This window comes from Pseudomonas sp. DCB_BI, assembly GCF_026240995.1.
Lineage (GTDB): Bacteria > Pseudomonadota > Gammaproteobacteria > Pseudomonadales > Pseudomonadaceae > Aquipseudomonas.
In genome coordinates, this window is record NZ_JAPFCG010000017.1 from 1 (window position 1) to 113,501 (window position 113,501).

105 protein-coding genes, 1 tRNA gene, 2 pseudogenes and 1 riboswitch (1 of these 109 running past the window's edge) are annotated in these 113,501 nt (G+C 63.3%); of the genes and pseudogenes, 67 read left to right on the top strand and 41 right to left on the bottom strand.

What is annotated here, in order from left to right; translation table 11 throughout:
* Positions 1–276: 276 nt before the first annotated feature.
* Entirely contained in the window at positions 277–1,770 is a 1,494-nt protein-coding gene (locus tag OO258_RS18435) for a CoA-acylating methylmalonate-semialdehyde dehydrogenase (protein WP_023662877.1), read from the bottom strand.
* Positions 1,771–1,841: 71 nt separating this feature from the next.
* Positions 1,842–3,188, bottom strand: a complete 1,347-nt coding sequence (locus OO258_RS18440; RefSeq protein WP_110747408.1) for an aspartate aminotransferase family protein — start codon at positions 3,186–3,188, stop codon at positions 1,842–1,844.
* A 118-nt stretch (positions 3,189–3,306) separates the two neighbouring features.
* On the opposite strand from OO258_RS18440, the gene OO258_RS18445 reads away from it, so the two are divergent.
* The 5 genes from OO258_RS18445 (at position 3,307) to OO258_RS18465 (ending at position 7,765) form a co-directional block, all read left to right on the top strand.
* Complete coding sequence (locus OO258_RS18445) at positions 3,307–4,224, top strand: LysR family transcriptional regulator (RefSeq protein ID WP_110747405.1); 918 nt, start codon at positions 3,307–3,309, stop codon at positions 4,222–4,224.
* 90 nt (positions 4,225–4,314) lie between these two features.
* Entirely contained in the window at positions 4,315–4,977 is a 663-nt protein-coding gene (locus OO258_RS18450) for a TetR/AcrR family transcriptional regulator (protein ID WP_110747402.1), read from the top strand.
* Between the two features lie 9 nt (positions 4,978–4,986).
* Positions 4,987–5,571 carry an IMPACT family protein gene (locus OO258_RS18455; RefSeq protein WP_266031986.1) on the top strand — a complete coding sequence of 195 codons (585 nt, stop codon included), beginning with the start codon at positions 4,987–4,989 and terminating at the stop codon, positions 5,569–5,571.
* A gap of 473 nt (positions 5,572–6,044) precedes the next feature.
* Positions 6,045–6,731, top strand: coding sequence for an SDR family oxidoreductase (locus OO258_RS18460; RefSeq protein WP_266031987.1), 687 nt, complete (start codon positions 6,045–6,047; stop codon positions 6,729–6,731).
* Between the two features lie 86 nt (positions 6,732–6,817).
* Entirely contained in the window at positions 6,818–7,765 is a 948-nt protein-coding gene (locus tag OO258_RS18465; RefSeq protein WP_266031988.1) for an adenosine deaminase, read from the top strand.
* 19 nt (positions 7,766–7,784) lie between these two features.
* Here the strand turns inward: OO258_RS18465 and OO258_RS18470 are convergent, their stop codons facing one another.
* A complete protein-coding gene (locus OO258_RS18470) occupies positions 7,785–8,498 on the bottom strand; it encodes an ArsR/SmtB family transcription factor (RefSeq protein WP_266031989.1) in 714 nt (237 codons plus the stop codon).
* A gap of 487 nt (positions 8,499–8,985) precedes the next feature.
* Here OO258_RS18470 and OO258_RS18475 point away from each other — a divergent pair, with 487 nt between their 5' ends.
* Positions 8,986–9,183 carry a hypothetical protein gene (locus tag OO258_RS18475; RefSeq protein ID WP_110747387.1) on the top strand — a complete coding sequence of 66 codons (198 nt, stop codon included), beginning with the start codon at positions 8,986–8,988 and terminating at the stop codon, positions 9,181–9,183.
* Here OO258_RS18475 and OO258_RS18480 read toward each other — a convergent pair.
* Both OO258_RS18480 and OO258_RS18485 read right to left on the bottom strand, forming a co-directional pair.
* Positions 9,134–10,315 (bottom strand): multidrug effflux MFS transporter, encoded by a 1,182-nt coding sequence (locus tag OO258_RS18480; RefSeq protein ID WP_266031990.1) that lies wholly within the window; start codon positions 10,313–10,315, stop codon positions 9,134–9,136. The genes OO258_RS18475 and OO258_RS18480 overlap by 50 nt on opposite strands.
* 103 nt (positions 10,316–10,418) lie before the next feature.
* A complete protein-coding gene (locus OO258_RS18485) occupies positions 10,419–10,616 on the bottom strand; it encodes a heavy-metal-associated domain-containing protein (RefSeq protein ID WP_266031991.1) in 198 nt (65 codons plus the stop codon).
* A gap of 144 nt (positions 10,617–10,760) precedes the next feature.
* On the opposite strand from OO258_RS18485, the gene OO258_RS18490 reads away from it, so the two are divergent.
* The 5 genes and pseudogenes from OO258_RS18490 to OO258_RS27740 all read left to right on the top strand — a co-directional run bounded on the left by OO258_RS18490 (position 10,761) and on the right by OO258_RS27740 (position 16,114).
* Complete coding sequence (locus OO258_RS18490; protein WP_266031992.1) at positions 10,761–11,147, top strand: hypothetical protein; 387 nt, start codon at positions 10,761–10,763, stop codon at positions 11,145–11,147.
* Between the two features lie 52 nt (positions 11,148–11,199).
* Positions 11,200–13,596, top strand: a complete 2,397-nt coding sequence (locus tag OO258_RS18495; RefSeq protein ID WP_266031993.1) for a heavy metal translocating P-type ATPase — start codon at positions 11,200–11,202, stop codon at positions 13,594–13,596.
* Positions 13,593–14,003: a Cu(I)-responsive transcriptional regulator gene (gene cueR, locus OO258_RS18500; protein ID WP_110747371.1), complete on the top strand. Its 411-nt coding sequence runs from the start codon at positions 13,593–13,595 to the stop codon at positions 14,001–14,003. The genes OO258_RS18495 and cueR overlap by 4 nt, the downstream gene beginning before the upstream one ends.
* 323 nt (positions 14,004–14,326) lie before the next feature.
* Positions 14,327–15,256, top strand: a pseudogene (locus OO258_RS27735) (cache domain-containing protein); the annotation flags it as partial.
* Between the two features lie 129 nt (positions 15,257–15,385).
* Positions 15,386–16,114, top strand: coding sequence for a methyl-accepting chemotaxis protein (locus OO258_RS27740; protein WP_416309222.1), 729 nt, complete (start codon positions 15,386–15,388; stop codon positions 16,112–16,114).
* Positions 16,115–16,180: 66 nt separating this feature from the next.
* Here OO258_RS27740 and OO258_RS18510 read toward each other — a convergent pair whose 3' ends face one another.
* On the bottom strand, positions 16,181–16,960 hold the full coding sequence (locus OO258_RS18510; RefSeq protein ID WP_266031995.1) for an AraC family transcriptional regulator: 780 nt from the start codon (positions 16,958–16,960) through the stop codon (positions 16,181–16,183).
* Between the two features lie 61 nt (positions 16,961–17,021).
* The gene (locus tag OO258_RS18515; RefSeq protein ID WP_266031996.1) at positions 17,022–18,299 is read right to left on the bottom strand and encodes an acetyl-CoA C-acetyltransferase; all 1,278 of its coding nucleotides are present in this window, start codon (positions 18,297–18,299) and stop codon (positions 17,022–17,024) included.
* Between the two features lie 118 nt (positions 18,300–18,417).
* Between OO258_RS18515 and OO258_RS18520 the strand changes: the two genes are divergently transcribed.
* From OO258_RS18520 to OO258_RS18555, 8 genes are all read left to right on the top strand, one after another.
* The gene (locus OO258_RS18520) at positions 18,418–19,770 is read left to right on the top strand and encodes a 3-oxoacyl-ACP reductase (RefSeq protein ID WP_266031997.1); all 1,353 of its coding nucleotides are present in this window, start codon (positions 18,418–18,420) and stop codon (positions 19,768–19,770) included.
* Positions 19,771–19,772: 2 nt separating this feature from the next.
* Positions 19,773–20,624, top strand: a complete 852-nt coding sequence (locus OO258_RS18525; protein WP_266031998.1) for a MaoC family dehydratase — start codon at positions 19,773–19,775, stop codon at positions 20,622–20,624.
* Between the two features lie 77 nt (positions 20,625–20,701).
* Positions 20,702–21,007 carry a MazG-like family protein gene (locus OO258_RS18530; RefSeq protein WP_019470373.1) on the top strand — a complete coding sequence of 102 codons (306 nt, stop codon included), beginning with the start codon at positions 20,702–20,704 and terminating at the stop codon, positions 21,005–21,007.
* Entirely contained in the window at positions 21,004–21,753 is a 750-nt protein-coding gene (locus OO258_RS18535; RefSeq protein ID WP_266031999.1) for a methyltransferase domain-containing protein, read from the top strand. The genes OO258_RS18530 and OO258_RS18535 overlap by 4 nt, the downstream gene beginning before the upstream one ends.
* Before the next feature lie 21 nt (positions 21,754–21,774).
* The gene (locus OO258_RS18540) at positions 21,775–22,410 is read left to right on the top strand and encodes a DUF4136 domain-containing protein (RefSeq protein ID WP_266032000.1); all 636 of its coding nucleotides are present in this window, start codon (positions 21,775–21,777) and stop codon (positions 22,408–22,410) included.
* A gap of 19 nt (positions 22,411–22,429) precedes the next feature.
* Complete coding sequence (locus OO258_RS18545; protein WP_266032001.1) at positions 22,430–22,999, top strand: DUF4136 domain-containing protein; 570 nt, start codon at positions 22,430–22,432, stop codon at positions 22,997–22,999.
* A 173-nt stretch (positions 23,000–23,172) separates the two neighbouring features.
* Positions 23,173–23,643 (top strand): prepilin peptidase, encoded by a 471-nt coding sequence (locus tag OO258_RS18550; RefSeq protein ID WP_266032002.1) that lies wholly within the window; start codon positions 23,173–23,175, stop codon positions 23,641–23,643.
* Between the two features lie 119 nt (positions 23,644–23,762).
* A complete protein-coding gene (locus OO258_RS18555) occupies positions 23,763–24,539 on the top strand; it encodes a response regulator transcription factor (protein WP_266032003.1) in 777 nt (258 codons plus the stop codon).
* Positions 24,540–24,575: 36 nt separating this feature from the next.
* Here OO258_RS18555 and OO258_RS18560 read toward each other — a convergent pair whose 3' ends face one another.
* Positions 24,576–26,228 (bottom strand): ShlB/FhaC/HecB family hemolysin secretion/activation protein, encoded by a 1,653-nt coding sequence (locus OO258_RS18560; RefSeq protein WP_266032004.1) that lies wholly within the window; start codon positions 26,226–26,228, stop codon positions 24,576–24,578.
* A gap of 92 nt (positions 26,229–26,320) precedes the next feature.
* A complete protein-coding gene (pbpC, locus tag OO258_RS18565) occupies positions 26,321–28,675 on the bottom strand; it encodes a peptidoglycan glycosyltransferase PbpC (protein ID WP_266032005.1) in 2,355 nt (784 codons plus the stop codon).
* Positions 28,676–28,752: 77 nt separating this feature from the next.
* Here pbpC and OO258_RS18570 point away from each other — a divergent pair, with 77 nt between their 5' ends.
* A complete protein-coding gene (locus OO258_RS18570; protein WP_004577004.1) occupies positions 28,753–29,046 on the top strand; it encodes a hypothetical protein in 294 nt (97 codons plus the stop codon).
* Between the two features lie 151 nt (positions 29,047–29,197).
* On the opposite strand, the gene OO258_RS18575 is transcribed toward OO258_RS18570, so the two are convergent.
* A complete protein-coding gene (locus OO258_RS18575; protein WP_266032006.1) occupies positions 29,198–34,099 on the bottom strand; it encodes an alpha-2-macroglobulin family protein in 4,902 nt (1,633 codons plus the stop codon).
* A 151-nt stretch (positions 34,100–34,250) separates the two neighbouring features.
* Here OO258_RS18575 and OO258_RS18580 point away from each other — a divergent pair, with 151 nt between their 5' ends.
* The 3 genes from OO258_RS18580 (at position 34,251) to OO258_RS18590 (ending at position 36,498) form a co-directional block, all read left to right on the top strand.
* The gene (locus OO258_RS18580; RefSeq protein ID WP_266032007.1) at positions 34,251–35,606 is read left to right on the top strand and encodes an MATE family efflux transporter; all 1,356 of its coding nucleotides are present in this window, start codon (positions 34,251–34,253) and stop codon (positions 35,604–35,606) included.
* A 96-nt stretch (positions 35,607–35,702) separates the two neighbouring features.
* Positions 35,703–36,089, top strand: a complete 387-nt coding sequence (locus OO258_RS18585) for a polymorphic toxin type 44 domain-containing protein (protein WP_266032008.1) — start codon at positions 35,703–35,705, stop codon at positions 36,087–36,089.
* Positions 36,067–36,498 carry a hypothetical protein gene (locus OO258_RS18590; RefSeq protein WP_266032009.1) on the top strand — a complete coding sequence of 144 codons (432 nt, stop codon included), beginning with the start codon at positions 36,067–36,069 and terminating at the stop codon, positions 36,496–36,498. Before OO258_RS18585 ends, OO258_RS18590 begins: the two co-directional genes overlap by 23 nt.
* Before the next feature lie 35 nt (positions 36,499–36,533).
* Here the strand turns inward: OO258_RS18590 and speA are convergent, their stop codons facing one another.
* From speA to OO258_RS18610, 4 genes are all read right to left on the bottom strand, one after another.
* A complete protein-coding gene (gene speA, locus OO258_RS18595; protein ID WP_110748506.1) occupies positions 36,534–38,447 on the bottom strand; it encodes an arginine decarboxylase in 1,914 nt (637 codons plus the stop codon).
* 151 nt (positions 38,448–38,598) lie between these two features.
* Complete coding sequence (locus OO258_RS18600; RefSeq protein WP_266032010.1) at positions 38,599–38,970, bottom strand: translation initiation factor Sui1; 372 nt, start codon at positions 38,968–38,970, stop codon at positions 38,599–38,601.
* Between the two features lie 196 nt (positions 38,971–39,166).
* Positions 39,167–39,703: an NUDIX hydrolase gene (locus OO258_RS18605; protein ID WP_110748510.1), complete on the bottom strand. Its 537-nt coding sequence runs from the start codon at positions 39,701–39,703 to the stop codon at positions 39,167–39,169.
* Between the two features lie 2 nt (positions 39,704–39,705).
* Positions 39,706–40,773: a DUF2333 family protein gene (locus OO258_RS18610; protein WP_110748513.1), complete on the bottom strand. Its 1,068-nt coding sequence runs from the start codon at positions 40,771–40,773 to the stop codon at positions 39,706–39,708.
* A gap of 248 nt (positions 40,774–41,021) precedes the next feature.
* Between OO258_RS18610 and OO258_RS18615 the strand changes: the two genes are divergently transcribed.
* The 6 genes from OO258_RS18615 to accC all read left to right on the top strand — a co-directional run bounded on the left by OO258_RS18615 (position 41,022) and on the right by accC (position 49,062).
* On the top strand, positions 41,022–42,377 hold the full coding sequence (locus tag OO258_RS18615) for a diguanylate cyclase (RefSeq protein WP_266032011.1): 1,356 nt from the start codon (positions 41,022–41,024) through the stop codon (positions 42,375–42,377).
* Positions 42,378–43,743: 1,366 nt separating this feature from the next.
* The gene (locus OO258_RS27745; RefSeq protein WP_416309223.1) at positions 43,744–44,523 is read left to right on the top strand and encodes a methyl-accepting chemotaxis protein; all 780 of its coding nucleotides are present in this window, start codon (positions 43,744–43,746) and stop codon (positions 44,521–44,523) included.
* A 196-nt stretch (positions 44,524–44,719) separates the two neighbouring features.
* On the top strand, positions 44,720–46,492 hold the full coding sequence (locus OO258_RS18625; RefSeq protein WP_266032013.1) for a protein-disulfide reductase DsbD: 1,773 nt from the start codon (positions 44,720–44,722) through the stop codon (positions 46,490–46,492).
* Positions 46,493–46,671: 179 nt separating this feature from the next.
* Complete coding sequence (aroQ, locus tag OO258_RS18630) at positions 46,672–47,127, top strand: type II 3-dehydroquinate dehydratase (RefSeq protein WP_003255330.1); 456 nt, start codon at positions 46,672–46,674, stop codon at positions 47,125–47,127.
* Positions 47,128–47,227: 100 nt separating this feature from the next.
* Positions 47,228–47,689 (top strand): acetyl-CoA carboxylase biotin carboxyl carrier protein, encoded by a 462-nt coding sequence (accB, locus tag OO258_RS18635; protein ID WP_110745197.1) that lies wholly within the window; start codon positions 47,228–47,230, stop codon positions 47,687–47,689.
* A gap of 17 nt (positions 47,690–47,706) precedes the next feature.
* Positions 47,707–49,062 carry an acetyl-CoA carboxylase biotin carboxylase subunit gene (gene accC, locus OO258_RS18640; protein WP_110745198.1) on the top strand — a complete coding sequence of 452 codons (1,356 nt, stop codon included), beginning with the start codon at positions 47,707–47,709 and terminating at the stop codon, positions 49,060–49,062.
* Between the two features lie 193 nt (positions 49,063–49,255).
* On the opposite strand, the gene OO258_RS18645 is transcribed toward accC, so the two are convergent.
* On the bottom strand, positions 49,256–51,109 hold the full coding sequence (locus tag OO258_RS18645; RefSeq protein ID WP_266032014.1) for a sigma-54-dependent Fis family transcriptional regulator: 1,854 nt from the start codon (positions 51,107–51,109) through the stop codon (positions 49,256–49,258).
* A gap of 283 nt (positions 51,110–51,392) precedes the next feature.
* Here OO258_RS18645 and OO258_RS18650 point away from each other — a divergent pair, with 283 nt between their 5' ends.
* The 7 genes from OO258_RS18650 (at position 51,393) to OO258_RS18680 (ending at position 59,342) form a co-directional block, all read left to right on the top strand.
* On the top strand, positions 51,393–52,448 hold the full coding sequence (locus OO258_RS18650) for an ATP-NAD kinase family protein (protein ID WP_266032015.1): 1,056 nt from the start codon (positions 51,393–51,395) through the stop codon (positions 52,446–52,448).
* A 22-nt stretch (positions 52,449–52,470) separates the two neighbouring features.
* A complete protein-coding gene (locus OO258_RS18655) occupies positions 52,471–53,448 on the top strand; it encodes a thiamine pyrophosphate-dependent dehydrogenase E1 component subunit alpha (protein ID WP_266032016.1) in 978 nt (325 codons plus the stop codon).
* A 33-nt stretch (positions 53,449–53,481) separates the two neighbouring features.
* Positions 53,482–54,504, top strand: a complete 1,023-nt coding sequence (locus tag OO258_RS18660; protein ID WP_266032017.1) for an alpha-ketoacid dehydrogenase subunit beta — start codon at positions 53,482–53,484, stop codon at positions 54,502–54,504.
* Positions 54,501–55,607, top strand: a complete 1,107-nt coding sequence (locus OO258_RS18665) for an acetoin dehydrogenase dihydrolipoyllysine-residue acetyltransferase subunit (RefSeq protein WP_266032018.1) — start codon at positions 54,501–54,503, stop codon at positions 55,605–55,607. The genes OO258_RS18660 and OO258_RS18665 overlap by 4 nt, the downstream gene beginning before the upstream one ends.
* Positions 55,608–55,659: 52 nt before the next feature.
* Entirely contained in the window at positions 55,660–56,724 is a 1,065-nt protein-coding gene (locus OO258_RS18670) for a 2,3-butanediol dehydrogenase (RefSeq protein WP_266032064.1), read from the top strand.
* Between the two features lie 212 nt (positions 56,725–56,936).
* The gene (locus OO258_RS18675; protein WP_110745264.1) at positions 56,937–58,670 is read left to right on the top strand and encodes a C13 family peptidase; all 1,734 of its coding nucleotides are present in this window, start codon (positions 56,937–56,939) and stop codon (positions 58,668–58,670) included.
* A gap of 27 nt (positions 58,671–58,697) precedes the next feature.
* Positions 58,698–59,342 (top strand): oxidoreductase, encoded by a 645-nt coding sequence (locus tag OO258_RS18680; RefSeq protein ID WP_110745204.1) that lies wholly within the window; start codon positions 58,698–58,700, stop codon positions 59,340–59,342.
* 45 nt (positions 59,343–59,387) lie between these two features.
* Here the strand turns inward: OO258_RS18680 and OO258_RS18685 are convergent, their stop codons facing one another.
* The 4 genes from OO258_RS18685 to OO258_RS18700 form a co-directional block, all read right to left on the bottom strand.
* Positions 59,388–59,675: a YceK/YidQ family lipoprotein gene (locus tag OO258_RS18685; RefSeq protein ID WP_266032019.1), complete on the bottom strand. Its 288-nt coding sequence runs from the start codon at positions 59,673–59,675 to the stop codon at positions 59,388–59,390.
* Positions 59,672–60,301 carry a flavin prenyltransferase UbiX gene (gene ubiX / locus OO258_RS18690; protein ID WP_110745206.1) on the bottom strand — a complete coding sequence of 210 codons (630 nt, stop codon included), beginning with the start codon at positions 60,299–60,301 and terminating at the stop codon, positions 59,672–59,674. Before ubiX ends, OO258_RS18685 begins: the two co-directional genes overlap by 4 nt.
* The gene (gene mpl, locus OO258_RS18695; protein WP_266032020.1) at positions 60,298–61,647 is read right to left on the bottom strand and encodes a UDP-N-acetylmuramate:L-alanyl-gamma-D-glutamyl-meso-diaminopimelate ligase; all 1,350 of its coding nucleotides are present in this window, start codon (positions 61,645–61,647) and stop codon (positions 60,298–60,300) included. The genes ubiX and mpl overlap by 4 nt, the downstream gene beginning before the upstream one ends.
* A 66-nt stretch (positions 61,648–61,713) precedes the next feature.
* Positions 61,714–63,645: a sigma-54-dependent Fis family transcriptional regulator gene (locus OO258_RS18700; protein ID WP_266032021.1), complete on the bottom strand. Its 1,932-nt coding sequence runs from the start codon at positions 63,643–63,645 to the stop codon at positions 61,714–61,716.
* Between the two features lie 254 nt (positions 63,646–63,899).
* On the opposite strand from OO258_RS18700, the gene OO258_RS18705 reads away from it, so the two are divergent.
* The 13 genes from OO258_RS18705 to OO258_RS18765 all read left to right on the top strand — a co-directional run bounded on the left by OO258_RS18705 (position 63,900) and on the right by OO258_RS18765 (position 77,272).
* Positions 63,900–65,420 (top strand): aldehyde dehydrogenase family protein, encoded by a 1,521-nt coding sequence (locus tag OO258_RS18705; protein WP_110745209.1) that lies wholly within the window; start codon positions 63,900–63,902, stop codon positions 65,418–65,420.
* Between the two features lie 226 nt (positions 65,421–65,646).
* Complete coding sequence (eat, locus tag OO258_RS18710; protein ID WP_110745210.1) at positions 65,647–67,095, top strand: ethanolamine permease; 1,449 nt, start codon at positions 65,647–65,649, stop codon at positions 67,093–67,095.
* A 46-nt stretch (positions 67,096–67,141) separates the two neighbouring features.
* The gene (locus OO258_RS18715) at positions 67,142–68,536 is read left to right on the top strand and encodes an ethanolamine ammonia-lyase subunit EutB (protein ID WP_110745211.1); all 1,395 of its coding nucleotides are present in this window, start codon (positions 67,142–67,144) and stop codon (positions 68,534–68,536) included.
* An 8-nt stretch (positions 68,537–68,544) separates the two neighbouring features.
* On the top strand, positions 68,545–69,363 hold the full coding sequence (eutC, locus tag OO258_RS18720) for an ethanolamine ammonia-lyase subunit EutC (protein ID WP_266032022.1): 819 nt from the start codon (positions 68,545–68,547) through the stop codon (positions 69,361–69,363).
* Between the two features lie 109 nt (positions 69,364–69,472).
* Positions 69,473–69,931 carry a GNAT family N-acetyltransferase gene (locus OO258_RS18725; RefSeq protein ID WP_110745213.1) on the top strand — a complete coding sequence of 153 codons (459 nt, stop codon included), beginning with the start codon at positions 69,473–69,475 and terminating at the stop codon, positions 69,929–69,931.
* Positions 69,932–70,188: 257 nt separating this feature from the next.
* Entirely contained in the window at positions 70,189–70,836 is a 648-nt protein-coding gene (locus OO258_RS18730) for a DedA family protein (RefSeq protein ID WP_110745214.1), read from the top strand.
* 9 nt (positions 70,837–70,845) lie between these two features.
* The gene (locus OO258_RS18735) at positions 70,846–71,661 is read left to right on the top strand and encodes a zinc-dependent peptidase (protein ID WP_266032023.1); all 816 of its coding nucleotides are present in this window, start codon (positions 70,846–70,848) and stop codon (positions 71,659–71,661) included.
* Between the two features lie 93 nt (positions 71,662–71,754).
* A complete protein-coding gene (gene ppa, locus OO258_RS18740; protein WP_003255365.1) occupies positions 71,755–72,282 on the top strand; it encodes an inorganic diphosphatase in 528 nt (175 codons plus the stop codon).
* A 238-nt stretch (positions 72,283–72,520) separates the two neighbouring features.
* The gene (locus OO258_RS18745; protein ID WP_266032024.1) at positions 72,521–73,222 is read left to right on the top strand and encodes a LexA family transcriptional regulator; all 702 of its coding nucleotides are present in this window, start codon (positions 72,521–72,523) and stop codon (positions 73,220–73,222) included.
* Between the two features lie 402 nt (positions 73,223–73,624).
* The gene (locus OO258_RS18750; RefSeq protein ID WP_266032025.1) at positions 73,625–75,346 is read left to right on the top strand and encodes a copper resistance system multicopper oxidase; all 1,722 of its coding nucleotides are present in this window, start codon (positions 73,625–73,627) and stop codon (positions 75,344–75,346) included.
* Between the two features lie 14 nt (positions 75,347–75,360).
* Positions 75,361–75,678, top strand: coding sequence for a hypothetical protein (locus OO258_RS18755; protein ID WP_110745218.1), 318 nt, complete (start codon positions 75,361–75,363; stop codon positions 75,676–75,678).
* The gene (locus OO258_RS18760; protein WP_266032026.1) at positions 75,668–76,609 is read left to right on the top strand and encodes a copper resistance protein B; all 942 of its coding nucleotides are present in this window, start codon (positions 75,668–75,670) and stop codon (positions 76,607–76,609) included. The genes OO258_RS18755 and OO258_RS18760 overlap by 11 nt, the downstream gene beginning before the upstream one ends.
* A gap of 9 nt (positions 76,610–76,618) precedes the next feature.
* On the top strand, positions 76,619–77,272 hold the full coding sequence (locus OO258_RS18765) for a c-type cytochrome (protein ID WP_266032027.1): 654 nt from the start codon (positions 76,619–76,621) through the stop codon (positions 77,270–77,272).
* 112 nt (positions 77,273–77,384) lie between these two features.
* Here OO258_RS18765 and OO258_RS18770 read toward each other — a convergent pair whose 3' ends face one another.
* Positions 77,385–79,562, bottom strand: coding sequence for a TonB-dependent siderophore receptor (locus tag OO258_RS18770; protein WP_266032028.1), 2,178 nt, complete (start codon positions 79,560–79,562; stop codon positions 77,385–77,387).
* A 181-nt stretch (positions 79,563–79,743) separates the two neighbouring features.
* Between OO258_RS18770 and OO258_RS18775 the strand changes: the two genes are divergently transcribed.
* The 3 genes from OO258_RS18775 (at position 79,744) to OO258_RS18785 (ending at position 82,758) form a co-directional block, all read left to right on the top strand.
* Positions 79,744–80,436 (top strand): response regulator transcription factor, encoded by a 693-nt coding sequence (locus OO258_RS18775; RefSeq protein ID WP_266032029.1) that lies wholly within the window; start codon positions 79,744–79,746, stop codon positions 80,434–80,436.
* Positions 80,436–81,764 carry a sensor histidine kinase gene (locus OO258_RS18780; protein WP_266032030.1) on the top strand — a complete coding sequence of 443 codons (1,329 nt, stop codon included), beginning with the start codon at positions 80,436–80,438 and terminating at the stop codon, positions 81,762–81,764. The genes OO258_RS18775 and OO258_RS18780 overlap by 1 nt, the downstream gene beginning before the upstream one ends.
* Before the next feature lie 100 nt (positions 81,765–81,864).
* Positions 81,865–82,758, top strand: coding sequence for an alpha/beta hydrolase (locus tag OO258_RS18785; RefSeq protein WP_266032031.1), 894 nt, complete (start codon positions 81,865–81,867; stop codon positions 82,756–82,758).
* 21 nt (positions 82,759–82,779) lie between these two features.
* On the opposite strand, the gene OO258_RS18790 is transcribed toward OO258_RS18785, so the two are convergent.
* A complete protein-coding gene (locus OO258_RS18790; RefSeq protein WP_266032032.1) occupies positions 82,780–83,760 on the bottom strand; it encodes a zeta toxin family protein in 981 nt (326 codons plus the stop codon).
* Between the two features lie 150 nt (positions 83,761–83,910).
* Positions 83,911–84,051: riboswitch (FMN riboswitch) on the top strand.
* An 80-nt stretch (positions 84,052–84,131) separates the two neighbouring features.
* Here OO258_RS18790 and ribB point away from each other — a divergent pair.
* From ribB to OO258_RS18815, 5 genes and pseudogenes are all read left to right on the top strand, one after another.
* A complete protein-coding gene (ribB, locus tag OO258_RS18795) occupies positions 84,132–84,782 on the top strand; it encodes a 3,4-dihydroxy-2-butanone-4-phosphate synthase (RefSeq protein ID WP_266032033.1) in 651 nt (216 codons plus the stop codon).
* 263 nt (positions 84,783–85,045) lie between these two features.
* The gene (locus tag OO258_RS18800) at positions 85,046–85,288 is read left to right on the top strand and encodes an exodeoxyribonuclease VII small subunit (protein ID WP_003255380.1); all 243 of its coding nucleotides are present in this window, start codon (positions 85,046–85,048) and stop codon (positions 85,286–85,288) included.
* Positions 85,285–86,172, top strand: coding sequence for a (2E,6E)-farnesyl diphosphate synthase (ispA, locus tag OO258_RS18805; protein WP_110745227.1), 888 nt, complete (start codon positions 85,285–85,287; stop codon positions 86,170–86,172). Before OO258_RS18800 ends, ispA begins: the two co-directional genes overlap by 4 nt.
* Before the next feature lie 176 nt (positions 86,173–86,348).
* Entirely contained in the window at positions 86,349–88,244 is a 1,896-nt protein-coding gene (gene dxs, locus OO258_RS18810; protein WP_266032034.1) for a 1-deoxy-D-xylulose-5-phosphate synthase, read from the top strand.
* 66 nt (positions 88,245–88,310) lie between these two features.
* Positions 88,311–88,511, top strand: a pseudogene (locus OO258_RS18815) (hypothetical protein); the annotation flags it as partial.
* A gap of 12 nt (positions 88,512–88,523) precedes the next feature.
* Here the strand turns inward: OO258_RS18815 and OO258_RS18820 are convergent.
* From OO258_RS18820 to nrdR, 12 genes are all read right to left on the bottom strand, one after another.
* On the bottom strand, positions 88,524–89,336 hold the full coding sequence (locus OO258_RS18820) for a cobalamin-binding protein (protein WP_110745229.1): 813 nt from the start codon (positions 89,334–89,336) through the stop codon (positions 88,524–88,526).
* Positions 89,336–89,755 carry an MFS transporter gene (locus OO258_RS18825; RefSeq protein ID WP_110741770.1) on the bottom strand — a complete coding sequence of 140 codons (420 nt, stop codon included), beginning with the start codon at positions 89,753–89,755 and terminating at the stop codon, positions 89,336–89,338. Before OO258_RS18825 ends, OO258_RS18820 begins: the two co-directional genes overlap by 1 nt.
* Entirely contained in the window at positions 89,752–90,369 is a 618-nt protein-coding gene (ribA, locus tag OO258_RS18830; RefSeq protein ID WP_003260612.1) for a GTP cyclohydrolase II, read from the bottom strand. Before ribA ends, OO258_RS18825 begins: the two co-directional genes overlap by 4 nt.
* Positions 90,370–90,592: 223 nt before the next feature.
* On the bottom strand, positions 90,593–91,336 hold the full coding sequence (locus OO258_RS18835; RefSeq protein ID WP_266032035.1) for a substrate-binding periplasmic protein: 744 nt from the start codon (positions 91,334–91,336) through the stop codon (positions 90,593–90,595).
* Positions 91,337–91,352: 16 nt separating this feature from the next.
* A complete protein-coding gene (locus tag OO258_RS18840; RefSeq protein WP_010951803.1) occupies positions 91,353–91,856 on the bottom strand; it encodes a phosphatidylglycerophosphatase A in 504 nt (167 codons plus the stop codon).
* Positions 91,853–92,821, bottom strand: coding sequence for a thiamine-phosphate kinase (gene thiL, locus OO258_RS18845; protein WP_266032036.1), 969 nt, complete (start codon positions 92,819–92,821; stop codon positions 91,853–91,855). The genes OO258_RS18840 and thiL overlap by 4 nt, the downstream gene beginning before the upstream one ends.
* An 18-nt stretch (positions 92,822–92,839) precedes the next feature.
* Positions 92,840–93,340 (bottom strand): transcription antitermination factor NusB, encoded by a 501-nt coding sequence (gene nusB, locus OO258_RS18850; protein WP_266032037.1) that lies wholly within the window; start codon positions 93,338–93,340, stop codon positions 92,840–92,842.
* Entirely contained in the window at positions 93,337–93,813 is a 477-nt protein-coding gene (gene ribE / locus OO258_RS18855) for a 6,7-dimethyl-8-ribityllumazine synthase (RefSeq protein ID WP_003255395.1), read from the bottom strand. The genes nusB and ribE overlap by 4 nt, the downstream gene beginning before the upstream one ends.
* Positions 93,814–93,904: 91 nt before the next feature.
* The gene (gene ribBA / locus OO258_RS18860; protein WP_016484697.1) at positions 93,905–94,996 is read right to left on the bottom strand and encodes a bifunctional 3,4-dihydroxy-2-butanone-4-phosphate synthase/GTP cyclohydrolase II; all 1,092 of its coding nucleotides are present in this window, start codon (positions 94,994–94,996) and stop codon (positions 93,905–93,907) included.
* An 18-nt stretch (positions 94,997–95,014) separates the two neighbouring features.
* On the bottom strand, positions 95,015–95,680 hold the full coding sequence (locus OO258_RS18865) for a riboflavin synthase (protein ID WP_110745234.1): 666 nt from the start codon (positions 95,678–95,680) through the stop codon (positions 95,015–95,017).
* Positions 95,681–95,722: 42 nt separating this feature from the next.
* Positions 95,723–96,853: a bifunctional diaminohydroxyphosphoribosylaminopyrimidine deaminase/5-amino-6-(5-phosphoribosylamino)uracil reductase RibD gene (ribD, locus tag OO258_RS18870; RefSeq protein ID WP_266032038.1), complete on the bottom strand. Its 1,131-nt coding sequence runs from the start codon at positions 96,851–96,853 to the stop codon at positions 95,723–95,725.
* A gap of 2 nt (positions 96,854–96,855) precedes the next feature.
* Positions 96,856–97,320 carry a transcriptional regulator NrdR gene (nrdR, locus tag OO258_RS18875; RefSeq protein WP_003255402.1) on the bottom strand — a complete coding sequence of 155 codons (465 nt, stop codon included), beginning with the start codon at positions 97,318–97,320 and terminating at the stop codon, positions 96,856–96,858.
* A 106-nt stretch (positions 97,321–97,426) separates the two neighbouring features.
* Between nrdR and OO258_RS18880 the strand changes: the two genes are divergently transcribed.
* From OO258_RS18880 to trxA, 3 genes are read left to right on the top strand one after another with little or no spacing between them, the layout of a single operon-like run.
* Complete coding sequence (locus OO258_RS18880; protein WP_266032039.1) at positions 97,427–97,879, top strand: YbaY family lipoprotein; 453 nt, start codon at positions 97,427–97,429, stop codon at positions 97,877–97,879.
* The gene (locus OO258_RS18885; protein ID WP_266032040.1) at positions 97,880–98,539 is read left to right on the top strand and encodes a class I SAM-dependent methyltransferase; all 660 of its coding nucleotides are present in this window, start codon (positions 97,880–97,882) and stop codon (positions 98,537–98,539) included.
* A 31-nt stretch (positions 98,540–98,570) separates the two neighbouring features.
* Complete coding sequence (gene trxA, locus OO258_RS18890) at positions 98,571–99,443, top strand: thioredoxin (protein WP_266032041.1); 873 nt, start codon at positions 98,571–98,573, stop codon at positions 99,441–99,443.
* Between the two features lie 95 nt (positions 99,444–99,538).
* Here trxA and OO258_RS18895 read toward each other — a convergent pair whose 3' ends face one another.
* Positions 99,539–99,883 (bottom strand): hypothetical protein, encoded by a 345-nt coding sequence (locus OO258_RS18895; RefSeq protein ID WP_266032042.1) that lies wholly within the window; start codon positions 99,881–99,883, stop codon positions 99,539–99,541.
* Between the two features lie 128 nt (positions 99,884–100,011).
* Between OO258_RS18895 and OO258_RS18900 the strand changes: the two genes are divergently transcribed.
* From OO258_RS18900 to OO258_RS18920, 5 genes are all read left to right on the top strand, one after another.
* Positions 100,012–100,593, top strand: a complete 582-nt coding sequence (locus tag OO258_RS18900; RefSeq protein ID WP_266032043.1) for a DUF2796 domain-containing protein — start codon at positions 100,012–100,014, stop codon at positions 100,591–100,593.
* Between the two features lies 1 nt (position 100,594).
* Positions 100,595–101,305 (top strand): ABC transporter ATP-binding protein, encoded by a 711-nt coding sequence (locus OO258_RS18905; protein WP_266032044.1) that lies wholly within the window; start codon positions 100,595–100,597, stop codon positions 101,303–101,305.
* Positions 101,305–102,570, top strand: a complete 1,266-nt coding sequence (locus tag OO258_RS18910; RefSeq protein WP_266032045.1) for an ABC transporter permease — start codon at positions 101,305–101,307, stop codon at positions 102,568–102,570. The genes OO258_RS18905 and OO258_RS18910 overlap by 1 nt, the downstream gene beginning before the upstream one ends.
* A gap of 126 nt (positions 102,571–102,696) precedes the next feature.
* Positions 102,697–103,209: a DUF3299 domain-containing protein gene (locus OO258_RS18915; protein ID WP_266032046.1), complete on the top strand. Its 513-nt coding sequence runs from the start codon at positions 102,697–102,699 to the stop codon at positions 103,207–103,209.
* A 109-nt stretch (positions 103,210–103,318) separates the two neighbouring features.
* Positions 103,319–104,002, top strand: a complete 684-nt coding sequence (locus OO258_RS18920) for an OmpW/AlkL family protein (protein ID WP_016497769.1) — start codon at positions 103,319–103,321, stop codon at positions 104,000–104,002.
* Between the two features lie 112 nt (positions 104,003–104,114).
* Here the strand turns inward: OO258_RS18920 and OO258_RS18925 are convergent, their stop codons facing one another.
* From OO258_RS18925 to OO258_RS18935, 3 genes are all read right to left on the bottom strand, one after another.
* Entirely contained in the window at positions 104,115–105,047 is a 933-nt protein-coding gene (locus tag OO258_RS18925) for an NAD-dependent epimerase/dehydratase family protein (RefSeq protein WP_266032047.1), read from the bottom strand.
* Positions 105,040–105,924: a sugar nucleotide-binding protein gene (locus OO258_RS18930; RefSeq protein WP_266032048.1), complete on the bottom strand. Its 885-nt coding sequence runs from the start codon at positions 105,922–105,924 to the stop codon at positions 105,040–105,042. The genes OO258_RS18925 and OO258_RS18930 overlap by 8 nt, the downstream gene beginning before the upstream one ends.
* 294 nt (positions 105,925–106,218) lie before the next feature.
* Entirely contained in the window at positions 106,219–107,028 is an 810-nt protein-coding gene (locus OO258_RS18935; protein ID WP_266032049.1) for a helix-turn-helix domain-containing protein, read from the bottom strand.
* Positions 107,029–107,205: 177 nt separating this feature from the next.
* Here OO258_RS18935 and OO258_RS18940 point away from each other — a divergent pair, with 177 nt between their 5' ends.
* Both OO258_RS18940 and OO258_RS18945 read left to right on the top strand, forming a co-directional pair.
* Positions 107,206–108,648 (top strand): alanine/glycine:cation symporter family protein, encoded by a 1,443-nt coding sequence (locus OO258_RS18940; RefSeq protein WP_266032050.1) that lies wholly within the window; start codon positions 107,206–107,208, stop codon positions 108,646–108,648.
* Positions 108,649–108,717: 69 nt separating this feature from the next.
* Positions 108,718–109,707 carry an asparaginase gene (locus OO258_RS18945; RefSeq protein ID WP_416309221.1) on the top strand — a complete coding sequence of 330 codons (990 nt, stop codon included), beginning with the start codon at positions 108,718–108,720 and terminating at the stop codon, positions 109,705–109,707.
* A gap of 34 nt (positions 109,708–109,741) precedes the next feature.
* Here the strand turns inward: OO258_RS18945 and OO258_RS18950 are convergent.
* The 4 genes from OO258_RS18950 to fdhE all read right to left on the bottom strand — a co-directional run.
* Positions 109,742–109,837 (bottom strand) — tRNA-Sec (locus OO258_RS18950).
* Positions 109,838–109,843: 6 nt separating this feature from the next.
* Positions 109,844–111,766 (bottom strand): selenocysteine-specific translation elongation factor, encoded by a 1,923-nt coding sequence (selB, locus tag OO258_RS18955; protein WP_266032052.1) that lies wholly within the window; start codon positions 111,764–111,766, stop codon positions 109,844–109,846.
* A complete protein-coding gene (selA, locus tag OO258_RS18960; protein ID WP_266032053.1) occupies positions 111,763–113,190 on the bottom strand; it encodes an L-seryl-tRNA(Sec) selenium transferase in 1,428 nt (475 codons plus the stop codon). Before selA ends, selB begins: the two co-directional genes overlap by 4 nt.
* A gap of 157 nt (positions 113,191–113,347) precedes the next feature.
* Positions 113,348–113,501, bottom strand: partial view of a formate dehydrogenase accessory protein FdhE gene (fdhE, locus tag OO258_RS18965; RefSeq protein ID WP_266032054.1) — the final stretch only. It continues 767 nt past the right edge of the window; 154 of the gene's 921 nt are visible here — the last part of the coding sequence; the start codon falls outside the window, past its right edge — the gene reads right to left on this strand; its stop codon occupies positions 113,348–113,350.

Below are 113,501 nucleotides of genomic sequence, written 5' to 3' on the forward strand. Positions count from 1 at the left end.
ATCGTAGCCCTTACAGCATCTTCCGAATCGCCTAACTCATTGAATCTCAAGGAGTTTGTCGTTCCGTTGTCGCTGGAAGTGGGGCGCATTATAAGGGGATTCGAAAGGCCGTCAACCTTTAATTTCATTTATTTGAAATATTCCAGGGGAAGACCGTATCAAGGCCACCAGGTTGCGGCGGACACATCTAATAGCCAACACCATCTCAAAACAGCCCCCTACAACAAAAACAAAGCGGGGAGGCCTGACGGCCTCCCCGCTTTGTTTACCCCCCACTCAAAGGCTAGGGAATGCAAACTGCGACGCTTCATGGCTGGCCCGCTGCGGCCAACGCTGGGTAATTGCCTTGCGACGGGTATAGAAGCGAACACCATCCGGGCCATAGGCATGCAGGTCACCAAACAGCGAACGCTTCCAGCCGCCAAAGCTGTGGTAAGCGACCGGCACCGGCAGCGGTACGTTCACCCCAACCATGCCCACTTCGATCTCATCACAGAACAGCCGCGCCGCTTCACCGTCACGGGTGAAAATGCAGGTGCCGTTGCCATACTCATGATCGTTGATCAGTTGCATGGCCTGCTCGAGGCTGTTTACCCGCACCACGCACAGTACCGGGCCGAAGATCTCTTCTTTATAGATACGCATCTCCGGGGTCACCTTGTCGAACAGGGTGCCACCCACGAAGTAGCCATCTTCATTACCCGCCACTCGGAAACCACGACCATCCACCACCAGCTTGGCGCCAGCAGCAACACCGTCATCGATGTAACCCACAACCTTGTCACGCGCAGCCGCAGTTACCAGCGGGCCCATGTCCAGGCCGCACGACGTGCCAGCACCAATCTTCAGTGCCTTGATCTGCGGCTCCAGTTTGGCAATCAGGGCGTCAGCCACCTGGTCGCCTACGCACACTGCCACCGAAATGGCCATGCAGCGCTCACCGCACGACCCGTACGCTGCACCCATCAGTGCACTCACTGCGTTGTCCAGGTCGGCGTCCGGCATCAGTACCGCGTGGTTCTTCGCACCACCCAAGGCCTGCACACGCTTGCCGCGCTTGGTGCCTTCGGCATAGATGTACTCAGCAATCGGGGTCGAGCCGACAAAGCTCAGCGCTTTCACTTCCGGCGCTTCGATCAGCGCATCCACCGCTTCCTTGTCGCCGTGCACCACGTTGAGGATGCCCTTCGGCAAGCCGGCCTCCAACAGCAGTTGAGCGATGAACAAGGTCGAGCTCGGGTCACGCTCGGATGGCTTGAGGATGAAGGCGTTACCACAAGCAATGGCCAGCGGGTACATCCACAGCGGCACCATGGCCGGGAAGTTGAACGGCGTGATACCGGCAACCACGCCCAGCGGCTGGAAGTCGGACCAGGCATCGATGTTCGGGCCTACGTTGCGGCTGTATTCGCCTTTCAGCACTTCTGGGGCCGCGCAGGCGAACTCGACGTTCTCGATACCACGCTTCAATTCGCCAGCAGCGTCTTCCAGGGTCTTGCCGTGCTCTTCGCTGATCATCTGCGAGATGCGTGCTTCGTTCTGCTCAAGCAGCTGCTTGAAGCGGAACATCACCTGTGCGCGCTTGGCCGGTGGGGTGTTGCGCCAGGCCGGGAAAGCAGCCTTGGCCGAATCGATTGCTTCCTGCACGGTCGCGCGGCTCGCCAGCTCGACCTTGCGCACGGCCTGGCCGGTTGACGGGTTGAAGACATCGGCGGTGCGCTCACCCTTGGTGACCAGCTCGCCGTGAATCAGATGCTGAACAATGCTCATGCAAAACTCCGGATAAAGAAGGTAGAAGCCGACGCGATGTGTTCACGCGCCGCGCATCAAAATCAGAAAAATCAGTCGATCAGGTTCAGGGTTTCGCCGACGGCGTCGAACAAGCGGTCCAGTTCCTGCGGCTTGGTGTTGAAGGTTGGGCCAAACTGCAGGGTGTCGCCACCGAAGCGAACATAGAAGCCGGCCTTCCACAGTTTCATCGCCGCTTCGTATGGGCGGACGATAGCATCACCGTCACGAGCGGCGATCTGGATGGCGCCGGCCAAGCCGTAGTTACGGATATCGACGATGTTCTTGGTGCCCTTCACGCCGTGCAGGAGCTTCTCGAAGTGCGGCGCCAGTTCGGCGGCGGACTGCACCAGGTTTTCCTTCTGCAGCAGGTCCAGCGCGGCGAGACCGGCGGCGCAGGCGACCGGGTGGGCCGAGTAGGTATAGCCGTGGGGGAATTCCACGGCGTATTCCGGCGTGGGCTGGTTCATGAAGGTCTGGTAGATCTCACTGCTGGCAATGACCGCGCCCATCGGAATGGCGCCATTGGTCACCTGCTTGGCGATGCACATCAGGTCCGGGGTAACGCCAAAGGCTTGCGAACCGGTCATGGCCCCCATGCGGCCGAAGCCGGTGATCACTTCATCGAAGATCAGCAGGATGTTGTGCTGGGTGCAGATCTCACGCAGACGCTTCAGGTAACCCTTCGGCGGCGGCAGTACACCAGCAGAACCAGCCAGCGGCTCGACAATCACGGCAGCAATGTTGGAAGCATCGTGCAGCTCGATCAGCTTGAGCATTTCGTCCGCAAGAGCGATACCGCCCTCTTCCGGCAGGCCTTTGGAGAAGGCGTTCACCGGCAGTACGGTATGGGGCAGGTGGTCGACGTCCAGCAGCTGGCCGAACATCTTGCGGTTGCCATTGACGCCGCCCAGGCTGGTACCGGCGATGTTCACACCGTGATAACCACGGGCCCGGCCGATGATCTTGGTTTTGGTCGCCTGGCCTTTCAGGCGCCAGTAGGCACGCACCATCTTCAGTGCAGTGTCGGCGCACTCCGAGCCGGAGTTGGTATAGAAGACGTGATTCAGGTTGCCTGGCACCAGGTCGGCAATTTTTTCAGCCAGCTGGAACGACAGCGGGTGGCCAAACTGGAACGCCGGGGAGTAGTCCAGGGTAGACAGCTGGCGGGTCACCGCCTCGGTGATTTCCTTGCGGGTGTGCCCCGCGCCACAGGTCCACAGGCCAGACAGGGCATCAAAAATCTTGCGCCCTTGGTCATCGACCAGGTAGTTGCCTTCGGCCGCCACAATCAGGCGTGGGTCGCGCTGGAAATTGCGGTTGGCGGTGTAGGGCATCCAGTGGGCATCCAGCTTCAGCTGGCTGGCGATACCGGCAGTAGCGGTCTCGGGCATGTTCATCGGCGGTTCCTCGAAAAACGACTAGGCAACGATGGATGTTGTTGCAGCTAAATTGGCACGCGGATAAAGTCTGAAAAAGCCCACATTTCTAATCTTCAGACTGGTCGCCACTAAACTAATGAGCCGACGCCCCGACCCACTCGCCCAAGTCAGCGATTTCGACATACGCCTGCTGAAAATCTACCGCAGCGTCGTCGAGTGCGGCGGCTTCTCGGCCGCCGAAAATGTGCTGGGCATTGGCCGCTCGGCCATCAGCCAGCAGATGAACGACCTTGAGCAACGTCTTGGCCTTCGCCTGTGCCAACGTGGCCGTGCCGGGTTTTCGCTAACCGAGGAAGGCCGCGAGGTCTACCACTCGGCGCTGCAACTACTCAGCGCCCTGGAAAGCTTCCGCACCGAGGTCAACGGCCTGCACCAGCATCTGCGTGGCGAGCTGAACATTGGCCTTACCGACAACCTGGTCACCCTGCCGCACATGCGCATCACCCATGCCCTGGCCGAACTCAAGGACCGCGGCCCCGAGGTGCGCATCCAGATCCGCATGATCGCCCCCAGCCAGGTCGAGCACGGTGTGCTCGACGGCAGCCTGCACGTTGGCGTGGTGCCACAGACCAGTCCGTTATCGGGCCTGGAGTACCAGCCGTTGTACAGCGAGCGCTCGCTGCTGTACTGCGCGGTCGGCCATCCGCTGTTCTATGCCGATGACCAGCAGATCGACGACCAGCGTCTCAACAGCCAGGAAGCCATCACCCCCACCTTCCGCCTGCCGGCGGACATCCAGGCGCACTACCAGGCGCTGAACTGCACGGCCAGCGCTTCAGACCGAGAGGGCATGGCCTTCCTTATCCTTACCGGGCGCTACATCGGCTACCTACCCGACCACTACGCCACCTTCTGGGTCCAACAGGGGCGCTTGCGCGCACTCAAGCCCCGGGAGCGCTTCTACGACCTGAGCCTGAGCTGGGTGACGCGCAAAGGCCGCCGCCCCAACCTGGTACTCGAAAGCTTCCTTGAAAGCCTGGCTGCGACACGTTGATGCCAGTCTGTGCCGCAAACGCTTGTCACTTCGGCACAGGCAGGTAATCTTGTCCGACAGCCGCAGCCACTGACCCGTACGGAATCGTCCATGACCCTAGAAGTCCCTGCGCATCGCCTCTCCGCCTCGGGCAAGCCCGCGGGCCGCATCCGCCAGAAGAACGAACAGGCCATTATCCAGGCCGCCGAAGACGAGTTCGCCCGCCATGGTTTCAAGGGCACCAGCATGAACACCATCGCCCTCAAGGCGGGGTTGCCCAAGGCCAACCTGCATTACTACTTCACCAACAAGCTGGGCTTGTACATTGCCGTGCTCAGCAACATCATCGAGCTGTGGGACAGCACCTTCAACGCCCTGAGCGTTGACGACGACCCCGGTGAAGCGTTGGGCCAGTACATCCGCACCAAGATGGAGTTCTCGCGGCGAAACCCGCAGGCCTCGCGGATTTTCGCCATGGAAGTGATCAGCGGTGGCACCTGCCTGACCGAATACTTCAGCGCCGATTACCGTGAATGGTTCCGCGGCCGGGCTGCGGTGTTCCAGGCGTGGATGGATGCCGGCAAGATGGACCGGGTCGACCCGGTGCACCTCATCTTCCTGCTCTGGGGCAGCACCCAGCATTATGCTGACTTCGCTACCCAGATCTGCCAGGTTACCGGCCGCAGCCGGCTGACCAAGCAGGACATGGAAGACGCGAGCAACAACCTTATCCACATCATTCTGAAGGGCTGCGGCATCAAGCCCGCTGCCTGACGGTCATTTATGCCTTCTACCCTGCTCGACCTCTGCGAATACCGCGAGGAAATCCGCAAAAGCCGATTCATCACCCTGGCCGGGCCTATCAACAGCGCTGCCGAGGCGATGAGTTTCATCGAACGCCATAGCGACCTGGCCGCCACCCACAATTGCTGGGCCTGGAAGCTCGGCGCGCAATACCGCAGCAGCGACGACGGCGAACCCGGCGGCACCGCCGGGCGGCCGATTCTGGCGGCCATTGAAGCCCAGGACTGCGACCAGGTCGTGGTGCTGGTGATCCGCTGGTACGGCGGTATCCAGCTGGGGACCGGCGGGCTGGCCAGGGCTTACGGCGGCGGTGCCAACAAGTGCCTGCAACAAGCGCCCAAACGGCTGCTGGTACAGCGAAGTGAATTTTCCTGTAGCTGCAGTTTCAGCGAACTGGCATTGGTGAAATTGCGCCTGGCCGAGGTGGATGGGCTGGTTCTGGATGAACAGTTCACGGCCAATGGTGTGGAGCTGCTGATTGCCCTCGGCGACGCTTACGTGGCGCCCTTGCAGCAACAACTGGCAGACCTGAGCCGTGGGCGAATCCTGCTGGAGACGCGCTGAACATTGCCCACAACTACTGTGGGCTGGCCTGTGGATAAGCTTGGGGCACTTGCTTGCAGCCTAGCGTTTTCAAGGCCCGCAGAGCTTTGATCATATTTTGATCACCGTTTGATGACAGTCGCAAACGGCTGAAAGGCCACGAGTTATCCCCAATACCACGCGAGTTGAACCTGCTGATACACCCTGCAGCTTGCGCACAATAACTGTGGACCAGCCTGTGGATAACCCGTGCGCCAACAGGCCAAGCGCCCGGCCAGGCAGGGGCGCGCCGCCACTGATCATTTTTTAGCCAGTGGGTGGGCAAGGGTTGAGATTGCCAGGGTTGCTTTGCTGCCCGCTCCCGACACGACACCGATCCAGCAGTACACGATCCCCTCCATCAGAGCAGCCTTGTGTCGCGATGAACCGCAACGGGGCCCGCTTTTGCACTATGCTCAATTCCTTTTTCCTACACAGATAAAGGAATACCCCCTATGGCTGATCCAAAAAACGCACTCATCATCGGCGCATCGCGCGGGCTCGGCCTGGGCTTGGTGCAACGCCTGCACGAAGACGGCTGGAACATCACCGCCACCGTTCGCAACCCGCAGCAGCCAGGCGCCCTTTCGGACGTGCCCGGTGTAAACATCGAGCAACTGGAAATGAACGACACCGCCCAGCTCGACGGCCTCACGCAGCGCCTGCAAGGCCAAGTATTCGACCTGGTGTTCGTCAATGCGGGAGTCATGGGCCCTTCGCCGCAAGATCTTGAAACTGTGCAGAACAAAGAGATCGGCGACCTGTTCATGACCAACGCCGTGGCGCCGATTCGCGTGGCCCGCCGGCTGGTCGGCCAGGTTCGCGAAGGCAGCGGCGTGCTGGCCCTCATGAGCTCGATTCTGGGCAGCGTAAGCATCCCCGACGGCGGTGAAATCTGCCTGTACAAAGCCAGCAAGGCGGCGCTTAACTCCATGATCAACAGCTTTGTCGTCGAACAACAACGGCCCGACCTGTGCGTACTGGCCATGCACCCGGGCTGGGTGAAGACCGACATGGGGGGCGAGAACGCAGAGATCGATGTACTCACCAGCACCCGCGGCATGCTTGAACAGATCAAGGCGCAAAGCGGCAACGGCGGCCTGCGCTTCATCAACTACAAGGGTGAACCCTTGGTCTGGTGATTCACCAGGTCGCAGCCCGGCCGGGCGCAATACCCGGCCAGCCCCTGTAGAATGGCGGCAACCGTACCTGATTGAGATAACCCCGTATGTATGAATGGTTGAACGCCCTGCCCAAGGCCGAGCTGCACCTGCACCTTGAAGGCTCGCTGGAGCCCGAGCTGCTGTTCGCCCTGGCCGAGCGCAACAAGATCGCCTTGCCGTGGGCCGATGTGGAAACCTTGCGCCGCGCCTATGCCTTCAACAACCTGCAGGAGTTTCTCGACCTGTATTACCAAGGCGCCGATGTACTGCGCACCGAGCAGGACTTCTACGACCTGACCTGGGCGTACCTGCAGCGTTGCAAGGCGCAGAACGTGATCCACACCGAACCTTTCTTCGACCCGCAAACCCATACCGACCGGGGCATCCCCTTCGAAGTGGTACTGGGCGGCATCAACCAGGCGCTGAAGGATGGTCGCGAGCAACTGGGCATCAGCAGTGGCCTGATCCTCAGCTTCCTGCGCCACCTCAGCGAAGATGAAGCGCAGAAAACCCTCGACCAGGCCTTGCCGTTCCGCGATGCCTTCATCGCCGTTGGCCTGGACAGTTCGGAGATGGGTCACCCACCCAGCAAATTCCAGCGCGTGTTCGACCGCGCCCGCAGCGAAGGCTTTGTCGCCGTCGCTCACGCTGGCGAAGAAGGCCCGCCCGAGTACATCTGGGAAGCCCTGGACCTGCTGCAGATCAAGCGTATCGACCATGGTGTGCGCGCCATCGAAGACGAGCGCCTGATGCAGCGCATCATCGACGAGCAGATCCCGCTCACGGTATGCCCACTGTCCAACACCAAGCTGTGCGTGTTCGACCACATGAGCCAGCACAACATCCTCGACATGCTCGAGCGTGGCGTGAAGGTCACGGTCAATTCGGACGACCCGGCCTACTTCGGCGGCTACGTCACGGAAAACTTCCACGCCTTGTACACCCACCTGGGCATGACCGAAGACCAGGCCCGTCGCCTGGCGCAGAACAGCCTGGACGCCCGGCTGGTCTGATCGGCAGACGACGTTGCACTCAGCCGACCTGCAACGTCGTCACTCGGGCGATGCAATTGATCTGCTGGATGCCCAGCGCCGAAATATGCAATGCCCGCGTATCCTCGGCCTCGCGCATCCAGCCGGACTGCAGGAACAGCCTGAACAAAGCCTGACCCAATACACCGCCCAAGTGCGGCGCCTGATCGGTCCACTCGGTGCAGCGGCAGATCACGCAACCGCGTTGCTGGTGGGGCGCCAGGGCATCGATGTACACACCGACCAAGGCCAACTGCGCTCGCCCCTCGTCACTGACCATCAACTGTCGGCCGCTTCCCTCAAGCCAGCCGGCCACCACCAGGCGGTGGTACAGCTCACTGGCCAGCTCGCCACCGAGGTGATCGCCACATCGGCGTGCCCGGCGCATTGACATTGGCAGCGGAGATACCGACGCCTTGGCCTTCTCCCCTCTGGCGCTCTCCAGTTGCACACTGGCCAAGGCCTCTACCGCCGCCCCGACCTGGGGTGTCGCCAGGCGGAAGTAACGTTTGCGGCCCCTGGCTTCATGCCTTAGCAAACCAGCCGAAGAAAGCAACGACAGGTGCGCGCAGGCCGACGACGACGTAAGGCCGGTCATTATCGCGAGCTCATTAGCCAGCCGTGGCGTGCCATCGATCAACGCCCATAACATGGCACTGCGCTTGGGGTCGGCCATCAGGCTGGCGATCTGGCTGATACTGCTGACTGCGTTCATATCCCTGTAACTCCCTGCAAGTTCACTGTGTGGATGCGAGGGCCAACCCTGGCAGGGAAGCACCTCTCGCTGGCACCGGCCTGGATCGCCAGTATAAGCCGCAGAAATGCCCATTCAGGCAGCCCTCCCCCACGTCAACCTGACCCAAAAGCCACTGGGTATGCCTACCCATTGCAAGTCGCAAAGCATCGTCAATTGCCTGAGCAAAACCCCGGGAGCAAGCGTTACGGCCTGTCTGGGCAGGAGCACGGGAACATCATCCGGAATTTGCCTGCTGAAACTTCGGACGGAGCTGACAATTGTTTTCCACAAGTAGCGCAAGCTAAAGCGAAGGTTCCACGCGCTCGCAGGCATTGCACCGCAATCGGGAAATACGCAGAAAGAATGAGCCCATCGACCGTCAGTCAGGACACTGATACAGGCCATGGCAGCCAGGTAGGGCGGCGCTACACTTGATCGGCCCCCCCCTTTCTGGAGGTATGCCGCGATGAAAATTCTCGTCAGTGCGTCGAGCCGAAACCCTGCCTGCCCCTGGCAGGTCCAGCTCGATCAGCACGTGGTCAGTTTCCGCAGCGAAGCCGAGGCTCGCGCCTTTGTCGCCACGCTGGAAACCCGCCTGCAGGCACCCCACCCGCTTACGCGGGAACCTTGGCCTGCAAGCGTCGGGTCAGCAGCGCGACACTGACCGCCAGTGCCCCGCACAGGCTGATGACCAACGCCATGGGCACCGCACTGCCATCATGCAGCAGCCCGACCAGCGCCGCCGCGCCTGCCGCAACGCTGAACTGCACGCAGCCCATCAGTGCCGAGGCGCTGCCAGCCCGCGCGCCCTGCCCGCTCATGGCGCAAGCCGAGGCATTGGGAATGATGCAACCGAGGCTGGCGATGCAGACGAACAGCGGAACCAGCAGCGGCCATAGCTGTGCCGGCCGCAGTGCCGCAACCCCCAGCAGCACCAGGCCGGCGACCAAGTACAGCCATACCGCGCGCGCCAGCAGATAGGCCGGGCCACGCTTGGCCAGCAAGCGGGCGTTCACCTGCGCCACCAGGATAAAGCCCGCAGCGTTGGTGCCGAACAGCCAGCCATAATGTTCGGCCGGCACGTCGTAGAGTTTGATGAACACGAAAGGCGAACCGGCGATGTAGGCAAACATGCCGGCAATGGCAATACCCCCAGTCACGGCATGGCCGAGGAATACCCGGTCAGCGAGCAGCCGCAGGTACTGGCGCAAGGCGCCGGACAGCGGCTGACGCGGCACATGCGCGGGCAGGCTTTCCGGCAGGCCCAGGCTGACCGCCAGCAGGCAACCGGCACTGAACAGGCTCAAGGCGAGGAAAATCGATTGCCAGCCGGACAAGTTCACCAGCACACCGCCCAGCATCGGTGCCAGGATCGGTGCCAGGCCCATGACCAGCATCAGTTGCGAGAACACCTTGGCCGAAGCCACGGGGTCGCACTTGTCGCTGACAATGGCCCGCGACAGCACCATGCCGGCACAGCCGCCCAGCGCCTGGACGAAACGCGCCAGCACCAAGGTGTCGAGGTTGGGGGCGTAGGCACAGGCCAGTGACGCCAGGGTGAACAGGGTCACGCCGAACATCAGCGGCTTGCGTCGACCAAACCGGTCAGCCACCGGCCCGTAGGCCAACTGGCCGATGGACAGCCCGAGGAAATAGGCGGCCAGCGTGGCCTGGACGTGTTTTTCGTCGGTGGCGAAGGCCTGCGCCATGGCCGGGAAGGCGGGCAGGTAGAAGTCGATCGCCAAGGGCCCAAACGCACTGAGTGCGCCCAGGATAAGCACCATTCGCAGGTTCATCAGGAATCCATAGCAGGCTAAGCAAGTGTGCAATTCTACCTGCTGTGGACCCCATCAATGTGAAAACATTTGCAACAAAAACGGCCGGTGAGCGCCCGGAAGCTCACGCCACCTCGGCCTGATAACCTTCATCGCGAATGGCGGTAAGAATCTGCTCCTGCGCCAAATCGCTATGCACCCGCACCTGCCTGGCCGCCAGGTCGATTTCGACCTTGGCCTGCGCATCCTGCTCCTGCACCGCGCGGGTCACAGCCTTGACGCAATGGCCGCAGGTCATGCCTTGTACATTGAACACTTGCATGGTGTTACCTCCTTCAGGTTTTCCACAAGTTTCAAGCTTGCCATCAGGGCAAGGTCAAGCGCTGCCAACAACACCCGGGGTGGAAATCCGCGTCCGCGTCGGCCAAGCTGCGCCTTTGACGATCAGGCAAGCAGGAGATTCTTCATGTTCAGGGCAGCATTGGGCGTCGTCGGGCTTTTAAGCGCGTTGGCTGCAGTGCCACCGGCAAATGCCGAGGGCAACTCGGCCTACAGCGTACTGATCATTTCCCGGGAGCGCCTGGAAGTAGCCACCAGCTGCGAAATCGGGGTGTACCTCAACGACCAGCTTTCCGGGCGCGTGTTCCAGGAACAGTCCACCTCTTTCAACCTGCCGCCTGGCCCGGTGGATGTGCGCCTGCGCCTGCTGCCAGGGCAAATGCCGGGTTGTGCCCCGGGTATCGAGGACCAACGCAGCACGCGTTTGAACCTGCAGGCGGGCCAGATCAACAAATACCGCATCGCCATGGGGCAATATGGACTGGAACTGAAGCGCGCCGATCTGGACTATTGACCTTACCTGCATGGCAAGGTTGATGCTGGAGGCCTGTCCAAGGAGGAGAGCCATGCCCGCATCCACCACCTACGACCTGCCGATCTCCGGCATGACCTGCGCCAGCTGCGCTGGCCGGGTCGAGCGCGCCCTGCGCAAGGTCACCGGCGCTGAGCAGGTCAGCGTCAACCTCACCACTGAAAAAGCACGGGTCCAGGCCCCGGCCAACAGTTTGCCGGCCCTGATACACGCCGTGCGCGAAGCCGGTTACGCAGTGCCTACCCACACCGTCGAACTACAGATCGGCGGCATGACCTGCGCCAGCTGCGTCGGCCGTGTGGAGCGCGCCCTCGGCAAGCTGCCTGGGGTCGAACAGGTCAGCGTCAATCTGGCCAGCGAGCGTGCGCACCTTGAAGTGCTCGCGGCAGTCGACGACAACCTGCTGATCGAAACCGTGCAAAAAGCCGGCTACAGCGCCAGCCTGCCGCAAGCGGCCAAGGATGACCATGAGGCGGCGCGCCGCCTGCGCAATGAGCGCCTGGCAGTGGCTGCCGCACTGCTGCTGGCGCTGCCGCTGGTACTGCCAATGCTGGTGCAGCCATTGGGTCTGCACTGGATGCTACCCGCCTGGGTGCAGTTCCTGCTGGCTACGCCTGTGCAGTTCATTCTCGGCGCACGCTTTTACGTCGCCGCCTGGAACGCCGTGCGCGCCGGTAGCGGCAACATGGACCTGCTGGTGGCCCTGGGCACCAGCGCCGGTTACGGCCTGAGCCTGTATCAATGGGCACAGGCCCCCGCCGGGATGCCCCCCCATTTGTACTTCGAAGCCTCGGCCGTGGTCATCGCCTTGGTGCTACTGGGCAAGTACCTGGAAAGCCGTGCCAAGCGCCAGACCGCCAGTGCCATCCGGGCCCTTGAGGCCCTGCGCCCGGAGCGCGCCGTACGCATGGTCGACGGCCAGGAAGAAGACGTGCCCGTCAGCCAGTTGCGCTTGGATGACCTGGTACTGGTCAAGCCTGGCGAGCGCTTCCCGGTCGACGGTGTGGTCGAGGAAGGCAGCAGCCATGCCGATGAAGCCCTGATCAGCGGCGAAAGCCTGCCGGTACCCAAGCAACCCGGCGACAGCGTTACCGGTGGTGCCATCAATGGCGAGGGCCGGCTGCTGGTGCGTACCGAGGCGCTGGGCACCGAGACCGTGCTGGCCCGCATCATCCGCCTGGTGGAAGACGCCCAGGCCGCCAAGGCGCCGATCCAGAAACTGGTCGACCGGGTCAGCCAGGTGTTCGTCCCGGCCGTGCTGGTGGTGGCGCTGGTTACCCTGGTTGGCTGGTGGATGGCCGGCGCGCCGCTGGAAACCGCACTGATCAACGCCGTGGCGGTACTGGTCATCGCCTGCCCCTGTGCCCTCGGCCTGGCTACGCCTGCGGCGATCATGGCTGGTACCGGGGTAGCCGCCCGCCATGGCATCCTGATCAAGGACGCCGAAGCGCTGGAACGCGCCCATGCAGTCAGCCGTGTGGTGTTCGACAAGACCGGTACCCTGACCTCTGGCAGCCCACGCGTGGTCCACAGCCAGGCTCAGGATGGCAACAGCGCCGACCTGCACCGCCTGGCAGGTGCCCTGCAACGTGGCAGCGAACACCCCCTGGCCAAGGCCGTGCTGGATGCCTGTGCCGAACAGGGGTTGGAGGTGCCTGGCGTTACCGACAGCCAATCGCTGACCGGGCGCGGTATTGCGGGGCGCGTCGAGGGCCGTGAACTGGCCCTGGGCAACCGCCGCCTGCTCGATGAAAGCGGGCTTCAGGCCGGTGACCTGGCGGCCAAGGCACAAGCCTGGGAAGCCGAGGGACGTACCCTATCGTGGCTGATCGAGCGCGACACCCCACCACGGGTGCTGGGCCTTTTTGCCTTTGGTGACAGCCTCAAGCCCGGCGCCGCGGAGGCCATCGATACCCTGCACGCACAACACATCAGTAGCCACCTGCTGACCGGGGACAACCGTGGCAGCGCCAAAGTGGTGGCCGATGCCCTGGGCATTGACGATGTTCACGCCGAAGTGCTGCCGGCCGACAAAGCCGCGACGGTGACTGCCCTCAAGCAGGATGGCGTGGTCGCCATGGTCGGCGATGGCATCAACGATGCGCCGGCATTGGCCGCCGCCGATATCGGTATTGCCATGGGCGGCGGCACCGACGTCGCCATGCAGGCTGCCGGCATCACCCTGATGCGAGGCGACCCGCGCCTGGTGCCTGCCGCCTTGGAAATCAGCCGCAAGACCTACGCGAAAATACGCCAGAACCTGTTCTGGGCTTTCATCTACAACCTCATCGGTATCCCGCTGGCTGCGCTGGGCTACCTCAATCCAGTGCTGGCTGGCGCCGCCATGGCCTTGTCCAGCGTCAGCGTGGTCAGCAATGCGCTGTGGCTGAAGACGTGGAAGCCCACCCGCGACACCCAGGAGACACCATGAACATCGGCCAGGCCGCCCGCCGCAGCGGGCTCAGCACCAAGATGATCCGTTACTACGAGTCCATAGGCCTGCTTAAGCCGGCCACGCGCAGCGACAGCGGCTATCGCCTGTACCGGGACGAAGACTTGCACAGCCTGGCGTTCATCAAGCGCTCCCGCGACCTGGGGTTTTCCCTTGAAGAGGTCGGCAAGCTGCTGACCCTCTGGCAGGACCGTCAGCGGGCCAGCGCCGATGTAAAGGCGCTGGCCATGCAGCACATCGATGACCTGAACCGGCGCATCGAGGAACTGGTGAGCCTGCGCGATACCCTTGGCGAGCTGGTTTCACACTGCCAGGGTGATGACCGCCCGGACTGCCCGATCCTCAAGGACTTGGCCAATGGCGCTGCTGGCAACTGCTGTCACTAAGGGGTCACAAGCGTTTGGTATGCCAAAATTGCCCAAACGCGACCGAATAGTCATCAACCCCGACTTTATCCAATAAATACAGGCGTTTTAGCTTCATAAAAGCCGGAAGCTGCCGATGCACTGGGTACCTGCCTCGTGTATCTACAAAAAAAATTCCGGGAGCGTCGATGAGCATCAAACAGAAACTGACCTGGGCATTCGCGGTCATCGCCGGCTTGCCCATCGTCCTTGTGGCCACCCTTGTGGTCCTCAACCTGCGTGGCGAAGCCCGTGACGGATTCCTCGACGGCAGCAGCCGTGAAATCCGCCAGGTCAGCAACGCGATGAACATCTTCTTCCAGGGCATCAACCAGAACGTCGAGTACCTGGCTGCGCAACCGATGGTCGCCGCCACCGGCGGCAACCTCAACAAGTTCATGAGCGCCAACCCCTCCTACGAGCTGGGCGAGCAGGACAAGCAACTGCTGGACTTCTTTACCCGCCTGGCAGACTCGCACCCCAACTACGCCTATGTGTCCTACGGTGTCAGTGACGGCGGCTACGTCGGCTGGCCAGCCGGGCAGAAATTCGTCAACTACGACCCACGCCCACGCCCTTGGTACCAACTGGCCATGGCCAACCCGGGCAAGACCGTGCGGACCGGTGCCTATTACTGGGCTGCCGACGACGCAGTGCTGGTCAGCACCGTGCGCGCCGTGGCCAACCAGTTGGGCAACCCTGGCGGCGTAGTCAACATCGACGTCTCCCTCAAGGGCCTGACCGAGATCGTCAAGCAGATCAAGCTGGGCGAAAGCGGCTACCTGATGCTGGTGGAAAGCAACGGCAACGTGATGGTCGACCCCCGCGAAGCCGGCCACAACTTCAAGCAGCTGGCCAGCTTTGGCGATGGCTATGCCGAGCTGGCCAAGGCCGGCAAGGGCCTGGTCGAAGTCGAGCTCAACGGCGTGCGCTACATGGCCAACGTCTATCCCGACGAGCAACTGGGCTGGACCTTCATCGGCCTGATCGAACAAAGCGAAGTCATGCAGACCACCACCCAGCTGACCTGGCTGATCGGCGCCGTTGCCGTGGTCCTGGCCGCCCTGTTCGCCGTGGTCGGCGCCGCCTTTGCCAAGTTGATCGTGCGCCCGATCAACAGCGTCACCAATGGCCTGGAAGACATTGCCCAGGGTGAAGGCGACCTGACCCGCAACCTGGAAGTTCGTGGCCGTGACGAAACGGCTCAGTTGGCCAGCTGGTTCAACCAGTTCCTCGGCGCCATTCGCAGCCTGATCCAGCACATCGGCGCGGCTGCAGGCAAGATCCTCAGCACCTCCCACAGCTCGACCCAAGTGTCGAGCAACATGGCCGAGGCCGCCGGTCGCCAGCGCGAAGCCGTGGACATGGTCTCCACCGCCTTCCACGAAATGGTTGCCACCGCCAACGAAGTCGCGCGCTCCTGCAGCCAGGCGGCACAGTCGGCCGACAGCGGCCAGCAACAGGCCCGCGAAGGCCAGCAGCAGATCGATGCGGCAGTACATAGCGTCGACCGCCTGAGCCAGGAGATCGAGCAATCGGCGCAGTCGATCCAGCAGCTGGAGCGTGACAGCAATGCCATCCAGTCGATCCTCGGCACCATTCGCTCCATTGCCGAGCAGACCAACTTGCTGGCCCTCAACGCCGCCATCGAGGCCGCTCGCGCCGGTGAGCAGGGGCGTGGCTTTGCCGTCGTGGCTGATGAAGTGCGGGCGCTGGCCAAGCGCACGGCCGACTCCACTGCAGAAATCGACGGTTTGCTGGGCAACCTGGCCAGCCGCACGGCCGAAGTGGCTACGCAGATGCATGCCAGCCTGGAAGTTTCACAGCAGTCGGTGAGCCGTATTGGCCTGGCCCGCGACAGCTTCGGGCAAATCCGTGAGTCGGTGGATGTGATCCGTGACATGAACACGCAGATTGCAACGGCGGCCGAGGAGCAGCACCAGGTGGCCGAGGACATCAACCGCCATATCAGCCAGATTCACGGGGATGCGCAGCTGGTGGCCGAACTGGCCCAGGCAGCGCGCCAGGATTCGCAAAGCCTGGCCGGTTTGTCCAATGAGCTGGATGCGCTGGTGCGCAGGTTCCGGACCTGATCGGTGGCATGAGCCGGGGCTTTTCGCAGGTATACCCGTGAAAAGCCCGGCTCGGGCGCCCAACCACTAAAGCTTCAGCTCCCCCGGCGTTGCCCCAAACAGCTGCTTGAACGCCGCAATATAAGCCGAAGTGGAGTCATACCCACATCCCAAGGCTGCCTCGGTCACATTCTCCCCCGCCTCCAGCAACGCCAGCGACGACAACAGCCGCATGCGCTGGCGCCAGTTGCGAAAGCTCAAGCCGGTCTCGCGCTGGAACAGCCGCATCAGCGTCTTCTCCGAACACCCCAATTCCCGCGCCCACTGCTGCAAGGTCTGGGGCTGGTCCGGGGCGGCGATCAAGCCGTTGCACAGCGCCAGCAATCCCGGGTGGCGTGGCAACGGCAACGAAAAGCCAACTTCTGGCAAGGTGCGCAACTGGTCCAGCAGCACCGCCACCAGGCGCGCCTCGGCGCTGTCACCTTCCGGGTAATCTGCCGGGAACAGGCAGAACTGCTTGATCAGCTCGCGCGCAAGCGGGGTCACTTCCAGCACCCGGCATCGCTCCGCTGCCCACAGGCAGGCGTCGCGGCGCACATACAAGCTGCGCATCTCGGCCTGCATCGAGGTGACCACTTCGTGCTCGGCATCGGCCGGGATCCACACCCCCCACTGGGGCGGCGCGAAGTAACTGCCTTCGTCGGTATACACACCCAGCACGCCGCTGATCGCATAGGAGAACTGTACCCAGTCGTGCTGGTGGCGGGTGGTCCAGGAACCGGCGCCGAGGCTTTCGGCGCGGGCATACAGGGGTCTGGGCAGGTGATCCAGTTCGGGGATGGGGCGAGGCTGTCCGGTGATCGGCATGGCGGCTTCTTGTAGTTCTGACCAGACAAGCCTAACAGCTAGGGGCGGTACTCACAGGAAATCATCGCTCGACGATAACGGTCACCCCCTGCCCACCCGCCGCACAAATTGAAATCAGCCCTCGCCCCTTCCCCGCCGTTGCCAGCAACTTCGCCAAGTGGGCCAGTATTCGCCCACCGGTCGCAGCAAACGGGTGCCCAGCTGCCAACGAGCTGCCCTTGACGTTGAGCTTGCGCCGGTCGATCGCCCCAAGTGGTGCAGCCAGCCCCAAGCGGTCCCGGCAGTAATCGGCATCCTCCCAAGCCTTGAGGGTGCACAGCACCTGGGCTGCAAAGGCCTCGTGGATTTCGTAATAGTCAAAGTCTTGCAGCGTCAGACCATTGCGCGCCAGCAAACGGGGTACCGCATACACCGGTGCCATCAACAGCCCCTCGCGGCCGGTGACGAAATCCACCGCTGCGGTCTCACCGTCGACCAGGTAGGCCAGCACCTGCAAACCCTGCTGCGTGGCCCATTCCTCGCTGCCCAGCAGCACCAGCGACGCACCATCGGTCAGCGGCGTGGAGTTGCCCGCCGTCAACGTGCCCTGGCCGCTGCGGTCGAAGGCTGGCGTGAGCCTGGCCAGCTGGTCGAGGGTCAGGTCTGGGCGCAGGTTGTTATCGCGGGTCAGCGACAAGAACGGCGTCAGCAGGTCATCCTGCCAACCCTCGGCATACGCGGCAGCCAGCTGCTGATGACTGTGCAACGCCAGTTCGTCCTGCTCGGCACGGCCAATCCGCCAGGCCTGGGCCATGCGCTCGCAGTGCTCGCCCATCGACAGCCCTGTGCGCGGCTCGCCGTTGCGCGGCAACTCGGGTTTCAAGTGATGCGGGCGCAACTGCAGCAAGGGTTTCAGCCGCTCGCCCAGGCTTTTGCCACGGTTGGCCTGCAGCAGGATATGACGCAGGCCTTCGTTGACCGCAATCGGTGCATCGGAGGTGGTGTCCACGCCGCCGGCGATACCGCTGTCGATCTGCCCGAGGGCAATCTTGTTGGCCACCAGCAGCGCCGCCTCCAGGCCGGTGCCACAGGCTTGCTGGATGTCATACGCCGGCGTCTGCGGCGACAGGCGCGAACCCAGCACGCACTCACGGGTCAGGTTCATGTCACGCGACTGTTTGAGCACTGCGCCCGCCACCACTTCGCCCAGCCGCAGCCCATGCAGGCGGTAGCGCTCGACCAGCCCTTCGAGGGCGGCGGTGAGCATCGCCTGATTGCTGGCCGTGGCGTAGGCACCGTTGGAACGGGCGAAGGGAATTCGGTTGCCGCCCAGGATCGCGACCCGGCGAAGTGAACGCATGTGCATGCTCCTCCTGAAACAATTTGAACCGTACAGCCTAGGTGTTTTTACCGCATCCGAACGACCTTGCCACAAAGTTGGTCCACACTTTCAAGCTTGCCTTCCGGGAGACCCACTCATGAGCGATCGCTACCTCGGCTTTGCCAACTCCAACCTCGGCCGCCGTTTCGTGGATGCCCTTGGCCTGCCACGCCCCGCGCCGCTGGAGCGTTGGCAGGCTGGCCGCCTGCGCCCGGTACAGGGTGCCCTGGTGCTGGGTGGGGGGCCTCTGGCGGGCCAGGTCGAAGCCATAGCCCCGTGCCTGACCGACGAGGTCTACAGCTTCAATACTGATAATCTGCACGCTGAAGCCTGGGTGGCGGGCCTTGGTCCGAAGCTCAACGCCGTGGTGTTCGATGCCAGTCATCTTTCCGACAGCGATGCATTGAAGCAGTTGCGGGAGTTTTTCCAGCCGCTGCTGCGCAGCCTGGCCCCGTGCGCCCATGTAGTGCTGCTAGGCCGCGCCCCGGAAAGCCTTGACGACCCACTGGCCAGCATCGCTCAGCGCGCGCTGGAGGGCTTCAGCCGCTCGCTGGCCAAAGAGTTGCGCAATGGCGCAACCGCCCAGTTGCTGTATGTCGGCCCTGGCGCAGAAGATCAACTGGAAGGCGCGCTGCGCTTCTTCCTTTCGCCCAAAAGCGCGTTCATCTCTGGCCAGGTCCTGCGCCTGGAGGCCTGTGCCAGCCAGGTCGAGGACTGGACCCGGCCACTGGGTGGCCGCCGCGCACTGGTGACCGGCGCCGCACGCGGTATTGGCGCCGCCATTGCGGAAACGCTGGCGCGTGATGGCGCCGACGTACTGCTACTCGACGTGCCCCAGGCCAGCCAAGACCTCGACGCCCTCGCCGCGCGCCTTGGCGGCAAGGCGCTGGCGCTGGACATCTGCGCAAGTGATGCAGCCACCCAACTCCTCGCCGCCCTGCCGGATGGCATCGACATCGTCGTGCATAACGCCGGCATCACCCGCGACAAGACCCTGGCCAACATGACCCCGGAATACTGGGACGCAGTGCTGGCGGTGAACCTCAAGGCACCGCAGGTGCTGACCCAGGCGCTATATGACAGCGGCGCACTTGGGGAAAACGCACGTATCAGCCTGCTGGCGTCGGTCAGTGGCATCGCTGGCAACCGCGGGCAGGCCAACTATGCCGCGAGCAAGGCCGGGCTGATTGGCCTTGCCCAGGCCTGGGCACCACGGCTTGCCGAGCGCGGTGGCAGCATCAACGCCGTGGCCCCCGGGTTTATCGAAACCCACATGACGGCGGCAATGCCGATGGGCCTGCGCGAGGCCGGGCGGCGCCTGAGTTCGCTGGGCCAGGGCGGCCGCCCGCAGGACGTCGCCGAGGCCATCGCCTGGCTCAGCCAGCCGGGCTCCGGTGCGGTCAACGGCCAAGTGCTGCGGGTCTGCGGCCAGGCACTGATGGGGGCCTGAACATGAGCCGACAATGGCACGACCTGCACACCCCGGCGGACCGGGCCAGCCTGTACCTGCGTGCGGCCAGCAAGCGCAAGATCAGCGGCGACCGCCTGCCGGACCATGGCCTGCGCTGTTATATCCGGGTTCAGCCAGACAACCTGGCAGCCTATCGCCGGCTCTGCCACTTCCCCGACGATGGCCGCCTGCCGGGCACTTATCCCCATGTCATGGCGTTTACCCTGCAGTTGCAATTGATGACGGCACCCGACTTCCCCTTTCCGCTGCTCGGCCTGGTGCACCTGCACAACTGCATCGAAGTGCAGCGCCCACTGGGTGCAATCGAGGGGCTGCGCTTTGCGGTGTATGCACACAACCTGCAACCGCATGCCAAGGGTGGCACTTTCGATCTGGTAACCGAGGCTGAAGACGCCATTGGCGTGCTCTGGCGCGAAACCAGCCGCATGCTGGTGCGTGGCCTGAAGCTGGATGGCACGGCCGGTGAGCTTGTCGCTGATGACCCTGAATCCCTGCCAGAAGCCACCCGCTGGTACGCCGACAGTGATATTGGCCGGCGTTATGCCAGGGTTTGCGGGGACTACAACCCTATTCACCTCAGCGCAGTCAGTGCGCGGTTGTTCGGTTTCCCTACGGCCATTGCCCATGGCATGTGGACCAAGGCCATGACGCTCGCCGCGTTGCGCGGGCATCTACCACACAGTGGCTATGCCATTGAGGTGGATTTCCGCAAGCCGGTAAGGTTGCCATCGGAGGTGGTGCTCAGTGCCAGTGAGGCGGGGCCTGCAGGAAATCTGCGGCTGGATGGCCATGGGGAGATACTGCATATGTCAGGACAGTGGCGGCCCGTGTAGGAGCGTGCAAGTCCTTGCGGTACGCGCTTGCTTTGCATCGGGCCTGGGCAGAAGCTATGCAGCATTAGGAGATCCCGATGAACCTGCAAGAACTCACCCAACGCCTGCACCAGATCCGCGATAACAACGACTGGCGCGGCTTTCACAGTCCGAAAAACCTCGCCATGGCCGCCAGCGTCGAAATGGCCGAGCTGGTGGAAATCTTCCAGTGGCTGAGCGAAGACCAATCGCGCCAGCTGCCCGCCGACAAACTGGCCCACGCCGGCCAGGAAGTCGGTGATGTCGTGCTCTACCTGTTGCTGCTGTGCAGCGAACTGGGCCTGGACATGGACCAGGTGGTGCGCGCCAAACTGGCCGACAGCGAGAGGCGCTTCGCCCGATGAACGACCGTCATTTCGATGAGCTGGCCACTCGCTTTGCCGAAAAGATCTATGGCGGCGCCAAAGGTGCGATCCGCCTGGCCGTGCTACAGGCCGACCTGGCCGAAGCACTGCCAGACCGCCCGCTGCGCATCCTCGACATTGGTGCCGGTTTAGGCCACATGGCCCTGTGGCTGGCCCAGCGCGGTCACCAGCTGACCCTGGCCGAACCCGCAGCCCCCATGCTCGACGGCGCACGGGCGCGCTTTGCCGAAGCCGGCCAGGCGGCCACTTTCATCCAGGCGCCCTGGCAAGACCTGCTCGGCCAGTTGACCGAACCCTACGACCTGGTGCTGTGCCACGCCGTGCTCGAATGGCTGGCCGAACCCGAGAGCATCCTGCCCGTGTTGCACCAACTCACCGCCCCGGATGGCTGGTTGTCGCTGGCCTTCTACAACCGCGACGCCCTGGTCTACCGCAACCTGCTCAAAGGCCATTTCCGCAAGTTGCGCAGCAACCGGCTGGAAGGTGAAAAGCAGAGCCTTACCCCGCAGAAACCACTTGATCCACGCCAGCTCAAGGCGCAACTTGAAGCTCTGTGGCAGATTGAAAGCGAAAGCGGCGTGCGGGTTTTCCATGACTACATGCCCAAGGAGTTCCAGGGCAAGGCCGAGTTGCTCGACCTGCTGGAAATGGAACTGGCCTACCGCCGACACCCGAGCTTCGCCGGGCTTGGCCGTTACCTGCACTGGGTTTGTCGCCCCCGTTGACCCGCCCGCCGGGAGGAACACATGTCGTACCGCCTGTTGTACCTGGCCTTGCTGCCGTTTGCCCTGGCTGGCTGCCAGGGCAGCAACCCGTATGTGGCCAGCAGCCGCCCGCTACCACCGGCCCCTGCCCAGGCGGCCAACACGTTCGACGCCAGTGCCTACCCGGCACCTGCGCGTGACTACGGGCATTACCGCAGCTGGAGCTGGCGCAACGACCAATTGCCCACTGGCTCGGCCAACGCCGACCCCGCGCAGTTGGCCGATGCTGTCAGCGGCGTACTCGATCAGCATGGCCTGCGCCCCGCTCGCGGTGGCCCTGGCGACTTGCTGGTGAGCGCGGACATGCGCCTGGAGAAGCGCTTGCGCCAGGTGCGTGACTACGACACCTATGACCCCTATTACGGCCCCTACCCCTACGGAGGCGTTGGCTATGGCGGTTACCGCAACGGCTACGGCGCCTATGCCAGTGTGCCTGTCGTGCGGACCTACCAGGTGGAGGTAATGGTCGTGCGGATCGACCTGTACGACGCCCGCAGCGGCCAGCCGGTGTGGAGCGCCAGCGCCGAAAGCGGCAGCGACAAGGACTCGCCACGCGAACGCGAAAGTGCCTTGCGTGACTCTGTGCACAAGGCGCTCAGCGGCTATCCTCCCAGTTAATCGCTAACGGAGAACCACCATGTTGCGTCGTCTCGTTCTACTGTCATTCGCGTTAATGCTCGCTGCCTGCTCCAGCAATAACGTCCAGCAGGATTTCGACGCCAGCCGCGATTTTGCCGCCTACCGCAGCTGGGCATGGCAGGAACCGGGCCTGCTGTACCGCCCGGACGACCCGCGGATCAAGAGCGACCTCACCGAGCAACGTATTCGCCAGGCGGTTGCCGACCAGCTCGACCAGCGCGGCCTGCGCCCGGTCCAAGGCGGCGCGCGGCCTGACCTCAGCGTCCGTACGTACCTGATCGTCGAACAGCGCCAGCAACAGATCACCACCAACTATGGCGGTGGCTGGGGTGGATATTGGGGCGGCTACTGGGGTGGCCCGATGTATAACGAAACCCGCAGCGTCGACTACAAGGTCGCCACTATCCAGATTGACATGTTCGACGGGCGCGACGGCAAGCTGGTGTGGCGCGGCAGTGCCGAGCAAATCATGAACAACTACCCGCCAAGCCCTGAAGAGCGTAACAGCGCCATTCGCAACACCGTGGCCAAGGTGCTGGGCAACTATCCGCCGGGGAGCAAGAAATAGCCAAGAAATCTGGGGCCGCCTCGCGGCCCCAGTGTCAGGAACGACAAAATCCATTTCTAGCACGCCTTTTTGCCCCTCCCGCCGCACTCCCCCGCGCGTTCCCGTCTATCTTCAGTTAAGGAAACCTGACTGACCGGGTAGAAGTGTTCAACTTTGGGAAAGGCGACCTGCCGATGCAAAGCATTGTTCTCCTGCTGTGGCTTGCCTTGTGCTCCGAACAGGATGTGCGTCAACGCCAGATCTCCAACATGCTGACCATGGGCGTGGCCACCTGTGCCCTGGTCTGGCTGTTCGCCACCGGTCGTAGCTGGATTGGCGCCGATGCCAGCGATGCCGGCTGGGCGCTGGCCATCGTCATGCTGCTGACCCTGCCCGGCTACATGCTCGGCCGCTTTGGTGCCGACGACGTCAAGCTGATGGGCGCCCTGGCCCTGGCCACTAGCCCGCAATACGTGCTTGGCACGTTCATCGGTGCCGGGGTCAGTGTGCTGGTGTGGCTGCTGGCCCGCCGACGCCTGTGGCTACTGCTGAACCCCAAGGTAAAGAAGCGTTTGCAGGCCCTGACCGAGGAAATGGGCGACAAGCAGGCGTTCGTCCCCTATGTACTGACGGGCTTTCTTCTGACAGCCGTATGGATCCAATGAGCCCTCCTGCTGTCGTATTCCTTGTACATACCTTGTACAGAATCGCCGCATGCGACTACCTTTAAACTGCCAGAGCGTCTAGCCCGGGAGCAGGGCCGCATTCGAACAGGGAGTTGATCGTGTCCAGACCAGTGAGTGAAGTGAAGGTGTTAGTGGTCGATGACCAGGCGGTCATTGTCGAACAACTATGTGAATTCCTCGAAACCAAGGGCTACGCCTGCGTATCCGCCCACTCCACTGACGAAGCCATCGAGCGCTACGTGGCAGACCCGGCCATTGGTCTGATCATCTGTGACCTGCATATGCCAGAACGGGATGGCATCGAGTTGGTACGTGCCTTGAAGGTGATCGACGGCAGCCAGCGCATGTTCGAAGCCATCATGTTGACCGGGCGCGCCGAGAAACAGGACGTGATCCGCGCGCTTCGCGAGGGCTTTGCCGACTACTACCAGAAACCGATGGACCTTGCGGAGTTGCTTGAAGGCGTACGCCGGCAGGAAGAGGCATTGCTGGAACGCCAGCGCAACTTCCGTGACCTGGGGGGGCTTAACCAGCGCTTGCAGGAGCTGGCTGAATCAGTGGACGAGCTGTACCAGGACCTGGAAAAAGCCCGGGGCCAGGGTACTCATCGGCGAGCTTCAGACGTCGAAGAGAGTGAAAGCGAACTGCCGGCGGCATTCGAGAAGCTGTCGCCCCGACAGCTGGAAGTGGCGCGCCTGGTGAGCAAGGGCAAGACCAATTACCAGATCGCCTGTGAACTGGGCATTACCGAAAATACCGTGAAGTTGTATGTGTCGCAGGTGTTGCGGTTGACGCATATGCATAACCGGACCCAGTTGGCGCTGGCGCTGACACCCAGCACCTCGCCGTTGCATCAGCGCTTTACCACTCACTGAAAGATGCCAGGGCTGCCAGGCAGCCCATCGCCCCCCCTACATCCCAACAGCAATACTGAGGGTCAGCCTTGGCCCACGGTCAAGACTGTCCAAGGCCACATCCGCCAGCGGCTTGGCCAGCTCCAGCGCCACATTGAACATGCGCCCATCCCCCAAGCGCACACCGAGCGCTGCCGACGCCAGGTGGGCATCCTTCACCGGCCCGCGGTTATGCCAGGCTTGCGCCGTATCCACTACCGCATAGGGCTGCACCAGCGCCAGCCAGCCACCACGCCGGGTGTAGTTCACCTCGTAAGCCACACCCCAACCTTTGTCCCCGTCCGCTTGATCACGCGGGTAGCCACGCCCGAAATTCTGCCCGCCAAACCCGGCCCGCTCACTGTCAGGCAAGCGATCATCACTCCAGTACAACGCCCCAGATGCCACCCCCTGCCAATTATCGAGCAGCGTGTCGCTCTGCAAGCCAGCAAGCCGCAGCCGCAAGAAATCCATGTCATAGTCGGCATCGCTGCGCGCCCCCAGGTAATCCACGCCCTGAAACACCCCGGCATTGACGATACGCAAACGCCCCTGTTCCAACCTGCGCCACTCACCTTCGAACGCCAGCGCGCGCACGTAAGTGTCGTACTCTCGACTCGCCGGGTGATCTTCATCGTGCTCGCTGACCGAATACAAGTGCCCTTGTACCGCCAGCCACTCGTCGGGCCTTGCGATCACCGGCTGGCGCAGGCCGATGGCATAGCGCTCGCTGTCGCGCTTGCGAGTGATGTCACTGCCATCATCCAAGCGGATGCGTGTGCCGGGCTCGCTCTGGTAGCGCGAGGCCGACAGCAACAGTTGGCTACCGGCAGCGTCGAGGTACTGGCTGTAATCCAGGCGCTGGTAATGAACCTGGTCGTCCCCAGGGGGCACCAGCACGCTGGCCGCAAGTTGTTCAGCATGGCGGGTCTGTGCATTGCTTGTGACCGTTATTAACGCCTGTGCAGCGTCACGGCTGGAGTCAGTCATGCTCACGGCGGCGCTGAACGGTTTACGCCGCGCCTGCAGGGTAAGCTGGGCGGCGCCATCAGCGGCCTGCGCCATGGCCACTTCGGCATCCACCGTAACACCTGGCACACGCGCAGCCAGGCCAAGGTAGTGCTGCAGCGTATCCCAGGTCAGTGGCCGCTCAACCTCAAGGCGTGCCAGTAACTGCTCCAGGTACTCGCTGGCAGGGCCGAGATCGCCGTCCACCCGGTACTCACTGATATAACCTTCGACCAACACCACGTTGACCCGGCCGTCGGCCACGTCCTGGGGCGGAAGGTACGCATACGACAGCAGGTAGCCCGCCTGCCGGTAGCGTTGGCTGAGGCGCTCGGTGTATTGCCGCAGCTCACCCAGCGTGGTCTGGTGCCCGATCAGGGGTTGGTAGTGCTCGCGCAGCTCGCTCAGGGGGAATACCGTACCGCCCTCGAAGCGTACTTTCTGCAGCACCAGCCGGGTCTCGTCGGGCAACCCGACAGAAACGCCGCGACTCCCACCGCTCAACCGCAGGTTGGGACTGAGTGGGCGATAGGCGTCTACAGGCAAGTTGGCGCCGGGCAGGCGCCGTTCGTATTCGTGGCCGTCGAGAACGCCCGGCAACGGCCCGGCCTGGGCCGCAAGCGCCCAGGGCAGCAACAGAAGGGGCACGGCCAGACGACGCATAGGGCGCTCCATGTTCCCATGGGTTGCGGGGCAACAGCCGGCCACACCCGTCCCTTGCAAGCGTAGGTGCTTGCCGGGCCGCCGTCTAACGCCTACTCGCTGACCTGGAACGCAACCCGCGCCGTCTCGCCGCTTTCGTCCAGCGCGCTGAGTTCGGCCTGGCCGACCTGCGGCAAACGCAACAGCAGGCTGTCCTGCCCTTGGGTTTCGCCCAGCGGCTGCCCATTGAGGAACCACCAGCGTCGGCCGCCGCCGCCCAAGGCCGACACATGCAATTGCAAAGGCTCGCGGCTGGTGGCCGGCCGACGCAAATTGTCGCCTGGGCGCACGCCGACGATCGACAGCGGTGGCGCGCTGGCCAGCACCTGCGGGGGGCAGGCCGGGTCAATGGCCGGCAGGCGCGCTGCGCGCCGCTCGACGCGGGGCAGCCAAGGCTCCAGCGGTGCGGGCCACAGGGCTATCTCGCGCTCCTTGGCACCTGGGCAGCTGCCATCCACGCGCAGCCCCCGGTCGTTGACCCATGCACGTTCGCGCAGCCCCAGCCCCAATGGCTGGTCGGCAGCCTGCAAGGTTGGGGGCGTGGTACCGTCCAGGGTCCAGGCAAAGCGCTGGCGCCGACAATTTGGGTCCTGCTTGTTCATTGGCTGGCCCAACGGCCAACAGACCGCCGCCACGCCGACGTTTGCCGGCACCCGCTCCACCGGCACGCTGATACCACGCTGGCTGTCGCGGTTGCTCAACAGGTCGTGTACCTGCAGCATCAGCGGTGCAGCCGAGGCCAGGCCGAACTGCCCGGGCACCGGGGTGCCGTCGGGGCGGCCAATCCATACGCCGATCAGATAGCGAGGGCCTACGCCAATCGACCAGGCGTCCCGAAAGCCATAGCTGGTACCGGTCTTCCAGGCCAATTGCGGGCGCTGCACCAGCTCGGTATGCGGGTCGCGGTCGGGGCGCGCCTGGCCACTGAGGATGCGGCGGATGATCCACGCCGCACCTGGCGACAACAGGCGCCGCTCAATCAGCGGATCCTGCGGCTGCAAGCGCACCTGTGCGCTGCTGCCGCTCCGTGCCAGTGCCGCGTAGCCGCCGACCAGGTCTTCCAGACGGCTGCCGGCTCCGCCGAGGATCAGCGACAGGTTGGGCTCGGCCAAGGGCGGCAGTATCAGCGGCATACCCGCCATGCGCAGCTGCGCGGCAAAGCGTTTCGGGCCATAGGCCTCCAGCAGCTGCACCGCCGGCAAGTTGAGCGACAGGGCCAGCGCCGAACTGGCCGACACCGGCCCGCTGAAACCCATGGAGAAGTTGCCAGGGCGATAGTCGCCATAGCGTCGTGGAACATCCTGCAACAGCGATTCGGAATGGATCAGACCATCGTCCAGCGCCATGCCGTAAAGAAACGGCTTGAGGGTGGAGCCGGGCGAACGTAACGAGCGCACCATGTCGACATGGCCAAAGCGGCGCTCATCAGACAAATCGATCGAGCCCAGGTACGCCCGCACCGCCATGCTCTGCGCTTCGACCACCAGAATGGCGGCCGAGGTACGCTCCGGCAGCCGTGCGCGCCAGCCCAGCAGCAAGTCTTCGAGGCGCCGCTGAAGCGCAGCGTCAAGCGTGGTACGGATCAGCGGCGGGCTGTCAGCGCTGTTCAGGCGCCGGGCCAACAATGGCGCCAGGGCCGGTTCCTGGCGTGGCGCCAATACCAGCGGCTCCTCGGCCGCCTCGCGAATTTGCTGGGCCGGCCATACCTGGTATTCAGCCAGGCGCTGCAGCACCTTGTCCCGGGCACGCTGGGCACGCTCGGGGTGGCGGTCCGGGCGCAGCCGGCTGGGTGCCTGGGGCAGCACGGCCAGCAGGGCCGCTTCGGCAGGTGTCAGGTGCAGGGGAGACTTGCCCAGGTACGCCCAGCTGGCTGCCGCCACGCCCTGAAGCGTGCCGCCGAAAGGTGCGCGGTCCAGGTAGATTTGCAGGATCTCGCGCTTGGACAAATGCCATTCCAGCTGCGCCGTGCGCCACAACTGGCGCAATTTGCCGGCCAGGGTGCGGTCATGTGGATCGAGCAGACGGGCTACCTGCATCGACAGCGTGCTACCGCCCGACACCACACGCCCGCCGCGCAGGTTCAGCCAGGCCGCGCGGACCAGTGCCAGCGGGTTCACCCCTGGGTGGTTGTAGAACCAACGGTCCTCATAAGTCAGCAACGCCTGCAGGTAAAGCGGCGAAACCTCTTCAGGGCTTACGGGGTAGCGCCACACGCCATCAGCATCGGCAAAGCGCCACAGGGGCGTGCCGTCTTCGGCCAGCACTACCCGGGCCAGGTCATCACCCGGCAGCGGCAGCGGCCAGACACGATCAGCCAGCCATAACAGGCTGCCGAGCACCAGCAGACTGATCAGCGTGGCACGCAACAACCTGCCCGCACGGCACCGTGGTCGCGCTAAGCTTGGCATCGGGAACCGACCAGGCCAGGTAATGGCCAAAGGCTTTGGGACGACAACCTCGCCGATTTTTTCATCAGGAAGCAACTATGCATGTAGAAGGTTTTTTCGAGTGGCTGGGCCAGGCACTGGGGTCGTTGATCCGCTTCATCGTCGACGCATTGAGCGGGCTGTTCAACCTGCTGGCCAATGCCGGTGGCAACTTCATCGACGGCCTATCGCGCACCTTGGGCATGGACACCTCGCTGCTGAGCATCCTGGCCCTGATCATCGGCCTGATGCTGCTGTACTCGGCAATCCGCGCATTCATGCGCGCCTCGATCATCCTCGGCATCATCTGGCTGGTGCTGGGGCTGTGGGTGATGAGCTGGGTGATCCACTGATCTGCGCGGTCATTGTGGGAGCGGCCTTGCGTCGCGATAGGGCCGCACAGCGGCCCCGACAATTCAAGCGGCGAAGCTGAAACCCTGGGGCTGCTGTGCCGCCCTGTCGCTACGCAAGGCCGATCCCACAGTGTCCGCATAGAGCGGGCCTCTAGCGGGCCTTTACGGTCATCTCCCCTTGCCCATCCCCCACGGCCTGCAGGTTCGGCCGGTACATCGACTCGACCTGCGGCGGCGGCACGCGGTAGGTGCCCGGGGTCACTGCTCGCGCCAGGTACAGCAGGTGGGTGGTGCCATAGCCGTCAAGCTTGAGCGCGGCAACATAACGGTCATCACGGTACTCCTGATGCACCACGCTGGCATTCTGCATCGACTCGCGCCACTCCTTCACCGCACTGCTGGCGTTGCTCAGGCTGGCTGCACTCTGCGCCAGGTTCTGGTTTTCCAGCTCCAGGCCGGCCGGCAGCAAGTCCACCACCAACGCATCCGGCACACGGTCATCGGCCTTGAGCGCAAGGTGTACCAGCACCAGGTCGCCACTGCGCAGGTTGTGCAGGTCCAGCGGCTGACCATTCATGCCCAGGTATTCGCGACGAATCTGCATGCCATTGCCGGCTGCCGCAGGTGCCTGGCGCGGGTAACCGGACAAGGTCAGCTGCTGATAGAGCGTCTCGCTGCCTTGGTTCTGGACGCTCAGCGGTGAAGCCAGCAACGGGCCCTCAAGCTTCATGCCCGCCTCGGCGTTATTGAGCTCGCGCACTTCGCCAGCACTGTCCAGGCGCGCCTGCCACTTGCCTTCTGGCTTGCCCAGCAGGCCACGGCCGGCGAGGAACAGGGCGTTACGCTCCTGGGTCGACAGCCAGCGATTGGCCGCCAGCTCATCCGACAAGGCGAACAAGCGCTGGTCGACTTGGCTGCTGGCCAGGTTGCTTTCCTGCAGCAGCGCCAGGATCAGCGCCTGGTCACGCAGGGCACTGCCATAGTCAGCCATCCAGCCTTTGCCACGGCTGATGCCCAGGCCCGCCTGCAAGGCTTGCTCGGCACGCGGTTTGTCGCCCATCTTGTCCAGCGCCACCGCCAGTTGCACCAATGGCAGGCCGGAGCGGGCATCGGCGCGGCGGTCGAACAGACCACGCAAGGCCCCAAGCGGCGCCTGCTGGCTGCGCGACAGCACCAACGCCGCATAGGCTTGCACGGCAAAGCGGGTGTGATCGGCATTGTCGCTGTAGTCGACTTCGATCAGGTTGCGCTCCTGCAGGTAGCGCAGCAGGCGCTCACTGGCACTCTTCAATGCGTCGGCCGGCACGCCATAACCCTGGTCACGGGCACGCAACAGGAAGTCGGTGACGTAGGCGGTCAGCCAGAACTCTTCTTCACTGTCCGAACTCCACAGGCCAAAGCTGCCGTTGTAGCGTTGCATGCCCAGCAGGTGTTCGATACCCATTTCGATCTTGCGCTTGCGCACATCCGCCGGCTCGCCCTTGATGCCCAGGCGCTTGAGGCTGTCGGCATCGGCATACAACGACGGATAAAGGCCACTGGTGGTTTGCTCCAGGCAACCGTAAGGGTAAGCCTCCAACGCACGGATCTGCTCGGCCAGGTTCAACGGTGGCCGGCTCGACAACGCCAGGCTGGCTTCCAGGCCAGCAGGTTCGAAGGCTGCCAGGTCTGCGTCGGGCAGTGTCCATGGCTGGTCCTTCAAGGCCACGCGGTAGTGCTTGAGCATGGCCGGGTAGGCCGGGCGCACGCCCAGCGTCCACTCGCGCTCGAACGCAGGGGTCGGCTCGTCGGGCAACACCAGGCCGCTGACACGCACGTGCACCTTGCCCTGCCCCAGTCCCCCCTGGGCCTGCACCGGAATCATCAGCGTCGAGCGCTGGCCTTCAGCCAGGGCAACGTTCTGCACAGCGCCGGCAGCCAGGCTCAATTGCCCTTCGGTGGTGACTTCAACGTTCAGTTGCTGGGCGCGGCCCGACAGGTTGGCCAGGTCCAGTGCCAGGCTGGTGCGGTCGCCACCGGCCAGGAAGCGCGGCGCCGAGAGCTCGGCAATCAGCGGCGCGGCGACCACCGTCTTGCCTTCGGCCATGCCGAAGTGCTCCTCGGTCCAGGCCTGGGCCATCAACCGCAGCTCGCCGTTGAAGTCAGGGATGTCGACCGTGGCCTGGCCTTCCCCCTTGTCATCCAGGGTAACCGGCAAGCTCTGCTGGGCGACGATGGTCACCGTGGTGTTGGGCCGTTTGCCCCCCTTGGCCATTGCTGCGTCACCGCCGAACGCCAGGCTGGCCAGGCGGCCCTGCCCTGCTTCGATCAGCTGGCCGTAGATGTCCAGCTGGTCAGCACCGTAGGCCTTGCGCCCGAACAGGCTGGTGAACGGATCGGGGGTTTTGAAATCGGTGATGTTGAGGATGCCCACGTCCACCGCCGACAACAGCACATGCACCTGTTTGGGCACGCTGCCATCGGCATTGGCGGCTTTCACCTTCACGGTCAAAGGCTGTTTGGGGCGCATTTTATCGGGTGCTTGCAGGCTCACGGCCAGCTTGCGGTCGCTGCGATCCAGCGGCAGGTGCAGTACCCCTACCGACCGCTTGGGCGTGGCATTGGCCTTGCGTTCACCGGGGCGGATCACCAGTGCGCTGATGTACAGGTCGTGGCGAGCCCAGGCCTTGTCCAGCTGCACATCGAAGGTCTTACCCTCGGCAGGCACGTCGATCTCCTGCCACCACAGCGGGCCTTCGCTGGACTCGATCATCAGGTAGCCGCTGCCAGCGGCCGGCGGGGTGACGGTCACCTTGGCCGTGGCGCCGTCGGCGTAGGATGGCTTGTCCAGCGCCAGCTTGACTTGGTCCGGGCGCACCGCACCACCTTCGGCGTTGTCCTGGGCGCGGTAGCCGGCCCAGAAGCGCTGGCTGGACACCAGGCCGGTCTGCGGGTCTTCCACCTCGACGCGGTAAGGGCCCCACTCGACCTGGAAGCTCAGCTTGGCCGTGGACCCGGCCTTGACGCTGACGGTTTCCTCGCTTTGGGTCAGGAACTTCTCGTTGTAGGCGTAGCTCCAGCCATCGCTCTGCGAGTAGTTCCAGTAGTAGTCACGGCGCTCGCGCACCAGCCGTACCTTGAGGTCGTTGGCCGCCAGCTTGTTGCCGTCACGGTCGGCCACCAGGAACTCGAACTCCACCGGCCCGTCACTGTCGGTTTCCTCGCCATCGAACAGGCCACGCAGGCCAGGCAGGCGCTCGGCGGGCCAGATCGGCTGCTCCAGCCGGCGGGTGATCGGCCGGCCGCCGGACTCCTGCAAGCTGGCCTGCACGGTCAGTTGCAACGGCGAACGGGCCTCGGCCCAACGGCTTTCGATATCGACCACTGCCTTGCCGGCCTGGTCGAGGGTGACTTCGTCCAGTTCCAGGTCCTGGTTCAATTCGGTTTCGGTAACCGAGCCAAACTGGTAGCCCGGCAACGCCGCTACGGCCTCACGCAGCGGGCGCACATAAGCCTGGCCACTCAGGCGGTTGCCCGCAGCCGGGGCACCGTACAAGTAACGGCCATTGACCTGGATACGGGCATTCTCATCCGGCGACAGGGGCTTGCTACTGCCCTTGAGTTCCAGCGCCAGGCGCTCTGGAAGGAAGTCTTCGACGAGGAACTCATAGACCTGCTTGCGCCCGCCGCCAAGGTCGAGCAAGAGCTGCCAGCGACCCGTCGGGGCTTCTGTGGCCAGCTGCAACTGGTACTGGAACAGGCCATTGGCGTCGGCTTCCCAGACGAACTTGCGGCTGACCTGCTCATCTGGGCGGCGCACTTCCACGTTCACTGGCTGGGCCTTGACGGGCTTGCCGTCCTGGTCGCGCAGCAGGCCGTTGAGCAGCACTGTCTCACCCGGGCGATACAGGTCGCGCGGGCCAAAGATGAAGAACTGAAGCGGGTTGGCCTGGGGCCCGGTGATGTCGAATTCGGCCAGGTCCAGTGCCGCGGTGTTCAGGCGCAACAGGGTGGTGTGCACGCCCTGGGTGGCGATCAGGGTGTCGGCCTTGGGCGTGATCGGCAGTTGGGCGTGGCCCTTGCCATCGGTAGTGGCCTGGGCCAGCAGCTTGCCTTTGTCGTCATGGATTTCCAGGTTGACGCCGTTCATGGCCTTGCCGCCTTCCAGCGCCTGGGCGAACACGTCGAGCCGGTCGCGGTAGCGGTGCGCGGAAACACCAATGTCGCTGAGGGTGAACAGGGTTGCCGGCTGCGAGTAGTCGTAGGTGCCCGAGGCACGCATCACGGCCAGGTACACGCCAGGCTCCTGCAGCGGCTTGATGCCAGCGATCGGCAGCAGCACGGTCTCGCGGGTGTTGCGCGCCGGGTTGAGGTCAAAGCGGCCGCTATAGACCAGCTCGGCCATGTCCAGGGTTTCCTTGGACTGGTAGTAGTACAGGCTGCTGTTCCGCCCCCAGCTGGCCAGGAAGCTCGAGAGCATGTCCGGCTTGACCCGGAAGAATTCGACATCGACTTTGTCGACATTCAGGGCGATCACCGGCAGGCCTTCGGCCAGGCGCGTGGGCAGCAGCGAGCCGCGGCTGGCAAAGCCGATGGTCGGCTGCATGTCGCGGGTTTCCAGGCGGGTGACCGATTCGCTGTCCAGTTGCTTGCCGTTGACCGCGAGCAGGCCCTTGTCGACGGTCAGCACCAGCTTGCGCTGGGGCTCCAGGTGGCGCAGGCGCAGCTCCATCTGGTTATCGGAGAGTTCCCAGGCGCCGTCCAGCTTGCCTTTGACCGTATCGACCAAGTGGACCTTGCTGGCCAAGTCCTGCTTGGCATCCAGCGGTGCGGAGAAACTGATCGACAGCGTTGCGGCGCCGTCCAGTTGCACTTCGGATACATCCAGCACTGTGAGCTCGCGCCCTTCGTAGCGCTTGGCGAGCACCGCCGGGTCTTCGCGTTTGGCAGCCGGGGTCTCGGCCGGTACAGTGGCCGCAGGCTTCTCGGCAGGCGCCGGTTTGTCCGGCGTTGAAGAGTCACAGGCACTGAGCAAAGCCAGCGCGCAGGCCAGCAACAATCCTTTGTTGAACATGGAGTAGGAACTCTTTGGCAGCGGGTACTTGAGGGCAGCAACTATAGCTGGCTGCGCGCATGTTCGCGCGATTTGGTTGCCTGGCCGTTACACTGTGGCCCATTGAGAAAAGCTGGGGGCGCTGCGCAGCCCCAGATCCCAAGGACGCCCAATGACCTCTTTGACCACCGACTGGCGCCATCGCCCCACCCACCACAAAGTCTGGGCGCTGGCCGCGCCGATGATCCTGTCCAACATCTCTGTGCCGTTGGTAGCGCTGGTCGACAGCACGGTCATCGGCCACCTCCCCCACGCCCACCAGTTGGGTGCCGTGGCGGTGGGCGCGACGCTATTCACTTTCATGGTCGGCCTGATGGGCTTCCTGCGCATGGGCTCCACCGGCTTCGCAGCCCAGGCCGCTGGCCGTGGGGACGGTGCGGCGTTGCGCCAGGTGCTGGTGCAGGGGCTGCTGCTGGCAGTCGGCTTTGCCTTGCTGATCGGCCTGCTGGCGATTCCCTTCAGCCAACTGGCGCTGCACGCGATGCAGCCAAGTGCCGCGCTGCAGCAATCCACCGAAGACTTTTTCCATACCCGCCTGCTAGGCCTGCCTGCCGCATTGGCCAGCTACGCGCTGGTCGGGTGGTTCCTCGGCACACAAAACGCCAGGGCACCGCTGGCGATTCTGCTGACCACAAACCTGCTGAACATCATCTTGAACCTGTGGTTTGTCCTCGGCCTGGACTGGGGCGTGCTCGGGTCGGCCCGGGCGTCGGTAATTGCCGAATGGAGTGCCGCCCTGCTCGGGCTGGCCCTGACCCGGCCGGCCCTGCGCGCTTACCCCGGGCAGATCGTGTGGCCGGTGCTCAAGCGTTGGCAGGCTTGGCGACCGTTGCTGTCAGTCAACCGCGATATTTTCCTGCGCAGCCTGGCGCTGCAGCTGGTGTTCTTGCTGATTACGGTGCAAGGCGCACGCCTGGGCGAAGCGACCGTGGCGGCCAACGCCCTGTTGCTCAATGGCCTGCTGCTGACGGCCTATGCGCTGGATGGGCTGGCACATGCGGTGGAGGCCTTGTGCGGCCATGCCATTGGTGCCCAAGACCGCGACACCTTGCGCCGCTCGCTGGTGGTTGCTTGTGGCTGGTCACTGATCACCAGCGTGGGGTTTGCCGGGGCGTTTCTCTTGGGTGGGCATCTGTTTATCGACGTGCAGACCAACATAGACAGTGTGCGGGCAGCGGCTTATCCGTACTTGCCGTACCTGGCGTTGCTGCCGTTGATTGCGGTGTGGAGTTACTTGCTGGACGGGCTGTTCATCGGCGCGACCCGGGCGCGGGAGATGCGCAATGCGATGCTGGTTTCGGTGTTGATCGCGCTGCCGGTGGCGGTGGCCATGAGTGGGTTTGGCAACCATGGGCTGTGGTTGGCGTTTCTTGGGTTCATGGGGTTGCGGGCGGTGACATTGGGGTGGGTTGGATGGAAACTAAAACTGGAGGGCAAGTGGGCCAGAGGCCCCGGAAACACAAGATGAAAGATATGCTCGATTGACTGCTTCCAAGCCTCTGGCCGATAAAGGCAGATCCCATGGAGGGGGCTCACACCAACGGCCTATGAGCAAGGAGCCATCATGTACCCTCCACCCGCGCCATCAGGTGTCTCAGTACCTAGCAACATGCACGCTGCAAGCAAAGAGCGTAACTACTTTAAAAATGGCGGCAGTGCTTTTCTAGTGTCGTGGTTCTATTCGAAGGTTCGTAATCGAGGCGAGTGGGACTACAAGCAACAGGGAAGGCAATATGAGGCTTTAGGTAATTTTAATTATGGTGCAACTGGAACTGCTGCTGGCCTTTCGGAGGAATTCCTGTTGAGGGGGGCGGGATGGGCACAAAGCCGCGCGGGGACCAGTAATTCAGCATTTGGATCATGGTGGGGCAGCTCCCCTTATGGCGACGACCCCGAGGATCAGGAATGGATAAAGAAAGGGATCGAATATGCCAAGTCATACGGGTATTAGATGGCTGATTGCTTGCCTGCTTCTGCTTATCCTCGGTCAAACCCTATGGATCTTCTCCAGAGATGCAAGGCCTGTGTTGACCAAGATTGTTTCTGAAACTCCAATTGGTAAGCAGAGTGCCATTTATGAGGTGCTCAGCGATGCTGGTGGGGCGACAGTGCCGCTGACCTACTTGTACTTTGTGGCTGAAAAACAACAGCACGATGATCTGGTCTTGAAGGGCCTTGAAAGGCTGACGCCTTTCCTGGTCACTCGACAATCGGGCGCCGTGCTGCACGTGGAGGGTTTGAAAATAACAGCGCGGACTGAGGAGCAGGTCTACAGCTATTCGAGTACCACTCTTCTCGAAGAGGGTGGCGCAGTATTGCCCATTACAATCGAACTCACCGCGACGGCTCACCGAGAGTGATAGTCAAAGGGGCCGCGCAACGGCCCCTTGGCATTTCAGGAGGAAAGGTAAGAAGACCGGGTCAAGCCCAGGCGCAAGGCATCCAGATACTGGGTTCGCTCACGCGCAGTGATCTTGGCGCTGGCGACCTTGTCGCGGTAATGCGTCATCAACTCCTCCGGCGACAGGTGCACGTAGCGCAGCATGTCTTCGATGGTGTCGTGGGTCTCGATACCGGCGTGGTACACGCTGCCGTCGGCGTTCTGGTAGATGTTCACCGAGTCGGTGTCACCAAACAGGTTGTGCATGTCGCCGAGGATCTCCTGGTAGGCGCCGACCAGGAACACACCCAGCAGGTAGTCCTCACCTTCCTTCACCGCATGCACCGGCATGCTGGTCTCGATGCTCTGCTCGTCGACATACTGGTTGATCTTGCCGTCCGAATCGCAGGTCAAGTCCTGCAGGACCGCACGACGCATCGGCTCTTCGTCCAGGCGGTGCAGCGGGATGATCGGCAGCACCTGGCCGATGGCCCAGGTGTCCGGCAGGCTCTGGAATACCGAGAAGTTGCAGATGTACTTGTCGGCCAGCTTGTCGTTCAGCTCGTCCAGCACCTGGCGGTGCGAACGCTGGCGGGCTTTCAGCGAGTTGTGCAGGCGGCGGCAGACGGCAAAGTAGCACTGCTCGGCCAAGGCTTTCTCGCCCAGGCTGATCTTGCCATCGGCATACTGCGCAGCCACGTCACCCATGTAGTGGGTGGCACGCCAGTAGGTCTCGGTGACCATCTCGATATCGGTCGGGCCAAGCAGGTCGACCAGCCACTGTACGGTTTCGGGCAAGGCTTCCTTGTTTTCGATGGTCGGCACGTCGTCGTTGTGCTTCTCGACGTCGGTCACCTGGATCACCAGCATGGCGTGGTGCGCAGTCAGCGAACGGCCACTCTCCGAGAAGATGTGCGGGTGCGGCAGGCCCTGCGCGTCGCAGAACTCCTTGAGCATGCCCACCACCACACCGGCGTAGTCATCCATGTCGTAGTTGATCGAGCTGGCATTGCGCGAATGGGTACCGTCGTAATCCACGCCCAGGCCGCCACCGACGTCGATGTGGTCCACCGGCAGGCCCAGCGCACGCAGCTCGCCGTAGTAACGGATGGCTTCCTTGAAGCCGTGCTGGTAGTCGGCCAGGTTGGCAATCTGCGAGCCCATGTGGAAGTGCAGCAGGCGGATACCCTGATCCAGGCCCGCATCGCGGAAGCGCTGTACCACCGAAAGCAGCTGCGCAGCCGACAAACCGAACTTGGACTTCTCGCCACCGGTGTCGGCCCACTTGCTCGACGCCAGCGACGATAGGCGCACACGCAGGCCAACCTGCGGTTTCACCTTGAGCTCGGCAGCTTCCTCAATCACCAGAGCCACTTCCGACTCTTTCTCGATGACGATGAATACGTTGTGGCCGAGCTTCTGGCCCATCAGCGCCAGGCGGATGAACTCGCGGTCCTTGTAGCCGTTGCAGACGATGGTGCCGCCTTTCGGCGCCAATGCCAGCACCGCCAGCAACTCAGGCTTGGAGCCGGCTTCCAGGCCAATCGACACGTTTTGCGTGGCGATGATGTTCTCCACCACCGCTTCTTGCTGGTTGACCTTGATCGGGTACAGCGCGGTGTACTGGCTCTGGTACTCCAAGCGCGCGATGTTGGCGTCGAAGGCACCGGTCAGCTGGCGTACACGGTCCTGCAGAATGTCAGGGAAGCGCACCAGCAAGGGCAGCGACAAGCCGCTCTGGCGCAACTCGTCGACTTGTTCGTACAGGTCGATCGGTGCGCTGTCAGGGCCGTTGGGGCGCACTTCGACGCGCCCGGCTTCATTGATGGCGAAATAACCAGCGCCCCAATGGCGGATGCCATAAACACTGCGGCTGTCGGCCACGGTCCATTGGCTACCATCGTCTTTGCGTGTGCGTCGTACGGACATTCAAGTCCCCTATAGATAAGTCGAAGACACTGCCCCGCAAGGAGGCGGGCGCAGTGTAAAAGCCAAAAATGACGATTCGTCCGTGCCAGGAATAGACCCCGACCACGGCAACGAGTTTAGAAAGCACTGGGCAAAAAAGCGCGCGGGCGAATCAGCCGCCGGACTTTTTCGCCTTGAAGCCCTGCTTGATCAGCTCGGCGATCAGCAGCTCGACATGGTCGCCCTGGATTTCGATGACCCCATCCTTGAGCGCACCGCCGGTACCGCAGCGGCGCTTGAGGGTGGTGGCCAGCTCCTTGAGCTGGTCGAGCGCAAGCGGCACACCCGTGACAGTCGTCACGGTCTTGCCGCCGCGGCCTTTGTTTTCACGGCGCACACGGGCAATGCCATCGCCTTCGGGGATGACCTGCTGCTTGCAGGTGCAGGCATCCACCGGCTGGCCACAGTCGGGGCAGTGCCGACCGGCGTCGGTGGAGTAAACGAGACCGCCAAGGGCGGCGAAGGAAGAAGCTTTCTTGGCCACTTTTGTTCCTCGGTGCAGAGGACAAAAACTGGTCGTGCCTTGGGGATGAGGCCGACCGCGAAGCCCCACTCTGGCAGGGGCGGCGCTACTGCTGCAAGACTTGCGGCAGCCCGAAAAGGGCGCGCAGTGTAACGATAAATGCGGCAATTGCTAAGTACAGGATTGCGGCATTTTGCGAATGTTTTGCGACTATGGGTTATCCCAGGCTTGCCTTGTAGCGCTGCAACGCCGCCAAAGAGTCCGGGCAATAGGGTTTTGTCAGGCTTTCGCTCTCAGCCAGCTCCAGGCTGACAAACCGCGCCTCGCTGACCTCTTCCGGCTGCAACCGCAAAGGCGCATCCGAAACCGCCGAATACACCGCACACCACAAGCGGTTATCCGGCTGATCAAAGTAGAACCGTTCATGAAAGCGCAGCTCTACGCCTTCAATCCCCAGCTCCTCAGCCAGCTCACGCGCCGCCGACTCGGTGTACGCCTCACCGGCCGAGACCATGCCGCCCGCCGCCACATCCCAGTACCCTGGGTACAACGCCTTGCTCAAGGTACGTCGGTGCACACACAGCTCGCCGGCACTGTTGAACAGCAGGATGAACGTGCAGCGGCCAATCAGGCCGCGCTCACGCAACTCGGCACGGGGCAAGGCACCCAGTACCTGGTCGGCTTCGTCTACCCAGGTGACCAGTTCACGGTCGGAAGCCGCCCGGTGGGCGGCCTCGTTCGGGCTGATCGCCATCATCAACCCTGCGAAAGCAGCTGGCGCAGGTCGATCACTGCCGCGTTGGCCCGGGAAATGTAGTTGGCCATGACCAACGAGTGGTTGGCCCACATGCCGAAGCCGCTGCCGTTCAGCACCATCGGGCTCCACAGTGGCTCTTGCGAGGCTTCCAGCTCACGGATGATCTGGCGCACGCTGACCGTGGCGTTTTTCTTCGCCAACACGTCGGCAAAGTCCACCTCGATGGCACGCAGCAGATGCGACAGCGCCCAGGCCTGGCCACGGGCTTCGTAGAACACGTTGTCGATCTGCAACCACGGCGTTTCCACCACCTCCTCGTCCACCTGCGGCGCCTGGCCGGCAACCACCGACTCGGTCTTCAGCGTGGTGTTGAGCTTGACCCGGCCAACGCTGGCCGAAAGGCGCTGCGACAGCGAACCCAGGCGGGTGGCGACGTCACCCAGCCAGTTGTTCAGGTTGTCGGCACGGGTGTAGAAGATCGCGCCCTTGTCGCCGGCCGCCAGACGGGTCTGGTAGCGGGTCAGCGACTTGATGCCCTCTTCGAACTCCGACTCGCTCGATGGCAGGATCCAGCTCTTGTTGTCGAAGTTGAAGCGCGGCTCGGCCTTGGCCAGGTCGGCGTCTTCGGTAGACTGCGACTGCGAACGGGCGAAGTCCTTGCGCAAGGCGCGGGACAGGTCACGCACCTGCACCAGCACCCCATATTCCCAGCTCGGCATGTTGTCCATCCACAAGCCTGGCGGGAAGCGGTCGTTGGAGATGTAGCCACCCGGCTTGTTCAACAGGGTACCGGCCACGGTCTTGAGGGTTTCGATGGTGGTATAGCCGACCACCATCTGCTGGCCGCCGTGCTCGGCGGCGGCCTGGGCATTCTGCTGGACCGGGAACAGCGCAGGCTCCTGGCTCCAGTACCAGCCAAGGCCGATGCACACCAGCAAGTACAACCCGATCAGGGTCCCCAGGGCACGGCTCCAAAGGCCGCCAAGGTAGCTACGGGCGGCAGCGCCGCGGCCGTCGACACGCTCGCGGGGCTCGGCTTTGGCCTCGCGGTTTTTCCAGTCCAGCATGGCTTTGTCCTTAATCAGTCACGACGGTTCAGAGGCTTGGACCACAGGCCTGCGCCAGGGTGCCACGGCAAGCCCGTGTGGCTGCACTATAAAGCAGACACTGCCTTACGCATAAGCGACCAATCAGTCAGCAACTGAATATTCGTTCAGAACGCTTTGTTGATGCAGGGCACTCATGCAATGGAAAAGAGCTGCTAGCATAGAGCCATCATTGCCCCTGCATATCCCAACCTACAAGTAGCCAGGACATGAGCCAAGCTGTCGAGCCAAGCACGCATTGCCCCGACCCGCATCTGTCGCGTAGCGGCCTGCGCAAGGACGACCCACTGGATCAGGTCCTGCTACCCGTGCGCAAGCCGGTGTACATCCTGCTGCAGGACCACGAGCGTGCCCAGCGCCTGGCACAGCAACTGGAATTCTTTGGCTTGGTGGTACAGGCACTGCCCAGTGCGGCAGCGTTCTACGCCTCGATCAGCGAGTACCCGCCCTCGGCCATCATCATGGATGTCGACTTCACCGGCGCCGGCCAGGGCTTGCTGGTGGCTGCCAGGGTGCAGCAGGGCCTGGCGCAACCCATCCCGCTGCTTTTTTTCAGCCATCACGAAGCCGACACCCCGACCCGCCTGGCCGCCGTACGTGCCGGTGGCCAGGACTTCCTCACCGGCAGTCTGGAGGCTTCCAGCCTGCTGGAAAAGGTCGAACTGCTGACCAATGCCGCCCAGCATGACCCGCTGCGCGTGCTGATCATCGACGACTCGCGCACCCAGGCGCTGTACACCGAACGGGTGCTGGCCAGTGCCGGCATGCTCACCCGCAGCCTGACCGACCCGATCCGTACCATGGCCGAGCTGGCGGACTTCCAGCCCGACCTGATCATTCTCGACCTGTACATGCCAGCCTGCACCGGCCCCGAGCTGGCCAAGGTGATCCGCCACAGTGACCGCTATGTGAGCGTGCCCATCATCTACCTGTCTGCCGAAGACGACCTGGACAAGCAGCTGGACGCCATGAGCGAAGGCGGCGATGACTTCCTGACCAAACCGTTTCGCTCCCGCCACCTGATCACCACCGTGCGCAACCGCGCCGCCCGCGCCCGCCACCTGAAAGCGCGCATGGTGCGCGACAGCCTGACCGGGCTGTACAACCACACCCACATCCTGCAGCTGCTGGAAGACTGCAGTTTCCGCGCCCGCCGCGAGCAGCAGCCGCTGAGCTTTGCCATGCTCGACATCGACCATTTCAAGAAGATCAACGACCGCCACGGCCACCCCATGGGCGACCGGGTGATCAAAAGCCTTGCGCTGTTTCTCAAGCAGCGTTTGCGCAAGACCGACTTCATTGGCCGTTATGGTGGCGAGGAATTTGCCATTGTCATGCCCAATACCACGCTGGAGGCGGCACACAAGGTCCTGGACGAGATTCGCCGGCGCTTTGCCGAAATTCTGTACCCGGCGCAGCCACGGGATTTGCAATGCACCTTCAGTGCGGGGGTTGTGCAACTGGACGAGGGGCTGGATGTGCTGACCATGGCCAGTGCTGCGGATGAGGCGCTGTACCGGGCCAAGCATGCAGGGCGTAATTGCGTAGTTCGGGTAGAGCCCTGAGATTCGCACTCACTGTGCCGGCCTCTTCGCAGGCGGGGCCGTGAAGAGGCCAGTGCAGATCACACCAATACAGGCACTGTGCCACTTTTTTCTGCCGCCCGCCCTTAGGCGTCATCACCCGGTCACAAAATCGCAATAACTTCAGGCGCCTACCCCCCACTCCCCCCGCAGGAAGTTCGCGGCTATGCGCCTGAAGTGGCTGACCAATTTCAACACCCTGTTGCTGGTGACCGTATGCCTAGCCCTGGGCGCTACTTTGTGGTGGTCGCAGCGGGCCCTGGAGCGCCCCTACCAGATGATGGAACGCTACCTGGGTCTGTCCCAACAGTTCCAGAACCAAGCGGCGGGCAATATCCAGGCGTATCTGGGCAGCGGCGATGCCTTGCGCCATGCCGCCGCCATGGAGGCCAACCAGCGGCTGCAGGCGGCACTGGCCGACTGGCCTGCTGAACTGGCCGACAAGCTGCGCCCCAGCCTGGACAACCTGCACGCCTTCACCGCCAATGAACTGCTGGCCGCCGGTAAACTGGCCGGCGACCCGCAAGCCTTGCTGCTGCAGGCTGAACGGGAACTGGGCGCCAACTTCGAACAACTGGCTGGTTATGCCCGCGACAGCGGCAGCGCCGACGCCAACCGATACTTGCTGCCCTTGCTCGACGCCAGCGTACACCTGGGCCGGTTGTCGCTGGCTCGTGACAAGCTGGTGAGCAGCGGCCGCCCGGAGCTTGCCGACGAGGTAGACCGCGAATTGCAACTGATCCGTACCCAGGCCCAGGTGATCGACGCCCTGCCCTTGCTCGGCGTAACCCGCACTGCTGAATCCGGCGCCGACGACTTCGCCGCCATGATGGGTCTGGAAACCCAAGCCAGCGCCCAGCAGGAAGACATTGCCGTGAGCCTCAAACGTGAATTGCAAAGCCTGCTTGGCCGCTACCCCGCCGAACTGCAACGCACGCGCGAACAGATCGAGCGCCGCGTCGCCCTGGCCACCAGCACCGGCCAGCGCCTGGAGGCAGTGCAGCAGGCCATCGCTGGGTTAGAGCCCGAGGTGCGTGGCCAGCACGCGAAAATCGCTGCTGAGGTGCGCATCATACAGGGCCTGATGATTGGCCTGATCCTGCTCATCGCCTTGTTGATCGACACCTTGCAGCGGCGCCTGGCGCGCACCCTGACCGGCCTGGCCCCAGCCCTCTCGCGCTGGGCCGAGGGCGACTTCGCCCAGCCCATCGCCTTGGGCAAGACCAACCGGGAGTTGCACGATATCCAGGAATCACTCAACCGCCTGCGCCAGTACCTGGTGGAACTGGTCGGCACCATCCGCCACAACGCCGAGCAGGTGGCCGGCAGCAGCCACGCCTTGGCCGGCATGAGCGCCGCCCTGCACGACGGTGCCGAGCGTCAGGCCGGCGATACCGGGCAGATTCGCGATGCTTTGGGTGAGCTGGAGGCGACCATCCAGCAAGTAGCCGGCGATGCCAGCGCCGCCGCCGATGCCAGCCGCGATGCCGGGCGCGCGGTGGAGCAGGGCCAGGCGGTGATCGGCCAGAGCCTCTCCGGTTTGCGTGAGCTGGTCGATGAAGTGCAGGGTAACGCGCGCATGATCGAACAACTGGCAGAGGAGTCGGCAACCATCGGCGGCGTGCTGACGGTGATCCGCTCCATTGCCGAACAGACCAACCTGCTGGCGCTCAACGCTGCGATCGAGGCGGCCCGGGCGGGCGAAATGGGCCGCGGCTTTGCCGTGGTGGCTGATGAGGTGCGTTCGCTGGCGCAGCGCACCACGGGGGCTACCGGCGAGATTCAGGCATTGATAGACCGTTTGCAGCAAGCAGCCAGGGGCTCGGTGACCGGCATGCGCGCGCAGCTTGAGCATGCCGAAGCCACAGCCAGCCGGGCGCAGGCGGCGGATGGGGCGCTGGATGAGATTGTCTGTGCCATCCGCACCATCTCTGACACCGCCGTGCGAATTGCCGATGTCACGGCGCAGCAAAGCGGTGCGGTGAGTGAAATTCGTGACCACAGCGAGCGGATTCATGCGCTGGGTGAGGACAACCTGCAGCGCATTGGCGAAGGGCGTGAGCAAGGCGAGCAGTTGCTGAGCCTGGGCGGTGAGCTGAACCGGGCAGTGCGGGCGTTCAGGGTCTGAGCCGGCGGGTGTTCGCCATGACAGGTGTAGCAGTTGGATGGGGTTCGACGGGATATGTGCTGCGCCTGGGAGATCGAGCGCCACGCGGGCGGCGCTCGATCTCCCAGGCGCCAAACATCTCATGACAAGCCCTAAAGACCCCAACCCACACCAACTCCGCTATCATGCGCAGCACGTTCCACCTCGCGAGTCCGCCATGCGCCGCCTGTTTTTTCTGCTGTTCCTGCTGCTGGCCAGCCCGGCCTTCGCCACGGGCCTGCTCGACAACCGCCCCAGCGCCACCCTTGGCGCCGCTTCGCTGGCCAACAACGCCGACTTCCTGCCGGTACACGAGGCCTTCAAGCTCAACTTGGTCCAGGCCGATGCGCAAACCATCAAGCTGCGCTTCGTTGCCACCGATGGCTACTACCTCTACCGCCATCGCTTCCAGTTCCACACGGAACCGGCCGACATCACCCTGGGCACGCCGAACATCCCCAAGGGTGAGGCCAAGCACGATGAATTCTTCGGCGATGTCGAGGTGTACCACGGCGTGCTCGATATCGAATTGCCACGCAAAGACCCACGCGCCTTCACCCTGCTGGTGGGCTACCAAGGGTGCGCCGACAAGGGCTTGTGCTACCCGCCGGAAACCGCACGCCTGAGTATCGATGGCGAAGGCGTTGCAAACGCGCCAGCCACCCGCGAACACGGCTGGAACTGGAAGTCGCTGCTGCTGTTCTTCCTCGCCGGGGTCGGCCTGACCTTCACCCCTTGCGTCCTGCCAATGTTGCCGATCCTTTCCGGGGTCGTGCTGCGCGGCCAGGTCGGTGGCCTGCGCGGGCTGGCGCTGTCGCTGGCCTATGTGTTGCCGATGGCCGCCAGCTTCGCGGCCCTCGGCGCGCTGATGGGCCTGTTCGGCGCCGGCCTGAACCTGCAGGCGCGCCTGCAATCGGCCTGGGTGCTGGTGCCCTTCGCGTTATTCTTCGTGGTGTTCGCCCTGGCCATGTTCGGTCTGTTTGAACTGAAACTGCCGCAGGCCCTGAGCAACCGCCTGAACAACGTCGCCAACCACACTCGGGGCGGTTCGCTGCTGGGTGCAGCGGTACTTGGCGTGCTCTCCAGCCTGTTGGTTTCGCCATGCGTGTCCGCGCCCCTGGCCGGTGCCCTGCTGTATATCAGCGCCAGCGGCGATGCCCTGGGTGGCGCGCTCAAGCTGTTCGCCCTAGGTTTGGGCATGGGTGCGCCGCTGCTGCTGGTGGCCACCGGCGGCGCGGCCTGGCTGCCCAAAAGCGGCCCATGGATGAACACGGTGAAAAACGCCATTGGCGTACTGCTGCTGGGGCTGGCTATCGGCTTGCTCAGCCGTGTACTGCCAGGCCCTGTGACCTTGCTGCTGGTCGGTTTCCTCGCCGCGGGCGTGGCACTGTTCCTCGGCGCGCTGGAATTCGTCGTCAAGACGGCAGCCCAGCGCCTGGCGCAACTGCTCGGTCTGGCCTTGCTGGTGTACGCGCTGGCTTGCTGGTATGGCGCCCTCACTGGCCAGGGCGATCCACTGCGCCCACTGCCGGGTGCGTCACTGGCCGCCAGCGACAGCCTCCCGACAGCAAAAGCCGATGCCTGGCAGACCATCACCACACCTGATGCTCTGGACGCAGCCCTGGCCCAGGCCAAGGCCACCGGCCAGCCAGTGCTGCTGGACTGGTACGCCGACTGGTGCATCAGCTGCAAGGTGATCGAGCATGAGGTGCTCAATGCACCGCAGGTGCAAACACAGCTGTCCGGCTTCAAACTGCTGCGTTTCGACATCACCGAAAGTAATGCCGAGCAACGCAAGCTGCTCGACCGCTACCAGCTGTTTGGCCCACCTGCTTTGCTGTTCTTTGCTGCGAACGGCAGCGAAATTACCGCTGATCGGGTGATTGGCGAGATAAATGCCGGTGAATTTGCGCAGATTCTGACGCGCGTGCGCGGCAAAGTCGGTCTATAACTTCCCGCGAGCCGGGAAAAATCCTGAAATGAGTGACCAGATTTAATTATTTGGTCACATACTTCGCGCGAATCTCGGTCATCGTGCTGGCTATTGCCGGGAACTGGACACTTGCCGTCGCTTTACGGCACACTCGCCGCGCTGTGTCGAATTGCCCTACAAATCCAAGGAATCCGCAGATGGCAACGCTACTGGTGCTCCACGGCCCCAACCTCAACCTGCTCGGTACTCGCGAGCCTGGCCATTACGGCGCCGTGACCCTGGCCCAGATCAACCAGGACCTGGAGCAACGTGCCCGCGCCGCAGGCCATCATCTGCAATACCTGCAGAGCAATGCCGAATACGAACTGATCGACCGCATTCACGCGGCACGCAATGAGGGTGTGGACTTCATCCTGATCAATCCGGCTGCTTTCACCCACACAAGTGTCGCATTACGTGACGCATTGCTTGCGGTGAGCATCCCATTCATCGAAGTGCACCTGTCCAACGTGCACAAACGCGAACCGTTCCGCCACCACTCCTACTTTTCCGATGTTGCCGTAGGGGTGATCTGCGGTCTGGGCGCCAGCGGTTATCGCTTGGCCCTGGAGTCCGCGCTGGAACAACTGGCTGCCAACGCACAGCCCAAATGATGAAAACCCTGGCCTGAATGGGCCGGGGTTCGAGAGAAACGTTTCAGATACGTTTTTTTGTATTTCGCCCCCTGACCGAACCTTTGGGAGTTGATGATTAATGGATATCCGTAAAGTCAAGAAACTGATCGAGCTGCTGGAAGAGTCTGGCATCGACGAACTGGAGATCAAGGAAGGCGAAGAGTCGGTCCGTATCAGCCGTCACAGCAAGACCCCAGCTGCCCAGCAGTTCTACGCACCGGCGCCTATGGCTGCCGCCCCGGCCGCTGCGCCGGTTGCCGCTGCTGCGCCAGCCGCCGAAGCCGCTGCTGCCGCCCCGGCCCTGAAAGGCACCGTGATCCGTTCGCCAATGGTAGGTACCTTCTACCGCAAGCCTTCGCCGACCTCGCCTAACTTCGCTGAAGTTGGCCAGTCCGTGAAGAAAGGCGACACCCTGTGCATCGTCGAAGCCATGAAGATGATGAACCACATCGAAGCCGATGTTGGCGGTGTCATCGACGCCATCCTGGTAGAAGACGGCCAGCCGGTTGAGTTCGACCAGCCGCTGTTCACCATCGTTTGAATCGCGGAGAGCCAACGATGTCTGGGAAGCTCGAAAAAGTCCTGATCGCCAACCGCGGGGAAATTGCCCTGCGGATCCTGCGTGCCTGCAAAGAGCTGGGCATCAAGACCGTCGCCGTGCACTCCACTGCCGACCGTGAACTGATGCACCTGGGCCTGGCAGACGAATCGGTCTGCATCGGCCCTGCATCGTCGAAGGATTCCTACCTGCACATCCCGGCGATCATCGCTGCCGCCGAAGTGACTGGCGCCACCGCGATTCACCCGGGTTACGGCTTCTTGGCTGAAAACGCCGATTTCGCCGAGCAGGTGGAAAAGTCCGGCTTCGCCTTCATCGGCCCGAAAGCCGACACCATTCGCCTGATGGGCGACAAGGTTTCGGCCAAGGATGCGATGATCAAGTCGGGCGTACCGACCGTGCCGGGCTCCGATGGCCCGCTGCCGGAAGACGAAGAAGTCGCCCTGGCGATTGCCCGTGACGTCGGCTACCCGGTGATCATCAAGGCCGCCGGTGGCGGTGGTGGTCGCGGCATGCGCGTGGTGCACAAGGAAGAGGACCTGATCTCCTCGGCCAAGCTCACCCGTACCGAAGCCGGTGCTGCCTTCGGCAACCCGATGGTTTACCTGGAGAAGTTCCTGACCAACCCACGTCACGTGGAAGTGCAGGTACTGTCCGACGGCCAGGGTAACGCCATTCACCTGGGCGACCGTGACTGCTCGCTGCAGCGTCGTCACCAGAAGGTCCTGGAAGAAGCACCTGCCCCGGGCATCGATGAAAAAGCTCGCCAGGAAGTGTTCAAGCGCTGCGTCGATGCGTGCATCGAGATCGGCTACCGTGGTGCTGGTACTTTCGAGTTCCTGTACGAAAACGGTCGCTTCTACTTCATCGAGATGAACACCCGTGTGCAGGTTGAGCACCCGGTGTCGGAGATGGTCACTGGTATCGACATCGTCAAGGAGATGCTGAGCATCGCCGCTGGCAACAAGCTGTCGTTCCGCCAGGAAGACGTTGTCATCCGTGGCCACTCGCTGGAGTGCCGGATCAACGCCGAAGACCCGAAGAAGTTCATCCCGAGCCCAGGCAAGGTCAAGCACTTCCACGCCCCGGGTGGCAACGGCGTTCGCGTCGATTCGCACCTGTACAGCGGTTACTCGGTTCCGCCGAACTACGACTCGCTGATCGGCAAGCTGATCACCTACGGCAAGGACCGCGACGAAGCCATGGCGCGCATGCGCAATGCCCTGGACGAGATCGTCGTCGACGGCATCAAGACCAACATCCCGCTGCACCGCGACCTGGTGCGTGATGAAGGTTTCTGCAAAGGCGGCGTCAACATTCACTACCTCGAGCACAAACTGGCCAACCAGGACTGATCGTGTAGTGTGATGTACCAGAACCCCGGCCTTGTGCCGGGGTTTTTTATCGCCTGCCTGAATCTGGGGCCGCGTTGCGGCCCTATCGCCACACAAGGCCGCTCCCACAGGTTGCGCGCATGCCTCAGGACTGACGCCGTCCTTGTGGGAGCGGCCTTGCGTCGCGAAAGGGGCGCAGCGCGCCCCCAGGGCTCTACCCCTTCATCCGCGGCATGTCGATGCGATGCTCATGCACTCGCCGATAAAGCGTCGCCCGCGAAATGCCCAATGCCCGCGCCGCATCGGCCGGTTTCCAGCGATGGCGGATCAGCGCGTCCAGCAACAGCTGCCGGGCCGGGCACGACACCCCGCTTTCCGCCGAGCCGACCGCGTCACCGCGCACTTCCTGCGGCAGATCCTGCAGTCGCACCTGCTCGCCCTCGCTCACCGCACAGGCATACCGCAATACCTGCCGTAGCTGGCGCAAATTACCCGGCCAACGATAAACCAGCAGCGCCTGCAGCGCGTCATCCGCCATCACCACCTCCACCCCGCAGGCCGCGGCCTCCTCGGCCAGCAACTGGTGAATCAGGCCCAGTCGGTCATCGCGCTCACGCAAGGGCGGGAGCTCGAAACGGGCATTGGCCAGGCGGAAGTACAAGTCTTCACGAAATCGCCCGTCCGCCACCATCGCCGCCAGATCGCGATGGGTCGCACAGATCACCTGAATATCCACCCGCTCCCGCCGCGCCGCGCCCAGCGGCGCCACCTCACCCTCCGCCAGCACCCGCAACAGGCGGGTCTGCAGGTTCAGCGGCATGTCACCGATTTCGTCGAGGAACAACGTGCCGCCATCGGCCTGCTGCAACAGCCCTTGCATGCCTTTGCTGGAGGCCCCGGTGAAGGCCCCGGCCACATAGCCGAACAGCTCGCTCTCGATCAGGCTTTCCGGAATGGCCGCGCAGTTCAGGGTAACGAACGGGCCATCACAGCGCTGGCTTTGCTGGTGCAGCTGGCGGGCGAATACCTCCTTGCCGGACCCGGTCTCACCCAGCACCAGCACCGCCAGGTTGCAGTCCTTGACCCGGGTGGCCAACCGCAGGTGCTGCTCGATACGGGTGTCCTGGGCCTGACGCACAGGCAGCGTACGCTGGCGTTGCTGCGGTGCGCTGACCCGGCCATACCAACCGCCCAGGCCAGGCAGGCGCTGGGCGGACGACGCGCTCACCCGGCGTAGCTGGTCGATGTCGAACAGTTCGCCAATGTGCTCGGGCAAACGCCCCAGACGCTCTACCAGCCGCTCCCGCGCCAGGCTGTTGATCGCTTGCAGGCGGCCATCGGCATCCCAGGCCAGTAGGTAATCAGGCTGACTTTCCACGTAGCCGGGCGTGCCGTGGGCGCGCATCACCCAATGGCCTTGGGCACTGTGCATGAAGAAGGCGTTTTCGATTTCGCGGGCGGTCTGCTCGACCAACTGGCGGATCAGGTGCTGGCTGCGGCGGTCGTCCGGTGACTGCAAGGCCGAGACATCCACCACCCCAAGCAACTCGCCCTGCGGGTCGAACACCGGCGCCGCCGTGCAGGTCAGGCCGATGAAGGCAGCGCGGAAGTGGTCGCGCTTGTGCACCGTGACCGGCGCCTTGCTGGTCAGCACCGCTGCCACGCCGCAGGTGCCCTCCTCGCCCTCCGACCAGCAGGTGCCGAGGTACAGCCCGGCCTTGCGACAATCGTTGCGGATGGCCGACTCGACCCGGTAATCGATGGTGCGCCCCTGGGCATCGGTCAGCAGCACGCAGTAGTCAGCGCCGCGCACACGTTCGTGCAGGCGTGCCACGGCATCGCTGGCAATGCGAAGGAACAATTCAGCGCGTTCGCGGCATTCGTTGAGCAGGCTTTGGGACAGGATGCGCGGCCCCTGCTGGGAGCCAGGATCGAGGCGGTACAGCTCCATGGAACGGCGCCATGAATCGAGGATCAGCGGCGGCACCGGCGCCTGTGGCAGGCGGTCGGCATTTTTCAGCACCCTGCTGACGCAGTCGACATGGGCTCGGGAGTTCGCGGCAAGCATTCGGGCCCTCCGGTTCTCGTTGCTGTTTTTGTCGTTGTGCGGCCATTAAGCGCTTCCCGGCATGCCCCGACAAGCACTGTGTGATTACCGGCCGGCTTGAGACGCTGCGTCTCAGCGTCTCGCCAACCCAGGCCCCGCGCTGGCACCCGGCGTCTCGCCAGCAGCGCAATGAGCACCTGCCTGAGCGCAGCAAAACTGCTCTGGCGCGGCCCTTTCAGCTGCGCCACGAAAAGCTGGCACCGCGCTTGCTCCTGCCCTTGCAAACAAAAATACGAGGTGCGCCATGCCGCTACCCGCCCCGACCGTCGGGATCATTGCCAACCCCGCCTCCGGCCGCGACCTGCGCCGTCTGACAGCCAGCGCCGGGCTGTATTCAAGCACCGACAAGGCCTCGGCGATCCAGCGCCTGCTGGCTGCCTTCGGCGCCACCGGCATCGGCCAGGTGCTGCTGCCCAGCGACATGACCGGCATCGCCGCCGCCGTGCTCAAAGCCAGCCAGGGCCCAGGCGCCCGTGACCAGCACTGGCCGGCCATCGAAATACTCGACCTGCCGCTGACCCAGACCGTAGCCGACACCCGCCTGGCCACCCGACGCATGGTCGAACGCGGCGTGGCGCTGATCGCCGTGCTCGGCGGCGATGGCACCCACAAGGCGGTCGCCGCCGAAGCGGGTGACGTACCGCTGCTCACCCTGTCCACTGGCACCAACAATGCCTTCCCCGAACTGCGCGAGGCCACCAGCGCGGGCCTGGCCGGTGGCCTGCTCGCCAGCGGCCAGGTACCGGCCAGCCTCGGCTTGCGTCGCAACAAGCGCCTGCTGGTGAAAGTGCCGGAGCAACAGCTGGCCGAATGGGCCCTGGTGGAAGTGGCAGTATCACCGCAGCGCTTCATCGGCGCCCGCGCGCTCAGCCGCAGTGAAGACCTTGCTGAAGTATTCGCCTGTTTTGCCGAGCCCCATGCCATTGGCCTGTCAGCCCTCTGCGGCCTGTGGTGCCCGGTATCACGCCAGGACCCGCACGGCGCCTGGATACGCCTGAACCCTGGTGCCGAGCAGGCACTGCTCGCACCGCTGGCCCCCGGCCTTCTACAAGCCTGCGGCGTGACCGCCAGCGGCAGGCTGACACCCGGCGTTGCCCATCGCCTGAGCCTTTCCAGCGGCACCCTGGCCCTGGACGGCGAGCGCGAAATCGAATTTGCCGATCACGACACCCCCACCATCACGCTCGACCCTCAAGGCCCGCTCAGCGTGGACGTCGAGGCTGTACTGGCACACGCCGCCCGTCATCACCTGCTGGCAGTACCCCGCGGCCACCGGCTGCACCCTGCAAACCCGTGTTGAGACAACCCTGGAGAACAACAAGATGTCCAATCAGCTCAGTACTGAACAATTGCTGCATGCCTATGAAGTAATGCGCACCATCCGCGCCTTCGAAGAACGCCTGCATGTGGAGTTCGCCACCGGTGAAATCCCCGGTTTCGTCCACCTGTATGCCGGCGAAGAAGCCTCGGCCGCCGGGGTCATGGCCCACCTGCGCGACAGCGACTGCATCGCCTCGACCCACCGCGGCCATGGCCACTGCATCGCCAAGGGTGTGGACGTGTACGGCATGATGGCCGAGATCTACGGCAAGAAGACCGGCGTGTGCGGTGGCAAGGGCGGCTCGATGCACATTGCCGACCTGGAAAAAGGCATGCTCGGCGCCAACGGCATTGTCGGGGCCGGCGCACCGCTGGTGGCCGGAGCAGCGCTGGCGGCCAAGCTCAAGGGCCGTGACGATGTGTCGGTAGCCTTCTTCGGCGATGGCGCCTCCAACGAAGGCGCGGTGTTCGAGGCCATGAACATGGCGTCGATCATGAACCTGCCGTGTATTTTCGTCGCCGAGAACAACGGCTACGCCGAGGCCACCGCCTCGAACTGGTCGGTGGCCTGCGACCACATTGCCGACCGCGCAGCCGGCTTCGGCATGCCTGGGGTGACCATCGATGGCTTCGACTTCTTTGCCGTGTACGAGGCAGCTGGCGCGGCCATCGAGCGTGCCCGCTCGGGGCAAGGGCCGTCGCTGGTCGAGGTCAAGCTCAGCCGCTACTACGGCCACTTCGAAGGCGATGCGCAAACCTACCGCGCCCCCGATGAGGTGAAGAACCTGCGCGAGTCGCGCGACTGCCTGATGCAGTTCCGCAACAAGACCACCCGTGCCGGCCTGCTCACGGCCGAGCAACTGGACGCCATCGACGCCCGCGTCGAGGACCTGATCGAAGACGCCGTGCGCCGCGCCAAGTCCGATCCCAAGCCACAGCCCGCCGACCTGCTCACCGACGTTTACGTCGCCTACCCCTGAGCCGCGGATTACAAGAACAACAGGAGAACCACCATGGCAAGAAAGATCAGCTACCAGCAGGCCATCAACGAAGCCCTGGCCCAGGAAATGCGCCGCGACGACAGTGTGTTCATCATTGGCGAAGACGTTGCCGGCGGAGCCGGTGCCCCTGGCGAGGATGACGCCTGGGGTGGCGTGCTGGGCGTGACCAAAGGCCTGTATCACCAATTCCCAGGCCGCGTGCTCGACGCGCCGCTGTCGGAAATCGGCTACGTCGGCGCGGCCGTCGGTGCGGCCACACAGGGCCTGCGCCCGGTGTGCGAACTGATGTTCGTCGACTTCGCCGGCTGCTGCCTGGACCAGATCCTCAACCAGGCCGCCAAGTTTCGCTACATGTTCGGCGGCAAGGCAGTGACCCCGCTGGTGATGCGCACCATGTATGGCGCCGGCCTGCGCGCGGCGGCCCAGCATTCGCAAATGCTCACCTCGCTGTGGACGCATATCCCCGGGCTGAAGGTGGTCTGCCCGTCCTCGCCGTACGATGCCAAGGGCTTGCTGATTCAGGCGATCCGCGACAACGACCCGGTGATCTTCTGCGAGCACAAACTGCTGTACAGCATGCAGGGCGAAGTGCCGGAAGAGGTGTACACCGTACCGTTCGGCGAAGCGAACTTCCTGCGCGATGGCGACGACGTGACCCTGGTCACCTACGGGCGCATGGTGCACGTGGCGCTGGAGGCCGCCAACAACCTGGCCCGGCAGGGCATCGACTGTGAAGTGCTGGACCTGCGCACCACCAGCCCGCTGGACGAAGACAGCATCCTGGAAAGCGTGGAAAAGACCGGCCGCCTGGTGGTGATCGACGAAGCCAACCCTCGCTGTTCCATGGCCACCGACATCAGCGCACTGGTGGCGCAAAAGGCCTTCGGCGCGCTGAAAGGCCCGATCGAAATGGTCACCGCGCCGCACACCCCGGTGCCGTTCTCCGACGCCCTGGAAGACCTCTACATCCCAGACGCGGCGAAGGTCGAGGCCGCAGTGCGCAAGGTGATCGAAGCCGCAAGGAGTGCCGCATGAGCCAGATCCATACCCTGACCATGCCCAAGTGGGGCCTGTCGATGACCGAGGGCCGGGTGGACACCTGGCTCAAGCAGGAAGGTGACGAAATCAGCAAGGGCGACGAAGTGCTGGACGTCGAGACCGACAAGATCAGCAGCAGCGTCGAAGCGCCGTTCAGCGGCGTGCTGCGCCGCCAGGTGGCCAAGCCGGATGAAACCCTGCCCGTCGGCGCACTGCTGGCGGTGGTGGTCGAAGGCGAAGCAGAAGAGGCCGAGATCGATGCCGTGGTACAGCGCTTCCAGGCCGAGTTCGTCGCCGAAGGCGGCGCCGACCAGAGCCAGGGGCCGGCCCCTCAGAAGGCGGAAGTCGGCGGGCGCCTGCTGCGCTGGTTCGAGCTGGGTGAAGGCGGCACACCGCTGATGCTGGTGCACGGGTTTGGCGGTGACCTCAACAACTGGCTGTTCAACCACCCGGCACTGGCTGCCGAGCGGCGGGTCATCGCCCTCGACCTGCCGGGCCACGGCGAGTCGGCCAAGGCCCTGCAGCGGGGCGACCTGGATGAGTTGAGCGAAACCGTGCTCGCCCTGCTCGACCACCTGGACATCGCCAAGGCCCACCTGGCCGGCCATTCCATGGGCGGTGCCGTAAGCCTCAACGTGGCGCGCCTGGCCCCGCAGCGGGTGGCCAGCCTGAGCCTGGTGGCCAGCGCCGGTCTGGGCGAAGCGATCAACGGGCAGTACTTGCAAGGTTTCGTCACCGCGGCCAACCGCAATGCACTCAAACCGCAGATGGTGCAATTGTTTGCCGACCCGGCGCTGGTCACCCGGCAAATGCTGGAGGACATGCTCAAGTTCAAGCGCCTGGAAGGTGTGGACCAGGCCCTGCAGCAGCTGGCAGGGGCGCTCGCCGACGGCGACCGGCAGCGCCACGACTTGCGCGGGGTCCTTGGCAATCACCCGGCACTGGTGGTGTGGGGTGGCAAGGATGCGATCATCCCGGCCAGCCACGCCGAGGGCCTGGAAGCCGAAGTACAGGTGCTGCCAGAGGCCGGCCACATGGTGCAGATGGAGGCGGCCGAACAGGTCAACCAGCAACTGCTCGCATTCCTGCGCAAGCACTAAGCCCTTTTCGTGAGCCTGGAGAACAACAATGAATGACCTGAGCCACACCCACATGCGCGCGGCCGTCTGGCATGGCCGCAACGATATTCGTGTCGAACAGGTACCTTTGCCGGCCGACCCTGCGCCGGGCTGGGTGCAGATCAAGGTGGACTGGTGCGGCATCTGCGGCTCCGACCTGCACGAATATGTTGCCGGCCCGGTGTTCATCCCGGTAGAGGCCCCGCACCCGCTGACCGGCATTCAGGGCCAGTGCATCCTCGGCCACGAATTCTGCGGCCACATCGCCAAGCTTGGCGAAGGCGTGGAAGGCTATGCCGTAGGCGACCCGGTGGCGGCAGACGCGTGCCAGCATTGTGGTACCTGCTATTACTGCACCCATGGCCTGTACAACATCTGCGAACGCCTGGCGTTCACCGGCCTGATGAACAACGGTGCCTTCGCCGAGCTGGTCAACGTGCCCGCCAAACTGCTCTACCGGCTGCCGCAGGGCTTCCCTGCCGAAGCCGGGGCACTGATCGAACCGCTGGCGGTGGGTATGCACGCGGTGAAAAAGGCCGGCAGCCTGCTTGGGCAAACCGTTGTAGTGGTGGGTGCCGGCACCATCGGCCTTTGCACTATCATGTGTGCCAAAGCCGCGGGCGCAGCGCAGGTTATCGCCCTGGAAATGTCCTCAGCACGCAAAGCCAAGGCCAAAGAGGTTGGCGCCAACGTGGTGCTGGACCCCAGCCAGTGCGATGCCCTGGCGGAAATCCGCGCACTGACTGCAGGGCTGGGCGCCGATGTGAGTTTTGAGTGCATCGGCAACAAACATACGGCCAAGCTGGCCATCGACACCATCCGCAAAGCAGGCAAGTGCGTGCTGGTGGGTATTTTCGAAGAGCCCAGCGAGTTCAACTTCTTCGAGCTGGTGTCCACCGAGAAACAGGTGCTGGGGGCGTTGGCGTACAACGGCGAGTTTGCTGACGTGATTGCCTTCATTGCTGATGGTCGGCTGGATATTCGCCCGCTGGTAACCGGCCGGATCGGATTGGAGCAGATTGTCGAGCTGGGCTTCGAGGAACTGGTGAACAACAAAGAGGAGAACGTGAAGATCATCGTTTCACCTGGTGTGCGCTGATTGCACCTTGAAGGTAACGTGGCACCTGTGGGAGCGGGCGGGCCCGCGAAGAAGCAACACGGTCGAGGGCACCGGCTTCGCCGGTGTTCGCGGCTGAAGCCGCTCCTACAGGGCACGCGCAAGGTTCCAAGGCTGTGCGCCGACACAGGGGCTCGCTGTCTCAGGATCCCATTCTGCGTCATACTCGGCAGACCTATTACCCGGTCCTCGCCATGCGTCCACTGCTCCCCATTACCTTGGTCCTGCTGCTCGCCGCCTGTGGCGATGGCGAATCGCTGCTACCGCCAGACGCGCGCCTGCCTGACGGTGGCCGTTACCGGGGGCAGGTGGTCGATGGCCTGCTGCAGGGTGAGGGCCGGATCGACTACCCCAACGGCAGCTGGTACGCCGGCAGCTTCAAGGACGGCCAGTGGCATGGCCAAGGCGAATGGCATGGCCAGAACGGCGAGGTCTACCGCGGCCAGTTCGCCGAGGGGCTGTTTCAGGGCCTGGGCGACCTGACCACCCCGGGCAGCCACTACAGCGGCACCTTCCGCCACGGGCGACGCGACGGCGAAGGCACCCTCAAGCAAGCCGACCAGACCTACCGTGGCCAGTTCAAGGACGACCTGTACGAAGGCGCAGGCCAACTGGAGCTGGCCGACGGCAGTCGCTACCAAGGCCTGTTCGCCAAGGGCAAGCCCAACGGTGCCGGGGTGCGCAGCGACGCCAGCGGCAACCAGTTCAGCGGCCACTTCGTCAACGGCCAGCTACAAGGCGCCGGCACCTACGACAGCGTTGATGGCGAGCAGTACATCGGCGAGTTCAAGGACAACCGCCTGGAGGGCCGTGGCCGCTACGAAAACGCCGATGGCGATGTGTGGATCGGTGAATTCAAGGATGGCTCGCTGATCGGCGAAGGTGAACTGCTGGGCAGCGATGGTAGCCATTACAAAGGTGACTTCGTCGACTGGCGCTTTTCAGGCGAGGGTAGCCTGCAACTGGCCGACGGCAGCAAGTACATCGGCGGTTTCTTCAACGATGCCTACCACGGCCGTGGGCGGTTGATTCTGCCAAGCGGCAAGGTAGAAAGCGGCGTGTGGGCCAACGGCGTGCGCGTGCGCGACCACAACGGCAAGCTGCTGCCCGACCCGCTGGACCTGGCCCTGCTCAACCAGGGCCGGCTGCTGGACGAGGCACTGACCCGGGTGCCGCGCTCGGTGCCAGCGATCCAGCTGTACAGCCTGGTGGTCGCTGGCGATGGCCAGCAGAGCGTGTTCCTGCGTGAAGCCGACTACGTCAGCAACATGCTGAAAGTGCGCTTCGGCGCCCGCGGCCAGGTGACCCTGATCAACCACCGTGACCACATGGCTACCCGCCCCATGGCCACCCGCGAGAACCTTACCCGCGCCGCCCAGACCCTGGCCGAGCGCAGCGGCCCTGAAGACCTGGTGTTCATCTATCTGACCAGCCACGGCAGCCAGGACCACCAACTGGTGCTCGACCAGCCGCGCCTGCAACTGGCCGACCTGTCCGCCGATGAACTGGCCACCGCACTGGCGCCGCTGAAGAACCGCGACAAAGTCATTGTCATCTCCGCCTGCTATTCAGGGGGCTATATCGCCCCGCTCAAGGATGACCGTACGCTGATCATGACAGCCGCGCGGGCCGACCGGGTGTCCTTCGGGTGTTCGGAAGAAGCCGATTTCACCTACTTTGGCGATGCCTTGTTTGCCGAAGCCCTTAACCAGACCGACGACCTGAAACAGGCGTTTGAACTGGCGCGTTCCAGCGTTGCCGAAAGAGAACAAAGGGAAGGCTTCGAGGCCTCGGAGCCGCAGCTGTGGGCGCCGCCAGCCGTGCTTGAGCACTGGCAACACCTGCGCCGGCAACAGGCCGAAGAAGCATTGCGTAACGCCTCACAGGCCACTGTGGGAGGTCAGGCAAAAACGCCGACCAGCCACTAGACTTGTGTGTAACAAGGGAGAGACATCATGTATTTGACGCCTCAGCATGTCCTGCTTGCCGGTGCCACCGGCCTCACCGGTGAACACCTGCTCGACCGCCTGCTCAACGAGCCCACCATCAGCCGTGTGCTGGCCCCCACCCGCCGGCCACTGGCCGAACACCCGCACCTGGAAAACCCGGTAGGCGACCCGGCGGTGTTCTTGCCACAGTTGGCCGGCCGGGTCGACATTGCCTACTGCTGCCTGGGCACCACGCTGAAACAGGCCGGTTCCGAATCAGCTTTCCGCGCCGTGGATCTGGACATGGTGGTCGCCTTCAGCAAGCGTGCCCGGGAAATGGGCGCACGGCATCTGCTGGTGGTCAGTGCCGTGGGCGCCGACCCCAAGTCGTCAATTTTCTATAACCGGGTCAAGGGCGAGATGGAAGAAGCGCTCAAGGCTCAGGATTGGCCACAGTTGACCATCGTGCGGCCGTCGTTCCTGCTGGGCGAGCGGATTGAACCGCGGCTCAGTGAACAGCTGGTTTCGCCGTTTTCCAGGTTGATACCCGGGAAATACCGGGGAATCGAGGCTTGTACCTTGGCCCGTGCCCTGTGGCGGCTGGCGCTGGAGGAAGAAGACGGGGTGCGGATTGTAGAGTCGGATGAGTTGCGCAGGCTGGGCAAGATTTAGGCTTCGCTGGTGATGGCCTTTCGGGGGCACGACCGCGAAAGGCCATCACAGGCCGCCGCTAGCCTGGAACCCTATGCCGGCCGCTGTCAGCAAAGACAACGGCAGCAGCAGGGTATCAAGCAACATGCTCCCCGGCAGATCGAGGCGCGGATATGCCGGAGCGTCAGCCCCGTAATGATCCCGCGGGCAACACCCGCCATTGATCACGTACAAATCCAGCCGGGTACCGGCATACACCACCGGTGCGCCAGGCTTGTTGGCATCCAGCGTGCGCACCGTGGCGCAGCCCCCCAGCATCACCAGCGCCAGCAATCCCGCCAGTGCTCGCCTCAATCATCCACCCCGAAGTGATGTTCGCCCCAACGGGGCAACATGTCTTGGGGAATGTTCAGCAGGTTGAGAATGCGCGCCACGACAAAGTCGACCAGGTCGTCGATGGTTTGTGGCTGGTGATAGAAGCCCGGTGCTGCCGGCAGGATCACCGCGCCCATCTGCGAAAGCTTGAGCATGTTCTCGAGATGAATAGTGGAGAACGGCGCTTCGCGCGGTACCAGGATCAGCTGGCGACGTTCCTTGAGCGTAACGTCCGCCGCACGCTCGATCAGGTTGTTGCAGGCACCCGTGGCAATGGCCGACAGGCTACCGGTGGAACAGGGCACCACCACCATCGCTGCCGGGGCGCCCGAGCCTGAGGCTACCGGCGACATCCAGTCTTCCTTGCCATATACACGGATCTGCCCGTCGGCGGCGCCGGTGTATTCGGTAAGAAAGGCCTGCATCGCCTGGGGCTTGGCCGGCAGCACCACGTCGGTCTCGGTGGCCATCACCAGTTGCGCGGCCTTGGAGATCAGAAAGTGCACCTCACGGTCCTCGCGCACCAGGCAATCGAGCAGGCGCAGGCCATACTGGGCGCCCGAGGCGCCCGTCATGGCCAGGGTGATGCGTTCCGGCCCGCTCACTTCAGCGCCTCGGCCAGCTTGCCATGCAGGCCGCCGAAGCCGCCATTGCTCATGATCACCACATGCGTCCCTGGCCGGGCCTGGCCCTTGATCCGCTCGATGATCGCCTCGAGGCTGTCGGCCACGACGCTCGGCACCTTGCATTGCGCGGCGGTGGCGGCGAGGTCCCAGCCCAGGTTGGCCGGTGCGTACCAGATCACCTGGTCAGCGTCGTTGACGCTTTCCGGCAAGCCGTCTCGGTGAGCGCCGAGCTTCATCGAATTGGAGCGTGGTTCGATCACTGCAATCACCGGCGCCTCGCCAACGCGCTTGCGCAGGCCGTCGAGGGTGGTGGCGATGGCAGTCGGGTGGTGGGCAAAGTCATCGTAAATGGTCACCCCTTGCACTTCGGCGACCTTCTCCATGCGCCGCTTGACGCTCTTGAAGGCGCTGAGGCCAGCAATGCCCATGGCCGGCACCACGCCCACATGGCGCGCTGCTGCCAGGGTTGCCAAGGCGTTGGCGACGTTGTGCTGGCCAGTCAGGGCCCAGTCCACCACGCCTTGCACTTCGCCATCGAACAGCACTTCGAAACGTGAGCCATCGGCACTGAGCAGGCGGGCTTGCCACTGGCCGCCCTCACCGGTGGTCTGCACCGGGGTCCAGCAGCCCATGCCGATCACCCGCTCGAGCGCCTGCTCGGTGGTTGGATGGATGACCAGGCCCTCGCTGGGGATAGTCCGCACCAAGTGGTGGAACTGCCGCTCGATCGATGCCAGATCTGGGAAGATGTCTGCGTGATCGAATTCAAGGTTATTGAGAATCGCAGTGCGCGGGTGGTAGTGCACGAACTTCGAGCGCTTGTCGAAGAAGGCACTGTCGTACTCGTCGGCCTCGACCACGAAGAACGGCGTATCACCCAGGCGGGCCGACACCGAGAAGTTCTGCGGTACGCCGCCAATCAAGAAACCCGGGCTCATGCCGGCGTGCTCCAGCACCCAGGCCAGCATGCTGCTGGTGGTGGTCTTGCCGTGGGTACCGGCAACGGCAAGCACCCAGCGACCTTGCAGCACGTGGTCGGCCAGCCACTGCGGGCCGGAAACATAAGGCAGGCCTTTGTTCAGCACGTATTCAACCGCAGGGTTGCCGCGTGACATGGCGTTACCGATCACCACCAGGTCGGGTGCCGGCTCCAACTGGGCCGGGTCGTAGCCTTGGGTCAGCTCGATGCCCTGGGCTTCGAGCTGGGTGCTCATCGGTGGATAGACGTTGGCATCGGAGCCGGTGACGCGGTGGCCAAGTTCCTTGGCCAGCACCGCCAGCGACCCCATGAAAGTGCCGCAAATACCGAGAATGTGAATATGCATGGTCAACCTCGCAAAACATCGAGGCAGGGTAGCCCAGGGCGCGACAAATCGCACCCGCTGTTTCGCTTAGTCGGCCTTGGTGATGCCGTGTTTACGCAGTTTTCGATACAAGGTATTGCGGCTGATGCCCAAGTGCTCGGCGACACGGGTGAGGTGCCAGTGTTTTGCCTGTAGGGTCACCATAAGCGCTTCCCGTTCCGCGTCTTGCAAAACCTCACTACCCACCAGTTCACCGGCAGTTCCTGGACCAACGCCCGCGCCCACAAGCTTGGCACTGCTGCGCACTGCGGGGGGTAGATCCGAGAAGCCGATTCGGCAGTCGTCGCAAAGCGCCACCAGCGTACGAAGCACATTGCGCATTTGCCGCACGTTGCCCGGCCAAGCAAAGTCGAGCAGTGCCTGCCGCGCCCTGGGTTCGATGTCGATCAGTTGCCCTTGGGCTTCCTGACGCAGCAGGAAGTCCAGTAATTGCGCCTTGTCACTGCGCTCACGCACTGCCGGCAACGTCACTTCCAGGCCATTCAGGCGGTAATACAAATCTTCGCGGAAGCTGCCCTGCTCCACCCGCTCCAGCAGGTCGCGGTGCGTAGCACTGACAATGCGCACATCCACCGCCTGCGGTTCGCCACCGATCGGTACTATCTGACGCTCTTCCAGTACACGCAGCAGGCGGGTTTGCAGGGCTAGCGGCATGTCGCCGATTTCGTCCAGCAGCAAGGTGCCGCCGTCGGCCTGCAGCAACTTGCCACGCATGCCTTCCTTGCGCGCGCCGGTAAAGGTGCCGCCGCGGTAACCGAACAGTTCGCTCTCGATCAGACTCTCCGGGATCGAAGCGCAGTTGATGGCAACGAATGGCTTGCTGCGCCGCTCGCTGGCCTGATGCACGGCCTGGGCGAAGGCCTCCTTGCCGCAGCCGGTCTCGCCGCGCAGCAACAAAGGCACATCGCGTTCGAACACCCGCACACTGCGGCGAAAATCGTTTTGCAGCGCCGGGTCGAGCAGGCACACCAGCGGCTCGACCTCCCGCGCGGGCCGAGGCTGGGCAGCGGGTACCGACCATACCGGCGCCCGTGCCTGCCCCCGCAGGCTGGCGAATACCTGGCGGCCGTCCAGTGTCCGCAGCGGCCAGGCAGTGCTGCCACCAGGCGTGGCGCGGCTGAACAGCTCATCGTGGCTGCAGGCAAAGAAGCGTTCCAAAGGTTTGCCCAGCACGCCACCACGCACGGTGCCCAGCAGGTTCAGTGCGCTCTGGTTGGCCGCACAGATCCGCCCGTCGCCGTCGAACGCCAGCAGCCCCTCGCTGAACAGGCCGACCGACTCGGCCTGCAGGTGAAAACGCAGCAGCCACTGCTGTTCGAAATGGCGCAGGAAGTAGCAGGTCTCGATCATCTTCGCCGACAGGTTGACCAAGGCCATGGTGTGAAACTGGCTTTGCCGGGATACGTCAGGGCGCGCAGAGGAGACGTCGAGCACCGCCAGTAGCTCGCCATGCGGGTCGAACACCGGGCTGGCCGAGCAGGTCAGCCCGGTGTGGCGGCCACGGAAGTGTTCGTTCTGGTGAATGGTCAGCGCCTGGCGCTCGACCAGGCAGGTGCCGATACCGTTGGTGCCCTCTCGCGCCTCGCTCCAGTCGGCGCCCAGCCACAGCCCGGCATGCTCGAAGCTGCGCCGCTCGCTGGGCGCGCTGACGCAGTTGAGGATCACCCCGCGGGCGTCGGTCAGCAGTACCGCATGGCCGGCGCCGGAAAGCTGCTGATGCAGGCTGTTCATTTCATGGTCGGCAATCTGCAGCACCTGGCGCAGGCGCTCGCGGCTTTCCAGCAGGCGCCCGTGCTCAAGCACCACGGGGGCCTCGATCACTGCAGGGTCGAGGTGGTAGTCCTCCAGGCAGCGCAGCCAGGAGCGGGCGATGGACGGGTCACTGCCGCCCTCCCCGGCCCCACCATGGGCAACGCTATGCACCTGCCGGGCATGGCGAGTGAAGTGATTGCTCTGCATTGTTGTAATTCTCCGCAGATAGAGCGTCAGCCCAGCATCCTCCACCCGGGTAGGCTTTGCAATGCACATGCCTGTGACGTGTCGCAAACGGCACAAAATGTCACCCCAGCCGTACCGGCGCCGGCACAGCGACCCTTGATCAGCCTGGTAAAAATGACCCAAGTCATTGATTTGCCTGGCACGGCCAGCGCTGGCCCAACCTTTGCTCTACGCTTTTCAACTCCCCAACAAACACAATAGCCAGGAGACACACCATGCGTTACGCACATCCCGGTACCGAAGGCGCGAAGGTTTCCTTCAAGAACCGCTACGGCAACTACATCGGTGGCGAGTTCGTAGCTCCGGTCAAGGGGCAGTACTTCGAAAATACGTCCCCGGTGAATGGCAAACTGATCGCCGAATTTCCCCGCTCCACTGCCGAAGACATCGATAAAGCGCTCGACGCCGCCCACGCAGCTGCCGACGCCTGGGGCCGCACTTCGGTGCAGGATCGCTCCAACGTGCTGCTGAAGATTGCCGACCGCATCGAGCAGAACCTTGAACTGCTGGCCATCACCGAAACCTGGGACAACGGCAAGCCAATCCGCGAAACCCTCAACGCCGACATTCCCCTGGCCGTCGACCACTTCCGCTATTTCGCGGGCTGCATCCGCGCCCAGGAAGGCGGTGCCGCCGAGATCAACGAAGGCACTGTGGCCTATCATATCCACGAGCCGCTGGGCGTCGTCGGGCAGATCATCCCGTGGAACTTCCCCATCCTGATGGCCGCCTGGAAGCTGGCGCCTGCACTGGCCGCCGGTAATTGCGTGGTGCTCAAGCCTGCCGAGCAGACGCCGCTGGGTATCACCGTGCTGCTGGAAGTGATCGGCGACCTGCTGCCACCTGGCGTACTCAACGTGGTGCAAGGTTATGGCCGCGAAGCCGGTGAAGCCCTGGCCACCAGCAAGCGTATCGCCAAGATCGCTTTCACCGGTTCTACCCCGGTTGGCTCGCACATCATGAAATGCGCAGCCGAGAACATCATCCCGTCTACCGTCGAGCTGGGCGGCAAGTCACCGAACGTGTACTTCGAAGACATCATGCAGGCCGAGCCGAGCTTCATCGAAAAAGCGGCCGAAGGCATGGTGCTGGCGTTCTTCAACCAGGGCGAGGTGTGCACCTGCCCGTCGCGTGCTCTGGTGCAGGAGTCGATCTACCCGCAGTTCATGGAAGTGGTGATGAAGAAGGTGCTGCAGATCAAGCGCGGCGACCCGCTGGACACCGACACCATGGTTGGCGCGCAGGCTTCGCAGCAGCAGTTCGAGAAGATTCTTTCGTACCTGCAGATTGCCCAGGACGAAGGGGCAGAGCTGCTGACCGGGGGCAAGGTCGAGAAGCTGGAGGGCTCGCTGGCCACCGGTTACTACATCCAGCCGACGCTCCTCAAGGGCAACAACAAGATGCGCGTGTTCCAGGAAGAAATCTTCGGCCCGGTGGTCAGCGTCACCACCTTCAAGGACGAAGCCGAAGCGCTGGCGATCGCCAACGACACCGAGTTCGGCCTGGGTGCGGGCGTGTGGACCCGCGACATCAACCGTGCCTACCGCATGGGCCGCGGGATCAAGGCTGGCCGTGTGTGGACCAACTGCTACCACCTGTACCCGGCGCACGCCGCGTTCGGCGGTTACAAGAAGTCCGGGGTTGGCCGTGAAACGCACAAGATGATGCTGGATCACTATCAGCAGACCAAGAACCTGCTGGTGAGCTACGACATCAATCCGTTGGGCTTCTTCTAAACCGCGTCGCCTTCTTCGCGGGTAAACCCGCTCCTACAGGTCCTGCGCGGGTCTTGAATCTTGCGCAATCCCTGTAGGAGCGGGTTCACCCGCGAAGAGGCCAGGCCGGCATACCTTAAACCCAGAGCGGCAACCGTGCACCAGCCGCTCTGGCTCGCTTCCTGCAGTACCCATCACCATCGGCCCGGAACCCTTCCGGCCACCAAGAAAAACAACAGGTGAATCTATGCCAAGCGATCATTCCGCCGGCTCCCCGGCAGGCTCCTCCGTCGACTTCGAGAAGGTCGGCTCGGACTATTTTCAGCAACGTGAACTTAAAAAAGGTGCCGCCGGCTGGGTGCTGCTGGTCGGCCTGGGCGTGGCGTACGTCATCTCCGGCGACTACGCCGGCTGGAACTTCGGCCTGGCCCAGGGCGGCTGGGGCGGCATGTTCCTCGCCACCTTGCTGATGGCAACCATGTACCTGTGCATGTGCTTCTCGCTGGCCGAGCTGTCATCGATGATACCGACTGCTGGCGGCGGCTACGGTTTTGCGCGCAGCGCGTTCGGGCCGTGGGGCGGCTTCCTGACCGGCACGGCGATTCTTATCGAATACGCCATCGCGCCTGCCGCCATCGCGGTGTTCATCGGCGCCTACTGCCAATCGCTGTTCGGTATCGGCGGCTGGATGATCTACCTGGCGTTCTACATCGTGTTCATCAGCATCCACATCTTCGGCGTGGGTGAGGCACTGAAGCTGATGTTCATCATCACCGCCATCGCCGCCATTGCACTGGCCGTGTTCCTGATCGGCATGGTGCCCCATTTTGATGCAGCCAACCTGTTCGACATCGCCAAAACGGACGCCGTCGGCGCCAGCAGCTTCCTGCCGTTCGGCTATGTCGGCGTGTGGGCAGCCATCCCCTACGCCATCTGGTTCTTCCTTGCCGTCGAAGGCGTGCCGCTGGCCGCAGAAGAAACCAAGAACCCCAAGCGTGACCTGCCACGCGGCCTGATCGGCGCCATGCTGGTACTGCTGGCCTTCGCCTTGCTGATCCTGGTGGTCGGCCCGGGCGGCGCAGGCTCCGAGGCGCTGAAGGCCTCCGGTAACCCGCTGGTCGAAGCCCTGTCGAAGGCCTACGGCGGCTCCACCTGGATGGGCGGCTTCGTCAACCTGGTCGGTCTGGCCGGGCTGATCGCCAGCTTCTTCTCGATCATCTATGCCTATTCCCGGCAGATCTTCGCCCTGTCCCGTGCTGGCTACCTGCCGCGCAAGCTGTCGGAAACCAACAAGAGCAAGGCCCCAGTAATGGCCTTGGTCATCCCCGGCATCATCGGTTTTGCCCTGTCGCTGACGGGCCAGGGGGACTTGCTCATCCTGGTGGCAGTGTTTGGCGCTACCCTGTCTTACGTGCTGATGATGGCTGCGCACATCACCCTGCGCATCCGCCGGCCAAAGATGGAACGCCCATACCGCACCCCGGGTGGCATCTTCACCTCCGGCCTGGCGCTGGTGCTGGCGTGCATCGCCGTGGTCGCCGGGTTCCTGGTCGACCCGCGAGTAGTCATTGGCGCCGCAGTGATCTATGCGGTATTAATTGCCTACTTTGCTTTCTACAGCCGCCACCACCTGGTTGCGGGCACACCGGAAGAGGAATTCGCCGCGATCCAGAAGGCCGAAGAGGCCCTGCACTGATCGCCGCCACCCGCCGCGGGGCAACCCGCGGCTCTGGAGATTCTGTATGGCAAGTTTCGTACACACGGTCGGCCATCTGGTCTACCGCTTCGACAGCCTCAAGGAAGTGATGGCCAAGGCCAGCCCGGCACGCTCCGGGGACTGCCTGGCAGGCGTCGCGGCCAGCAACGACGGCGAGCGCGTCGCCGCGCAGATGGCTTTGGCCAATATTCCGCTGACGCACTTCCTCAATGAAGCACTGATCCCTTACGAAGCAGATGAAGTTACTCGCCTGATCATCGACACCCACGATACCCAGGCCTTCGCCCCGGTCAGCCACCTGACCGTCGGTGGTCTGCGCGACTGGCTGCTTAGCGAGGAAGCCAACGAAGACAGCCTGCGCGCCCTGGCGCCCGGGTTGACCCCGGAAATGGCCGCTGCCGTGTCGAAGATCATGCGCGTGCAGGACCTGGTGCTGGTGGCGCAAAAAATCCGCGTGGTCACCCGGTTCCGCGGCACCATGGGCCTGCGCGGGCGCCTGTCGACCCGGCTGCAACCCAACCACCCGACAGACGAACCGGCCGGTATCGCCGCCAGCATTCTCGACGGCTTGCTGTACGGCAACGGCGACGCCATGATCGGCATCAACCCGGCCACCGACAGCATCGCTTCGATCTGCGCCCTGCTGGAAATGCTCGACGCCATCATCCAGCGCTACGACATCCCCACCCAGTCCTGCGTACTGACCCACGTCACCACCTCGATCGAAGCGATCAACCGCGGCGTGCCACTGGACCTGGTGTTCCAGTCCATCGCCGGCACCGAGGCGGCCAACGCCGGCTTCGGCATCAACCTGAACGTGTTGCAGGAAGGCTACGAAGCGGGTCTGTCGCTGAAACGCGGCACCCTCGGGCAGAACCTGATGTATTTCGAAACCGGCCAAGGCAGCGCGCTCTCGGCCAACGCCCACCACGGCGTCGACCAGCAGACCTGCGAAACCCGCGCCTATGCCGTGGCCCGTCACTTCAAGCCGTTCCTGGTCAACACCGTGGTCGGTTTCATTGGCCCGGAATACCTCTACAACGGCAAGCAGATCATCCGCGCCGGCCTCGAAGACCATTTCTGCGGCAAGCTGCTGGGCGTGCCGATGGGTTGCGATATCTGCTACACCAACCACGCCGAAGCCGATCAGGACGACATGGACACCCTGCTGACCCTGCTGGGTGTGGCCGGGATCAACTTCATCATGGGCATCCCCGGCTCCGACGACATCATGCTCAACTACCAGACCACCTCGTTCCACGACGCGTTGTATGCGCGCCAGACCTTGGGCCTGAAGCCCGGGCCGGAATTCGAGGCATGGCTGGCCCGCACCGGCATCTTCACCCAGGCCGATGGCCGGGTGCGCTTCGGTGACAACCTGCCGCCGGCTTTCCGCCAGGCGTTGGCACAGCTTGCATAGGGACGACCATGGACCACCGCACGCCTACCCCCGACAACCCTTGGCTGGCCCTGCGCACCCTGACCCCGGCGCGCATTGCCCTGGGCCGCACCGGCACCAGCCTGCCGACCGGCGCGCAGCTGGACTTCCAGTTCGCCCATGCCCAGGCCCGCGATGCCGTGCACCTGGCCTTCGACCACGCCAGCCTGGCTACCCAGCTGAGTGACCGTGGGCGCGAAAGCCTGGTGCTGCACAGCGCCGCCAGCGACCGCCACCAATACCTGCAGCGCCCGGACCTGGGCCGGCGCCTTAATGAAGACTCGATTGCCACGCTGCGCCAGCACGCCCAGGCCAACCCCGGCGGCGTCGACCTGGCCATCGTCGTCGCCGACGGCCTGTCGGCGCTGGCCGTGCACCGCCATACGCTGCCATTCCTGACCCGCTTCGAAGAGCAGGCTGCGGCAGACGGATGGACCAGCGCCCCGGTAGTGCTTGTGCAACAGGGCCGCGTGGCGGTGGCCGACGAGGTTGGCGAATTGCTTGGTGCCCGCATGACAGTGATGCTGATCGGTGAACGCCCGGGGCTCAGCTCGCCCGATAGCCTTGGCCTGTATTTCACTTATGCACCCAAGGTCGGCCTGACCGACGCCTACCGCAACTGCATTTCCAACATCCGCCTGGAGGGCCTGAGTTATGGCATGGCGGCACATCGCCTGCTGTACTTGATGCGCGAAGCCTGCCGGCGCCAGCTTTCCGGAGTGAATCTGAAGGACGAAGCCGAGGTCCATAGCATCGACAGCGAAAATGGCCCTTCCCAGCGAGGCAACTTCCTGCTCGGCGAAGGGTAAAGAACATGTCACGGAGGGCGGATTGCGCTAAAGGCCAGCATTGGGGCAGCATGCTCTTGAACGCTGCAGGCATTCCGCTGTTTCCCCAAATGGACTCTGAGGGCCGCACATGCGCATCATCAAGGCAACCCTGGAACACCTCGACCTGCTCACGCCGTTGTTCGTCAAATACCGTGAGTTCTATGGGCAGCTGCCCTACCCCGACAGCTCGCGCAGCTTTTTGGAAAAGCGCCTGAAGCGGGATGAATCGGTGATCTACCTGGCACTACCCGATGATGACGACGGCAAGCTGCTGGGCTTCTGCCAGCTGTACCCAAGCTACTCCTCGCTGTCACTGAAGCGGGTATGGATCCTCAACGATATCTACGTCGCCGAAGACTCGCGGCGCATGCTGGTGGCCGACCACCTGATGCGCGAGGCGAAGAAAATGGCCAGGGAAACCAATGCCGTGCGCATGCGGGTTTCGACGAGCGCGGACAATCAGGTAGCCCACAAGACTTACGAATCCATCGGGTTTCGTGAAGACACCGAGTTCAAGAGCTACATCCTGCCCATTAGCCAGGATTGACCTGCTCGACGCTCCCTCTGGCATGCACCACACCTGCAACAGCAGCCTTGTGCTGCTCCTGCAGGGCTGTGGTGAGCCTGTGAGCGCAGGTTTAGCCGCGAACAGGCTGAACCAGGAAACACCCCCTGTCGTAACCCCCCGCTACAAACTCCCCGGGCATGTTCTTCACTTAGCCGTATAATGCCCCACCTGTCATGTGTGAAAATTTACCCATCCCCAGGTAACTGAGCCTACGCCCCAGAACACAGGTGCTGTACATGGATTTCAACCCGCTGGACCTTATCCTGCATCTCGATGCTTATCTCGATCTGCTGGTCACCAATTACGGTCCCTGGATCTACGCCATCCTGTTCACCGTGATCTTCTGCGAGACTGGGCTGGTGGTCATGCCGTTCCTGCCAGGCGATTCGCTGTTGTTCATTGCCGGTGCCGTGGCCGCTGGCGGTGGCATGGACCCGGTATTGCTGGCCGGCCTGCTGATGGCTGCGGCCATCATGGGCGACAGCACCAACTACGTAATCGGGCGAACGGCCGGCGAGCGCCTGTTCAACAACCCCAATTCGAAGATCTTCCGCCGCGATTACCTGCAGCGCACCCACGAATTCTATGAACGCCACGGCGGCAAAACCGTGACCCTGGCGCGCTTCCTGCCCATCCTGCGGACCTTCGCACCGTTCGTCGCCGGCATCGCGCACATGCAATACCCGCGCTTCCTCGGTTTCAGCGTCGCCGGTTCGCTGCTGTGGGTCGGTGGCCTGGTCACCCTCGGCTACTTCTTCGGCAACGTGCCGTTCATCAAGCAGCACCTGTCGCTGATGGTGGTGGGCATCATCGTCCTGTCGCTGGTACCCATGATCCTGGGCCTGCTGCGCACCCGCCTGGGCCGCACGGCCAAAGCCCACTGACCGCCCCTCATGTGGTCGTTCAGCGCCTGGCGGCGCAAGCGCACCCTGGCGCGCTACCCGATCACCCCACAGCAATGGCAGGCCGTACGCGAGCGCCTGCCGATGCTGGATGGCATCACCGATGCAGAAGACCACTGGCTGCGCGAAGCCTGCATCCTGTTCCTGCTCGACAAGCACCTTACCTGCCTGCCCGGCGTTGAACCGGACGACGAGCAGCGCCTGTTGCTGGCCGCCCAGGCCCAGCTGCCACTGATGCACCTGGGTGAGCTGAACTGGTACCAGGGTTTCCACGAAATCATCCTCTACCCCGACGACTTCAAGAGCCCGCAACGCCATCGCGATGCCAGCGGCGTGGAGCATGTGTGGGACGGCGAGCACAGCGGCGAGGCCTGGCAACAGGGGCCGATCATCCTGGCCTGGAACGGTGTGCTGGCCAGCGGCGGCTGGGAGGCTTACAACCTGGTCATCCATGAGCTGGCGCACAAGCTCGATATGCTCAACGGCGATGCCAACGGCCTACCACCGCTACACAGCGGCATGCCGGTGGATGAGTGGGCAAGCGCCATGCAGCAGGCGTACGACGACCTCAACCGCCAGCTGGACGCCGACCCCGACGCCGAAACCGCCATCGACCCTTACGCGGCGGAGAACCCGGCAGAGTTCTTTGCAGTCACCAGCGAATACTTCTTCAGTGCCCCCGACCTTCTGCACCAGGCTTATCCATTGGTCTACAGTCAGTTGTCGCTGTTCTACCGGCAAGACCCGCTGGGGCGCCTGTGCCAACTGCAGGCCGAGCACCCCGAATACCGCGAAAGCCACGCCTGACGGGGCCGCACATCAGGCCAGGCGTGGCATGCCCCGGCAGAATGTGCCTATAATCGCCGCCACTTTTTTGGTCAAACACGGGGGCACTGCCCAATGAGCTACAGCAAGATTCCGGCGGGCAAAGACCTGCCGAACGACATCTACGTCGCCATCGAAATCCCGGCCAACCACGCGCCGATCAAATACGAGATCGACAAGGACAGCGACACCCTGTTCGTCGACCGTTTCATGGCTACCCCGATGTTCTACCCTGCCAACTACGGCTTCATCCCGAACACCCTGGCTGACGACGGTGACCCGCTGGACGTGCTGGTGGTTACCCCTTACCCGGTGGCCCCAGGCTCGGTTATCCGCGCCCGTCCGGTTGGCGTGCTGAACATGACTGACGACGGCGGCGGCGACGCCAAGGTCATCGCTGTTCCTCACGACAAGCTGTCGCAGCTGTACGTTGACGTGAAGGAATACACCGACCTGCCAGCCCTGCTGATCCAGCAGATCGAGCACTTCTTTGCCAACTACAAAGATCTCGAGAAGGGCAAGTGGGTCAAGATCGAAGGCTGGGAAGGCGCCGACGCCGCCCGTGCCGCGATCACCAAATCGGTTGCTGCCTACAAGGGCTGATACCGGTTGCAGAATGAACCCCGCCTTGGCGGGGTTTTTTTTGGCCGGCATGCGCTCGTGAGCGCTATCAGGCGTGGCCTGTCGTCGCGCTTCTGCAGGGATGGCAGTAACGCTCAGATATGGGTAATAAATCCTACGTCGCCTTACACCAACACCCTACAAACAGCCTGTTTTCCTACAAATTTCGTCAACACCCGGTTCATACCCTTGCTGGCATCACGCCGCTACACTCGCCGGCATGAACACTTCCGGTGACCGCCTCAAGGCCCTTCTCCATGAATGTGGCCTGACTCCTTCCGACTTCGCCGCCCAGCGCAGCGTCACACCACAGCACGTCAACAACTGGTTCAAACGCGGCGTGCCCCTGGCCCGCCTGGACGAACTGGCCGACCTGTTCTGCGTGCACCGCCGCTGGCTGCGCTCTGGCGAAGGGCCCAAACACCCCAACCCGATCCTGCGTACCTGTCGGCCCCGGCACACACCCGCCAACCCGCCTACCCCGCTGTCGGTGCATCACGGTCGGCTTGTGAAAGTGCCTTATTACGAACTGGACAATGGCCTGCTCTCGACAGTGGCCGGCAAGCACCTGCGCTTGCCGGCAAAAGCCCTGAAAGTGCTGGGAGTGCGGGCCTGCAACGCGATCTGCATGACGATGCCGGCCAGTAACATGCTGCCGCTGATTCCGCTGGAGGCCATGCTGGTCATCGACCGGGGCATGACCCAGGTGATTGAGGGGGAAACCTATGCCCTGCTGCACAACGGCATGCTCAGGGTGAACAACCTCAGCCTTGGCCAGCACGGTACGCTGTACCTGCACAGTCATGACCGGCGTAACTACGCGGTGGAGCGTTACACCCCTGCACAGCTTCAGGCGCAAAACCTGGAAGTGCTTGGTTGGGTGTTCCACTGGTCGCATTTTCGCCAGCAGCGGCCCGGCTGAACCACCCTGTGCCAATTTTTGCTGGGCATCCTGCGCCAGCCCTTGTATGCTACGCGGCACATTCAGCCCCGGCCGGCGCAAGCCCTGGTCTAGAGGGCTCGGCGATATCCCACACGGGTATCTGCCATCTCTTTCAGGCCCTTGTTGGCCACACAGTTAAGGCGATTGCGGCTTACCATAAATTAGTCGGAAGCGTCCCCGAGAAGCCGGCCACAAGCCGGCTTTTTAATGCCTCGCCGAAAGCCATCCCAAGCCCTGTGCGGCCTGCCTTCCCCTTCAAGAAGCTGACGAAAAAGTAATGTCGAGCTCAGTTTTCTGACAGCGGCAACGCGCTAGTTTGGTCGTGAGCTGCGAAATCCAGCAGCCGGGATATCCGCAACCCATACGACTGGACGCAACGGCATGCAAAGCAAAACCACACGACGCACCTTCGTCAAAGGCCTGGCCGCCACTGGACTGCTTGGCGGGTTGGGCATGTGGCGCACGCCGGTGTGGGCCTTGACCAGCCCTGGCCAGGCAAACGTGCTGACAGGCACTGACTTCGACCTGTACATCGGTGAACTGCCGGTCAATTTCACCGGCGCAACGCGCACAGCCATGGCAATCAATGGATCATTGCCGGGCCCTACGCTTCGCTGGCGCGAAGGCGATACCGTTACGCTTCGCGTGCGCAACCGTTTGCAGCAGGACACCTCCATCCACTGGCACGGCATCATCCTGCCGGCCAACATGGATGGTGTGCCTGGCCTGAGCTTCCACGGCATCGCCCCGGATGGCCTGTATGAGTACAGATTCACAGTCCATCAGAACGGCACCTACTGGTACCACAGTCACTCAGGTTTCCAGGAACAAGTTGGGGTGTACGGCGCGCTGGTCATCGATGCGAAAGAACCCGAGCCGTTCACCTATGACCGGGATTACGTGGTGATGCTCAGCGACTGGACAGATGAAGACCCTGCTCGGGTTCTGTCCAAGCTCAAAAAGCAGTCTGATTACTACAACTTCCACAAACGAACGGTGGGTGATTTCGTCAACGACGTGAGCGAAAAGGGCTGGTCCGCTGCGGTGGCTGATCGCACGATGTGGGCCGAAATGAACATGAGCCCCACCGATCTGGCAGACGTGAGCGGATACACCTACACCTACCTCATGAACGGCCAGACGCCGGACGGCAACTGGACGGGGGTTTTCAAGCCTGGCGAGAAAATCCGCCTTCGCTTTATCAACGGCTCGGCCATGACGTATTTCGACGTGCGGATTCCCGGCCTGAAGATGACGGTGGTTGCGGCAGATGGGCAGTATGTGAAGCCGGTTTCGGTCGACGAGTTACGTATCGCTGTTGCTGAAACCTACGATGTAATTGTCGAGCCCGAAAATGAGCAGGCATACACCCTCTTTGCTCAATCCATGGACCGTACCGGTTACGCCAGGGGCACCTTGGCCATCCGCGAGGGCTTGCAAGCGGCTGTTCCAGCTGTTGATCCGCGCCCGCTGATTACCATGAGTGACATGGGTATGGATCACAGCGGCATGACCGGCATGGACCACAGCCAGATGGCCGGTATGGATCACGGCAGCATGGCCGGCATGAGTGGGGCCATGCAGCGCCATCCTGACTCAGAGACCAACAACCCCCTGGTCGACATGCAGACGATGAGCCCAACGCCGAAGCTGAGCGACCCGGGCATCGGGCTGCGGAACAACGGCCGGCGTGTGCTGACGTATGCGGACCTGCGCAGCACGTTCATTGATCCCGACGGCCGAGAGCCTGGCCGCACAATCGAGTTGCACCTCACAGGCCACATGGAAAAGTTCGCCTGGTCGTTCGACGGGGTCAAGTTCTCCGATGCCGAGCCGCTACGCCTCAAATACGGGGAGCGCCTGCGTATCACCTTGGTCAACGACACCATGATGACTCACCCCATCCACCTGCATGGCATGTGGAGCGACCTGGAGGATGAGGACGGCAACTTCATGGTGCGCAAGCACACCATCGACATGCCGCCTGGCTCAAAACGAAGCTACCGCGTGACTGCGGATGCTCTGGGACGCTGGGCCTATCACTGCCACCTGCTGTTCCACATGGAAATGGGCATGTTCCGAGAAGTCCGCGTGGACGAATGAACTGGAGATACGAGATGAACAACCTTACGAAACGAAGTGCGTTTTTCCTCTCTGCTGCGATGGCTGGCCTCTTGGCTGTTTATGCTCCGTCGTCGTGGGCCGCCGACAACCATGAGCAACACACTCACAAGGCCGCCGATGCAGCTAAAGCCAAGGGCGCTCAAGGCATGGATCACGGTTCCATGAAGGGCATGGACCACAGCGCCATGCAGGGTATGGATCACAGTGCCATGAAAGGCATGGACCATGGTTCGATGGAAGGTATGGATCACAGCAAGATGATGGAATCGCATGGCAGCGCCAACGCTAAGGCAGGGAAAGATGGCCAATAGCCCAGCGCGCCCCTCGCTGCTGGCCCTGGGCGTTTCACTCGGCATGCTGGGTGCTGCACCCAGCTTCGCCGCTGGCGATAAGGACCATGCAGCGATGGGACACGGCTCCATGCCGGGCATGGACCATAGCCAGATGAATCATGGCAGCATGCAGGGCATGGATCATGGGAGCATGGATCACTCGAAAATGAACCATGGTGCTGCCAGCCCTGCTACGACCAGCCGAACGCCGATTCCCGAATTGACGGATGCAGACCGGCAGGCGGCATTTCCCCCATTGGGCGGGCATCAGGTACACGACAGCGCACTCAATAGCTTCTTCTTGCTGGACCAGCTTGAGTATCAGGATGCAGACGAAGGTAGCAGCCTGGCCTGGGATGCTACCGGGTGGATCGGCGGCGATATCAACCGCCTGTGGGTTCGTTCCGAAGGCGAACGCACCAACGGCGTGACCGAAGATGCCGAGTTGCAATTGCTCTATGGCCGCTCGATCAGCCCCTGGTGGGATGTGGTTGCCGGGGTGCGTCAGGATTTCAAACCGGAATCCCCGCAGACCTGGGCAGCGTTCGGCATACAGGGCATGGCGCTTTACGGCTTTGAAGCCGAAGCCACCGCGTTCATGGGTGAGAACGGTCAAACGGCCGCGCGCCTGGAAGGTGACTACGATATTCTCCTGACCAACCGCCTGATCCTGCAGCCAACCGCTGAAGCCAATTTCTATGGCAAGAACGACCCCGAGCGAGGCGTGGGCTCCGGCTTGGCGAATACCGAAATCGGGCTGCGGCTACGGTATGAAATCGTTCGTCAGTTCGCACCTTACATAGGCATCACCTGGAACCGCTCCTACGGCAAAACGGCTGATTTCGCCCGTAACGAGGGTGGCGAAGTGGATGAAGCGCGTTTCGTTGCCGGCATCCGCCTATGGTTTTGAGAGCCCGACATGAAAAAAACAATTACAACGCTGGTTGCAGCAGGCGCCGTGGCGAGTGCGGGCGTATTGGGCGTAGCTTACATTGGCCTGGTGAACGTCGGGGCTGATGATCCCCATTTCCCGGCAGTGCATGCCTTTCTCGCCATGGCCCGGGATCGCTCTATCAAGGTACGGGCCAAGGACATCGAGGTACCGAACCTCAAGAATGAGAACCTGATTCGCATGGGCGCGGGCAACTACAACGCCATGTGCGTCGGTTGCCACCTTGCCCCTGGCATCGAGAAGACAGAGCTGAGCCAAGCGCTGTACCCGTCGCCCCCCGACCTGAGCAAGCTCGGCGCCAGTGGTGACCCCGCGGTTGCGTTCTGGACCATCAAGCACGGCATCAAGGCTTCGGGTATGCCGGCTTGGGGCAAGAGCATGGATGATTCGTACATCTGGGGCATGGTGGCTTTTCTGGATCAGCTACCGCAGATGAATGCTCAGCAGTACCGGGCGATGGTCACAAGCAGCGGCGGCCACCAGCATGGGGGCGGTGAAAGTGACATGCACAACCATGAAGGCCAACATGGGCAAGACGACGCCGGCAGTGATCACCACTCTAAGCCGGCGTCGAAGACGCATCTTCACCGTGATGGCAAGGAGCATCGCCATGGTGGCTGATTGTGCTGTTGGTTATCAGCGTTGCATTCACTCGCGAAGCGCCGCGCGGGCGGCACTCGGTCTCATACACGCTGCAAAACCGTGGGCGTAAACCTACACGCCACAACGCCAATCAGAAGTCATACCGCGCCCCAACCATCATGCTACGCGACGGCCCATAGAAGTTGAACGTGGAGGTCGAGCCCACCCGCGACAGGTAGTCCCGGTCGAACAGGTTGTTGACGTTGAAGGTGGCGGTCAGCTTCGAAGTCACCGGGTACGACAGCATCGCATCCACCGTCGCGTAGCCCGGCGCGTCGATACGCACGCCGCCGCTTTCGGAGTAGAAGTTGCTCATCGCGGAAATTCCGCCACCAATCGCCAGGCCGGTCAGCGGGCCTTGGTTGATGGTGTACTTGCTCCACAGCGAAGCCTGGTTGCGCGGCATGATGAAGAACGTGGTTTCGGCGTCACCCTTGACGGTTTCGGTCTCCATCCAGGTGTAACCGGCCAGCAGTTCCCAATTCGGCGTCAGCTTGCCGCTTACTTCCACTTCCGCGCCCTTCACGCGGGTCTTGCCGGATGCCACGGAGTCGGTAGTGGCCACTCCATCAGCATCGTACACGGTGGTAGCGCGGTTCTTGTCGGTCAGGCGAAATACCGAGAAGCGCGTATTCAAGTCGCCGCCAAAGTAGCTGCTCTTGAGGCCGAACTCGTACTGCTCACCTTCACGCGGCTTCAGCACCCGGCCGTTGCTGTCGGTGTCGGACTGCGGCTTGAACACCTGCGAATAGCTGGCGTACAGCGCGTGGTTGTCGGTCAGGTCATAGACCAGGCCGCCATAAGGGGTGAAGTGGCCGTCGACGCGTTTGCTGTCATTGGTGGTGGCGCCGCTGCTAAGGGTGGTGGTGTAGAAGTCACCGCGATACCAGCTGAAGCGGCCACCGGCAATCAGCGCCAGGCGCTCCACCGGGCGGAAGGTCACTTTGGAGTACAGGCCGTATTCCTCTTCCTGCATGCCGGTCTCGGTGCTGTAGTTGGGCGACGGCTTGGCGAACTGCTTCGGCGAGTAAGTATTCACGTTGATCGCGCCGAGATTGGTGGTGCCGTTGAGGTACTCGGTGTCGTAGTTCTTGTAGTCACTCCCGACCACAAACTCGCTTACCTGCCCGAAGGTTTGGAACGGCTGGCTGTAGCTGGCGTCCAGCGAATAGGTGTCTTGAGTGAAATCACGGGCGCTGGCGCGCTCCGAGTTGGCGCCTGTGGTGGCATTGGTTGCAGTGAAGGCGTACAGATAGTTGGTGTCGCGGTGCGAGCCACGGGCCGCGACACGGCCGTAACCGCCATTGTCGAAGCGGTGGGTCAGCTCGGCGACCAGGTCGGTGGTCTTGCCGTCGAAGTAGTTCCAGTCGGCGCCCAGGAAACGCGAATGGCTGAAGTCGGGCACCTCGCCGGACAACGTGGCCGGGTAGCCGTTGTGCGGGGTGATGTTCTTCACCTCGTGCATCAGGCCGAACGACAGGGTGGTGGCGTCGTCCAGGTCGATGTCCAGCGCTCCGTAGTAGGTGTTGCTGGTGTTGGCGTTGTAGTCCACTTCGCCATTGGTGTCGTCACGGGATGCGATGAAGCGCCCGCGTACGCGACCGGCCTCGTCCAGCGGTCCGCTCAGGTCGATTTCCTCATGATTGGTGTCCCAGGTGCCGTAGCTGCCTTCGATATGCCCCTGAAACTCGGCGGTCGGGCGCTTGCGCACCATGTTGACGATGCCTCCCAGCTCGCTGGTACTGCTGAACAGCCCGGCCGGCCCGCGCATGATCTCGACGCGGTCGAACGCCGCCAACGACGGGACAGTGCCGAAGATGCTGGCCATGGGCGCCGGCAGGCCGTCGATATTGAACTCGCTGTACTCGTAGCCACGGGCGTAGATCGACGAGCGGCCGCTGTCATTGGTCAGGGTACGCAGGCCAGCGGTGTACTTGGCCAGGTCATCCAGGTGCACGAACTGGCGGTCCTTGACGTAGTCCTGGGTGTACACGGTGATCGACTGCGGGATGTCCTTGAGCGCCGCCGGCGTCTTGGTGCCCACGGTAGCGGCATCGACGCTGTAGCCTCCTGTGTCTTCCGAAGGCAGCATGTCGTAGAGGCGGTTGCCTTCGATAGTCAGTGCCGGCAGGTCCAGCGAGCGGTCTTCGGCTGTCGCCTGGGTCGCTACCGTTTCAGCCAGTGCCGACAGTGAAAAAGGCGCCAGCAACCCCAGCACCAGCCAGCCACGCGCCCGTCGCGGGCACCCCACACCGATGAAACCGTTCATGACACACCTATCCCCAAGTGATAACAATTCGCAAACGAAACAAGTTGCTTTTTGCGAACGATACCGGAGCGAAAACAGGGGTGCAGCATCATTAACCTTCTTAACACAATGGAGCGTTGCCCTCGGGCCACCGGCAATGGGATGATCCGTAACTGATAGAAGTTCTCATTCAAGGCTCACCGTGCCCATCTCACTGCTCCTCGCCGAAGACGACCCACGCCTGCGCCAGGACCTGGAACGTCATTTCCTCAATCGCGGTTTTCAGGTGCATGCCTGCGCCAGCGGCACCCAGGCCCTGAACGCCATACAGCACTCGCGCTTTGAGTTGGTGCTGCTGGACATCATGCTGCCGGGCATCGACGGCCTCAGCCTGCTCGATGAACTGCGCCGCCATCAAGCAGTGCCGGTCATGCTGATGTCGGCGCTGGGCGCCGAGCAAGATCGCATCAGCGGCTTTACCCGTGGTGCGGACGATTACCTGCCCAAACCGTTCAGCCTGGCCGAGCTGAATGCCAGGGTCGACGCATTGCTGCGGCGCGTGGCATTTGATCGAGGTACGGCGGTGCGTGCCGATGTCGGTGAAGTGATGCTGGATCATGACCGCCAAGACGTTATCCACAACGGCAAGGCTGCCGGCCTTACCGCATCCGAATTCCGCTTGCTGGCTACCCTTCGTGCCCATCCTGGCGAAGCCTTGAGCAAGCCATTCCTCTACCAGACTGTGCTGCACCGCGCTTACACCCGCCTGGACCGTGGCCTGGATGTGCATGTGTGCAACTTGCGCCGCAAGCTGGCCGACATCACCGCCCAGCATCTACAGATCCAGGCGGTACGGGGCCAAGGGTACATCCTGGTCGACACGGAACAGCCCTGATGCGTCGCCATCCATTGCTGTGGAAACTGGCCGTGCTGCAGGTCGGCTTCTGCCTGCTGCTGACCTGGCTGATCTGGACCTGGGGCCTTTCAGTGGAACGCAGCACCTACTTCCTGTCCCAGGCCGATCAGGACTACCTGGCGCGTTATGCACAACAGGCCGAACAGGCGTGGGAGCAGAACGGCGCGGTCGGCGCCGAGGCCTGGCGCAAGCAGCTGGAACGGGCTGAGGACACCTGGGTGGCCGTGATCGGCCCACACCTGCAGAGCCTTGGCACCACGCCGCTGAGCGCCGAGGAAGCCAGCCACCTTACATTCATGCGCAAGCTCGACTGGCCGATGAGCCGGCGCCTGCAGGATGAGCTGCCGTATGTCAGCATCGAATTTCCGCAACACCCCGAGCATGGCCGCCTGGTGCTGCAACTGCCCGAACGGCTGCTACCCACAGGCCTTACACCCTGGACCCATGTGGTCACTCACGGCGTTGCCCCCGCGCTGCTGGCCTTGCTGCTGGGCCTTGCGCTATACCGGCATCTTGTCGTGCCGCTGAACCGCCTGCGCGACCGCGCCGACGCCCTGCGGGCCGATGACCTGGACAGCCCCGCCCTGCCCCTGCAGGAACGCCGCGATGAACTGGGAGAGCTGGCTCAGGCGTTCGAGCACATGGCCGCGCGCCTGCGTCAGAGCCTTGAGCAACAGCGCCTGCTGTTGCGAACGCTGTCCCACGAACTGCGCACGCCCTTGGCACGGCTGCGTATCGCCCATGACAGCGACTTGCCACCGCCGCAGCTGCGCGAGCGTCTGGACCGTGAGGTGGCCGACATGCAGAAGTTGCTGGAAAACACCCTCGACCTGGCCTGGATGGACACCGAACAGCCCAGCCTGTCGACCGAGCCGGTGTTGGTGCTTTCCGTTTGGGAAGCCCTGTGTGAGGACGTGTGCTTCGAAAGCGGCTGGGACGGAGTGCGCCTGCCGTGTTCACTGGGCACCGATTGCCTGGTGCAGGCGCATCTGGACAGCCTGGCCCAGGCCTTGGAAAACCTGCTGCGCAATGCCATTCGCCACTCGCCCACCGAAGGCCGGGTCAGCCTTGATGGCTGGCGTGAGGGCACATACTGGCACCTGCGCCTGAGCGACCAAGGACCCGGCGTCCCTGACCCCGACCTCGAGCGTATTTTCAAGCCTTACCAGCGCCTGGCCGACAGCGGCGCAGGTTTCGGCCTGGGCTTGGCTATCGCCCGCCGCGCCATCGAACTGCAAGGCGGGCGGTTGTGGGCCAGCAATGGGCACCCGGGCCTGTGCCTGCACATGACCTTGCCTGCGGCCTGAGACTGTTTAGAAAGTTAATGCGCTTTACGCTCCATCGGGACTGTTTATCATCTGGCCGCTCAAGCCTTGCCCTCCTTGCAAAGCCATGACGAGACGCCCGATGAGCAAGAAGACCCTGACGCTGGCCTTGGCACTTGCCCTTGCGGCCCCTCTGGTCATGGCACAGCCCGAGCATGACCAGAAGATGGACACGGCGGTGCTACAGCGCCAAGACCTGGGCTATCACTTCAGCCAGCTTGATCTGGCCTCGGCCGATGGCCTGCGTCACTACCGGTTGTGGGTTGGCAAGCCGGACCGCCCAGCGCCGGCATCGGGATACCCGGTGCTGTGGATGCTCGATGGGAATGCTGCGCTGGGAGCGCTGGATCAGCAGTTGCTGAACAGGCTCGCCACGGGCCAGGCGCCCATGCTGGTGGCAGTGGGTTACCGGACCGAACTGCGTATCGACAGGACCAGCCGCACCCTGGACTACACCCCGGCGCTGCCGGGGCAGGCGCAACAGCGTGATCCGCTGACCGGCCAACCCAGCGGCGGGGTCGATGCGTTCCTTGAGCTTCTGACCGGGCGCATGCGTACGATGGTGTCGGCTGTGGCGCCGATCGATCCGCAACGACAGACACTGTGGGGGCACTCCTATGGTGGCCTCGCCGTGCTTCACGCACTGTTTACCCGCCCTGGCGAATTCAGCGTTTACGCCGCTGCCAGCCCGTCACTGTGGTGGGGCGATGGCGTCATTGCCCAGGAGGCGCAAGGACTGCCCTCACGCCTGGGCGAGGCGCGCCCGCACCTGTTGCTGATGCGCGGCGGGCAGGAGCCCGCCAGCCCGCATGGTTCGCCGCACGAGAACGACGAATTGCCTGCGCGCCAACTGCCGGAAGATCTGGCTGCGATCAAGGGCCTCGACGTGCGCTTTGAGCGCTTCGAGGGTCTGGGGCATGGGCCCATGCTAGGCGCCTCCCTGCGCAAGGTAATCGAAGGCATGTCTGGCCAGTGACCCGCCCTGCGCACGTCCGACTCAAGGTTGCGCGTACTTGAGCACGTACAGGCACAGCTCGCGGTAGACATCCACAGGCAGCTGCGACATCAGCTTCTGAGCCTGGCCGAGGGTTTTGCAATTGAGTTCGGCCATCGTCCGACGGTGTTTCGAACCCAGCAGGCCGGCATGCACCACCTGTGCATACTGAATATAGGAACAGGGGAAATCGGCCTGGGGACTGCGCTGGACCTTGAAATCGATCTTCAGGTCTGCCCCACGGAAGAATGCTCTGCCCTGGTAGGTCTGTTGGGGCACGAGGAGCCCTTTTTCAGGACAGGTGCTGTGACAGACCGGCTGGCTATTCCTGTCCGTCTCAAGGCCACGTCGATAAAGCACGATTTCGGAACCTGGCACCTCGATACAGGCGTTTTCGAAAGCATCGATGATGGCCCTGCCATTGATCTGCGCCTCCTCGATCTGCGTCAGGCTGACCACACGCTCGAGCTCATGATTGCCAACACTGTTGACCACACGATCCAGGGTCGACCAGTGGCTGAATTCTTTCTGACACGCAATCAGGTGGACCTCACTCTGATAGCCTTTGCGGGCGGCTTCAGGTGGAAAGTCAGCGAAATGAGGGCTGTCGAGCGCGGTCTCCATGATGATGTTGTATCCATTATCCATCGCATACGTGCAAATCATCGCGCCCAGGCGCCAGATGAACGGCTCGGTATGCTCATAGACATAGAGCACGCCTTTGTCTTCCATTGCCCGGTAATGAGGGTGCAGCTCACGAAAATGGGTTTCGTAAAGGCGAACATAATTGTCGTACCGCCCGCTCTTCAACAGCGTGTTTTCCAGCAAGTAGGTCTTACCCGAGCCCTGTGCACCGGCAATGATGAGCATTTTGGGCTTGAGTACGCCGTCGACGTAGTCACGCTTCTTGTCGAACAACGAGTCGACAATCGTTCTGAATGCGACATGAAGATCGGTATCGGTAAAAGGATGGAGAGAGGACATGACGGTTCGTTTCCTTGGTTTGCCAATGTGACCGTCACCAAGGTAGGCGCTGCGGCAGGTGAAAAAGGGGTAAATGCTTACTGCTGCCCGTCTTGTCGAAGACGGTAGAGCAGCGGGTTGCCAGTAGGGTGGCACAGTGCTGTATGCTTGCTTGGTCTTCAGGGCGGGGTGAAAGTCCCCACCGGCGGTAAATCGAAGATGAGCCCGCGAGCGCCCCGGCCATGCCGGGGGTCAGCAGATCTGGTGCGACTCCAGAGCCGACGGTCATAGTCCGGATGAAAGAAGGCGTCAGGCAGGGGCCATTCGGGCGCCCCTGCGCGCGCATTTTGTTCGCCCCGAGACGTTCATCGATCATTCACGAGGAGCGTTTCATGTCCACCCAGCACCACTCGCAATACCCCAATGTTTCCGCTGCCATCGCCGCCTTCAAGGCCGGTCGCCCTGTGCTGTTGCTCGACGATGACGACCGCGAGGACGAAGCGGACATAATTGCCGCCGCCGAAAACATTTCGCTGCAGACCATGGCCATGATGATTCGCGATTGCAGCGGCATCGTCTGCCTGTGCCTGGACGAGGCCACAGTCGACGAACTGCAGCTGGCGCCCATGGTGCAGAACAACCAAGCCCGCCATGGCACCGGTTTCACCGTCACCATCGAGGCGGCGGAAGGGATCACAACCGGGGTTTCAGCCCAGGATCGTGTTACCACCATTGCCGCGGCACTGCGCTCCAGCGCCGAGCAGCGCCATATCGTCAGCCCTGGGCATGTGTTCCCGCTACGCGCCCGCAATGGCGGCGTACTGGCGCGCCGCGGGCACACCGAAGGCTCGGTGGACCTGGCGCGCCTGGCTGGCCTGCGGCCGGCGGCGGTGCTGTGCGAATTGATGAACCCCGACGGAACCATGGCCCGTGGCGAGCAAGTGGCGGTGTATGCGCGCCAGTACAACTTGCCTGTGCTGACCATCGAAGAGTTGGCCCGGTACCGTGAAGCCATGGTGGAACGGGAAGCTGCCACGGCTTGATAGTTTCCTGCGCCTGACTTGAGGCAGATGGCGGCGCTGAAATCGAGCGCCGCCCACGCGGCGCATCGCGAGCTGCGCTCGCTCCTACATTTGTTTCGGGCCAATTATTCCTGTGGGATTCGCGCGCGGACGCCTTGGCGCATCGCGCGATATCGCCTCGTACATACAAGCGGTCGCTCCAGCGGCCTGCTCCACACAAGTTTGCTCCCCCCGCCCCGCTCTGCTAGTGTCGCGCCGTTCTGAATGCCACCGAGACAGTCGCCATGGCCCGCAAAAAAGCCTCCCTCGATTTCGAGCAATCCCTCGCAGACCTGCAAGCACTGGTCGAGCGCCTGGAGAACGGCGAGTTGTCGCTGGAAGAGTCGCTGGCCGCCTTCGAGCAAGGCATCGCCCTGACCCGTGATTGCCAGGGCGCCCTGGCCCAGGCGGAGCAGAAGGTGCAAATCCTGCTGGAACGCGACGGCGAGTTGGCTGCCCAGCCGTTCGACGCGGAGCCGGAAGCATGATCGGCACCTACCAGGCCAGTTGTCAGGCACGGGTCGACGCTGCCCTTGAGCCGCTGTTCGTTGCCCCGACCAAAGAGCTCGAACGCCTTTACGCCGCCATGCGCTACAGCGTGATGAACGGCGGCAAGCGCGTGCGCCCATTGCTGGCCTACGCGGCCTGCGAAGCCCTGGGTGCCGCTGCCGAACAGGCCAACGGCGCTGCCTGCGCAGTAGAGCTGATCCATGCCTATTCCCTGGTGCATGACGACCTGCCGGCCATGGACGACGACGACCTGCGTCGCGGCCAGCCGACCACCCATAAAGCCTTTGACGAAGCCTGCGCCATCCTGGCAGGCGACGGCTTGCAGAGCCTGGCTTTCAGCGCCCTGCTCGATCCGCGGCTGAGCCCGCAGGCTGACAGTATCCGCCTGGCCATGGTCCAGGCCCTGGCCAAGGCTGCTGGCCCGGCCGGCATGGTCGGCGGCCAGGCTATCGACCTTGGTTCGGTGGGCCTGAAGCTTGACCAGCAGGCACTGGAATTCATGCACCGGCACAAGACCGGCGCGCTGATCGAAGCCAGCGTACGCCTCGGCGCCCTGGCCAGTGCCCGCGCCGACCAGGCACAACTGGACGCCCTGCAGACTTATGCACAGGCGATCGGCCTGGCGTTCCAGGTACAGGACGATATCCTCGACGTGGAAAGCGACACCGCCACCCTGGGCAAGCGCCAAGGGGCAGACATCGCCCGTGACAAACCGACCTACCCGGCCCTGCTGGGCCTGGAAGCGGCCAAAGCCTATGCGATCGAACTGCGCGACCAGGCGCTGGTCGCACTGGAAGGGTTCAGCGAAACCGCCGAGCCGTTGCGGGCCTTGGCGCGCTACATCGTCGAACGCCGCAACTGAGCAGCTACACCATTCCCTGTGGGAGCGGGTTCACCCGCGAATGCGCCAGTAAATTCAATATCGCATTCGCGGGTAAACCCGCTCCCGCAGGGGCCGCGTAACCTGTGGTCGAATGGGCACTTTTCCCACAATGGGTTAAACTGCCGCGTCTTCACACACCTATAACGACTCGCCTGATGCCCACGACGTTTCAAGAGATCCCCCGCGAACGCCCGGTCACGCCGTTGCTCGACCGCGCTGACACGCCTGCCGGCCTGCGCCGGCTGGCCGAAGCCGACCTGGAGACCCTGGCCGACGAGTTGCGCCAGGAATTACTCTACACCGTGGGGCAGACCGGTGGGCACTTTGGTGCCGGCCTGGGCGTGATCGAGCTGACCATCGCCCTGCACTACGTGTTCGACACCCCGGACGACCGGTTGGTGTGGGATGTGGGCCACCAGGCCTACCCACACAAAATCCTCACCGGGCGCCGTAACCGCATGCTCAGCCTGCGCCAGAAGGACGGCATCGCCGCCTTCCCTCGCCGCAGCGAAAGCGAGTACGACACCTTTGGAGTCGGTCACTCCAGCACCTCGATCAGCGCCGCGCTGGGCATGGCCATTGCCGCCCGCCTGCAAAACAGCGCGCGCAAGTCGATCGCGGTGATCGGTGACGGCGCACTCACTGCCGGCATGGCCTTCGAGGCGTTGAACCACGCCCAGGAGGTCAACGCCGACATGCTGGTCATCCTCAACGACAACGACATGTCGATTTCGCGCAATGTCGGCGGCCTGTCCAATTACCTGGCCAAGATCCTCTCCAGCCGCACCTACGCGAGCATGCGCGAAGGCAGCAAAAAAGTGCTGTCGCGGCTGCCAGGCGCCTGGGAAATTGCCCGCCGCACCGAAGAGTACGCCAAGGGCATGCTGGTGCCGGGCACATTGTTCGAAGAACTGGGCTGGAACTACATCGGCCCAATCGATGGCCACGACCTGCCGACCATGATCGCCACCCTGCGCAACATGCGTGACCTCAAGGGCCCGCAGTTCCTGCACGTGGTGACCAAGAAGGGTAAGGGCTTCGCCCCAGCCGAGATCGACCCGATCGGCTACCATGCCATCACCAAGCTGGAGCCGGCCGACAAGCCCGCCGCGCCAAAGAAAGCCAGCGGGCCGAAATACTCCGCCGTGTTCGGCCAGTGGCTGTGCGACATGGCCGCTACCGACAACCGCCTGGTGGGCATTACCCCGGCGATGAAGGAAGGCTCGGACCTGGTCGACTTCAGCGAGCGCTACCCGGAACGCTACTTCGACGTCGCGATCGCCGAGCAGCACGCCGTCACCTTGGCGGCCGGCATGGCTTGCGAGGGTAGCAAGCCGGTAGTAGCGATCTACTCCACCTTCCTGCAGCGTGCCTACGACCAGCTGATCCACGACGTGGCGGTGCAGAACCTCGACGTGCTGTTCGCCATTGACCGCGCCGGCCTGGTGGGCGAAGACGGCCCGACCCATGCGGGCAGCTACGACCTGTCGTACCTGCGCTGCATCCCGGGCATGCTGGTAATGACCCCGAGCGACGAGAACGAGCTGCGCAAGATGCTCAGCACCGGCCACCTGTACAACGGCCCGGCGGCAGTGCGCTACCCGCGCGGCACCGGCCCGAATGCACCGATCAGTGGAGACCTTGAGCCGCTGGAAATCGGCAAGGGTGTGGTCCGCCGCAAAGGCGAGAAAGTCGCCTTGCTGGTGTTCGGCGTGCAATTGGCCGAGGCCATGCAGGTTGCCGAGCAGATCAACGCCACCGTGGTCGACATGCGCTTCGTCAAGCCGCTGGACGAAGCCCTGGTGCTGGAACTGGCTGGAAGCCATGAGTTGCTGGTAACTATCGAAGAGAACGCCATCATGGGTGGCGCGGGGGCTGCGGTGGGTGAGTTCCTTGCCAGCCAGGCAGTGCTCAAGCCGCTTCTGCACCTGGGCTTGCCGGATATCTATGTCGAGCATGCCAAGCCGGCACAGATGCTGGCTGAGTGCGGGCTGGATGCAGCCGGGATCGAGGCCGCAGTGAAAGCCCGCATGGCCAAGCTCGGCCTGTAAGGGCCTCTCCCGCGCCTACCGGGGCTGCACAGTGCTCAAGCGCTGTAGCGCCCCTGTGGGAGCGGGTTGACCCGAGGATGCTTCGTAACTGCCCATGAAAAGTCTGCCTGTGGCGCGATTCTCTGTGCCCCAACATTCCTTCTGGCCGCTGAGCGCGACGACGCCCTCAAGCTCCCAGACGTGCTGATCAGCGCCAGCCGCCAGGTCGAATCTCGCACCGCTACCAGCGCCGCCAATACGGTCTTCCGTGGTACCAAGGCCGCACGTTCCTGCTCAGCATCACCTGGACGCCGGCGCTTTAGCCGCTAGTAACGCGCACAGGCGGGCGGTGGCTTCGATCATCTGCCCGCTGGGTCGCTCCAGGCCTTTGTCAGGCACCACCAGCAAGCGTTCATCGGCGACCGCACGCAGCTGCGGCCAGGCTTTCCAGCTCGCCAGTTGTGCCTGATCGCCGGCAAGGATGACCTGTGGATTGCGCAGCAACACAGACTCCACACTCACCTGTGGCGCCGGTTGGCCGAGGTCGGCGAACACATTGCGCGCCCCGCACACAGCCAGCGCGTCACTGACTACCTGACCGCCTCCCAGGGTGTACAGCGGCCGATCCCAGACTTGGTAGAACACCTGCAAAGGCTCATCCCGTCGATACTGCTGGCGCAGCTGCTGCAACCGCTCACGCAGGGATTGCGCGTACCGCTGCCCCTGCTCGGCGCGCCCGATGCGCCCGGCAATGGCTTCGATCTGCTCGATGAGCTGGTCGATGTCATGGGGTTCGGCGCTGAAGGTGGCAATGCCAAGGCGCTCGAGCTGGTGGCGCTGGGCCAAGGGCACACTGCCCGGCCACAGCAGCAACAAGTCGGGGCGTAAGCTGAGCAGGCGTTCCATGTCCAGCTGCCCCTGGCGCCCCAGCGAAGGCAGGTCGCGCAACCCCGCCGGCCGCTCACCACCGTCAAGCACGCCCACCAACAGGTCATCGGCCTGCAGCTCGAGCATGATTTCCGTCATCGAAGGGGCCAGGCTGACTACGCGCAGCGGTTCACCAGCCAGTACGGAGCAGGCAAACAGCGCCAGCAGGCCAGGGAGCAGGCGCATCAGCCGAGCTGGCGTGGTATGCGATAGAGGTACAGCACCACTACGGTGGACAACGCCAGCAGGATCTGTGGCACCGCCTCAAGGCCGACCAGTACTGATAGTGCGGCGACCCAGGCTGGGAAGCAGGCATACAGCATGGCCAGGCGCCGTACCCGCGCCAACTCGATCCAGGCGGCGGGCTCTTCGCCAGTGCCAAGCACCTTCGAGGTGGCAATGAGTGCGCGCTTGTAGGCACCAAAACGCGGCAGGCTGAGGAACATGGTGGCCGCCCCGGCAATGAACAACGGCATGGCCAGCACCGGGATCAGCGCATCACCGCCACCAAACGCCCAGGCCATGACGGGCAACGGCACCAAGCCCACTGCCAGGTACTGCCACCAGGCCAGCGCCAAGCGCCGCTTGACCTCGGCGCGTGTCACGCCTGAGGCACCTCGCCCTGGTGTTCGTTGCCCAGCATATGGCCCAGCTTGCCGGCCTTGGTCGCCAGGTAATAACGGTTGTGCGGGTTGTGCCCGGTGTGCAGCGGCACACGCTCTGCGACGACAATGTTCATGTCGGTCAGGGCTTTGACCTTGCGCGGGTTGTTAGTCATGAGGCGCAGAGATTTCACGCCGAGGTGCTCGAGCATCGGCAGGCACATGGCGTAGTCGCGCTGGTCGGCAGCAAAGCCCAGGCGCTCGTTGGCTTCGACGGTGTCGGCGCCGCCATCTTGCAACTCGTAGGCGCGGATCTTGTTCAACAGACCAATCCCGCGGCCTTCCTGACGCAGGTACAACAGCACGCCACGGCCTTCGCGGGCGATGGCCTGCAGCGCGGCTTCCAGCTGCGAGCCGCAGTCGCAGCGCTGGCTGAACAGGGCATCGCCGGTCAGACACTCGGAATGCAGGCGCCCCAAAACCGGCTGGCCGTCCGCGATATCACCCAGGCTGAGCACCACATGCTCACGGCCAGTGGCTTCGTCGAGAAAGCCATGCATGGTGAAGGTCGCGAAGGGAGTCGGGAGTTTAGAGGCGGCAACAAAGACGACGGGCACGTTGTGCTCCTGGAATAAGTAGGAAATTTCTCGTTGTCCGATTGTATCAGCAGGTTGGGGAATGTGGGCTGGCTGAATACGGTGGGTTAAGATCGAAAAGTTCGATGCTTAGGCTCAGCATCCCGGCCCTATTGCCAGCAAATCAGTAGCCTCCCGTGTTGAGACTTGCGCATCAATTGCGGGGGTTGGCTTGCCGGCGACAGAGGCGCCAGGCGCCCCGGCTTCAGTTTGGCTTGCTATCCGAACTGAACGGATATGGCTGCTTCCAATGCTGGAAAATCGGCTTCAGCTCGCCACTGCGCACCAACTCGGCCATGCGCTTGTCGAACAGGTCGCGCAGGGCCTTGGCCTGGTCGTTACGGGCAAAAGCCAAGTACAGCGGCAGCTCGGCCACATGAGTACGTCGAAACCGCTCGGGATGCGATGACTGGCCGAGCACGTAGTCGACTTCAGTCTGTGCATCAATGTAGAAATCGACCCGGTCATGCTCGAGCATCGGCAGGATGCCTTCACGACGCTGAATCTCTCGGAACTCGTGCACATTCGGCAGATAGCTGCCGTAGTCGTAGCCGCGGACCCAGGCCAAGCGATACTTGCCCACGTCCTGCGCGGTAGGCACAGGTTTGCTGGCCAGCCCCAAGGCATAGATATGGTCCATATCGAAGTGCCAGCGCGGGTACAGGTTGTCTTCGTTCTCGTTTTTGTACGAGCCCACCCAGGCATCAGCCTCGCCGCGCTTCACCAGCCCAACCGCCCGGCTGTACGGCGCACTCTGCGTTACCACCTTGACTCCGGCCGGTTCGAACACCTTGCGCAGCACGTCCCAGGCCACCCCGGTACCGTCGGCGTTGGTGTAGTCGAGCCACTCCTCGCTGACCAGGTGGATCTGCCTGGGCACACCTTCAGCAGCCGTCACCCACGGGGCAATGATCACCAGTATTGCCAGCAGCACAATCCTTATGGCCATTCACGCGCTCCCTGTTTCAGGCAACCGCCCACACCAGAACCTGCATGCCCAGCCAGGCGAACACGCCGGCCAGGATATCGTCGAGCATGATGCCGACGCCCCCGTGCACATGCCGGTCGATCCAGCGGATCGGCCACGGCTTGAGGATGTCGAAGAAGCGGAACATCAGGAACCCCGCCAGCAGCCACTGCCAGCCTTCCGGCACCAGCCAGAGGGTGATCCACATGCCGACGATCTCATCCCAGACAATGCCTTCATGGTCGTGCACGCGCAAGTCATTGGCGACTTTGCCGCATAGCCAGAAGCCGAACAGCATGCTCACGCCGAGCAACAGCCAGTACCCCCAGTCGGGCAGCAGCTGCCATAAAGGGATGAACGGTATGGCTACCAGCGAGCCCCAGGTACCTGGCGCCTTGGGCAAGGTACCGGAACCGAAGCCAAAGGCGATGAAGTGCCAAGGGTTGCGCCAGACCGAAGGCGGAACGAACTCCGCAGGCACCTGGTTGGGGTGATCGGTCACGGTGTCTCCCTAAAGTGTTGATAGCCCCGCTGGACGGGGGTTATGTCCTGGCCCTGTGAGTCGCGCAAGGTCACACCCCGCCCTTCGAGCACACGACCAATGATATGGACCTCGATGAATCCGAGGCCAGCCAGGGGCGCCAGCGCTTCGGGCGGCAAGGTGAATGCCAGTACGTAGTCGTCGCCACCGGTGAGTGCTGCCTGCAACGCCGCTTCGCGGCCGAGGAATGCCTCTAAGGCAGGAGACACTGGCACCTGCGCCAGGTTCACCTCCAGCGCCACGCCGGAGGCCTTGGCAATGTGCCCGCAATCAGCGAGCAGGCCGTCGGAGATGTCCAGCGCCGCAGTGGCCTTGCCACGCAGCAGTTCACCGAGGGTGAGCTGCGGCATCGGTGACCAGTAATGGGCCAGCAGCGGCTCGGCCTGCTCGGGTGGCGCCTGGCGTTCGCCCAGCACCAGCGGCAAGGCACCGGCAGCCTTCCCTAGCGAACCACCAACACACAGCAGGTCGCCAGGCCGTGCACCGCAGCGGCGCAACGCCTGGCCAGCCGGCACGCGACCGAACACGGTCACGGTGATGCTCAGCGGGCCACGGGTGGTATCCCCACCAATCAGGCTCATACGGCAACGGTGGGCCATGCGGCTGAGGCCATCGGCGTAAGCCGCCAGCCAGTCCGCACCCACGTCAGGCAGGGTTAGCGCGAGGGTAAAACCGATGGCAGTCGCGCCCATGGCTGCCAGGTCACTGGCCGCCACGGCCAACGAACGCTGGCCCAGCAGCAGCGGGTCGCAAACAGCAGGAAAGTGCACCCCGGCGACCAGCGTGTCGGTCGACACTGCCAGTTGTTCACCGGGGGGAAGATCCAGCAAGGCGCAATCGTCACCGATCCCCAGGGCCACGCCCTCGCCCCCTTGCGCACAAGGCGCGGCGGCGAAGTAATGGTTGATCAGCTCGAACTCACCCATGGCCTGGCTGCGCCGGGATCAGCGCTTGTTCGCCTTGACTTCTGCTTCACGCAGGGCCGGGGCGAGCTTGTCCAGCACGCCATTGACGAACTTGTGACCGTCGGTGGCACCGAAGACTTTGGCCAGTTCCACGCCCTCGTTGATCACCACGCGATACGGTACGTCGACGCGCTTGATCAGCTCCCAGGTGGAGAGGCGCAATACGGCCAGCTCGACTGGGTCGAGCTCGTCCAGGGCGATGGCCATGCACGGCACCAGCGCCTTGTCGATTTCGCCCTTGATTGCCGGGACCCCATGCAGGATCTCGCGGAAATAGGCACCGTCGACATCGGTGAAATCGTTATCGACCCGGAACTGCGCTTCGATCTCGTTCAGCGAATGCTGGGCCATGTGCCACTGATAAAGGGCCTGGGTCGCGAGCTTGCGGGCTTCGCGGCGCTTTGCACTCTTCGACGGCTTGCCGGCATCCGCAGGTTTTGGATCGCGCGGGTTGAAACGATCGCTTTCGTCGCTAATCACTTGGCCTCCAACTGCGCCAGCAGGCTGACCATTTCCAGAGCGGACAGGGCAGCTTCAGCACCTTTGTTGCCGGCCTTGGTGCCGGAACGCTCGATGGCTTGCTCGATGGAGTCGACGGTCAGTACGCCGAAGGCCACCGGAACACCGAACTCCATGGACACCTGGGCCAGGCCCTTGGTGCACTCGCCTGCCACGTATTCAAAGTGCGGGGTACCACCACGGATCACGGCGCCCAGGGCGATGATCGCGTCGTAGGCGCCTTGCTGGGCGACCTTCTGTGCTACCAGCGGGATTTCGAATGCGCCCGGGGCACGAATGATGGTGATGTCGCTTTCGCTGACACCGTGGCGAACCAGGGCGTCGACGGCACCGCTTACCAGGCTTTCGACAACGAAGCTGTTGAAGCGGCCAACCACCAAAGCATAGCGACCTTTGGGGGCGATGAAGGTACCTTCGATGGTCTTCAGGGTCATTCCGATATTCTCATCTTCAAGAGCGAGGCCGCATACAAGCGGCCTCGACAGGGGTCTGGACTCGAGCAGAGGGCGTCATTGCCGCCTCAAGTCACTCGGAGGGCACGTATTCTACAACTTCCAGATCGAATCCGGATATCGCGTTGAACTTCATCGGCGAACTCATCAGGCGCATCTTGCGCACGCCGAGGTCACGCAGGATCTGCGAACCGGCACCAACGGTGCTGTAGGTAGTCGGTGCCTTGGCCGGTGCATCGCCCGCGCTTTCGCGGATGTGGGCCAGCAGCACGTCGCCGTCCAGCGGGTGACCCAGCAGCAGCACCACGCCACTGCCGGCCTCGGCCACTGCGGCCATCGCCGCGCGCAGGCTCCAGCGGCCCGGTTGCTTGACCAGCAGCAGGTCGCGCAGCGGGTCCATGTTGTGCACGCGCACCAGGGTCGGCTCTTCGGCGCAGATTTTGCCCAGGGTCAGGGCCATGTGCACGTCGCCTTCGACCGCGTCGCGGTAGGTCACCAGGTTGAATTCACCCAGTTCGCTTTCTACCGGCTGCTCGGACACACGCTGCACGGTGCGCTCGTGGATCATGCGGTAGTGGATAAGGTCGGCAATGGTGCCGATCTTCAGGCCGTGTTCGGCGGCGAACACTTCCAGCTCGGCACGACGCGACATGGTGCCGTCGTCGTTCATCACTTCGCAGATCACGCCGCTTGGCTCGAAACCGGCCATGCGCGCCAGGTCGCAGGCGGCTTCGGTGTGGCCGGCGCGGGCCAGGGTACCGCCGGGTTGGGCCATCAGCGGGAAGATGTGGCCCGGGCTGACGATGTCTTCGGCCTTGGCATCCTTGGCGGCGGCGGCCTGCACGGTGCGGGCGCGGTCGGCGGCGGAGATGCCGGTGGTAACGCCTTCGGCGGCTTCGATCGACACGGTGAACTTGGTGCCGAAGCCCGAGCCGTTGCGCGGTGCCATCAGCGGCAGCTTCAGGGTTTCGCAACGCTCGCGGGTCATCGGCATGCAGATGAGACCACGGGCGTGCTTGGCCATGAAGTTGATATGCTCGGGCAGGCAGCATTCGGCTGCCATGATGATGTCGCCTTCGTTCTCGCGGTCTTCGTCATCCATGAGAATGACCATTTTACCCTGGCGGATGTCTTCGACCAGTTCTTCGATGCTGTTGAGCGCCACGCGGCACCCCCTTCTCAATCAGGATTTCAAGAAGCCGTTGGCGGCCAGGAAGCTTTCGGTAATGCCACTGCCCTTGCTCGGCTCGGCGGCCTTGTCACCCAGCAGCAAGCGCTCCAGGTAACGGGCCAGCAGGTCGACCTCAAGGTTTACCCGACGCCCTGCGCGGTAGTCGGCCATGATGGTTTCGGACAGGGTGTGCGGGACAATGGTCAGCTCGAACTCGGCGCCATTGACCTCATTGACCGTCAGGCTGGTGCCGTCGACGGTGATCGAACCCTTGTGGGCGATGTACTTGGCCAGTTCCTTCGGTGCACGCACACGGAACTGGATGGCGCGGGCGTTATCGCTGCGCGAGATGATTTCGCCGACGCCATCGACGTGGCCGCTGACCAGGTGCCCGCCCAGACGGGTGGTGGGGGTCAGGGCCTTTTCCAGGTTGACCTTGCTGCCGCCCTTGAGGTCGATGAAGGCAGTGCGCTTGAGGGTTTCGACGCTGACGTCGGCCCAGAAACCGTCGCCAGGCAGCTCCACGGCAGTCAGGCACACGCCGTTGACAGCGATGCTGTCGCCGAGCTTGACGTCCCCCAGGTCGAGCTTGCCGGTTTCGACGTAGACGCGCACGTCGCCACCCTTGGGGGTCAGGCTGCGGATGGTGCCGATGGATTCGATGATGCCGGTGAACATGGGGTCTTCCTCAAAAACGGATTGCGCGGGGCAAGCCCGGCATTATACGCCGGGTGCCGGCAGGGGGATGGCCGTGACCCGCCAGTCATCGCCCACTGCGCGCATTTCGGTAATTTTCAGCCGCGGGGCCTCGCTCATTTTTTCCAGTGGCCAGTCCAGCAATGGGCGGGCATGGGAGCCAAGGAAGGTGCCGGCGACGAACAGCTGGAACTCATCGACCAGGCCCAGGCGGGCAAAGGCACCGACCAGGCCGGCACCAGCCTCCAGCAGGATTTCGTTTACGCCGCGGGCGGCCAGGGCCTGCAGCAGCGCCGCAAGGTCGACCTGGCCATTGTCGCCCGGCAAGCTGAGCAGTTCGTGGCCGGCAGCGGCATAGCGCGGGTCATCTGCGACAGCGGTCACCACCAGTGCCGGGCCGGCCTGGAAGAACGGCGCAGCCAGCGGCAGGCGCAGGCGGCTGTCGACAAGCACCCGCAGCGGGGCGCGGCTGAGGGCCAAGGCGGTGGCGTCGGCATCCAGGCCAAGCTCGGCGCCCCGCACGGTCATGCGCGCGTTGTCGGCCATCACGCTGGTGGCGCTGGTCAACACCACGCTGGAACGGGCGCGCAGGCGCTGTACCGCCGAGCGGGCGGCCGGGCCGGTGATCCACTGGCTTTCACCACTGGCCATGGCGGTGCGGCCGTCCAGGCTCATGGCCAGCTTGGCGCGGACGAACGGCAGGCCGTGCTCCATGCGCTTGAGGAAGCCCGGGTTGAGGGCGCGGGCCTCGGCCTCGAGCACCCCGCTGGCGACCTCGATTCCGGCTTCGGCCAGGCGCCGCAGGCCCCGCCCCGCCACTTGCGGGTTAGGGTCCTGCATGGCAGCGACTACACGCGCCACGCCGGCCTTCACCAGCGCTTCGGCACACGGCGGCGTGCGGCCATGATGGCTGCACGGCTCCAGGGTGACGTAGGCACAGGCGCCGCGGGCACGCTCGCCGGCCTGGCGCAGGGCATGCACTTCGGCATGCGGCTCGCCGGCGCGTACGTGCCAGCCTTCGCCAACCACTTCGCCATCACGCACGATCACACAGCCCACGCGCGGGTTCGGGTGGGTGGTGTACAGGCCTTTGCGCGCCAGCTCCAGCGCACGGGCCATGTAGTGGGCGTCAAGGATGGCGGCTTGGCTGGGCATGTTCACTCTTTAGCTGGCTCACGGGCCAGGCGGTCGATTTCTTCGCGGAACTCGTCGAGGTCCTGGAAGCGCCGGTACACCGAGGCAAAGCGGATATAGGCCACTTCGTCAAGCTTGCGCAGCTCGGCCATGACCATCTCACCCACCACCAGCGATTTCACTTCGCGCTCACCCGTAGCGCGCAGCCGGCTCTTGATGTGCGCCAGCGCCGCTTCCAGGCGCTCGACGCTGACCGGGCGCTTTTCCAGCGCCCGCTGCATGCCGGCACGCAGCTTTTCTTCGTCGAAGGGCTGGCGCGTGCCGTCCTGCTTGATCAGCCTTGGCAGCACCAATTCGGCGGTTTCGAAGGTGGTGAAGCGCTCGCCACATGCCACGCATTCGCGGCGGCGGCGCACCTGCTCGCCCTCGGCGACGAGGCGAGAGTCGATGACCTTGGTGTCGTTGGCACCGCAAAAGGGACAGTGCATGGTGGCAGGCAACAAAAAAAGGGAGGGCCATGGTAGCGCATTGCACTGGCAAGACAAGCCAAAGGGGTTAACATCCATGGGAAATCTGCCCGTGAAGGACTACCCAATGCACTACCGAGCGCTCGTCGTGCTGTGCTGCGCCGCCCTGCTCACCGCCTGTGGCAGCGACAGGCCGAAGACCGAAAACCTGCCGGCACCCACCCCTGCCCGCTCGCCCAAGCAGGCCGACGTACTGGGCCCACTGCCGGCTTATCAGCGCGAGCTCAGCGGCACCTTGCTGGAAATCCCCGCCGGGGCCGACGTGGAGCTGGCCTTGTTGGTCATCGACGAACGCGATCGCCCGCAACGCCTTCTGGCCAGCAGCAACCTCATCGGTACTGGCCAGGCCCTGCCTTACCAGCTGCGCTTCAACCCCGAAGCCTTCCCGGCTGGTGCCCGGGTCGAACTGCGTGGCCGCGCCAGCAGGTCCGGCCAGCTGATCATGCACCTGCAACCGGTGCGCATTATCCAGGCGCAGAGCCAGGCAACCGGCCCGCTGCGTTTCGAGAAGGCGCCTTAAATGGTACCGCTGGCCCTGCAACAGGCGCTCAGCGGCCTGATCGGCGAAGCGCGCCTGGTCGTCAGCGAACTGCCCGACTGCGACCTGAAGTTGTGGCTGATCGACGACCAGAACATGGACCGCGCCTTCAGCAGCGAAGAAACCCGGCGCATTCTTGAAGACCCGCCTTACTGGAGCTTCTGCTGGGCCAGTGGCCTGGCCATGGCACGCTACCTGGCCGAGCGCCCGGAATGGGTAGCCGGCAAGCGGGTGCTGGACTTCGGCGCCGGCTCGGGTATCGCCGGCATTGCTGCAGCGCGCGCGGGTGCGTTGGAGGTAGTGGCCTGCGACCTTGACCCACTGGCACTCGATGCCTGCCGTGCGAACGCTGAACTGAACGGTGTGGAACTGAGCTACAGCGAGGATTTCTTCGCCGAAGATGACCGTTTCGACCTGATCCTGGTTGCCGATGTGCTGTACGACCGCGCTAACCTGCCGCTGCTGGATGCCTTTCTTGGCCGTGGGCGCCAGGCGCTGGTGGCCGATTCACGGGTACGCGACTTCCGTCACCCGCTGTACCAGCAACTGGGCGTGCTCGAGGCGCTGACCCTGCCAGACCTGGCCGAGCCGCACGAATTCCGCCGGGTCAGCCTGTACCACGCCAGTCGCGAGCCTTTATAGTGGTGCTATTCACGGATTTGCGAGAGTCGCGATGAGTCAGGAAACGCCGTACATCTTCGATGCCACCGATGCCACCTTCCAACAGCTGGTGATCGAAAATTCCTTCCACAAGCCGGTGCTGGTGGACTTCTGGGCCGAGTGGTGCGCGCCGTGCAAGGCACTGATGCCGTTGCTGGCGAAGATCGCCGAGGGTTACCAGGGCGAGCTGCTGCTGGCCAAGATCAACTGCGACATCGAGCAGCAAGTGGTAGCCCAGTTCGGCATACGCAGCCTGCCGACCGTGGTGCTGTTCAAGGATGGCCAGCCGGTCGACGGTTTTGCCGGAGCACAGCCGGAATCAGCGATCCGCGCCATGCTCGAACCGCACGTGCAACTGCCCGCCGCCCCCACTGCTTCGCCGCTGGAGCAAGCCAAGTCGCTGTTTGCCGAGAGCCGCTTTGCCGAGGCCGAAGCCCTGCTGCAGGCACTGCTGGGTGAAGACAACAGCAATGCCGAGGCGCTGATTCTGTACGCCCGCTGCCTGGCCGAGCGTGGTGAGCTGGGCGAAGCCCAAGTGGTGCTGGATGCGGTCAAGACTGACGAACACAAAGCTGCACTGGCAGGCGCCAAGGCCCAGCTGACCTTCCTGCGCCAGGCTGCCAGCCTGCCAGAAGTGGCCGACCTGAAAAGCCGTCTGGCGCAGAACCCGCAGGATGACGAGGCGGCTTATCAGCTGAGCATCCAGCAGTTGGCACGCCAGCAATATGAGGCGGCGCTGGAAGGGTTGCTGAAGCTGTTCCAGCGTAACCGTGGCTATGAAAACGGGCTGCCACAGAAGGCGTTGCTGCAGGTGTTTGAATTGCTGGGTGGGGATCATCCGCTGGTTGGGGTTTACCGTCGCAAGCTGTCGGCGGCGATGTTCTGACCTGCGCCGGCCCTCTCGCCGGCAAGCCAGCGTCTACAGGGACTCTACAGGCCTTGATAAGCTGGCTTGCGGGCGATAGGGCCGCCCAGAATACCTCACCCCACCCAGTGATAGACCGGCGCATCTACGCCGCTTTCTACCTTCACCTCACTGCTGTGCCGCAAACGCACCAGCAGCCGTTTGCCCGCCGCCGTACTCCCGGCCAGCCCTTCCAGCCGATCGAGCAATTGCGGCCCGCTCATCTGCCCCGCCAGGCGCAACACCTCACGCGCCGCCGCCCATTGCCCATCATCCTGCCGTGGCGCCGCCACTGGCGCCGCCGCAACCCCTTGCGCTAACGCCGACACCTCGATCTGGCGCCCCAGTTGCGCCCATTCTTCAGGTTCCAGCTCGATGGTCAGGTCCACCGGCCAATCACCAATCTGTCCACGGATTCTCACAATACGTTCCTTGAGCAAGGTCAATGGCCCATGCTACCGCAAGATGAAACCTGCGCCATGCAGGCTGGCGGCGCTTAGAAAAGTTGTTATAACATAACTCAATCATCCAGCCCGCCCCGGAGCCACCCATGCGTCGCCTGCTGCTCGCCCTGCCGTTCGCCCTGCTGCCACTGGGCATTGCCCATGCCCACGATGATCACGACCACGATCACGATCACGCCCATGGCACCCTTGGCGCCCATGAGCATGGCGTGGCCAAGCTGAACGCGGTGCTCGATGGCAATACCCTGGAGCTGGAACTGGACAGCCCGGCCATGAACCTGGTCGGCTTCGAGCATGCCGCCAGCAGCGATGCCGACAAGACCAAGGTCGCCGCCGTGCGCCAGCAACTGGAACAACCCCTGAAGCTGTTCGGCCTCGCGGCGGCCGCAGGCTGCAAGGAAGACCAGCAGGAACTGGAAAGCCCACTGTTCGGTGACGCCGCCAAAGCGGACGACGACGGTGACGAGCATGAGAAAGGCCACGTGCACAGCGACATCAATGCCCACTACCAGCTGACCTGCGCCACCCCGGAAAAACTGGCCCAGATCGACCTCACCCCGCTGTACAAGACCTTCCCGGCCACGCAGAAAATCAACGTGCAACTGATCGGCCCGAATGGTCAGAAAGGCGTCGAGACCTCGCCCGCCAAGGCTGTGGTCGCCTTCTGAAATGAGCCAGGCGTTGATTGAACTGCAGGACCTGGTGTTCGCCTGGCCCCACCAGGCGCCGCTGCTGGATATTCCGGCATTCCGCCTGGATGCCGGCGAAGCGTTGTTCCTGAAAGGCCCCAGCGGCAGTGGCAAGACCACGCTGCTAGGTTTGCTGGGCGGGGTAACCGTACCCGATCAGGGCAGCATCCATTTGCTCGGCCAGGATCTTGGCAGCCTTGGCCAAGGCGCCCGTGACCGCTTCCGGGTCGACCACACCGGCTACATCTTCCAGCAGTTCAACCTGCTGCCGTTCCTGTCAGTGCGTGAGAACGTCGAGCTACCCTGCCGTTTCTCGAACAGCCGCAAGGCCCGTGCCGAGCAGCGCCATGGCAGTGTCGACCAGGCCGCCAGCACGTTGTTGGCGCACTTGGGGCTGGGCGATCCGGCGCTGCTCGCGCGCCGCGCCGACAGCCTGTCGATCGGCCAGCAGCAGCGGGTTGCCGCTGCCCGCGCATTGATCGGCCAGCCCGAACTTGTGATTGCCGACGAGCCGACCTCGGCGCTGGATGCCGATACCCGCGAAGCGTTCATCCACCTGCTGTTCGCCGAATGCCGCGCCGCCGGTTCCAGCCTGCTGTTCGTCAGCCACGACCAGAGCCTGGCGCCGCTGTTCGACCGCCACCTGTCCCTGGCTGAACTCAACCGTGCTGCCAAGCCCCGGGAGGCCTGATGTACCTGCTCCGCCTTGCCTTGGCCAGCCTGGCCAATCGCCGCTTTACCGCCTGCCTCACCGCCTTCGCCATCGCCCTGTCGGTGTGCCTGCTGCTGGCTGTGGAGCGGGTTCGTACCGAGGCCCGTGCCAGCTTCGCCAGCACCATCAGCGGTACCGACCTGATCGTCGGTGCGCGCTCTGGCTCGGTGAACCTGTTGCTGTATTCGGTGTTCCGCATCGGCAACGCCACCAACAACATCCGCTGGGACAGCTTCCAGCACTATGCACACGACCCACGGGTGAAGTGGGCAATTCCGATCTCGCTAGGCGACTCGCACCGCGGCTACAGAGTGATGGGCACCACCACAGATTACTTCAGCCACTACCAGTACGGCCGCCGCCAGCATCTGGAACTGAGCCAAGGGCGTGAGTTTGCCAACGACCCGTTCGAGGTAGTGCTCGGCGCCGAAGTGGCCGAGGCATTGCACTACAAGCTGGGTGACAAGCTGGTGCTGGCCCACGGTGTGGCCGCAATCAGTCTGGTCAAGCACGACGACAAGCCGTTTACCGTCGTCGGCGTACTCGAGCGCACCGGCACCCCCGTCGACCGCACCCTGCATATCAGCCTGGGCGGCATGGAAGCGATCCATATCGACTGGCACAACGGTGTACCCGCCCGTGGCGCCGGGCGCATCAGCGCCGATCAGGCCCGTACGATGGACCTGCAACCTGCCGCCATTACCGCGTTCATGCTGGGCCTGAATAACAAGATCGCCACCTTCAGCCTGCAACGGGAGATCAACGAGTATCGCAGTGAGCCATTGCTGGCGATCCTGCCTGGCGTGGCCTTGCAGGAGTTGTGGAGCTTGATGGGCACCGCGGAGCAGGCGCTGTTCGTGGTGTCGCTGTTCGTGGTGCTGACGGGCTTGATCGGGATGCTCACGGCGATTCTCACCAGCCTCAACGAGCGCCGCCGGGAGATGGCGATACTGCGTTCGGTCGGGGCCCGGCCGTGGCATATCGCCGGGCTGCTGGTACTGGAGGCGCTGTCGCTGGCGGCTGTCGGCATTTTCGCCGGGCTGGGTTTGCTCTATGCAGGGATCGCCCTGGCGCAGGGGTATGTGCAGGCCAACTATGGTTTGTATCTGCCCCTGGCGCTGCCGAGTGCTCATGAGTGGACCTTACTGGCTATCATCCTCGGGACGGCGTTGCTGATGGGCAGCGTGCCGGCGTGGCGGGCCTATCGGCAGTCGCTGGCCGATGGCCTGTCCATCCACCTCTGAGTGCGCGTAATGATCAGACACCTCACCGCCTGCTTCGCGGGCACGCCCGCTCCCACAGGGAGCCCCGCAGGCTTCGGACCTTGTGCAGTACCTGTGCGAGCGAGCATGGCTGCGAAGAGGCCGGCAATGCACATGCTGCTGGCCCTGCTGTTGCTGGTAGCGATGCCTCTATGGGCCGCCGAACCCAAGGAGCTGGACTGGCCCGCGCTGATCCCTGAAGGTGCACCGGTCATCCCGCCGCAACTCACCCCGCTGCACGACATGTCGCAGCTCAGCAACGCCTTGTCTGCCGAGTCCGCGCCGGCCGCACGCCAACAGGCGCCTGATGCGCCTGTGGTGCAAAGCCTCGACGGCCAGCAAATCAAGCTGCCCGGTTACATCGTGCCGCTGGAAGTCAGCGAAGAAGGCCGCACCACAGAGTTCTTGCTGGTCCCCTACTACGGCGCGTGCATCCACGTGCCACCGCCCCCGTCGAACCAGATCGTGCACATTTTCAGCGAAATGGGTGTGCGCGTTGAAGACCTCTACCAGCCTTACTGGATTGAAGGAAAGATGCAGGTTAGAGCCTCCAGCAGCGAGCTGGCCGATGCCGGCTACCAGATGGAAGCGGAGAAAATATACGTTTATGAGCTGAAATGAGAACCGCTTCGAATTTGTAACGACGCTTCTTTGAGCTGGGTCAAACAATCCGTTTAGACGGCTCCGTACCATTGGACTACTCGATTACTCACGTCCTTTGGGAGCTTCCATGAACAAGTCCTTGCTCGGCGCCTCACTTGTGGCCCTTGCGCTCGCCGCCCCTGCCGCCCATGCCTACCAGGCCGGAGACATGATCCTGCGTGCCGGCGCCATCACCACCGCACCGAACGAAAGCAGTGGCGACCTGAAATTCGACGGTAACAAGGTTTCGGGCACCAAGGCGACTCTGGACAGCGACACCCAGCTGGGCTTGACCTTCGCCTACATGCTCACCGACCACATCGGCCTGGAACTGCTGGCAGCTACCCCGTTCAAGCACACCGTGGGCGTCAAGGGCCTGGGCGGCGGCCTGGACGGCAAGCTGGCCGACATCAAGCAACTGCCGCCGACACTGTCGCTGCAGTACTACCCGATGGAGCCGAACTCCAGGTTCCAGCCATATGCCGGTGTCGGCATCAACTACACCTTGTTCTTCGATGAAGACTTGAGCAGCGCCCGCAAGCAGCAAGGCTTCAGCAACCTGAAGCTGCAGGACTCTGTCGGCATCGCCGGCCAGCTGGGTATGGACTACATGCTCACCGAAAACCTGCTGGTCAACGCTTCGGTCTGGTACGTCGACATCGACACCAAGGCCAGCGTCAACGGCCCGACTGCGCTGGGCTATAGCAAGACCAAGGTCGACGTCGACGTCGACCCATGGGTGTACATGGTCGGCCTTGGCTACAAGTTCTGACCGGCACACTGCAGGGCGGCTTCGGCCGCCCTTGTTTTCTGCGGCCATAGCCAGCAGCCAAAAGCCGCCGCGCTGATCGCCATGCCAAGGGCGCAGAGCGCCCCAATGGGTATCAGCTTTTGCCCAGCAGCCGCGCCAAACCCTCGACCATCGGCGTCGCCTGCGGAAAATCGAACCGCGCCAACAGCCGCTGGTTATCCGCCCGCGAATGGCGGATATCACCCGATCGCGCCGCCGCATAGCTGATCGCTGGCAAGCTCCCCACAACCTTCTCCAGCGCAGCCAGCAACTGGTTCAGTGAGGTCGCCTGGTTCAGCCCGATGTTCACCGCCCCTTCCTCAACCTGCGGCTGCTCCAGTGCCTGCACCATCACCTGCACCAGGTCGCCCACGTAAAGGAAGTCACGGGTCTGCTCGCCGTCACCGAACACTGTAATCGGCAAGCCCTGCACAGCACGCTCGCAGAAGATGCTGATCACCCCGGAATACGGTGAGGAAGGGTCCTGCCGTGGCCCGAAGATATTGAAGAAGCGAAACACCACCGGCTCCAGACCATGCTGGCGACGGTAGAAGTCCAGGTACTGCTCACTGGCCAGCTTGTCCACGGCATAAGGGGTCAACGGCGCCTTGGGCGTGTCTTCGGAAATCGACTCCCCTTCACCATTGTTGCCGTACACCGCTGCGCTGGAGGCAAACAGCACCCGACGCAGGCCATGCACGCGCATGGCTTCGCAAACGTTGAGGGTACCGATGAAATTACTCTGGTGGGTACGCACCGGGTCTTCGACCGAGGCCTGAACCGACGCTACCGCTGCCAGATGCACCACAGCACGGCAGCCAGCCGCCGCCTGAGTGACCAGCCCTGCATCGGCAACATCACCTTCGATCAGTTCCAGCCGTGGGTGGTCGACCTGCAGATTGCTTCGCCGGCCGGTGGAGAAGTCGTCGAGAATGCGTACGGCGTAGCCTTTGTCCAACAACGCATCGCACAGGTGGGAGCCAATGAAGCCGGCACCGCCGGTGATCAGGATGGGGGCGTCAGCCATGGCGGTAGAACCGGTCCAGTAGAGGTGGCAAGCCCGCGCGCCAGGCACGCGGCTTGATGCCGAAGGTATGAAGGATTTTCTTGCAAGCCAGTACCGCGTGCTGTGGCTCTTCGCTGGCATCCGGGCGCGCGGCATGGGCCTGCGGCGTGGGGGCCTGAACGGCCAGCTGGCGGTATTGACCGGCCTCGGCGAGGATCGCCTGGCCCAGCGCCAGCGGCGTGGTCGCCTCATTGCCGGCGTAATGGTAGGTGCCCCACAGCGGCGCATTGCAATCAAGTTGCTTGAGTACCGACAGGATCACTCGGGCAGCATCATCGACCGGCGTCGGGTTGCCACGTCGATCATCGGCCAGCAGCAGCTCCTGTGGTTGCTCGGCACGGGTCAGGAAGCGGCCCAATGCGCCATCAATGCTCTCGTCCAGCAACCAGCCAAAGCGCACCAACACATGCTGCGGGCAGGCCGCGCGCACGCTCTGCTCGATGCGCCATAGGGCCTGGCCACGCATGCCCAGCGGCACTGGCTCGTCCTTTTCGCTATAGGCCGTGGCCCGCGAACCATCGAACACACGGTAGCTGGATGGCTGCACCAAGGTGATCTGATGGTGCTGGCACAGCTCTGCCAGCCGCTCCACCGCCCGCTCCTGTTGGGCCAGGCGCGGCTCGCTGACCGACTCGGCCTGGAACCAGTCGAAGTAATAGGCCAGGTTCACCAGCGCGTCGGGGCGATGGTCATCGAGCAGCTGAGTGAGGCTTGATGGCGCCCAGCCGTTCTCGGGCGGGCGCGGTGCCAGGAATGCGATGTCCTCCTCGGCCCCAAGACGAATCAGCGCTTGCCCGAGGGCATTGCCACCACCCAACAGCATTAGGCGCATACGCATAGAGTCAGCAGATCCGGAGAGGTTGATGAGAAAAAAGAGTCATTTTGCGGTTTCCTGCCCGGGAAGTCCAACACCGGACCCGTTCGATGCCACAGGGCGCGATTCCGCAGTTTCACCGCTCAATACCGCCGCAGACAGAAATTTCCTACGACATACGAGGAATGAGCTGACTACCACGTCACGGCATAGCGCCATTGAATAGTCGACTCCCCACTTGCCAGCCAGGGAGTTTCACATAAAAAAGACAAGGACCGTTCAATGCTTCATCCTCGACAATGCTTAAGGCGTTTAGCATTACTCGATCTCGAACAGACCATTGCGCAACGGCCCCACGCTCAACCGCTCGCGCACATCGTCATCTATACGAGGATCATCCGGCCGGTACAGTTTCACCTGCCGGTAGGCATTGATGCGATTGATCTCCTCGCCCAGGTATTCCCACACCACCCGGGTACAGGCCGGGTTGCGCCGGTCGCCGCTGGAGACACCGGCCTTCAGCCCGTTCAGGCGGGTAATACGGCTTTTGAAACTGGGAATGAGGATGGTCTGGCTCATCTCGTTGAAGGTCAGCGACTCATAGTCGATGAGGAACACCCGGTCCTGCAGCTGGAATGCCGCGCCCAGGTAGCGGCAACGTACTTCGGCATGCTGGTCGGTAGCGCTGGAACGCTCCTGACGCTCCTGGCGTTCGAACAGGAAGCGGCCGCGCTCTTCCCACAGGTGCACCAGCGACACCAGGATCGTGCCCGGTACCGACATGCAGTTGGAATACTCGAAGTAGTAACCGCAATAGCGAGACAGGTTACCGGCGTGCTCATGCAGCGGGCGGAACAGCTCGCTGATCGGATCACTGGGCTGCTCGGCCAGCGTCGACACGCGGGCACCGATCAGGCGGGCGAACTGCTCGGCCGGCAGGTTCAGCTCGTAATCCTCGACACCGAAGAAATCACCGATGCGCTTGAGGTTGAAAGCCGTCGGACGGCTCTGCCCGCTCAGGTACTTGTTGAACTGTGCCCGGTTGATTGAAAGCTGGCGGCAAACTTCGGAAATAGAGCGGTAGTGGCTGCAGGCCAGTTTCAGATTGGTAGCGAAATGATCGCTCATGTCAGGAATCCAGGTGACGCGAATGACGCCATTGTAGCATCAGGTCGCATCAAGTCAGAGCAATCCGCGAAATTGTAACCTCTCTTGTCATGGCCAACCATGCGCCCAACGAATAGCGGTGCGCCTGCCGTCCGCTGGTCTTTCCACACGAAGAATAAGAATCGAGGTCATTTTCCAATGCTCGAAGTACTCAACGATTTCCTTTCCGGGAAACTCCTCATCGTGCTGATCGTAGGGCTGGGTAGCTATTTCACCATCCGCTCCCGCTTCGTCCAGTTCCGCCATTTCGGCCACATGTTCGCTGTATTCAAGGAATCGCTGCGTGGCCAGGCAGGCCAGCTGAGCTCCTTCCAGGCCCTTATGCTGAGCCTGGCCGGCCGCGTGGGCGCCGGCAACATCGCCGGTGTCGGTATTGCAGTCACCCTGGGTGGCCCAGGTGCGGTGTTCTGGATGTGGGTCACCGCACTGGTAGGCATGTCCAGCAGCTTCTTCGAATGTACCCTGGCCCAGGTGTACAAACGCGCTGATGGCGACGGCCTGTACCGTGGCGGCCCGGCCTACTACATCCAGCACGGCCTGAAGCTGAAAAGCATGGCCATCGTGTTCTCGATCTTGCTGCTGGTCACCTACGGCTTCGCGTTCATCGGCCTGCAGTCGTACACCGTGACCCACTCGCTGCAGAACGCCTTTGACTTTGCCCCAAGCCACACCGGTCTCGTTCTGGCCGTGCTGCTGGCTGTCACCTTCATCGGTGGCATCAAGCGCATCGCTGCAGTGTCGGACCTGCTGGTACCGGTCAAGACCCTGGCCTACATTGGCGTGACCCTGTATGTGATCGGCACCCAGATCGAACACGTGCCGGCCATGCTGGAAACCATCTTCAAGAGCGCCTTCGGCCTCGACCCAGCCTTCGGCGGCCTGCTCGGCAGCGCCATCGTCATGGGTGTGAAGCGTGGTGTGTTCGCCAACGAAGCAGGCCTGGGCAGTGCACCGAACGTCGCCGCCGTGGCGGCCGTGAAGCACCCTGGCGCGCAGGGCGTGGTCCAGGCGTTCAGCGTGTTCCTCGACACCTTCGTGATCTGCACCTGCACCGCACTGCTGATCTTGCTGTCGGGCTTCTACACCCCAGGCTTTGAAGGTGACGGCATTGTCCTGACCCAGAACTCGCTGGCCGCCGTGGTCGGTGACTGGGGCCGTGTGTTCGTCAGCGTGGCGCTGTCGCTGTTCGTGTTCACCTGCATCCTCTACAACTACTACCTGGGCGAAAACAGCCTGCAGTTCCTCAGCCGCAACCGCGTGGTGCTGATGGTGTTCCGTGGCCTGGTACTGGCACTGGTGGTATGGGGTTCGATGCAGGACCTGTCGACCGTGTTCGCCTTCGCCGACATCACCATGACCTGCCTGGCGTTTGTAAACCTGGTGGCCCTGGCCCTGCTGTTCAAGGTGGGTCTGCGGGTAATGCGCGACTACGACGACCAGCGCAAGGCCGGCGTCCAGCAGCCAGTGTTCGACTCGACCAAGTTCGCCGACCTGGACCTGGACCGCAATGCCTGGCCTGCCAACCCGCAAGTGGAAACAGCCGCTGACAAAGCCGTTGGCCAAGCTCAGCCGCAGCGCTGATATCCTCCCCTGCCCAAGCCGCCCCGTCCGTGGGCGGCTTTTCTCCGCTCACCGCTACGGATGCTTTCCATGCGTGCAGTCAAGAATCTTCTCGTTCTCTATACCGGTGGCACCATCGGCATGCTCGAAACCCCCGAAGGCCTGGCGCCGGCCGGTGGCTTCGAAGCGCGGATGCATGAACACTTCGCCCAGATGGCCGATGCGCCTCAGGTGCAATGGACCCTGCAAGAGCTGAACCCGCTGCTCGACAGCGCCAACATGCAACAGCACAACTGGCTGGCGATGCGCGATGCCATCGTCACGGCAGTGGATGTGGCTGGCCATGATGGTGTGCTGGTGCTGCATGGCACCGACAGCATGGCCTACAGTGCAGCGGCATTGTCGTTCCTGCTGCTGGGCCTGCCAGTACCGGTGCTGATTACCGGCTCGATGTTGCCGGCCGGCGCCCCTGGCAGCGATGCCTGGCCCAACCTGTGTGGTGCACTGCGCCAGTTCGAACAAGGCGTGGAAGATGGCGTGCAGCTGTACTTCCATGGGCAGTTGCTGCATGGCTGCCGGGCCTCGAAACTGCGAAGCGAGGCGTTCGATGCGTTCGTTGCACTGCCGCGCCATCGCGGCAGTGAGCGGGCCGAGGCAATCCCCGCCGAGCTTGGCTACAAGCAGCCACGTCAGCCGGTCAACCTGGCTGTATTGCCGGTATTCCCAGGCTTGCAGGCCGGGCACCTGCAAGGTGTGCTGGACAGTGGTGTGCAAGGCTTGCTGCTGGAGTGCTATGGCAGCGGTACCGGGCCGTCGGACGACTTGCCGTTGCTGGAGGTGTTGCGTGCGGCGCGTCAGCGCGGTGTGCTCCTGGCGGCGATCAGCCAATGCCCTGAAGGCTCGGTGGTGTTCGATACCTATGCCGCAGGTAACCGACTGCGTGGCGCTGGGCTGGTCAGCGGTGGTGGCATGACCCGCGAGGCGGCGCTGGGCAAGATGCTCGCGTTGCTGGGAGCTGGGCTGGATGTAGATGCCGCAGAACAGTGGTTTGCGCTGGATCTGTGCGGCGAGCGGGCTTAGGGTTCACCCTTGAGGCTTTCTTTGCGGGTAAAAATGGCGGAAGGCAGCGGGAGTCGAACCTGCCCGGGAACGGCTGCCGTCCCCAACCGGGTTTGAAGCCCGGCCGCGCCACCGGGCGCGATTGCCTTCCTTGAACTCAGTGCCTGGCCTGCTGCTGGGCCAGGGCGCTGTCGGCGCGGATGTGACGCTGGTCGGCCACCCTGCGGGTCAGGCCGATGCGGTCGAAGTATTCCAGAATCTGCACACTGCGCTTGCGACCGATGCCCAACATATCGCGAAACGCGGCAACCTGCACTATCGGCGTATCCCTGGCCTGCCCCAGCAGCAGCTCTGCCATGCGCTGTAGCGTCGCCTCGGGGTAGAACAAGTCGCGTACCACCTGATGCACCATGCCCAGCCGGGCAAGCTTGCGCAGCAACAGGCGCACATCGGCTTCAGCACAGTTTTCCTCACTGGCCAATGTTCTGACCCAAGGCGGATCGTATTGCCCCGCCAGCAACTTCGGCTGCAAACGCGCCCACATGGCGCTGTCAGCCTCGCTCAACTGTACCTTGTGATCGGGCAAATGCAGCCAAGGCCCGCTGCTGGCAATGAGGCTTTCATCAAGCAGCTCATCCAGCAGGCTGACGAATGCTGGCCTTTCCAGAGGCAAGGCAGCAAAGCGACGCAGGCGGTCACGATCCGGTCCTAGTTGATCGGGCTCCTGCTCATGAAAACGCGCCAGCTGCTCCAGCACCTGCTGCTTCAGCGCTTGCCACTGGGCGTTGGCGAACAGCAGTTGGCCCTGTCGCGTGGCCACAACCAAGACGTCCTCAGGCAATTGCCAGGTTTCGCGCAAGCGATTGAACTGCCGCTCGAGGCGCTGCGGGTCGAGGCCACCAGGAGCGCTGGCGAGCAGTGCCGGCAGCGCCTGCTCAAGGTCTTCGGCATCGCGCAGCGCCCGTAGCTGGCGCAAACGCTCTTCGCTACGGCGTTGGCGGCTTGGTGCGAATGGGTCGAGTACCCTGCCGCCGCCCAAGGTGCGCTGGGCACGCTGGTCGCGCAGCACCAGGCGGTCACCATGCACTGCCTGCAGCGGGGCGTTGAGCAGTAACTGGGCAAACATACGTTGCCCGGCCGTCAGGGTTTCGCCTTCCAGCAACGCAACCCGGGCTGTCACATCCTGGGTGCCCAGGTGCACATGCACGGCACTGAAGTGTTCGAAGGTTCGGGGCTCGTCCGGCAACAGGTTCAGCTCGATATCCACCCGCACACTGGGTGCATGCAGCCATTCGGATACCAGCCAGTCGCCACGGTGCACCTGCTCTGCAGCCAAGCGTTCGGCGGCGATATTCAGCGCCACCCGTTGGCCGGCTTCAGCCACCAATGCTGCCTGGTTCTGCGCATGCAGGCCGCGCACCCTCACCGCTTTGCCGGCCTTGCCCAACAACAAGGTATCGCCGGCACTCACCCGCCCGGCCAGCGCAGTGCCGGTAACCACCACGCCGGCACCAGTAACGGCGAAGGCGCGGTCGACAGCCAGGCGAAAACTGCCGCGCACGCTGCGTTGCCGCACAGTGCTCTCAGCCTCCAGCAAGGCTTGGCGCAACGCGTCGACGCCTTCCCCGCTGAGGCTCGACAAGGGAAACTGCCGCGCTCCGGCATACGGGCCCGGCGCCAGCAGTTCACTGACTTGCAACTGCACCTCCGCCAGACGCGCCGGCTCGACCCGGTCGCATTTGCTGATTGCCACCAGTGCTTGAGGAATGCCCAACAGCTCGATGATCGCAAGGTGCTCGCGGGTCTGCGGCATGACCCCGTCGTCGGCAGCCACCACCAGCAATACCAGGTCGATGCCATGGGCTCCGGCCAGCATGTTGTGGATAAACCGCTCGTGCCCTGGCACATCGATAAAGCCGGTAAGCGGTGCGCCCTCGGTCAGCGCGGCATAGCGGTAGCCAAGGTCGATGGTCATGCCGCGGTCGCGCTCCTCCTGGCGCTGGTCACCGGCCTGCCCGGTCAGCGCCTTCAGCAGTGCGGTCTTGCCATGGTCGATGTGGCCAGCGGTACCTACGATCACTGCACCGGCCCCAACTGCAGGGCGGGCAACTGCGCCAGCCACTGGGCTTCGTCATCCAGCTGGCGCAGGTCCAGCCACAGGGCATCGTCGTCGATGCGGCCCAGCACCGGTACCGGCAGGCCACGCAGGGCCCGCTCCAGCACATGCAGGCTGCGCCCGCGCAACTTCTTCGACACCTGCGGGCGCAGGCACAAGGCCGCACTGGGCAGGCGCGCCACCGGCTGGCTGCCACTGCCGATCATGCCCAACGCAGGCTCTACGCTGACGGCCCACTGCTCACCTAGACATGCCTGCATCTCGGGCATCAGGCGCTCGGCCTGGGCCTGGATCTCGGCCTGGCTTCGGGTCAGCAGGCGCAAGCTGGGCAGGCGCTCGGCCAAGCGATCCGGGTTGCGGTACAGCGCCAACACCGCCTCCAGTGCCGCAAGGGTGATCTTGTCGACGCGCAGTGCACGCTTGAGCGGGTTCTTCTTGATCTTGGCGATCAGCGCCTTGCGGCCGACGATGATCCCGGCTTGTGGCCCACCCAGCAGCTTGTCGCCACTGAAGGTGACAATATCGGCGCCATCAGCCAGGGCTTGGCGCACCGTCGGCTCGGCGGGCAGGCCCCAGCGGGTGAGGTCGAGCAGGCTACCGCTGCCGAGGTCTTCGAGCAGCGGCAGGTCGTGCTGGTGGGCGATGCGAGCCAGCTCGGCGGTGGGCACCTGGGTGGTGAAGCCCTGAATGCTGTAGTTGCTGCAATGCACACGCATCAGCAGGCCGGTGCGCGGGCCGATGGCGGCTTCGTAGTCACGGGCATGGGTGCGGTTGGTGGTGCCGATTTCGTGCAGCTTCACACCGGCGCGGGCCATGATGTCAGGGATGCGAAAGGCGCCGCCAATCTCGATCAGCTCGCCGCGGGAGATGATGCCCTCCTTGCGCGCGCCAAGACTGTTTAGCGCCAACAGCACCGCAGCGGCATTGTTGTTGACCACGGTGACGGCTTCGGCGCCGGTCAGCTCACGGATCAGCCCTTCGATCAGGTCGTCGCGGTCGCCGCGCTTGCCGCTGGCCAGGTCGAACTCCAGGTTGAGCGGGTAGCGAGCGGCAGTCTGCATGGCCTCGATGGCCTCCTCCGGCAGCAAGGCACGGCCGAGGTTGGTATGCAGCACGGTGCCGGTGAGGTTGAAGACGCGGCGGACATGGCTGCGTTGCTGGACGACGAGACGTTCACCGCAACGGCCAAGGAGAACTTCCGGGGCCAGCTCGGCACAGTCGAGTTCGCCATTACGCACCGGTTCACGCAGGTCGTCGAGTAGCTTGCGCAGGGTGGCCAGGACTGCTTCGCGGCCATGGCGGTCTATCAGGGGAAGGCAGGCCGGGTGGCGCAGGAGGGTGTCGATGGAGGGCAAGCGTGGGGTGTCGCTGGCGAGGCTGTTGGACATGCGGTACTACCTTGGACTGATCCGTTGTCTGTTCCGGCCCTTTCGCGGGCATGCCACCCCACAGGATCGTCTGCAAGTCTTGAGGCCTGCCGGTCTTTGTGGGAGCGGGTTTACCCGCGAAAAGGCGACTCGGTACTTCAGTGTAGACACTCACCCACTACCCAGGCGCAAGCATCAGGTTGGGTGCCAGGCGGTGGAAGCCCTCCTCGTCCAGGCGCATGTCCAGCGCCAGGCTGGCCAGGTCGTCGGCCAGCGGTTCGGCCAGCGCATCGTTCTCCAGGTAATTCTGCTTCAGGTAGCTCTCGCACCCT

Excerpts from the sequence above, each read along its gene's own strand:
- OO258_RS18680 (WP_110745204.1), top strand. The coding sequence starts at position 58,698 with ATGTATTTGACGCCTCAGCATGTCCTGCTTGCCGGTGCCACCGGCCTC.
- OO258_RS18865 (WP_110745234.1), bottom strand. The coding sequence starts at position 95,680 with ATGTTCACCGGCATCATCGAATCCATCGGCACCATCCGCAGCCTGACC.
- OO258_RS18485 (WP_266031991.1), bottom strand. The coding sequence starts at position 10,616 with ATGCAAGTGTTCAATGTACAAGGCATGACCTGCGGCCATTGCGTCAAG.
- OO258_RS18440 (WP_110747408.1), bottom strand. The coding sequence starts at position 3,188 with ATGAACATGCCCGAGACCGCTACTGCCGGTATCGCCAGCCAGCTGAAG.
- OO258_RS18785 (WP_266032031.1), top strand. The coding sequence starts at position 81,865 with ATGAGCAAGAAGACCCTGACGCTGGCCTTGGCACTTGCCCTTGCGGCC.
- OO258_RS18465 (WP_266031988.1), top strand. The coding sequence starts at position 6,818 with ATGTATGAATGGTTGAACGCCCTGCCCAAGGCCGAGCTGCACCTGCAC.
- OO258_RS18930 (WP_266032048.1), bottom strand. The coding sequence starts at position 105,924 with ATGCGTATGCGCCTAATGCTGTTGGGTGGTGGCAATGCCCTCGGGCAA.
- OO258_RS18535 (WP_266031999.1), top strand. The coding sequence starts at position 21,004 with ATGAACGACCGTCATTTCGATGAGCTGGCCACTCGCTTTGCCGAAAAG.
- OO258_RS18520 (WP_266031997.1), top strand. The coding sequence starts at position 18,418 with ATGAGCGATCGCTACCTCGGCTTTGCCAACTCCAACCTCGGCCGCCGT.
- OO258_RS18545 (WP_266032001.1), top strand. The coding sequence starts at position 22,430 with ATGTTGCGTCGTCTCGTTCTACTGTCATTCGCGTTAATGCTCGCTGCC.
- OO258_RS18550 (WP_266032002.1), top strand. The coding sequence starts at position 23,173 with ATGCAAAGCATTGTTCTCCTGCTGTGGCTTGCCTTGTGCTCCGAACAG.
- OO258_RS18755 (WP_110745218.1), top strand. The coding sequence starts at position 75,361 with ATGAACAACCTTACGAAACGAAGTGCGTTTTTCCTCTCTGCTGCGATG.
- OO258_RS18885 (WP_266032040.1), top strand. The coding sequence starts at position 97,880 with ATGGTACCGCTGGCCCTGCAACAGGCGCTCAGCGGCCTGATCGGCGAA.
- OO258_RS18475 (WP_110747387.1), top strand. The coding sequence starts at position 8,986 with ATGAAAATTCTCGTCAGTGCGTCGAGCCGAAACCCTGCCTGCCCCTGG.
- OO258_RS18650 (WP_266032015.1), top strand. The coding sequence starts at position 51,393 with ATGCCGCTACCCGCCCCGACCGTCGGGATCATTGCCAACCCCGCCTCC.
- aroQ (WP_003255330.1), top strand. The coding sequence starts at position 46,672 with ATGGCAACGCTACTGGTGCTCCACGGCCCCAACCTCAACCTGCTCGGT.
- OO258_RS18765 (WP_266032027.1), top strand. The coding sequence starts at position 76,619 with ATGAAAAAAACAATTACAACGCTGGTTGCAGCAGGCGCCGTGGCGAGT.
- speA (WP_110748506.1), bottom strand. The coding sequence starts at position 38,447 with ATGTCCGTACGACGCACACGCAAAGACGATGGTAGCCAATGGACCGTG.
- ppa (WP_003255365.1), top strand. The coding sequence starts at position 71,755 with ATGAGCTACAGCAAGATTCCGGCGGGCAAAGACCTGCCGAACGACATC.
- ribD (WP_266032038.1), bottom strand. The coding sequence starts at position 96,853 with ATGCCCAGCCAAGCCGCCATCCTTGACGCCCACTACATGGCCCGTGCG.
- OO258_RS18455 (WP_266031986.1), top strand. The coding sequence starts at position 4,987 with ATGCCTTCTACCCTGCTCGACCTCTGCGAATACCGCGAGGAAATCCGC.
- OO258_RS18800 (WP_003255380.1), top strand. The coding sequence starts at position 85,046 with ATGGCCCGCAAAAAAGCCTCCCTCGATTTCGAGCAATCCCTCGCAGAC.
- OO258_RS18435 (WP_023662877.1), bottom strand. The coding sequence starts at position 1,770 with ATGAGCATTGTTCAGCATCTGATTCACGGCGAGCTGGTCACCAAGGGT.
- OO258_RS18925 (WP_266032047.1), bottom strand. The coding sequence starts at position 105,047 with ATGGCTGACGCCCCCATCCTGATCACCGGCGGTGCCGGCTTCATTGGC.
- OO258_RS18590 (WP_266032009.1), top strand. The coding sequence starts at position 36,067 with ATGCCAAGTCATACGGGTATTAGATGGCTGATTGCTTGCCTGCTTCTG.
- OO258_RS18510 (WP_266031995.1), bottom strand. The coding sequence starts at position 16,960 with ATGCCGATCACCGGACAGCCTCGCCCCATCCCCGAACTGGATCACCTG.
- OO258_RS18655 (WP_266032016.1), top strand. The coding sequence starts at position 52,471 with ATGTCCAATCAGCTCAGTACTGAACAATTGCTGCATGCCTATGAAGTA.
- OO258_RS18745 (WP_266032024.1), top strand. The coding sequence starts at position 72,521 with ATGAACACTTCCGGTGACCGCCTCAAGGCCCTTCTCCATGAATGTGGC.
- OO258_RS18670 (WP_266032064.1), top strand. The coding sequence starts at position 55,660 with ATGCGCGCGGCCGTCTGGCATGGCCGCAACGATATTCGTGTCGAACAG.
- OO258_RS18880 (WP_266032039.1), top strand. The coding sequence starts at position 97,427 with ATGCACTACCGAGCGCTCGTCGTGCTGTGCTGCGCCGCCCTGCTCACC.
- OO258_RS18735 (WP_266032023.1), top strand. The coding sequence starts at position 70,846 with ATGTGGTCGTTCAGCGCCTGGCGGCGCAAGCGCACCCTGGCGCGCTAC.
- mpl (WP_266032020.1), bottom strand. The coding sequence starts at position 61,647 with ATGCATATTCACATTCTCGGTATTTGCGGCACTTTCATGGGGTCGCTG.
- OO258_RS18445 (WP_110747405.1), top strand. The coding sequence starts at position 3,307 with ATGAGCCGACGCCCCGACCCACTCGCCCAAGTCAGCGATTTCGACATA.
- OO258_RS18495 (WP_266031993.1), top strand. The coding sequence starts at position 11,200 with ATGCCCGCATCCACCACCTACGACCTGCCGATCTCCGGCATGACCTGC.
- OO258_RS18540 (WP_266032000.1), top strand. The coding sequence starts at position 21,775 with ATGTCGTACCGCCTGTTGTACCTGGCCTTGCTGCCGTTTGCCCTGGCT.
- OO258_RS18910 (WP_266032045.1), top strand. The coding sequence starts at position 101,305 with ATGTACCTGCTCCGCCTTGCCTTGGCCAGCCTGGCCAATCGCCGCTTT.
- OO258_RS18700 (WP_266032021.1), bottom strand. The coding sequence starts at position 63,645 with ATGCAGAGCAATCACTTCACTCGCCATGCCCGGCAGGTGCATAGCGTT.
- OO258_RS18660 (WP_266032017.1), top strand. The coding sequence starts at position 53,482 with ATGGCAAGAAAGATCAGCTACCAGCAGGCCATCAACGAAGCCCTGGCC.
- OO258_RS18760 (WP_266032026.1), top strand. The coding sequence starts at position 75,668 with ATGGCCAATAGCCCAGCGCGCCCCTCGCTGCTGGCCCTGGGCGTTTCA.
- OO258_RS18615 (WP_266032011.1), top strand. The coding sequence starts at position 41,022 with ATGAGCCAAGCTGTCGAGCCAAGCACGCATTGCCCCGACCCGCATCTG.
- OO258_RS18915 (WP_266032046.1), top strand. The coding sequence starts at position 102,697 with ATGCACATGCTGCTGGCCCTGCTGTTGCTGGTAGCGATGCCTCTATGG.
- accB (WP_110745197.1), top strand. The coding sequence starts at position 47,228 with ATGGATATCCGTAAAGTCAAGAAACTGATCGAGCTGCTGGAAGAGTCT.
- OO258_RS18470 (WP_266031989.1), bottom strand. The coding sequence starts at position 8,498 with ATGAACGCAGTCAGCAGTATCAGCCAGATCGCCAGCCTGATGGCCGAC.
- pbpC (WP_266032005.1), bottom strand. The coding sequence starts at position 28,675 with ATGCCAAGCTTAGCGCGACCACGGTGCCGTGCGGGCAGGTTGTTGCGT.
- selA (WP_266032053.1), bottom strand. The coding sequence starts at position 113,190 with ATGTCCAACAGCCTCGCCAGCGACACCCCACGCTTGCCCTCCATCGAC.
- OO258_RS18490 (WP_266031992.1), top strand. The coding sequence starts at position 10,761 with ATGTTCAGGGCAGCATTGGGCGTCGTCGGGCTTTTAAGCGCGTTGGCT.
- OO258_RS18625 (WP_266032013.1), top strand. The coding sequence starts at position 44,720 with ATGCGCCGCCTGTTTTTTCTGCTGTTCCTGCTGCTGGCCAGCCCGGCC.
- thiL (WP_266032036.1), bottom strand. The coding sequence starts at position 92,821 with ATGGGTGAGTTCGAGCTGATCAACCATTACTTCGCCGCCGCGCCTTGT.
- OO258_RS18610 (WP_110748513.1), bottom strand. The coding sequence starts at position 40,773 with ATGCTGGACTGGAAAAACCGCGAGGCCAAAGCCGAGCCCCGCGAGCGT.
- OO258_RS18835 (WP_266032035.1), bottom strand. The coding sequence starts at position 91,336 with ATGGCCATAAGGATTGTGCTGCTGGCAATACTGGTGATCATTGCCCCG.
- OO258_RS18570 (WP_004577004.1), top strand. The coding sequence starts at position 28,753 with ATGCATGTAGAAGGTTTTTTCGAGTGGCTGGGCCAGGCACTGGGGTCG.
- OO258_RS18820 (WP_110745229.1), bottom strand. The coding sequence starts at position 89,336 with ATGCGCCTGCTCCCTGGCCTGCTGGCGCTGTTTGCCTGCTCCGTACTG.
- OO258_RS18905 (WP_266032044.1), top strand. The coding sequence starts at position 100,595 with ATGAGCCAGGCGTTGATTGAACTGCAGGACCTGGTGTTCGCCTGGCCC.
- OO258_RS18715 (WP_110745211.1), top strand. The coding sequence starts at position 67,142 with ATGGCAAGTTTCGTACACACGGTCGGCCATCTGGTCTACCGCTTCGAC.
- OO258_RS18645 (WP_266032014.1), bottom strand. The coding sequence starts at position 51,109 with ATGCTTGCCGCGAACTCCCGAGCCCATGTCGACTGCGTCAGCAGGGTG.
- OO258_RS18900 (WP_266032043.1), top strand. The coding sequence starts at position 100,012 with ATGCGTCGCCTGCTGCTCGCCCTGCCGTTCGCCCTGCTGCCACTGGGC.
- OO258_RS27740 (WP_416309222.1), top strand. The coding sequence starts at position 15,386 with ATGGTCTCCACCGCCTTCCACGAAATGGTTGCCACCGCCAACGAAGTC.
- OO258_RS18480 (WP_266031990.1), bottom strand. The coding sequence starts at position 10,315 with ATGAACCTGCGAATGGTGCTTATCCTGGGCGCACTCAGTGCGTTTGGG.
- OO258_RS18675 (WP_110745264.1), top strand. The coding sequence starts at position 56,937 with ATGCGTCCACTGCTCCCCATTACCTTGGTCCTGCTGCTCGCCGCCTGT.
- cueR (WP_110747371.1), top strand. The coding sequence starts at position 13,593 with ATGAACATCGGCCAGGCCGCCCGCCGCAGCGGGCTCAGCACCAAGATG.
- OO258_RS18935 (WP_266032049.1), bottom strand. The coding sequence starts at position 107,028 with ATGAGCGATCATTTCGCTACCAATCTGAAACTGGCCTGCAGCCACTAC.
- OO258_RS18940 (WP_266032050.1), top strand. The coding sequence starts at position 107,206 with ATGCTCGAAGTACTCAACGATTTCCTTTCCGGGAAACTCCTCATCGTG.
- OO258_RS18460 (WP_266031987.1), top strand. The coding sequence starts at position 6,045 with ATGGCTGATCCAAAAAACGCACTCATCATCGGCGCATCGCGCGGGCTC.
- eat (WP_110745210.1), top strand. The coding sequence starts at position 65,647 with ATGCCAAGCGATCATTCCGCCGGCTCCCCGGCAGGCTCCTCCGTCGAC.
- ribE (WP_003255395.1), bottom strand. The coding sequence starts at position 93,813 with ATGACCCTGAAGACCATCGAAGGTACCTTCATCGCCCCCAAAGGTCGC.
- ispA (WP_110745227.1), top strand. The coding sequence starts at position 85,285 with ATGATCGGCACCTACCAGGCCAGTTGTCAGGCACGGGTCGACGCTGCC.
- OO258_RS18585 (WP_266032008.1), top strand. The coding sequence starts at position 35,703 with ATGTACCCTCCACCCGCGCCATCAGGTGTCTCAGTACCTAGCAACATG.
- OO258_RS18945 (WP_416309221.1), top strand. The coding sequence starts at position 108,718 with ATGCGTGCAGTCAAGAATCTTCTCGTTCTCTATACCGGTGGCACCATC.
- OO258_RS18575 (WP_266032006.1), bottom strand. The coding sequence starts at position 34,099 with ATGTTCAACAAAGGATTGTTGCTGGCCTGCGCGCTGGCTTTGCTCAGT.
- OO258_RS18530 (WP_019470373.1), top strand. The coding sequence starts at position 20,702 with ATGAACCTGCAAGAACTCACCCAACGCCTGCACCAGATCCGCGATAAC.
- OO258_RS18770 (WP_266032028.1), bottom strand. The coding sequence starts at position 79,562 with ATGAACGGTTTCATCGGTGTGGGGTGCCCGCGACGGGCGCGTGGCTGG.
- OO258_RS18560 (WP_266032004.1), bottom strand. The coding sequence starts at position 26,228 with ATGCGTCGTCTGGCCGTGCCCCTTCTGTTGCTGCCCTGGGCGCTTGCG.
- OO258_RS18605 (WP_110748510.1), bottom strand. The coding sequence starts at position 39,703 with ATGGCGATCAGCCCGAACGAGGCCGCCCACCGGGCGGCTTCCGACCGT.
- OO258_RS18780 (WP_266032030.1), top strand. The coding sequence starts at position 80,436 with ATGCGTCGCCATCCATTGCTGTGGAAACTGGCCGTGCTGCAGGTCGGC.
- nrdR (WP_003255402.1), bottom strand. The coding sequence starts at position 97,320 with ATGCACTGTCCCTTTTGCGGTGCCAACGACACCAAGGTCATCGACTCT.
- OO258_RS18790 (WP_266032032.1), bottom strand. The coding sequence starts at position 83,760 with ATGTCCTCTCTCCATCCTTTTACCGATACCGATCTTCATGTCGCATTC.
- OO258_RS18750 (WP_266032025.1), top strand. The coding sequence starts at position 73,625 with ATGCAAAGCAAAACCACACGACGCACCTTCGTCAAAGGCCTGGCCGCC.
- OO258_RS18450 (WP_110747402.1), top strand. The coding sequence starts at position 4,315 with ATGACCCTAGAAGTCCCTGCGCATCGCCTCTCCGCCTCGGGCAAGCCC.
- accC (WP_110745198.1), top strand. The coding sequence starts at position 47,707 with ATGTCTGGGAAGCTCGAAAAAGTCCTGATCGCCAACCGCGGGGAAATT.
- OO258_RS18665 (WP_266032018.1), top strand. The coding sequence starts at position 54,501 with ATGAGCCAGATCCATACCCTGACCATGCCCAAGTGGGGCCTGTCGATG.
- OO258_RS18920 (WP_016497769.1), top strand. The coding sequence starts at position 103,319 with ATGAACAAGTCCTTGCTCGGCGCCTCACTTGTGGCCCTTGCGCTCGCC.
- OO258_RS18705 (WP_110745209.1), top strand. The coding sequence starts at position 63,900 with ATGCGTTACGCACATCCCGGTACCGAAGGCGCGAAGGTTTCCTTCAAG.
- OO258_RS18730 (WP_110745214.1), top strand. The coding sequence starts at position 70,189 with ATGGATTTCAACCCGCTGGACCTTATCCTGCATCTCGATGCTTATCTC.
- OO258_RS18725 (WP_110745213.1), top strand. The coding sequence starts at position 69,473 with ATGCGCATCATCAAGGCAACCCTGGAACACCTCGACCTGCTCACGCCG.
- OO258_RS18525 (WP_266031998.1), top strand. The coding sequence starts at position 19,773 with ATGAGCCGACAATGGCACGACCTGCACACCCCGGCGGACCGGGCCAGC.
- eutC (WP_266032022.1), top strand. The coding sequence starts at position 68,545 with ATGGACCACCGCACGCCTACCCCCGACAACCCTTGGCTGGCCCTGCGC.
- OO258_RS18580 (WP_266032007.1), top strand. The coding sequence starts at position 34,251 with ATGACCTCTTTGACCACCGACTGGCGCCATCGCCCCACCCACCACAAA.
- OO258_RS18515 (WP_266031996.1), bottom strand. The coding sequence starts at position 18,299 with ATGCGTTCACTTCGCCGGGTCGCGATCCTGGGCGGCAACCGAATTCCC.
- OO258_RS27745 (WP_416309223.1), top strand. The coding sequence starts at position 43,744 with ATGAGCGCCGCCCTGCACGACGGTGCCGAGCGTCAGGCCGGCGATACC.
- trxA (WP_266032041.1), top strand. The coding sequence starts at position 98,571 with ATGAGTCAGGAAACGCCGTACATCTTCGATGCCACCGATGCCACCTTC.
- ribB (WP_266032033.1), top strand. The coding sequence starts at position 84,132 with ATGTCCACCCAGCACCACTCGCAATACCCCAATGTTTCCGCTGCCATC.
- dxs (WP_266032034.1), top strand. The coding sequence starts at position 86,349 with ATGCCCACGACGTTTCAAGAGATCCCCCGCGAACGCCCGGTCACGCCG.